This window comes from Streptomyces sp. cg36, from assembly GCF_041080675.1.
Taxonomy (GTDB): Bacteria; Actinomycetota; Actinomycetes; order Streptomycetales; family Streptomycetaceae; genus Streptomyces.
The window spans coordinates 510,257-623,105 of sequence record NZ_CP163520.1 but is presented as its reverse complement, the minus strand read 5'-3'; the positions used below and the strand labels follow the sequence as shown (position 1 = coordinate 623,105).

At 74.0% G+C, this 112,849-nt stretch carries 101 protein-coding genes, 1 pseudogene and 2 riboswitches (1 of these 104 only partly in view); of the genes and pseudogenes, 62 read left to right on the top strand and 40 right to left on the bottom strand.

Features of this window, described 5'->3' with window-relative positions; translation table 11 throughout:
* Positions 1–59 precede the first annotated feature (59 nt).
* A complete protein-coding gene (locus AB5J87_RS02755) occupies positions 60–527 on the top strand; it encodes a MarR family winged helix-turn-helix transcriptional regulator (protein WP_369383336.1) in 468 nt (155 codons plus the stop codon).
* A 193-nt stretch (positions 528–720) separates the two neighbouring features.
* On the opposite strand, the gene AB5J87_RS02750 is transcribed toward AB5J87_RS02755, so the two are convergent.
* Entirely contained in the window at positions 721–1,536 is an 816-nt protein-coding gene (locus tag AB5J87_RS02750; RefSeq protein ID WP_369373499.1) for a class I SAM-dependent methyltransferase, read from the bottom strand.
* 214 nt (positions 1,537–1,750) lie between these two features.
* On the opposite strand from AB5J87_RS02750, the gene AB5J87_RS02745 reads away from it, so the two are divergent.
* The gene (locus AB5J87_RS02745; RefSeq protein WP_369373497.1) at positions 1,751–2,257 is read left to right on the top strand and encodes a hypothetical protein; all 507 of its coding nucleotides are present in this window, start codon (positions 1,751–1,753) and stop codon (positions 2,255–2,257) included.
* Positions 2,258–2,389: 132 nt separating this feature from the next.
* Here the strand turns inward: AB5J87_RS02745 and AB5J87_RS02740 are convergent, their stop codons facing one another.
* From AB5J87_RS02740 to AB5J87_RS02725, 4 genes are all read right to left on the bottom strand, one after another.
* Complete coding sequence (locus tag AB5J87_RS02740; protein ID WP_369373494.1) at positions 2,390–2,824, bottom strand: MmpS family transport accessory protein; 435 nt, start codon at positions 2,822–2,824, stop codon at positions 2,390–2,392.
* A gap of 127 nt (positions 2,825–2,951) precedes the next feature.
* Positions 2,952–3,536 (bottom strand): RNA 2',3'-cyclic phosphodiesterase, encoded by a 585-nt coding sequence (gene thpR / locus AB5J87_RS02735; RefSeq protein WP_369373491.1) that lies wholly within the window; start codon positions 3,534–3,536, stop codon positions 2,952–2,954.
* Between the two features lie 91 nt (positions 3,537–3,627).
* Entirely contained in the window at positions 3,628–5,400 is a 1,773-nt protein-coding gene (locus AB5J87_RS02730) for a caspase domain-containing protein (RefSeq protein WP_369373489.1), read from the bottom strand.
* Positions 5,393–5,833: a hypothetical protein gene (locus tag AB5J87_RS02725; protein ID WP_369373487.1), complete on the bottom strand. Its 441-nt coding sequence runs from the start codon at positions 5,831–5,833 to the stop codon at positions 5,393–5,395. Before AB5J87_RS02725 ends, AB5J87_RS02730 begins: the two co-directional genes overlap by 8 nt.
* A 189-nt stretch (positions 5,834–6,022) precedes the next feature.
* Positions 6,023–6,100, top strand: a riboswitch (cobalamin riboswitch).
* 135 nt (positions 6,101–6,235) lie between these two features.
* Between AB5J87_RS02725 and AB5J87_RS02720 the strand changes: the two genes are divergently transcribed.
* Genes AB5J87_RS02720 through AB5J87_RS02705 form a run of 4 tightly spaced genes read left to right on the top strand, consistent with a single transcriptional unit; the run spans position 6,236 to position 10,135 of the window.
* Positions 6,236–7,291 (top strand): FecCD family ABC transporter permease, encoded by a 1,056-nt coding sequence (locus tag AB5J87_RS02720; RefSeq protein ID WP_369373485.1) that lies wholly within the window; start codon positions 6,236–6,238, stop codon positions 7,289–7,291.
* Position 7,292: 1 nt separating this feature from the next.
* Entirely contained in the window at positions 7,293–8,078 is a 786-nt protein-coding gene (locus tag AB5J87_RS02715; protein WP_369383334.1) for an ABC transporter ATP-binding protein, read from the top strand.
* Between the two features lie 8 nt (positions 8,079–8,086).
* Positions 8,087–9,091 (top strand): ABC transporter substrate-binding protein, encoded by a 1,005-nt coding sequence (locus tag AB5J87_RS02710; RefSeq protein ID WP_369373483.1) that lies wholly within the window; start codon positions 8,087–8,089, stop codon positions 9,089–9,091.
* Between the two features lie 54 nt (positions 9,092–9,145).
* Entirely contained in the window at positions 9,146–10,135 is a 990-nt protein-coding gene (locus AB5J87_RS02705; protein ID WP_369373481.1) for a serine/threonine dehydratase, read from the top strand.
* A gap of 12 nt (positions 10,136–10,147) precedes the next feature.
* On the opposite strand, the gene tsaD is transcribed toward AB5J87_RS02705, so the two are convergent.
* On the bottom strand, positions 10,148–11,191 hold the full coding sequence (tsaD, locus tag AB5J87_RS02700; RefSeq protein WP_369373479.1) for a tRNA (adenosine(37)-N6)-threonylcarbamoyltransferase complex transferase subunit TsaD: 1,044 nt from the start codon (positions 11,189–11,191) through the stop codon (positions 10,148–10,150).
* A gap of 142 nt (positions 11,192–11,333) precedes the next feature.
* Between tsaD and cbiE the strand changes: the two genes are divergently transcribed.
* Both cbiE and cobM read left to right on the top strand, forming a co-directional pair.
* On the top strand, positions 11,334–12,605 hold the full coding sequence (cbiE, locus tag AB5J87_RS02695) for a precorrin-6y C5,15-methyltransferase (decarboxylating) subunit CbiE (protein ID WP_369373477.1): 1,272 nt from the start codon (positions 11,334–11,336) through the stop codon (positions 12,603–12,605).
* Positions 12,602–13,351, top strand: coding sequence for a precorrin-4 C(11)-methyltransferase (gene cobM / locus AB5J87_RS02690; RefSeq protein ID WP_369373475.1), 750 nt, complete (start codon positions 12,602–12,604; stop codon positions 13,349–13,351). The genes cbiE and cobM overlap by 4 nt, the downstream gene beginning before the upstream one ends.
* A 52-nt stretch (positions 13,352–13,403) precedes the next feature.
* Here cobM and AB5J87_RS02685 read toward each other — a convergent pair whose 3' ends face one another.
* Positions 13,404–14,555, bottom strand: coding sequence for a cobalt-precorrin-5B (C(1))-methyltransferase (locus AB5J87_RS02685; protein WP_369373473.1), 1,152 nt, complete (start codon positions 14,553–14,555; stop codon positions 13,404–13,406).
* Between the two features lie 42 nt (positions 14,556–14,597).
* Here AB5J87_RS02685 and AB5J87_RS02680 point away from each other — a divergent pair, with 42 nt between their 5' ends.
* Positions 14,598–15,338, top strand: a complete 741-nt coding sequence (locus tag AB5J87_RS02680; RefSeq protein ID WP_369373471.1) for a cobalt-precorrin-6A reductase — start codon at positions 14,598–14,600, stop codon at positions 15,336–15,338.
* A 94-nt stretch (positions 15,339–15,432) separates the two neighbouring features.
* On the opposite strand, the gene AB5J87_RS02675 is transcribed toward AB5J87_RS02680, so the two are convergent.
* From AB5J87_RS02675 to cobG, 3 genes are read right to left on the bottom strand one after another with little or no spacing between them, the layout of a single operon-like run.
* Positions 15,433–16,920: a precorrin-2 C(20)-methyltransferase gene (locus AB5J87_RS02675; protein ID WP_369373469.1), complete on the bottom strand. Its 1,488-nt coding sequence runs from the start codon at positions 16,918–16,920 to the stop codon at positions 15,433–15,435.
* Positions 16,917–17,588: a precorrin-8X methylmutase gene (locus tag AB5J87_RS02670; RefSeq protein WP_369373466.1), complete on the bottom strand. Its 672-nt coding sequence runs from the start codon at positions 17,586–17,588 to the stop codon at positions 16,917–16,919. Before AB5J87_RS02670 ends, AB5J87_RS02675 begins: the two co-directional genes overlap by 4 nt.
* Positions 17,585–18,862 carry a precorrin-3B synthase gene (gene cobG, locus AB5J87_RS02665; protein ID WP_369373464.1) on the bottom strand — a complete coding sequence of 426 codons (1,278 nt, stop codon included), beginning with the start codon at positions 18,860–18,862 and terminating at the stop codon, positions 17,585–17,587. The genes AB5J87_RS02670 and cobG overlap by 4 nt, the downstream gene beginning before the upstream one ends.
* Before the next feature lie 113 nt (positions 18,863–18,975).
* Positions 18,976–19,050: riboswitch (cobalamin riboswitch) on the top strand.
* Positions 19,051–19,139: 89 nt separating this feature from the next.
* On the opposite strand from cobG, the gene cobN reads away from it, so the two are divergent.
* A complete protein-coding gene (gene cobN / locus AB5J87_RS02660) occupies positions 19,140–22,766 on the top strand; it encodes a cobaltochelatase subunit CobN (RefSeq protein WP_369373462.1) in 3,627 nt (1,208 codons plus the stop codon).
* 78 nt (positions 22,767–22,844) lie between these two features.
* Here cobN and AB5J87_RS02655 read toward each other — a convergent pair whose 3' ends face one another.
* Positions 22,845–23,297: a Fur family transcriptional regulator gene (locus tag AB5J87_RS02655; protein WP_369373460.1), complete on the bottom strand. Its 453-nt coding sequence runs from the start codon at positions 23,295–23,297 to the stop codon at positions 22,845–22,847.
* A gap of 182 nt (positions 23,298–23,479) precedes the next feature.
* On the opposite strand from AB5J87_RS02655, the gene AB5J87_RS02650 reads away from it, so the two are divergent.
* The gene (locus tag AB5J87_RS02650; RefSeq protein WP_369373457.1) at positions 23,480–24,088 is read left to right on the top strand and encodes a dihydrofolate reductase family protein; all 609 of its coding nucleotides are present in this window, start codon (positions 23,480–23,482) and stop codon (positions 24,086–24,088) included.
* Positions 24,089–24,114: 26 nt separating this feature from the next.
* On the opposite strand, the gene AB5J87_RS02645 is transcribed toward AB5J87_RS02650, so the two are convergent.
* Together AB5J87_RS02645 and AB5J87_RS02640 are read right to left on the bottom strand one after the other, a co-directional pair.
* A complete protein-coding gene (locus AB5J87_RS02645) occupies positions 24,115–24,552 on the bottom strand; it encodes a hypothetical protein (RefSeq protein WP_369373455.1) in 438 nt (145 codons plus the stop codon).
* Between the two features lie 24 nt (positions 24,553–24,576).
* On the bottom strand, positions 24,577–25,818 hold the full coding sequence (locus AB5J87_RS02640; protein WP_369373453.1) for an MFS transporter: 1,242 nt from the start codon (positions 25,816–25,818) through the stop codon (positions 24,577–24,579).
* A 271-nt stretch (positions 25,819–26,089) separates the two neighbouring features.
* Here AB5J87_RS02640 and AB5J87_RS02635 point away from each other — a divergent pair, with 271 nt between their 5' ends.
* Together AB5J87_RS02635 and AB5J87_RS02630 are read left to right on the top strand one after the other, a co-directional pair.
* A complete protein-coding gene (locus AB5J87_RS02635; protein ID WP_369373451.1) occupies positions 26,090–26,545 on the top strand; it encodes a hypothetical protein in 456 nt (151 codons plus the stop codon).
* A gap of 95 nt (positions 26,546–26,640) precedes the next feature.
* Positions 26,641–28,623 (top strand): prolyl oligopeptidase family serine peptidase, encoded by a 1,983-nt coding sequence (locus AB5J87_RS02630; RefSeq protein WP_369373449.1) that lies wholly within the window; start codon positions 26,641–26,643, stop codon positions 28,621–28,623.
* Positions 28,624–28,634: 11 nt separating this feature from the next.
* On the opposite strand, the gene AB5J87_RS02625 is transcribed toward AB5J87_RS02630, so the two are convergent.
* From AB5J87_RS02625 to AB5J87_RS02615, 3 genes are read right to left on the bottom strand one after another with little or no spacing between them, the layout of a single operon-like run.
* Positions 28,635–29,504, bottom strand: coding sequence for a DUF3592 domain-containing protein (locus AB5J87_RS02625; RefSeq protein ID WP_369373447.1), 870 nt, complete (start codon positions 29,502–29,504; stop codon positions 28,635–28,637).
* Positions 29,501–29,782 carry a hypothetical protein gene (locus AB5J87_RS02620; RefSeq protein ID WP_369373445.1) on the bottom strand — a complete coding sequence of 94 codons (282 nt, stop codon included), beginning with the start codon at positions 29,780–29,782 and terminating at the stop codon, positions 29,501–29,503. The genes AB5J87_RS02625 and AB5J87_RS02620 overlap by 4 nt, the downstream gene beginning before the upstream one ends.
* Entirely contained in the window at positions 29,779–30,201 is a 423-nt protein-coding gene (locus AB5J87_RS02615) for a hypothetical protein (RefSeq protein WP_369373443.1), read from the bottom strand. The genes AB5J87_RS02620 and AB5J87_RS02615 overlap by 4 nt, the downstream gene beginning before the upstream one ends.
* 162 nt (positions 30,202–30,363) lie before the next feature.
* Here AB5J87_RS02615 and AB5J87_RS02610 point away from each other — a divergent pair, with 162 nt between their 5' ends.
* From AB5J87_RS02610 to AB5J87_RS02600, 3 genes are read left to right on the top strand one after another with little or no spacing between them, the layout of a single operon-like run.
* Entirely contained in the window at positions 30,364–31,734 is a 1,371-nt protein-coding gene (locus AB5J87_RS02610; protein ID WP_369373441.1) for a hypothetical protein, read from the top strand.
* Complete coding sequence (locus AB5J87_RS02605; protein ID WP_369373439.1) at positions 31,734–33,011, top strand: hypothetical protein; 1,278 nt, start codon at positions 31,734–31,736, stop codon at positions 33,009–33,011. The genes AB5J87_RS02610 and AB5J87_RS02605 overlap by 1 nt, the downstream gene beginning before the upstream one ends.
* A 2-nt stretch (positions 33,012–33,013) precedes the next feature.
* Positions 33,014–35,878 (top strand): CHAT domain-containing protein, encoded by a 2,865-nt coding sequence (locus tag AB5J87_RS02600; RefSeq protein ID WP_369373437.1) that lies wholly within the window; start codon positions 33,014–33,016, stop codon positions 35,876–35,878.
* Between the two features lie 42 nt (positions 35,879–35,920).
* Here AB5J87_RS02600 and AB5J87_RS02595 read toward each other — a convergent pair whose 3' ends face one another.
* On the bottom strand, positions 35,921–36,856 hold the full coding sequence (locus AB5J87_RS02595) for a GDSL-type esterase/lipase family protein (protein ID WP_369373435.1): 936 nt from the start codon (positions 36,854–36,856) through the stop codon (positions 35,921–35,923).
* Positions 36,857–37,047: 191 nt separating this feature from the next.
* On the opposite strand from AB5J87_RS02595, the pseudogene AB5J87_RS02590 reads away from it, so the two are divergent.
* From AB5J87_RS02590 to AB5J87_RS02580, 3 genes and pseudogenes are all read left to right on the top strand, one after another.
* Positions 37,048–37,446 (top strand): annotated as a pseudogene (locus AB5J87_RS02590) (GNAT family N-acetyltransferase); the annotation flags it as partial.
* 91 nt (positions 37,447–37,537) lie between these two features.
* A complete protein-coding gene (locus AB5J87_RS02585) occupies positions 37,538–38,104 on the top strand; it encodes a PadR family transcriptional regulator (protein ID WP_369373433.1) in 567 nt (188 codons plus the stop codon).
* A gap of 61 nt (positions 38,105–38,165) precedes the next feature.
* Positions 38,166–39,884: an acyl-CoA dehydrogenase family protein gene (locus AB5J87_RS02580; RefSeq protein WP_369373431.1), complete on the top strand. Its 1,719-nt coding sequence runs from the start codon at positions 38,166–38,168 to the stop codon at positions 39,882–39,884.
* Positions 39,885–39,995: 111 nt separating this feature from the next.
* Here the strand turns inward: AB5J87_RS02580 and AB5J87_RS02575 are convergent, their stop codons facing one another.
* Positions 39,996–40,439, bottom strand: coding sequence for a MarR family winged helix-turn-helix transcriptional regulator (locus tag AB5J87_RS02575; protein WP_369373429.1), 444 nt, complete (start codon positions 40,437–40,439; stop codon positions 39,996–39,998).
* Positions 40,440–40,538: 99 nt separating this feature from the next.
* On the opposite strand from AB5J87_RS02575, the gene AB5J87_RS02570 reads away from it, so the two are divergent.
* Together AB5J87_RS02570 and phzG are read left to right on the top strand one after the other, a co-directional pair.
* A complete protein-coding gene (locus AB5J87_RS02570) occupies positions 40,539–40,931 on the top strand; it encodes a nuclear transport factor 2 family protein (RefSeq protein WP_369373427.1) in 393 nt (130 codons plus the stop codon).
* Between the two features lie 102 nt (positions 40,932–41,033).
* Positions 41,034–41,735: a phenazine biosynthesis FMN-dependent oxidase PhzG gene (phzG, locus tag AB5J87_RS02565; protein ID WP_369373425.1), complete on the top strand. Its 702-nt coding sequence runs from the start codon at positions 41,034–41,036 to the stop codon at positions 41,733–41,735.
* Between the two features lie 78 nt (positions 41,736–41,813).
* Here phzG and AB5J87_RS02560 read toward each other — a convergent pair whose 3' ends face one another.
* Complete coding sequence (locus AB5J87_RS02560) at positions 41,814–42,884, bottom strand: methyltransferase (RefSeq protein WP_369373423.1); 1,071 nt, start codon at positions 42,882–42,884, stop codon at positions 41,814–41,816.
* A 661-nt stretch (positions 42,885–43,545) separates the two neighbouring features.
* Here AB5J87_RS02560 and AB5J87_RS02555 point away from each other — a divergent pair.
* Together AB5J87_RS02555 and AB5J87_RS02550 are read left to right on the top strand one after the other, a co-directional pair.
* Entirely contained in the window at positions 43,546–45,690 is a 2,145-nt protein-coding gene (locus AB5J87_RS02555) for a hypothetical protein (RefSeq protein ID WP_369373421.1), read from the top strand.
* 143 nt (positions 45,691–45,833) lie between these two features.
* A complete protein-coding gene (locus tag AB5J87_RS02550) occupies positions 45,834–46,820 on the top strand; it encodes a phosphotransferase family protein (RefSeq protein WP_369373419.1) in 987 nt (328 codons plus the stop codon).
* A 129-nt stretch (positions 46,821–46,949) separates the two neighbouring features.
* On the opposite strand, the gene AB5J87_RS02545 is transcribed toward AB5J87_RS02550, so the two are convergent.
* Both AB5J87_RS02545 and AB5J87_RS02540 read right to left on the bottom strand, forming a co-directional pair.
* Complete coding sequence (locus tag AB5J87_RS02545; RefSeq protein ID WP_369383332.1) at positions 46,950–48,092, bottom strand: RNA polymerase sigma factor; 1,143 nt, start codon at positions 48,090–48,092, stop codon at positions 46,950–46,952.
* Positions 48,093–48,100: 8 nt separating this feature from the next.
* Positions 48,101–48,508, bottom strand: coding sequence for a YciI family protein (locus AB5J87_RS02540; protein WP_369373417.1), 408 nt, complete (start codon positions 48,506–48,508; stop codon positions 48,101–48,103).
* 460 nt (positions 48,509–48,968) lie between these two features.
* Between AB5J87_RS02540 and AB5J87_RS02535 the strand changes: the two genes are divergently transcribed.
* A complete protein-coding gene (locus AB5J87_RS02535) occupies positions 48,969–49,628 on the top strand; it encodes a hypothetical protein (RefSeq protein WP_369373415.1) in 660 nt (219 codons plus the stop codon).
* A 49-nt stretch (positions 49,629–49,677) separates the two neighbouring features.
* On the opposite strand, the gene AB5J87_RS02530 is transcribed toward AB5J87_RS02535, so the two are convergent.
* Positions 49,678–50,058 (bottom strand): hypothetical protein, encoded by a 381-nt coding sequence (locus AB5J87_RS02530; RefSeq protein WP_369373413.1) that lies wholly within the window; start codon positions 50,056–50,058, stop codon positions 49,678–49,680.
* Between the two features lie 179 nt (positions 50,059–50,237).
* Here AB5J87_RS02530 and AB5J87_RS02525 point away from each other — a divergent pair, with 179 nt between their 5' ends.
* The 5 genes from AB5J87_RS02525 (at position 50,238) to AB5J87_RS02505 (ending at position 54,568) form a co-directional block, all read left to right on the top strand.
* Complete coding sequence (locus tag AB5J87_RS02525) at positions 50,238–50,882, top strand: dihydrofolate reductase family protein (protein ID WP_369373411.1); 645 nt, start codon at positions 50,238–50,240, stop codon at positions 50,880–50,882.
* 272 nt (positions 50,883–51,154) lie between these two features.
* Positions 51,155–51,763, top strand: a complete 609-nt coding sequence (locus tag AB5J87_RS02520; RefSeq protein ID WP_369373409.1) for a hypothetical protein — start codon at positions 51,155–51,157, stop codon at positions 51,761–51,763.
* An 84-nt stretch (positions 51,764–51,847) separates the two neighbouring features.
* Positions 51,848–53,206 (top strand): MFS transporter, encoded by a 1,359-nt coding sequence (locus tag AB5J87_RS02515; protein ID WP_369373407.1) that lies wholly within the window; start codon positions 51,848–51,850, stop codon positions 53,204–53,206.
* 139 nt (positions 53,207–53,345) lie between these two features.
* The gene (locus AB5J87_RS02510) at positions 53,346–53,774 is read left to right on the top strand and encodes a DUF2243 domain-containing protein (protein WP_369373405.1); all 429 of its coding nucleotides are present in this window, start codon (positions 53,346–53,348) and stop codon (positions 53,772–53,774) included.
* Positions 53,771–54,568, top strand: a complete 798-nt coding sequence (locus tag AB5J87_RS02505; protein ID WP_369373404.1) for a cytochrome c oxidase assembly protein — start codon at positions 53,771–53,773, stop codon at positions 54,566–54,568. The genes AB5J87_RS02510 and AB5J87_RS02505 overlap by 4 nt, the downstream gene beginning before the upstream one ends.
* Here the strand turns inward: AB5J87_RS02505 and AB5J87_RS02500 are convergent.
* The gene (locus AB5J87_RS02500; RefSeq protein ID WP_369373402.1) at positions 54,552–55,214 is read right to left on the bottom strand and encodes a M15 family metallopeptidase; all 663 of its coding nucleotides are present in this window, start codon (positions 55,212–55,214) and stop codon (positions 54,552–54,554) included. The genes AB5J87_RS02505 and AB5J87_RS02500 overlap by 17 nt on opposite strands.
* A 95-nt stretch (positions 55,215–55,309) precedes the next feature.
* Between AB5J87_RS02500 and AB5J87_RS02495 the strand changes: the two genes are divergently transcribed.
* Both AB5J87_RS02495 and AB5J87_RS02490 read left to right on the top strand, forming a co-directional pair.
* Positions 55,310–56,053, top strand: a complete 744-nt coding sequence (locus AB5J87_RS02495; RefSeq protein WP_369373400.1) for an SOS response-associated peptidase — start codon at positions 55,310–55,312, stop codon at positions 56,051–56,053.
* Positions 56,054–56,497: 444 nt separating this feature from the next.
* Positions 56,498–56,893: a GNAT family N-acetyltransferase gene (locus tag AB5J87_RS02490; protein WP_369373398.1), complete on the top strand. Its 396-nt coding sequence runs from the start codon at positions 56,498–56,500 to the stop codon at positions 56,891–56,893.
* 153 nt (positions 56,894–57,046) lie between these two features.
* On the opposite strand, the gene AB5J87_RS02485 is transcribed toward AB5J87_RS02490, so the two are convergent.
* A complete protein-coding gene (locus tag AB5J87_RS02485; RefSeq protein ID WP_369373397.1) occupies positions 57,047–57,673 on the bottom strand; it encodes a TetR/AcrR family transcriptional regulator in 627 nt (208 codons plus the stop codon).
* A 130-nt stretch (positions 57,674–57,803) separates the two neighbouring features.
* On the opposite strand from AB5J87_RS02485, the gene AB5J87_RS02480 reads away from it, so the two are divergent.
* Both AB5J87_RS02480 and rox read left to right on the top strand, forming a co-directional pair.
* Positions 57,804–59,255: an amidase gene (locus AB5J87_RS02480; RefSeq protein ID WP_369373396.1), complete on the top strand. Its 1,452-nt coding sequence runs from the start codon at positions 57,804–57,806 to the stop codon at positions 59,253–59,255.
* A gap of 180 nt (positions 59,256–59,435) precedes the next feature.
* Positions 59,436–60,911 (top strand): rifampin monooxygenase, encoded by a 1,476-nt coding sequence (gene rox / locus AB5J87_RS02475; protein WP_369383331.1) that lies wholly within the window; start codon positions 59,436–59,438, stop codon positions 60,909–60,911.
* A gap of 118 nt (positions 60,912–61,029) precedes the next feature.
* On the opposite strand, the gene AB5J87_RS02470 is transcribed toward rox, so the two are convergent.
* From AB5J87_RS02470 to AB5J87_RS02460, 3 genes are all read right to left on the bottom strand, one after another.
* Complete coding sequence (locus AB5J87_RS02470; RefSeq protein ID WP_369373395.1) at positions 61,030–61,497, bottom strand: hypothetical protein; 468 nt, start codon at positions 61,495–61,497, stop codon at positions 61,030–61,032.
* A 19-nt stretch (positions 61,498–61,516) separates the two neighbouring features.
* On the bottom strand, positions 61,517–61,738 hold the full coding sequence (locus AB5J87_RS02465; protein ID WP_369373393.1) for a hypothetical protein: 222 nt from the start codon (positions 61,736–61,738) through the stop codon (positions 61,517–61,519).
* A gap of 180 nt (positions 61,739–61,918) precedes the next feature.
* Positions 61,919–63,445, bottom strand: a complete 1,527-nt coding sequence (locus AB5J87_RS02460) for an alpha/beta hydrolase (RefSeq protein ID WP_369373391.1) — start codon at positions 63,443–63,445, stop codon at positions 61,919–61,921.
* 231 nt (positions 63,446–63,676) lie between these two features.
* On the opposite strand from AB5J87_RS02460, the gene AB5J87_RS02455 reads away from it, so the two are divergent.
* From AB5J87_RS02455 to AB5J87_RS02440, 4 genes are all read left to right on the top strand, one after another.
* Positions 63,677–64,897 carry a sensor histidine kinase gene (locus AB5J87_RS02455; protein WP_369373389.1) on the top strand — a complete coding sequence of 407 codons (1,221 nt, stop codon included), beginning with the start codon at positions 63,677–63,679 and terminating at the stop codon, positions 64,895–64,897.
* On the top strand, positions 64,894–65,604 hold the full coding sequence (locus tag AB5J87_RS02450; protein WP_369373387.1) for a response regulator: 711 nt from the start codon (positions 64,894–64,896) through the stop codon (positions 65,602–65,604). Before AB5J87_RS02455 ends, AB5J87_RS02450 begins: the two co-directional genes overlap by 4 nt.
* A 281-nt stretch (positions 65,605–65,885) precedes the next feature.
* Positions 65,886–66,227, top strand: a complete 342-nt coding sequence (locus tag AB5J87_RS02445; protein ID WP_369373385.1) for a hypothetical protein — start codon at positions 65,886–65,888, stop codon at positions 66,225–66,227.
* 311 nt (positions 66,228–66,538) lie between these two features.
* A complete protein-coding gene (locus tag AB5J87_RS02440; protein WP_369373383.1) occupies positions 66,539–67,690 on the top strand; it encodes a hypothetical protein in 1,152 nt (383 codons plus the stop codon).
* 42 nt (positions 67,691–67,732) lie between these two features.
* Here AB5J87_RS02440 and AB5J87_RS02435 read toward each other — a convergent pair whose 3' ends face one another.
* On the bottom strand, positions 67,733–68,314 hold the full coding sequence (locus tag AB5J87_RS02435) for a TetR family transcriptional regulator (protein ID WP_369373381.1): 582 nt from the start codon (positions 68,312–68,314) through the stop codon (positions 67,733–67,735).
* A gap of 117 nt (positions 68,315–68,431) precedes the next feature.
* Here AB5J87_RS02435 and AB5J87_RS02430 point away from each other — a divergent pair, with 117 nt between their 5' ends.
* Positions 68,432–68,662, top strand: a complete 231-nt coding sequence (locus AB5J87_RS02430; protein ID WP_369373379.1) for a hypothetical protein — start codon at positions 68,432–68,434, stop codon at positions 68,660–68,662.
* 39 nt (positions 68,663–68,701) lie between these two features.
* On the opposite strand, the gene AB5J87_RS02425 is transcribed toward AB5J87_RS02430, so the two are convergent.
* Positions 68,702–69,532, bottom strand: a complete 831-nt coding sequence (locus AB5J87_RS02425; RefSeq protein WP_369373377.1) for a polysaccharide lyase family 7 protein — start codon at positions 69,530–69,532, stop codon at positions 68,702–68,704.
* Positions 69,533–69,896: 364 nt separating this feature from the next.
* Between AB5J87_RS02425 and AB5J87_RS02420 the strand changes: the two genes are divergently transcribed.
* The 4 genes from AB5J87_RS02420 (at position 69,897) to AB5J87_RS02405 (ending at position 75,686) form a co-directional block, all read left to right on the top strand.
* Positions 69,897–70,880, top strand: a complete 984-nt coding sequence (locus AB5J87_RS02420; RefSeq protein WP_369373375.1) for an ABC transporter permease — start codon at positions 69,897–69,899, stop codon at positions 70,878–70,880.
* Position 70,881: 1 nt separating this feature from the next.
* Positions 70,882–71,826 carry an ABC transporter permease gene (locus tag AB5J87_RS02415; RefSeq protein ID WP_369373373.1) on the top strand — a complete coding sequence of 315 codons (945 nt, stop codon included), beginning with the start codon at positions 70,882–70,884 and terminating at the stop codon, positions 71,824–71,826.
* On the top strand, positions 71,823–73,904 hold the full coding sequence (locus AB5J87_RS02410; RefSeq protein ID WP_369373371.1) for a dipeptide ABC transporter ATP-binding protein: 2,082 nt from the start codon (positions 71,823–71,825) through the stop codon (positions 73,902–73,904). Before AB5J87_RS02415 ends, AB5J87_RS02410 begins: the two co-directional genes overlap by 4 nt.
* 99 nt (positions 73,905–74,003) lie before the next feature.
* Positions 74,004–75,686: an ABC transporter family substrate-binding protein gene (locus AB5J87_RS02405; protein WP_369373369.1), complete on the top strand. Its 1,683-nt coding sequence runs from the start codon at positions 74,004–74,006 to the stop codon at positions 75,684–75,686.
* Between the two features lie 46 nt (positions 75,687–75,732).
* Here AB5J87_RS02405 and AB5J87_RS02400 read toward each other — a convergent pair whose 3' ends face one another.
* Positions 75,733–76,536: a thioesterase family protein gene (locus AB5J87_RS02400; protein ID WP_369373367.1), complete on the bottom strand. Its 804-nt coding sequence runs from the start codon at positions 76,534–76,536 to the stop codon at positions 75,733–75,735.
* Positions 76,537–76,863: 327 nt separating this feature from the next.
* On the opposite strand from AB5J87_RS02400, the gene AB5J87_RS02395 reads away from it, so the two are divergent.
* From AB5J87_RS02395 to AB5J87_RS02375, 5 genes are all read left to right on the top strand, one after another.
* A complete protein-coding gene (locus AB5J87_RS02395) occupies positions 76,864–77,190 on the top strand; it encodes a hypothetical protein (protein WP_369373365.1) in 327 nt (108 codons plus the stop codon).
* Between the two features lie 474 nt (positions 77,191–77,664).
* The gene (locus AB5J87_RS02390; protein ID WP_369373363.1) at positions 77,665–77,895 is read left to right on the top strand and encodes a hypothetical protein; all 231 of its coding nucleotides are present in this window, start codon (positions 77,665–77,667) and stop codon (positions 77,893–77,895) included.
* Positions 77,896–77,967: 72 nt separating this feature from the next.
* Positions 77,968–79,368 carry a helix-turn-helix domain-containing protein gene (locus AB5J87_RS02385; RefSeq protein WP_369373361.1) on the top strand — a complete coding sequence of 467 codons (1,401 nt, stop codon included), beginning with the start codon at positions 77,968–77,970 and terminating at the stop codon, positions 79,366–79,368.
* A 177-nt stretch (positions 79,369–79,545) separates the two neighbouring features.
* Positions 79,546–80,211 carry a winged helix-turn-helix domain-containing protein gene (locus tag AB5J87_RS02380; RefSeq protein ID WP_369373359.1) on the top strand — a complete coding sequence of 222 codons (666 nt, stop codon included), beginning with the start codon at positions 79,546–79,548 and terminating at the stop codon, positions 80,209–80,211.
* 5 nt (positions 80,212–80,216) lie between these two features.
* Positions 80,217–82,070, top strand: coding sequence for a long-chain fatty acid--CoA ligase (locus AB5J87_RS02375; RefSeq protein ID WP_369373357.1), 1,854 nt, complete (start codon positions 80,217–80,219; stop codon positions 82,068–82,070).
* 74 nt (positions 82,071–82,144) lie between these two features.
* On the opposite strand, the gene AB5J87_RS02370 is transcribed toward AB5J87_RS02375, so the two are convergent.
* The 8 genes from AB5J87_RS02370 to AB5J87_RS02335 all read right to left on the bottom strand — a co-directional run bounded on the left by AB5J87_RS02370 (position 82,145) and on the right by AB5J87_RS02335 (position 92,781).
* Positions 82,145–84,448, bottom strand: coding sequence for an MMPL family transporter (locus AB5J87_RS02370; RefSeq protein WP_369373355.1), 2,304 nt, complete (start codon positions 84,446–84,448; stop codon positions 82,145–82,147).
* Between the two features lie 63 nt (positions 84,449–84,511).
* Entirely contained in the window at positions 84,512–86,359 is a 1,848-nt protein-coding gene (gene asnB, locus AB5J87_RS02365) for an asparagine synthase (glutamine-hydrolyzing) (RefSeq protein WP_369373353.1), read from the bottom strand.
* Between the two features lie 82 nt (positions 86,360–86,441).
* A complete protein-coding gene (gene panD / locus AB5J87_RS02360) occupies positions 86,442–86,861 on the bottom strand; it encodes an aspartate 1-decarboxylase (RefSeq protein ID WP_369373351.1) in 420 nt (139 codons plus the stop codon).
* Positions 86,862–86,902: 41 nt separating this feature from the next.
* The gene (locus AB5J87_RS02355; RefSeq protein WP_369373349.1) at positions 86,903–88,318 is read right to left on the bottom strand and encodes an aldehyde dehydrogenase family protein; all 1,416 of its coding nucleotides are present in this window, start codon (positions 88,316–88,318) and stop codon (positions 86,903–86,905) included.
* Positions 88,315–89,277 carry an alpha/beta hydrolase gene (locus AB5J87_RS02350; protein ID WP_369373347.1) on the bottom strand — a complete coding sequence of 321 codons (963 nt, stop codon included), beginning with the start codon at positions 89,275–89,277 and terminating at the stop codon, positions 88,315–88,317. The genes AB5J87_RS02355 and AB5J87_RS02350 overlap by 4 nt, the downstream gene beginning before the upstream one ends.
* A gap of 42 nt (positions 89,278–89,319) precedes the next feature.
* Complete coding sequence (locus tag AB5J87_RS02345) at positions 89,320–90,798, bottom strand: flavin-containing monooxygenase (protein ID WP_369373345.1); 1,479 nt, start codon at positions 90,796–90,798, stop codon at positions 89,320–89,322.
* Positions 90,795–92,195 (bottom strand): FAD-binding oxidoreductase, encoded by a 1,401-nt coding sequence (locus tag AB5J87_RS02340; RefSeq protein ID WP_369373343.1) that lies wholly within the window; start codon positions 92,193–92,195, stop codon positions 90,795–90,797. Before AB5J87_RS02340 ends, AB5J87_RS02345 begins: the two co-directional genes overlap by 4 nt.
* Positions 92,196–92,316: 121 nt before the next feature.
* Positions 92,317–92,781, bottom strand: a complete 465-nt coding sequence (locus tag AB5J87_RS02335) for an acyl-CoA thioesterase (RefSeq protein WP_369373341.1) — start codon at positions 92,779–92,781, stop codon at positions 92,317–92,319.
* A 417-nt stretch (positions 92,782–93,198) separates the two neighbouring features.
* Here AB5J87_RS02335 and AB5J87_RS02330 point away from each other — a divergent pair, with 417 nt between their 5' ends.
* From AB5J87_RS02330 to AB5J87_RS02280, 11 genes are all read left to right on the top strand, one after another.
* Positions 93,199–93,639 (top strand): 4'-phosphopantetheinyl transferase superfamily protein, encoded by a 441-nt coding sequence (locus AB5J87_RS02330; RefSeq protein ID WP_369373339.1) that lies wholly within the window; start codon positions 93,199–93,201, stop codon positions 93,637–93,639.
* Positions 93,636–94,661, top strand: coding sequence for an ACP S-malonyltransferase (locus AB5J87_RS02325; protein ID WP_369373337.1), 1,026 nt, complete (start codon positions 93,636–93,638; stop codon positions 94,659–94,661). The genes AB5J87_RS02330 and AB5J87_RS02325 overlap by 4 nt, the downstream gene beginning before the upstream one ends.
* Positions 94,658–95,404, top strand: coding sequence for an SDR family NAD(P)-dependent oxidoreductase (locus tag AB5J87_RS02320; RefSeq protein WP_369373335.1), 747 nt, complete (start codon positions 94,658–94,660; stop codon positions 95,402–95,404). The genes AB5J87_RS02325 and AB5J87_RS02320 overlap by 4 nt, the downstream gene beginning before the upstream one ends.
* Before the next feature lie 155 nt (positions 95,405–95,559).
* Complete coding sequence (locus tag AB5J87_RS02315; protein WP_369373333.1) at positions 95,560–95,841, top strand: phosphopantetheine-binding protein; 282 nt, start codon at positions 95,560–95,562, stop codon at positions 95,839–95,841.
* Entirely contained in the window at positions 95,838–96,329 is a 492-nt protein-coding gene (gene fabZ, locus AB5J87_RS02310) for a 3-hydroxyacyl-ACP dehydratase FabZ (RefSeq protein ID WP_369373331.1), read from the top strand. The genes AB5J87_RS02315 and fabZ overlap by 4 nt, the downstream gene beginning before the upstream one ends.
* Positions 96,330–96,403: 74 nt before the next feature.
* Positions 96,404–97,402 carry a glycine cleavage T C-terminal barrel domain-containing protein gene (locus AB5J87_RS02305; RefSeq protein ID WP_369373329.1) on the top strand — a complete coding sequence of 333 codons (999 nt, stop codon included), beginning with the start codon at positions 96,404–96,406 and terminating at the stop codon, positions 97,400–97,402.
* Between the two features lie 72 nt (positions 97,403–97,474).
* Positions 97,475–99,940, top strand: a complete 2,466-nt coding sequence (locus AB5J87_RS02300) for a beta-ketoacyl synthase (protein WP_369373327.1) — start codon at positions 97,475–97,477, stop codon at positions 99,938–99,940.
* Entirely contained in the window at positions 99,937–100,311 is a 375-nt protein-coding gene (locus AB5J87_RS02295; protein ID WP_369373325.1) for a holo-ACP synthase, read from the top strand. The genes AB5J87_RS02300 and AB5J87_RS02295 overlap by 4 nt, the downstream gene beginning before the upstream one ends.
* A complete protein-coding gene (locus AB5J87_RS02290) occupies positions 100,308–101,078 on the top strand; it encodes an SDR family NAD(P)-dependent oxidoreductase (protein WP_369373323.1) in 771 nt (256 codons plus the stop codon). Before AB5J87_RS02295 ends, AB5J87_RS02290 begins: the two co-directional genes overlap by 4 nt.
* A gap of 21 nt (positions 101,079–101,099) precedes the next feature.
* A complete protein-coding gene (locus AB5J87_RS02285; RefSeq protein ID WP_369373321.1) occupies positions 101,100–103,013 on the top strand; it encodes a DHA2 family efflux MFS transporter permease subunit in 1,914 nt (637 codons plus the stop codon).
* Between the two features lie 218 nt (positions 103,014–103,231).
* Positions 103,232–104,479, top strand: a complete 1,248-nt coding sequence (locus tag AB5J87_RS02280; RefSeq protein ID WP_369373319.1) for an acyltransferase family protein — start codon at positions 103,232–103,234, stop codon at positions 104,477–104,479.
* Between the two features lie 139 nt (positions 104,480–104,618).
* On the opposite strand, the gene AB5J87_RS02275 is transcribed toward AB5J87_RS02280, so the two are convergent.
* Both AB5J87_RS02275 and AB5J87_RS02270 read right to left on the bottom strand, forming a co-directional pair.
* Positions 104,619–106,829, bottom strand: a complete 2,211-nt coding sequence (locus AB5J87_RS02275) for a peptidase domain-containing ABC transporter (RefSeq protein ID WP_369373317.1) — start codon at positions 106,827–106,829, stop codon at positions 104,619–104,621.
* Positions 106,830–106,833: 4 nt separating this feature from the next.
* The gene (locus AB5J87_RS02270; protein ID WP_369373316.1) at positions 106,834–110,133 is read right to left on the bottom strand and encodes a type 2 lanthipeptide synthetase LanM family protein; all 3,300 of its coding nucleotides are present in this window, start codon (positions 110,131–110,133) and stop codon (positions 106,834–106,836) included.
* A gap of 277 nt (positions 110,134–110,410) precedes the next feature.
* On the opposite strand from AB5J87_RS02270, the gene AB5J87_RS02265 reads away from it, so the two are divergent.
* The 4 genes from AB5J87_RS02265 to AB5J87_RS02250 all read left to right on the top strand — a co-directional run.
* Positions 110,411–110,851: an XRE family transcriptional regulator gene (locus AB5J87_RS02265; RefSeq protein WP_369373314.1), complete on the top strand. Its 441-nt coding sequence runs from the start codon at positions 110,411–110,413 to the stop codon at positions 110,849–110,851.
* A 76-nt stretch (positions 110,852–110,927) separates the two neighbouring features.
* Positions 110,928–111,488, top strand: a complete 561-nt coding sequence (locus tag AB5J87_RS02260) for a ParH-like protein (protein ID WP_369373312.1) — start codon at positions 110,928–110,930, stop codon at positions 111,486–111,488.
* A 1-nt stretch (position 111,489) separates the two neighbouring features.
* Entirely contained in the window at positions 111,490–112,836 is a 1,347-nt protein-coding gene (locus AB5J87_RS02255) for an MAB_1171c family putative transporter (RefSeq protein WP_369373310.1), read from the top strand.
* A protein-coding gene (locus AB5J87_RS02250) for an RNA polymerase sigma-70 factor (RefSeq protein ID WP_369373308.1) crosses the window boundary here: on the top strand, positions 112,800–112,849 show its start. The gene runs 865 nt beyond the window's last position; the window shows 50 of its 915 coding nt (coding positions 1–50); its start codon is at positions 112,800–112,802; the stop codon falls past the right edge of the window. The genes AB5J87_RS02255 and AB5J87_RS02250 overlap by 37 nt, the downstream gene beginning before the upstream one ends.

Here is a 112,849-nt window from a genome sequence, read left to right as displayed (position 1 = left end):
GCCATCCCGGTGAGACCTCCGGACTCGACCGCGAGGCCGACGAAGTGACCGTCGCCGTCATGGCCGCCTCACGGCTGCTTGTCGCCGTCTCCGCCCGCGCCCTCGCGTCGATCGACGACGCCATGACGCTCCCGCAACTGCGCGCCCTGGTGGTCCTGGAGAGCTGTGCGCCGCTGAAGCTGGCGGCCATGGCGGACACCCTGGGGGTCAACCCGTCCACCGCCATGCGGATGGTCGACCGGCTGGCGGCGGCCGGTCTGGTCGACCGGGCCCCCAATCCCGCCAACCGCCGCGAGGTGGTCCTGCGTCCGACCGCCGAGGGGTGCGCGCTGGTCGAGCGGGTCATGGCGCACCGGCGGGCCGAGATCGGCGCGCTCGTCGCCCGGCTGCCCGCCGAGGAACGCGCCGGACTCGTACCGGCGTTGCGCGCGCTCACCCGTGCGGCGGGGGAGCTCGCCGTGGACCCCTTCGCGCAGGTGCGCCGCATCGGCGGCCTCGTCGCGGACCCGCTCGCACCGGGGCGGTAGCCGGCTCGGGCGCCGGATCGCGGGGGAGGGGTGGAGCGGGGGTGCGTCGTGTCCCGGCCAACTCCTCACCGGTACACCCCCGGGCGGCCCCGCCGCTGCCACACTGAGGTGCGCCTCGCCGACGCCCCCTCCCGGCGAGGCGTCCACCGCCGACGGGCCCGCGCGGCCTGCGGGAACGGCGGGTTCCGCTCCACTACGGGCGGCGCCCCCACGCGGAGATCATCGGGGCCGTGGTCAGGTCGAGGCGGCCCGACTCGACATGGGCGAGGTGGTCCTCGATCTCCTGCTCCGTGGCCAGCCCCGCCGCCAGCAGTTTGTCGCGGACCTGGCGCACGGTGGCCGCTTCCAGGACGTCGCAGGCCGGGGACGTGACGGGGAAGTGGGCGTCGGCGGCGACATCGGCCAGCCCCGCCTCCCTCAGCAGGCGCGGGAGCTTGCGCCCGTAGGCCAGATCGGCGCCGCGGGCCGCGAGCAGGGACCGGAAACCGGCCCGCAGCCGGTTGGCCAGGGCCTGCTCGGGACCGTACTCGTCGAGGCAGATCAGCGGCTGCGCCGCCGGATCGGCGTCCTCCAGCAGCAGCCATCCGCCGGGCCGGAGGGCGTCGGCCATGGAGCGCAGGGCCCGCTCCCGGTCGGTCACGTGGACCAGCACCAGACGGGCGTGGACGAGGTCGAAGCCGTGCGCCGGGGGTGCGTCCCGGCCCACGTCGTGGCGCAGCACCTCGACGACGCCGCCCGCGGCGCGCGAGGCCCAGGAGGTGTCGATGTCGGTCGCCAGGACCCGGCCGCCCGGCCCGACGCGGTCGGCGAGCCAGGACACCACCGAAGGGCCGCCCGCACCCACCTCCCAGCACCGCCATCCCGGGGCGATGCCCAGGCTCTCGATGTGGCGGAAGGTGGTCGGGTCGAAGAGCTCGCCCAGCGCGTCGAAGCGGGTGCCCGCCTCCCGCTGCGCGTTGTCGAGGAGATAGCCGCGGTCGTCGGGGGAGCCGGGGGCGGAAGGCGTCATACCGCGATTGTCCCCCGCTCCCGTACGCCCGGGAGGAGGTCGCGGGGCGAGCCGGTGGGGTCCGACCCCTGGGGGGTGTCGCCGGGCCGGGTCAGCCCAGAGTCGTACGAGGTTTGCTCCTCGCGGCGTACGAGAAGGGCGATGCGCGCCCCGAACAATGGAAGCAACGGCAGCGCAAGCACGACCCAGCACATCTCCCGAGGAGCACACGACCATGGCCGCGACCGGAAACACCCCGAGCCCCCGCAGACGCACCCGCGCCCGTACCGTCGGACTCACCGTCGCCGGGGGCGCGGTCGTGGCGGCCTTCGCGGCCGTGGTCGTCGTTCCCGCCGCGGTCGACTGGTTCGAGAACCGCCACGACCTGGCCTCCTCGTACGCCACCGGCAGCAAGGCGAAGGCGGACCGCGAGTCGGTGCCGCGCTGGCTCCCGGACGATGCCCGGGCCGTCGAGTACGCGATGAAGACCACCGGCGGGGACCGCCTCCTCAAGGCCACCCTGCCCAAGGGCGGGCTGCCTGCCGCCTGCACACCGTTCAAGGAGTCGGCCGCGCCCCGGCCCCCGGCCCTCAAGGCGGGCTGGTTCCCGAAGAGCGCGGCCAACCCCACCGCGCGCTGCGGCCTCTACTACGTGTACGCGGAGGGGGACACCCTCTACGCGTGGCAGGCCCACGACGACTGGGTCGCGTCGAACAAGCGGGAGCGGGGTGACAAGGGCTGAGGGTGCGGGACGCGGGCGGGGTCGCTCCCGGGCGGGCGGTCACCGCCCGGAATACGGTCACTGCCCGCCGGGCCGCCCCCTCCCGTCGGGCCGTCCCCTGGCGCCCGGCCGTCCCCGCGCCCGGCAGACGGTTTACTGCCCGGCGGGCGAGACCGCGACGCAGCCGCCCGCCGTCGCGAGGCTCTGGCCCTTCTCCTCCTTGAGCACCTTGCCCTTGTAGGTGATCCTGCAGGTGACGTCCGTGCCGGACGGGTCCACGGCCACGGGCATGACCGCGGGCGGCATGATGCCGCGCAGCGTGACGGTCTTCTTCCACGGCAGCGCGGGCTTCTCGACGGTCTCGATCCTGGGCTTCATCGCCTCGCCGCCCCCGCCGTGGAAGTCGATGGAGTCCACGCCCTTGCCGGTGACCTCGTAGGTGACCTCATACGTGTCGCTCACGACCTTGTCGACCTGCTCGGCGGCCTTGTCGGCCGCCTTGTCGGCGGTCCCGGAACAGGCGGTGAGGCCGATGGCGAGCCCGGCGGCGGCGAGCGTGCCGGCGGCGGCGCGGAAGGTGCGCTTCAAGGGTGGTTCTCCCGGATCAAAGCGGAGTAAGTGGTTCAGGCGTGGTGCGCGCCCCACCAAATCGTAAAGAGAAGGTAAAGTCAAACCGTTCGCGTCCGCCTCGCCGGGCCGTGAAGGGGCCCCGGAATCACACCTCGCCGGTGAACTCCCAGGCTTCGAGGTCGCGGTAGCGGATCGGCCCGGGGCCGCGGCCGATGTTGCTGCCGACCAGGTGCAGACGCCCGGCGGGCCAGGCGCGGCCGGTGAAGCCGGCGAGCGCGGCGGCCGTCTCCACCACCCCCGGGGGCTCGGCGCGGCGGGCCCGGGCGAGCGTCAGATGGGGGCGCAGGGGCCGGTCCGCGAAGGGCACACCGCACTCCTTGACCACACCGCGGACCGCGTCGGCGAGCAGGTGCAGCCCGTCGAGGTCCCCGCCGATCCCGCTCCACAGCACCCGCTCGTCGAAGTGGCCGCCGCCGCGCAGCGCCAGCCGTACGGGCGGGTGCGCCGCCGCGAGGGCCGCGAGCGGCGGTCGCAGCAGGGGGACGGTGGCGACCGGGAGCTCGCCGAGGAAGGCGAGGGTGATGTGCCAGTCCTCGACGCGGTTCCACCGCAGGCGCGGATGCGCCTCGTAGGCGGGGAGCAGCGCCCGCTCCAGCTCCGCCTTGGCGTCGTCGGGCGGGGCGAGGGCGATGAATATCCGGATGGTCGCGCCCGGCACCTGGTTGTCCACGAAGGACTTCGTACCTGGTCCGGGGCGGTCCTGTCACATTCCGCCGCGAGCCGGGCACGGGTGGGCGCGCTGTCCTCGCCCGCTTCCGGGCCTACTTCCGGCGCGGGGGCCCGTCGAAGGTGGCGAGCGGCGGGACGGGCTTGGCGGGTTCGTGGTGGAAGCTCTCCTTCAGCCGTCCGGAGGGCCACAGGTTGCCCCGAGGGGTGCGGGCGAGCACCCACTGGCCCGGGTGGGGCACTCCCATGACCTCCACCGACAGGGGAGTGTGCGCCCCTCGGGACGAAAGGCGCCTGGGCAGACCGCCGAAGAAGCCCGGCGGCAGGGCGAGCCGATAGGTGTCGTCCCACAGGTAGGTGCGCTCGGTCGCCGGAATGGTCACGGGCACCCCCATGTCGGAGACGGCGGTGTACGCGGGTTCCGTGCGGGTGTTCACCAGCATGCGCTGGATCGGCAGCTTGGGGAGCTTGAGGCACTCCCTGATGTGGAGATGGACCCAGACGAGGTTGCCGGAGAAAACCGTGCTCAGCCCGCTGAACAGGGCGAGGAGGAACGGATACACCGGTATCTGGCCGGGGACGGGCGGGGTGAGCACGTGCACGATCAGGGTGACCGACAGGGCGAAGACGGCCAGGGAACCCGCCAGCGTCCACGGCATGCGCGCGAGCCTGCGGTAGTGCCGGTCGTGCGCCTTGAGGACGGTGTGGGTGGCGTCGGTCTGGGTCGGTTGCGGGGTGGTGGGCCAGGTGCCGGTGGCGCGCGCCTTCTCGAAGCTGCTCAGCTGCTCCGCCGGCCAGGTCACGGTCCCCGCGTCCCCCGGCAGGGCGAAGCGGACGTCGCCGCTCGTGCTCACCGTACCGGTGAGCCGTGCCCGCTTGCGGTGGTATCCGAGGGGCTCGGCCGCGAACCACCATCCCGGCACCTCGCCTCCGCTCTCCGCGGCGAGGAGGGCGTCCCGGTACACGCTCAACGTTCCTCGCGCGTGGGGCAGCAGGACGTGCACGACCCCGGTGAAACCGCATTCCACGGGCGGGTGTTGGTGGGACCCCCGGGGCGGCGCGAACACGGGTGAGGTGTTCAGCGGGGGTTCGGGCGCGGGCTTACCCGGGGGCTCGGCCGCCGGTGGCGCGGGAACGGGTCTGCGCGCCAGCGGCACGTTGCCGGTCTGTCCGTCCACCTTGAACCCGGGCCGCTGGCCGCAGCCGCGCAGCTGAGCGTCCACGTAGGTGTGGACCTGCTGGGCCGTGACATGGCCGCCGAGCCCCACCGCGCCGTGCCGCAGCGCCGCGACGAGGTGGCCGGTGAAGAGGCTCGGCTCGCCCTCGACGGCCGCGTCCCTGGCCAGCTCCCGCCGTCCGCAGCTGCTCAGGACGAACCGGCCCCGGCCCGCGAGCGGGGCGGCCGTGTCGGCCCCCTTCGAGTCGGTCGCCCGCCCGCTGAAGCAGCAGTCCAGGATCACGATGATGGCCCCGGCGGCGCACCGGTCCATCAGGTCGTTGATGTCCCAGTGCCGGACCGCGGTCGCCCACATCCGCTCGACCCTCGTGTCCCTGGCGCACAGGTAGAGCCTGCCGTCCGCGTCGAGCTGGCCGTGGCCGCTGTAGTAGAGGAGCAACCGCTCGTCCGGGTGGGCGTCTTCGAAGAACTCCGACATGGCCACGTCGACCTCCCGCTTGAGGCCGTCGGGCAGCTCCGTCACGTGCCAGGGCAGCCCCACCTCGGGATCGGTCAGCGCGGCCTTGAGCTCTCTGAGGTCGCTCGTCGGCCCCCGCAGCGGCTTCAGCGCCGACGCGTCCTCGAAGTCGGCGTTGCCGATCAGCAGGGCGCGGTACGGCGGTCGCGCCCCGTCCGGCGGCCCCTCATTCAACGGAACCGCCGTCCGCCGACGCGTCACCCGGCGACGCGGGCTCTTCCCCGGCCCCGGCGCGAGGGAACACGGCGCGCAGCCGGGCCTCCGTGGCCGCCCGCAAGGTGGCGTTGTCGCTGTTCTTGGTGGTGACCGTCAACTCGCCCTTCACGCCGTCCTCGTCCCAGGTGAGATGGACCGCGCGGTCGCGGCTGTACCTCAGCCAGCCCAGGACGATCGCCACGACGCCGGTGACGGCGGCGGGGAGGATCTCCAGGACCACCTCCGGCGGCCCGCCGCTCTTCGTGTCCGGCTCCGCGGCCATGTGCCGTGTCCTCAGCGGGACTTCCCCGCCCAGCTCCCGCAGGAGCAGACGGACCTGGGCGAGCCATCTGTCGTCGTCGGCGTCGAAGCGGTCGCTGGTCGCCGTGATGGATACGTGCAGCTTCTGCACCGTGCACCACCCCCCGCAGGGAGGTTACTGACGCGGGGGCGACCGCGGGGCCGATTCGGGGTGATGTACGGCGGCACACCGTGGTGCGCCGGGTGCGCGCGCCGGGCGCGCGGCGGCCCCTCGGCGACCGCGTGCCGTCGGTAAACGTACCGACCAGGGCGTTTGTTACGCTCCTCCCGTCTCCCGCGGGAGAAGTCCGGTGGGATTCCGGCGCTGACCCGCAACGGTGTGCACGGCTGCCCCGACGGCCGCCGTGTGAGCCCGATCGCCCGTGGGGGGCCTGCGACCCGCTGACTGCTCGCCGTGGACTGCGAGAGGGGACCGCGCGGTCGGACCACGGCCGCACGGGCTGTCTCCTGTGTGCCGTCCAGCAGGCGGCCCATGTGAAGGACGGTCCCCACCGTGCTCCGAAGTACCGCCCCCAGCCGGATACCCGTGCTGCCGCTCGGTCTCGGCCTCGCGCTCCTGCTCGCCGCGTCGCTCGTGTGCGGTGTGGGGCTCGGAGCCTCCGACATCGACTGGGCGGACACGTTCCGCTTCCTGTGGGCCGGGCTGACCGGCGGCACGGTGGCGGCGGCCGACGCGGCCCCGTACACCATCGTCTGGGAGATCCGGCTGCCCAGAGTGCTGCTCGGCGCGGTCGTCGGGGCGGGGCTCGCGGGCGTCGGCGTGGCGGTGCAGGCGATGGTCCGCAACGCGCTGGCCGACCCGTTCGTCCTGGGCATCTCCTCCGGCGCCGCCGTGGGCGCCAACGCCGTCATCCTGCTGGGGGCGTTCGCCGGGCTCGGGGTGTGGGCGCTGTCCGTGTCCGCGTTCGTCTCCGCGCTCGCGGCCATGGTGCTGGTGTACGCGGTGGCCCGCTCGCCCCACGGGCTGACGCCGCTGCGGCTGATCCTGACGGGCACGGCGCTGGCGTACGGCTTCGAGGCCCTCACCACCGTCATGGTGTTCGGCGCGGCCCGGGGCGAGGCGGCCCGGTCCGCGATGATGTGGCTGCTGGGCAGTCTGGGCGGGGCGACCTGGGCGCAACTCCCCATCGCGGCCGTGACGGTGGCGGCCGGCTGGGCGTGGCTGCGGTGGCGCGCCGAGGCGCTCAACGCGCTCGCCATGGGGGACGAGACGTCGGCCGCGCTCGGCGTGCCGCCCTCGCGGCTGCGCCGGGAGCTCTTCCTGGTCACCGCCGCAGTCACCGGCACGGTCGTCGCGGTCAGCGGGGCCATCGGGTTCGTCGGGCTGATGGTGCCCCATGTCGTACGGATGGTGGTCGGCGCCGACCACCGGCGGGTCCTGGTGATCGCGCCGCTGGTCGGTGCGGTGCTGCTGGTCTGGGCGGACGTGCTGTCCCGGCTGCTGCTCGCCCCGACGGAACTGCCCGTGGGGGTCGTCACCGCGGTGGTCGGTGTGCCCGCGTTCATCCTGCTCATGCGGCGGGGCGGCCATGCCTTCGGAGGTCGCTGACGTGCGGATCGACATCGACGGAGTGACGGTCGAGGCCGCCCGCGTCCGGCTGGTCGACGAGGTGCGGCTCACCGTGGACAGCGGGGCGTTCGTCGGGCTCGTCGGACCCAACGGCAGCGGGAAGTCCACCCTGCTGCGCAGTGTGTACCGGGCGCTGCGGCCCAGCGGGGGAGCCGTCCGGCTCGACGGCGAGGACCTGCACGCCATGGATCCCCGGGCCGCCGCCCGGGTGCTGGCGGCGCTGCCGCAGGAGTCGTCGGCGGACTTCGACTTCACGGTGGCCGAGGTGGTCGCCATGGGCCGGCTGCCGCACCGGGACCGCACGGCGGCCTCGGACCGCGAGATCTGCGAGCGGGCCATGGAGCGCACCGGCGTCGCCCACCTCGCCGACCGCGGCGTCCTCGGTCTGTCCGGCGGCGAGAAGCAGCGGGTCCTCATCGCCCGCGCGCTCGCGCAGCGGCCGAGCGTGCTGGTGCTCGACGAACCCACCAACCACCTCGACATCGCCCATCAGTTGGACGTCCTGTCCCTGGTCCGCGAGAGCGGGGTGACGGTGCTGGCCGCGCTGCACGACCTCAACCTCGCCGCCGCCCACTGCGACCTGCTGTACGTGATCGACGGCGGCCGGATCGTCGCCTCCGGAGCACCGCACGACGTGCTCCGCCCCGACCTGCTGGCCGAGGTGTTCGGCGTCCGCGCCCATCGCGTGCGGCATCCCGTCACCGGCGCCGTCCAGCTCCTCTTCGATCTGCTTCCGACGTCCCGGCCCACCCCGACCACCCCGTGAGGACCCCCATGCGCAAGTTGCTCGCCGCCGCCCTCTGCCTCGTCGTGACCACCGGTTGCGGCGCGTCCGTCGAGCGGGCGGACTCCGCGGACACCACCGGATCCGCGGCGGTCACGCTCACCAACTGCGGGCGTCAGGTGACCTACGACAAGGTCCCGGAACGGGTCGTCACCAATGACGTCGGCATCACCGAACTGATGCTGGCGCTGGGCCTGGAGGACCGGATGGCCGGGTTCGCCATGCCCGACGACAAGGGCGACCTGAGCGACGTGCCGTGGAAGGGCGGCTACGACAAGGTGAAGTGGCTCTCCAAGAACCAGCTCACCAAGGAGAACGTCCTCGACGCCCGCGCCGACCTCGTCTTCGCCGGATGGAGCTACGGCTTCAGCGACGCCGAGGGGCTGACCCCCGAAGCCCTGCACAAGCTCGGCATCCCCTCGTACGTCCTCACCGAGTCCTGCCGCAACGCCCGCACGAAGACGTCGCGGGGCATCATGCCGCCGCTGGACGCGCTGTACACGGACCTGACCAACCTGGGCAAGCTCTTCGGCGTCGAGGAGCGGGCCGCACGGCTGGTCGCCGACTTCAAGAAGCGCGTCGCGGACGTACGGGCCAAGGCCCCCCAGGGCGGCGACCGGCCCAAGGTCTTCCTCTACGACAGCGGCCGGGACCAGCCCTTCACCTCCGGCCGCTTCGGCGCCCCCGAGCAGATCATCGCCGAGGCCGGAGGCGCCAACGTGATGCACGACCTGGCGGACTCCTGGACCACGGTGGGCTGGGAGAGCGTCGTGGCGCGCGACCCCGACGTCATCCTCGTCTGCGACTACGGCGACGTGAGCGCCGAGGCCAAGAAGAAGTTCCTGCTCTCCTACGCGCCCCTGCGGGACGTCGCCGCCGTCAAGAACCGGCGTATCTTCACCCTTGACTACGCCGACCTGGTGGAGAGCCCCCGCAACCCCTCGGCGATCGACCGCTTCGGCGCCTATCTGCGGGAGGCGGCCGGGAAGCGGTGAGGGGCCCGGCTCCCGACCGGCGCACGAGCACCACACCACCGAGGGAGCAGACGCATGGACCGACTCACCCATGGGGACGTCAAGGCCGCCGCCGATCGCATCGCCGGGCGGATCCGCCCGGTGGCCGTGGCGCCCATGGACCCGGAGGCGACCGCGGGCGGCCAGGAGCCGCCGGACGGCCGGGCCCCGCGGCCGTACGAGGGCTGGCTGGCGCTGGAGTACCTCCAGCACACCGGCTCGTTCAAGGCCCGCGGCGCGCAGAACTTCCTCCAGGCCCACCGCGACGCCGGGACGCTCCCGGACGCCGGGGTGACCATCGCCTCGGGCGGCAACGCGGGCCTCGCCTGCGCCTGGGCCGCGCGTCGGCAGGGCGTACCGGCCACGGTGTTCCTGCCCGAGAGCGCCCCGGCCGTCAAGGTGAACCGGCTGCGCGGGTACGGCGCGCGGGTGCGGCTGAGCGGGAGCGAGTACGCGGACGCCCTGGCCGCGTGCGAGCGGTTCGCGGCCGACAGCGGCGCGCTCGCCGCGCACGCCTACGACCATCCGCTCGTCGCGGCCGGGGCGGGCACCCTGCTGGAGGAGCTCCGGGGCCGGATCCCGGGCCTGGACACCGTCGTCGTCGCCGTGGGCGGCGGCGGGCTGTTCGCCGGGGTCGCCACCGCCGCCCGTGCCCACGGCATCCGTACCGTGGCGGTCGAGCCGGAGCGGTGCCGGGCCCTGAACGCCGCCCTTGAGGCCGGGCGTCCGGTCGACGTCACCGTGGACTCGGTCGCCGCGGACTCCCTGGGCGCCCGGCGCGCCTCCGCGATGGCGTTGCACGCGGCGCAGCAGGAGGGGGTGCGTTCCGTCCTCGTGCCCGACGGTGAAATCGTCCGCGCGCGCCAGGAGTTGTGGGACGGGCACCGCATCGTGGTGGAACACGCCGCCGCGACCGCACTGGCGGCGCTGACGTCCCCGGACCCCGTCTACCGGCCGGGCGCGGGGGAGAAGGTGGCCGTGGTGCTGTGCGGCGCCAACACCGACGTGCGGTCGCTGGAGGTGTGAGCGGTCCGGGCGTCAGCGCGCCCCCGCGCCCACCGGATGCAGGGCCGCGCGGGTGAGCGGCGCCGACGGGTCGATGGACACGTCCAGCGGGGCGGGCCGGGCCCCGGCGCGCACCAGCAGGTCGCCGACGGCGGCGATCATCGCGCCGTTGTCCGTGCACAGCCCCAGCGACGGCACGCGCAGCTCGATGCCGGCGGCCCGGCAGCGCTCCTCGGCCAGGGCGCGCACCCGGGAGTTGGCGGCGACGCCGCCGACCACGACCAGGGTGCGGACGCCGTGTGCGGCGCAGGCCGCGACCGCCTTGCGGGTCAGCACGTCGGCGATCGCCTCCTGGAGGGCGGCGGCGCCGTCGTGCACGGGCAGCTCCCGGCCCCGGTGGGACTCGGCCCAGCGCGCCGCGGCCGTCTTGAGGCCGGAGAAGGAGAAGTCGTACGAGCCGGGCAGCGGGCGGGGCAGGGCGACGGCGCCGGGGTCGCCCCGCCGTGCCGCCCGGTCGATGGCCGGGCCGCCGGGGTAGGGCAGCCCGAAGACCCGCGCGACCTTGTCGAAGCACTCGCCCGCCGCGTCGTCGAGGGTGTCGCCGAGGTGGACGATCGGGTCGCGGGCCAGGTCGCGGACGAGCAGGAGCGAGGTGTGGCCGCCGGAGACGATCAGCGCCACGCAGGGGTCGGGCAGCGGGCCGTGCTCCAGGGTGTCGGCGGCGACGTGGCCGGCGAGGTGGTGCACCCCGTGGAGCGGGACGTCCAGCGCGTACGCGAGCGACTTCGCCCCGGCGAGGCCGACTTGGAGCGCGCCGGACAGGCCCGGCCCGGTGGTGACGGCGACGGCGCCGATGTCGCCGAACCGCAGCCCGGCCCCGGCCAGGGCCCGCTCCACCACGGGCCGCAGGGAGTGCAGATGGGCGCGCGCGGCGATCTCCGGGACGACGCCGCCGTACCGGGCGTGCTCGTCCATGCTGGACGCCAGCGCGTGGCCGAGGAGCCGTCCGTCGCGGACGAGCCCCGCACCGGTCTCGTCGCACGACGACTCGATTCCCAGCACGATCGGTGAGCCCATGCCCCGTTCCTTTCCGCAAAGCACTTGTTATTGCGAACAGTGTGCAATAAGTGGGCGCGGAGGTGTGAACCCGGCCATGGAGACGCTGGTCAGGGCCCAGTAGAGTGCGCTCTGTTGCCCCCGAGCCCCGAGGTACCGCGCAGTGAATCCCGCCCCGCCAGGCCCTTCCCCCGCCGTCACCGTCGTCGGGATCGGAGCGGACGGCTGGGAGGGCCTGCCCGCCGCCTCCCGGGACGCCCTCCGGGACGCCGACGTCCTCGTCGCAGGCCCGCGCCAGCTCGGCCTGCTGCCCGAGGAGTGCGCGGGCGAACGGGTCGCCTGGCCCTCGCCGCTGCGGCCCGCGGTCCCCGGCCTGCTCGCCGCGCACGCGGGGCGCCGCGTCGCCGTACTGGCCAGCGGCGACCCGATGTTCTACGGCATCGGCCGCGCCCTCGCCGAGGAGGGCGCCGCCCTGCGCGTCCTGCCGCACCCCTCGTCCGTGTCGTACGCCGCCGCCCGCCTCGGCTGGCCGCTGGAGGACGTCGAGGTGGTCACGCTGGTGGGCCGCCCGGTGCCCCGGCTGGCCGCCGCGCTGCACGAGGGGCGGCGGCTCCTAGTGCTCAGCGCGGACGCCACCACACCCGCCGAGATCGCGGCCCTGCTGCGCGACCGGGGATTCGGGCCCAGCCGGATGCGGGTGCTGGAGCAACTCGGCGGCCCGGCGGAACGCACCACGGCGGCAACCGTCGCCGACGACTGGCGCCACGCGCCCGGCGACCCCCTCAACGTCGTCGCGGTGGAGTGCCGCCGCGCCCCCGACGCCCTGCGGCTCGGCGCCGTACCCGGGCTCCCCGACGACGCCTACGAGCACGACGGGCAGCTCACCAAGCGGCACGTGCGGGCCGCCACGCTCGGCGCGCTCGCCCCGGCACCCGGCGAGCTGCTCTGGGACATCGGCGGCGGCTCCGGCTCGATCGCCATCGAGTGGCTGCGCACCCACCCCTCCTGCCGGGCCCTCACCGTGGAACGCGACCCGGTGCGCGCCGAGCGCATCACGCGCAACGCCGACCGCCTCGGCGTGCCCGCCCTGCGGGTCGTCACCGGCGCCGCCCCCGCCGCACTGGAACGACTCCCGCGCCCGGACGCCGTGTTCGTCGGCGGCGGCCTCACCGCGCCCGGCCTGCTGGACGCGTGCTGGCAGGCCCTGGCGCCGGGCGGACGGCTGGTCGCCAACACCGTGACGCTGGAGTCCGAGGCACTGCTGGCCGACGCCCACCGCCGCCACGGCGGCGAACTGGTCCGGCTCGCGGTGGCCCACGCCGTACCCGTGGGCGGCTTCACGGGGTGGCGGCAGGCGATGCCGGTGACCCAGTGGGCCGCCCGCAAGCCCGCCACCGCCCACCCCGCCACCCCTTCTCCAGGAGCAGACAGATGACCGTGTACTTCATCGGCGCCGGGCCCGGCGCCGCCGACCTGATCACGGTGCGCGGCGCCCGCACGCTCGCCGCCTGCCAGGTCTGTCTGTACGCGGGCAGCCTCGTCCCGCGCGAGTTGCTGGCGGAGTGCCCGGACGGCGCCCGGCTGGTGGACACCGCCCAGCTCAACCTGGACGAGATCACCGCCGAGCTGGTCGCCGCGCACGAGGCGGGCCACGACGTGGCCCGGCTGCACTCGGGCGACCCGTCCGTGTTCAGCGCGGTCGCCGAACAGATGCGGCGCCTGGACGCGGCCGGGGTGCCCTACGAGGTGGTCCCGGGCGTGCCCGCCTTCGCCGCCGCCGCGGCCTCCCTCAAGCGGGAGCTGACCGTGCCGACCGTGGGCCAGACCGTCATCCTCACCCGCGTCGCCAACCGGGCGACCGCGATGCCGCCCGGCGAGGACCTCGCCACCCTCGGCCGCAGCGGCGCGCTGATCGTGCTGCACCTGGCCGCCCAGTACGCGGACCGGGTCGTCGACGAACTCCTCCCGCACTACGGGGCCGACTGCCCCGCGGCGGTCGTCGCCTACGCCTCGCGCCCCGACGAGATCGTCATCCGGAGCACCCTGGCGGAGATCGCCGGGAAGGTGAAGGAGGCCGGGGTGCTGCGCACCGCCGTGATCATGGTCGGGCGGACGCTGGGAGCCGAGCAGTTCCGCGACAGCCACCTGTACTCGCGGGACCGCGAACGGCACGTCTGCTGACCGCGCCGCCGCCCCGCGGGCCCCGGCCGCACGCGCGCCGGGGCCGCCGCGGCTATCGCACCGAGCTGCGCCCGACCACCGTGCCCGCCCGGTCGATGCAGATGACGTCCACCGCCACCGGCGCGCCGCGCAGCACGGCCAGCGCCTCGTCGCGGGCCGCCGCCGCCACCAGGTCGCCGAGTGGCACGCCCGCGGCCTGGCACAGCTGGAGGGCGGCGAGACCGGTGTTGGCGGCGGCCAGTTCGGCCGCCAGCGCCTCGTCGGCGCCGCCGCGCCGGGCCAGTTCGGCGAGGAAGCCCTTGTCGACCTGGGAGCGGCCGGAGTGCAGGTCCAGATGGCCCGCGGCGAGCTTGGAGAGCTTGGCGAAGCCGCCGCAGATGGTGAGCCGGTCCACCGGGTGGCGGCGGATGTACTTCAGCACCGCCCCGGCGAAGTCGCCCATGTCCAGCAGGGCGTCCTCGGGCAGCGCGTACTCGGCGACGACCGTCTTCTCCGACGTCGAGCCGGTGCACCCGGCGACATGGGTGCGTCCGGCGGCGCGGGCCACGTCCACGCCCCGCCGGATCGAGTCGATCCAGGCGGAACAGGAGTACGGCACCACGATGCCCGTGGTGCCGAGGATGGAGAGGCCGCCCAGGATGCCCAGGCGCGGGTTCCAGGTGGAGCGGGCGATCTCCTCGCCGTGGTCCACGGAGAGGGTGATCTCCACGTCCGTGCTGCCGCCGTGCCGCGCGGCGACCTCGGCGACGTGCTCGCGCATCATCTTGCGGGGCACCGGGTTCACGGCGGCCTCGCCCACGGGCAGGGGCAGGCCGGGCCGGGTGACGGTCCCGACGCCGGAGCCCGCCCGGAACACCACCCCGCTGCCCACCGGCAGCCGCCGCACGGTGGACCGGATCAGCGCGCCGTGCGTGACGTCCGGGTCGTCGCCCGCGTCCTTGACGATCCCCGCCATCGCGAAGCCGCCGCCCAGCTCCTCGGCGGCCAGCGCGAACGACGGCGTCTGCCCCCTGGGCAGCGTGATCGTGACCGGGTCGGGGAACTCACCGGTCAGCAGGGCGGTGTACGCGGCCGTCGTGGCCGCGGTCGCGCAGGCGCCGGTGGTCCAGCCGGGCCGCAGCCCGGTGTGCTCCAGCTGCGCGCCGCGACCGCCCTTGGCCCCGCCGGACCCCTGCGCCCCGCCGGCGCCGCTCGCCTCACCCATGCCGCGACCCTCCCTGCCCTTCATGAACGGATCCGGACTCCCATGCACGTACTGATTCTCGGCGGAACCACGGAGGCGCGCCGTCTGGCCGAACTGCTCCACGGCGCGCCCGGACTGGTGGTGACCAGTTCACTGGCCGGCCGGGTCGCCAGCCCCCGGCTGCCCCCGGGCGAGGTGCGCGTCGGCGGGTTCGGCGGGGCGGACGGCCTCGCCGCGTGGCTGCGGGAGAACCGGGTCGACGCGGTGGTCGACGCCACCCACCCGTTCGCCGCGGCGATGAGCTTCCACGCGGCGCGCGCCGCCGCCACCGCCCGTGTTCCCCTGCTCGCCCTGCGGCGCCCCGGCTGGGTCCCGGTCGAGGGCGACCGCTGGCACGAGGCCGCCTCGCTGGAGGAGGCGGCGCGGGCGCTGCCCGCACTGGGCCGCCGCGTCTTCCTGACCACCGGACGCATGGGCCTCGCCGCCTTCGCCGCCCTGGACGACCTGTGGTTCCTCGTACGGTCCGTGGACGCGCCCGAGCCGCCCCGGCCGCGGCAGACGCAGGTGCTGCTCGACCGGGGCCCCTTCACCCTCGAAGGGGAACGCGAGCTGCTGCTGCGCCACCGCGTCGACGTGGTGGTGACCAAGGACAGCGGCGGCGCGGCCACCGCGCCCAAGCTGACGGCCGCGCGCGAGGCCGGACTGCCCGTGGTCGTGGTCCGCAGGCCCCCGGTCCCCGGGGACGTGCCCGTGGTGCCCGACCCCGAAGCGGCGGCCCGGTGGGTCGCCGGACTCGGGGGCTAGGGGGTACCCAGCGGACCCGGTCGCCGTCGAACCGCCCGGCCGCATCGCCGCCGACGCCGGGCGCCGCCCTCGGTGGGGCGGCGCCCCACCGAGGTCACGCCTGCGGATAGCGGCGCGGGGTCCAGACGATCTCCTCGCCGTCGCCCCGCCGGGCCGTGCACGTCTGGGAGGAGCCGACCAGCAGGATCGTGCGCATGTCGACCTCAGCCGGATCCAGCTCGCCCAGCGGCACCGTCCGCACGCGCTCGCCGGAGCCGCCCACGTCCCGCGCGACCACGACCGGGGTGTCCGGCGCCCGGTGCTCAAGGAGCACCTCCTTGGCCTTGCCGACCTGCCAGGTGCGGCTGCGCGAGCCGGGGTTGTACAGGGCGAGCGCCAGGTCCGCCGAGGCCGCCGCGCGCAGCCGCCCGGCTATGACGTCCCACGGCTTGAGCCGGTCCGACAGGGAGATGGTCGCGTAGTCGTGGCCGAGCGGAGCACCCGCGCGGGCCGCCGCCGCGTGGGCCGCGGTCACCCCCGGCAGGACCCGCACCGGCACGTCCTTGTACGCGTCCTGCGCGGCGACCTCCAGGACCGCCGTGGCCATCGCGAAGACCCCCGGGTCACCGCCGGAGACCACGGCCACCCGCCGCCCGCTCCGGGCGAGTTGGAGCGCGAACTCGGCGCGCTCGGACTCGACCCGGTTGTCCGAGCCGTGGCGCCGCTGGCCCGGCCGTACGGGCACGCGGTCCAGGTAGGTGGTGTAGCCGACCAGGTCGTCGACGGCGGCCAGGGCGCCGCGCGTCTGGGGGGTCAGCCACAGCGGCCCGGCCGGACCGGTGCCGACGACCACGACCTCCCCGCGCTCGCGCGCCACCGGCTCCGCGTCGACCCGGCTGGGCAGCACGGCCACCGAGAAGTACGGCACCGAGTCGGCGTCGATGTCGGCGAGCGCGCCGAGGCGCTCCCCGGCCATGGTGGCGCGCTCGACGTACCGCGCCTCGGCCAGCCGGTCCGAATCGGCCAGCGCCCGGCGGACCTTGGGGTAGGTCCGGCCCAGCTTCATGACCACGGCGCAGTCCGTCGCGGCCAGCCGGGCGGTCAGCTCCTCCTCGGGCAGCGTGCCCGGCAGGATCGTCAGGACCTCCTCGCCCTCCACCAGGGGAGTGCCGAGACGGGCCGCCGCCGCGCTCACCGAGGTGACCCCGGGGATCACCTCGGTCGGGAAGCGGTCGACGAGCCGCTTGTGCATGTGCATGTAGGAGCCGTAGAAGAGCGGGTCGCCCTCCGCGAGCACCGCGACCGTGCGCCCGGCGGCCAGGTGCGCGGCGAGCCGCTCGGACGCCTCCGCGTAGAACTCCTCCATCGCGCCCTTGTAGCCGCCCGGGTGGTCGGTGGTCTCCGTGGTGACCGGGTAGACCAGCGGCTCCTCGACGTGGTCGGCGCGGATGTGCCCGGCCGCGATCGAGCGGGCGATCGAGCGGCCGTGCCGGGCGCTGTGGTACGCGATGACGTCGGCCTCGGCGATGACCTCGACCGCCCGTACCGTCATCAGGGACGGGTCGCCCGGACCGAGTCCCACTCCGTACAGCTTGCCGCTCACTCTTCCTCGCTCGCGATCGCGTTGAGCGCGGCGGCGGCGATGGCGCTGCCGCCCCGGCGTCCCCGCACCACCAGGTGCTCCAGACCGGACGGGTGCGCGGCCAGCGCGTCCTTGGACTCGGCAGCGCCGATGAAGCCGACCGGGACGCCGATGACGGCGGCGGGGCGCGGCGCGCCCTCCTCGATCATCTCCAGGAGGCGGAAGAGGGCGGTGGGCGCGTTGCCGACGGCGACGACCGAACCCTCCAGCCGGTCGCGCCACAGCTCCAGCGCGGCGGCGCTGCGCGTGGTGCCCATCCTGGCCGCCAGCTCCGGCACCGACGGGTCGGAGAGCGTGCAGAGCACGTCGTTGTCGGCGGGCAGCCGCTTGCGGGTGACCCCGCTGGCCACCATCTGCACGTCGCAGAAGATCGGCGCACCGGCCCGCAGGGCCTCACGGGCCCGGGCCACCACACCGGGGGTGTAGGACAGGTCCCGTACGAGGTCGACCATCCCGCAGGCGTGGATCATGCGGACTGCGGTCTGGCTGACGTCGGCGGGCAGTCCCGCGAGGTCCGCTTCCGCGCGGATGGTGGCGAAGGACTGGCGGTAGATGGCCGCCCCGTCCTTCTCGTAGACATGCGTGGTCACGGCGTTCTTCTCGCTGCTCTCGGTCGGCTTACGGCTCATGGGGTGATCGCCGCCAGGGCGGCGCTGACTTGGGAGGGGGTGTCGGCTTCCACGGTGCGCGCGGGCCCGCCCGCACCGGCGAGCGCCACCCGGTAGCCGCCGCCCGCCGCCGCGACCACGTCCGCGTGGGCGCCGCGCGGACGGCCGCAGCGGCGTTCGCAGCCGGACCAGTACAGCGGGAGCCCCGGGCCGGCCGCCGCGTCGAGGGTGCGGGCGGCGTCGGCGCGTACGTCGGCGTGCGCCTTGGCGCAGCCCGGGCGCCCGACGCAGGCGCCGACGCGCGGCCAGGGGGAGGCGGGGTCGGTGACCAGGCCGACGGAGTGGAGGCGGGCCAGCAGGCCGTCCGCCTCGGCGGCGGGCAGCCCGGGGAGGGGGACGACGACGCCGCGCCACGGGGTCAGCCGCACCTCGGTGCGGGCGGTCCGCGTCACCTCCCGCCACTGGGCGGCCGAGAACCGTCCGAGGGGGACATGTACGGACAGGCCGTTCGCGACGGTTCCGGGCGCGGGACCTTCGGCGGGGCCGCTGTGGGAGGGAAGGGCGTCGTGGGCGAGGTGTCCGATGCCCGCCTCGGTCAGGCGGCGGCGGACCAGGGCGTCCAGTTCGTCCTGGGACAGGCCGAGTTCGGACATCCGCCAGGCGCGTGTTCCGCCGGCGCTCGCCGCGGCCAGGAACGCCTCCGCGGCGGCCAGGGCCGCTCGCGCCGCGTCCTCGGGCGCCACCGCGACCGAGCCCGGGACGAGGTGCGCGCCCTCGCCGAGCGCCCGCACCGTGACGTCGGCGTCGAGGTGGGCCACATCACCCCGCCCGTCGTCCAGCGCGAAGAGGAAGCGGCCCGAAAGCTCCCGCGCCGCCGCGTTCGTGCACAGCGCCGCGTCCAGCTCCGTCAGCCAGGTCCGCACGTCCCGCAGCCCGTTGCCGTCCAGGCCCGACAGGGGCGAGGCCACGATGTTGCGCACCCGCTCGTGTGCGGGCGAGGGCAGCAGCCCGGCCGCCGTGAGGAGCTCCGCGAGTTCGGCCCCGCACGTCTGCCCGAGACCCCGCAACTGGACGTTCCCGCGCGAGGTGAGATGCAGCTCGCCGTCGCCCAGCCGCAGCGCGGCAGCGCCCAGCGCACGGGCCTGACCGACGGTCAGCACGCCGCCGGGTATCCGCACCCGGGCCAGTGCGCCGTCGTCCGCCGCGTGCAGCCGCAGGGTGCCCGGGCAGGCGTCACCACGGTCCCGCGCGACCGGTGCGGCCTGGGGTGATGGAGGAGGGGCGGCCATGGGCATGGCGGTGAGCATACCTACGTTCACACCGAACGCATGCTCGGTGTCGGCCCCCCGACCCTTACTATGCTCGACAGTGGATCATCCGGTCCACGACCGCCAGGATGGCGGCAGGGGAGGAAGCCCGGTGCGAAACCGGCGCGGTCCCGCCACTGTGAGCACGCCCCCAGGGGCGGGCGAGTCAGGAACTCCCCTCCCGGACCTCCGGCTTCGCCGGAGCCCGGGAGACCTCATTCGACACCGCCCGGGGCGCGGACCCCGAGGAAGGCCAGGCGCCGCTATGCCGACTCCGTCCGGGGAGCGAGCACCACTCGCCCGCGAGATCCTGCTCCTGTCGACGTCCGACACCGACCTGCTCAGCGCCCGTGCGGCGAACGGCCCGGTCGCCTACCGCTTCGCCAACCCGTCCCGGACCGCCCTGGACGACCTGCCGGCCCTGCTCGACGGCACCGACCTGGTCGTCGTCCGCCTCCTCGGCGGCATCCGGGCCTGGCAGGACGGCCTCGACCTGCTGCTCGCCGACGGCCGCCCCGTGATCGTGCTCACCGGAGAACAGGCCCCCGACGCCCAGCTGATGGCCGCCTCCACCGTCCCGGTCGGCATCGCGGCCGAGGCCCACGCCTACCTCGCCCACGGCGGCCCCGCCAACCTGGAGCAGCTCGCGCTGTTCCTGTCGGACACCGTCCTGCTCACCGGCCACGGCTTCGAGGCGCCCGCCCCCGCGCCCACCTGGGGCCCGCTGGAGCGGCCCGCGCCGGACACGGACGGCCCGACCGTCGCCGTGCTCTACTACCGCGCGCACCACATGAGCGGCAACACCGGCTTCGTGCACGCCCTGTGCGACGCGATCGAGGACGCCGGCGCCCGGCCGCTGCCCCTGTACGTCGCCTCGCTGCGCGCCCCCGAGGCCGAGCTCGTCGACCGGCTGCGGGCCGCCGACGCGATCGTGACGACCGTCCTGGCCGCGGGCGGCACCAAGCCCGCCGAGGCGTCGGCGGGCGGCGACGACGAGTCCTGGGACGCGGGCGCGCTCACCACCCTGGACGTGCCGATCCTGCAGGCGCTCTGCCTGACCGGCTCCCGATCGACGTGGGAGGAGAACGACGAGGGCGTCTCGCCGCTGGACGCGGCCAGCCAGATAGCCGTGCCCGAGTTCGACGGCCGCCTCATCACCGTGCCGTTCTCGTTCAAGGAGATCGACGCCGACGGCCTGCCCGCCTATGTCGCCGACCCCGAGCGGGCCGCCCGGGTCGCCGGAATCGCCGTGCGCCACGCCCGGCTGCGCCACATCGCGCCCGCCGACAAGCGCCTCGCGCTCGTGCTGTCCGCCTACCCGACCAAGCACTCCCGCATCGGCAACGCGGTCGGCCTCGACACCCCCGCCAGCGCCGTGGCCCTGCTGCGCCGACTGCGCGCGGAGGGCTACGACTTCGGTGACGCGGAGATCCCCGGCCTGGTGTCCGGCGACGGCGACGAGCTGATCCGCGCGCTCATCGAGGCCGGCGGCCACGACCAGGACTGGCTCACCGAGGAGCAGCTGGCCCGCAACCCCGTGCGCATCCCGGCCGCCGACTACCGGCGCTGGTACGCCACGCTCCCCGAGGAGCTGCGCACCTCGGTCGAGGAGCACTGGGGCCCGGCGCCCGGCGAGATGTTCGTGGACCGCAGCGCCAACCCGGAGGGCGACATCGTCCTCGCGGCCCTGCGCTTCGGCAACCTGCTCATCCTCATCCAGCCCCCGCGCGGCTTCGGCGAGAACCCCATCGCCATCTACCACGACCCGGACCTGCCGCCCTCGCACCACTACCTGGCCGCCTACCGGTGGCTCGCCGCCGCGCGCTCCGACGGCGGGTTCGGCGCGGACGCGATGGTCCACCTCGGCAAGCACGGCAACCTGGAGTGGCTGCCCGGCAAGAACGCGGGCCTGTCGGCCGCCTGCGGCCCCGACGCCGCCCTCGGCGACCTGCCGCTCGTCTACCCCTTCCTGGTCAACGACCCCGGCGAGGGCACCCAGGCCAAGCGCCGCGTCCACGCCACGCTCGTCGACCACCTCGTCCCGCCCATGGCGCGCGCCGACTCCTACGGCGACATCGCCCGGCTCGAGCAGCTCCTGGACGAGTACGCGCAGATCTCCTCCATGGACCCGGCGAAGCTGCCCGCCATCCGCGCCCAGATCTGGACCCTGATCCAGGCCGCCCGCCTCGACCACGACCTCGGCCTGGAGGACCGGCCCGACGACGACGGCTTCGACGACTTCCTGCTGCACGTCGACGGCTGGCTCTGCGAGGTCAAGGACGCCCAGATCCGCGACGGCCTGCACGTCCTGGGCGCCGCGCCGGCCGGCGCCGACCGCGTCAACCTCGTCCTCGCGATCCTGCGCGCCCGCCAGATCTGGGGCGGCACCACCGCCCTGCCCGGCCTGCGCGAGGCCCTCGGCCTGGACGAGTCCGCCGCCACCCGCACTACGGCCGACGAGGCCGAGGAGCGGGCCCGCGCCCTGGTGCAGGCGATGGACGACGCGGGCTGGGACCCGGCCGCCGTCCCCACCGAGCACGGCGAACAGGTCGCCGCGATCCTGGAGTTCGCCGCCCGCGAGGTGGTCCCGCGCCTCGCGGCGACCACCGCCGAGCTCGACCACACCGTGCACGCGCTGGCGGGCGGCTTCGTCCCGGCGGGCCCCTCGGGCTCCCCGCTGCGGGGCCTGGTCAACGTCCTGCCGACCGGCCGCAACTTCTACTCCGTCGACCCCAAGGCCGTTCCCTCGCGGCTGGCCTGGGAGACCGGGCAGGCCCTCGCGGACTCGCTCCTGGAGCGCTACCGCGCCGACAACGGCGACTGGCCGACCTCCGTCGGCCTCTCGCTGTGGGGCACCAGCGCGATGCGCACCGCCGGTGACGACGTGGCCGAGGCGCTGGCCCTGCTCGGGGTCCGCCCGGTCTGGGACGACGCCTCCCGGCGCGTGACCGGTCTGGAGGCCATCCCCCAGGAGGAGCTGGGCCGCCCCCGCGTCGACGTCACGCTGCGCATCTCGGGCTTCTTCCGGGACGCCTTCCCGCACACCATCGGCCTGCTGGACGACGCGGTGCGCCTGGCCGCGTCGCTGGAGGAGCCGGCCGAGGCCAACCGGGTCCGGGCACATGTGCAGGCGGACCTGGCGGAGCACGGCGACGAACGCCGCGCCACCACCCGGATCTTCGGCTCCCGCCCCGGCACCTACGGAGCCGGTCTGCTCCAGCTCATCGACTCCCGCGACTGGCGCACCGACGCCGACCTGGCCGAGGTGTACACGGTCTGGGGCGGTTACGCGTACGGCCGCGAGCTGGACGGCCGCCCGGCCCGCGAGGAGATGGAGACGGCGTACAAGCGCATCGAGGTGGCGGCGAAGAACACCGACACCCGCGAGCACGACATCGCCGACTCCGACGACTACTTCCAGTACCACGGAGGCATGGTCGCCACGGTCCGCGCGCTGCGCGGCACCGCTCCCGAGGCGTACATCGGCGACTCCACCCGCCCCGAGACGGTCCGCACCCGCACCCTCGTCGAGGAGACCTCGCGGGTCTTCCGCGCCCGGGTCGTCAACCCCAAGTGGATCGAGGCGATGCGCCGCCACGGCTACAAGGGAGCCTTCGAGCTGGCGGCGACCGTGGACTACCTCTTCGGCTACGACGCCACGACCGGCGTGGTCGCCGACTGGATGTACGACAAGCTCACCGAGGCGTACGTCCTGGACCCGGCGAACCGGGAGTTCCTCCAGCAGGCCAACCCCTGGGCCCTGCACGGCATCGCCGAGCGGCTGCTCGAAGCGGAGTCGCGCGGCATGTGGGCCAAGCCGGACCCGGCGGTGCTGGCCGAACTGCGCCAGATCTACCTGGAGACGGAGGGCGACCTGGAGGACGAGGGGTGACGCTCACCTGACCGTCCCCACCGGGGCCGCCGCGCGGCGGGGCGCCTTCCGTTCACCGACGGGGGGCGTCCCGTGCCGTCATGCGCTGCAGCAGGCGCACAGCCCGTACACCAGGAGGGAACCGGCCACCCCCGGCCGCAGACCGGTCAGTTCGGTGATCCGCTCCATGGCCTCGCGCAGGTGCTCGCTGGCGAGCGCGCCCACCTGGCCGCACCGCTCGCACACCGTGTGGTGGTGCGGCGCGGTGCTCGCCCCGTAGCGCTTGGGGCCGGGGGCGTGCACCGCGTGGGTGAGACCGGCCGCCGTCAGCGCCTCCAGCGTCCGGTAGACGGTCGCCGGGTCGAACGGCACGGCCAGGCGCTGGAGTTCCGAGGCGATCTCCGCGGCGGACAGATGGAGCCCCGAGGCGCCCAGCATGGCCAGGGTGTGCAGCCGGATGGGGGTGCAGCGCAGGCCGTGGCGGCGCAGCAGCACCGAGACGTCGGAGTGCGCTGCCGTACCGGCCCGCGCCGGCGACGAACTCGTGGTCACCCCGCTGCCCCTTCCCCCGGCCGGTCCGCTGACCGCAAGGTACCGCGCACGCCATCAATGCGCAGCTGCATCCGGCTCGCAATAATCCCGCCGCCGATCCGCCCCCCGGCCACCGATGAGTTTCGGTACGCGCCGCCGTCCTATCTGGCGGCACACCGTACCGACCCCCTCGGAGGACCATCATGAGGAAGATCACCGCAGGACTCTTCATCTCGCTCGACGGCGTGGTGGAGGCGCCCGACCAGTGGCACTTCCCCTACTTCAACGACGAGATGGGCGCGGCCGTCGGCGAGATCCTCGGCGGCGCCGACACCGTGCTGTTCGGCCGCCGGACGTACGACAGCTTCGCCGGGGCGTGGCCGGAGCGCGAGGCGGCGGGCGGCGAGGACGCCGGGTTCGCCAAGGTGCTCGGCGACGCGCGCAAGATCGTGGCGTCCAGCACGCGCCTGGAGTTCACCTGGCGCAACTCCGAGCAGCTGGAGGGCGAGCTCGTCGAGAGCGTCACCGCGCTGAAGAACGGGCCGGGCGGGGACATCTCGCTGAGCGGCTCGATCTCGGTCGTCCGCCAGCTGCTGGCCGCCGGACTGCTCGACGAACTGCACCTGCTGGTGCACCCCCTGGCGGTCCGCAAGGGCATGCGGCTCTTCGACGAGGGCGAGACCTCGATCCCGCTGACGCTCACCTCCTCGAAAGCCTTCCGTACCGGCGTCCTCCACCTGGTGTACGCCCCGGCCGGGTCGGCGGGCGAGGGCACCTACGACGACGCCAAGAAGCAGCTGCCCCGGGAGTGACCCGGAGCCGACGACCGGCCGCCGCGCTACAGCGCCAGGACGTAGGCCCGCACCCGGGTTCCGGCCGTGCGCAGCTTGAGCGGGTGGCCGAACGCGCCGCGCGGGGTCGGCGGACAGGGGACGGCGCCCAGATCGGTGTAGGTGCCGTGGGCGAACAGCGCCGAGCGCACGCTCTGGTACGAGGCGGTCGGCAGGAGCGTCATCAGATGGGCGGGCAGGATGCCCAGGTCCGTGCCCTCCCAGGCGTGCACCCGGCCCATGGCGGCGCCCGGCTCGGCCCGCTCCTGCACCTGGATGTGCGCGCCTTCGGGGTCCTGCAGCAGCAGCGCCCACAAGGTGCGTTCCACCACGTGGTGGGGGAGCGCGAACAGGCGCGGCGCCAGGGATTCGGGGGTGCCCGAGAAGAAGTGGAACTCGGCCCCGGCCGCGGGGTCCTCGGCGCCGACGGGATGCATACCGGTCATGTTCGTCCTCTCGGGGGCGGGTGGTCAGGGGTGCCCGGTGGGGGCCTGCACCGAGCCGGGCCCGGCCGTCCGCGCCCGCTGCCGCGCCTCTTCCCGCGCCGCGGACGGTGTCATCGACACGGCGGCGACGAGCGCCGCGGCGCCCGCCGTCAACGCGCCGGCCGTGGTCGAGGCGTGCTGGACCACCACACCGGTGACGAAGCTGCCCGCGGCGAAGCCCACCCAGTTGGACGCGACCAGGATCGCGAACGCCTGGGCGCGGGTTCCGGCCGACGCGTACTCGCCCACCAGGATCGCCTCGATCGCGTCGGCCGGACCGTTGACGAAGCCGATCACCAGGAGCAGGCCGACGGTGAGCAGGGTGGCGGGCCCGAACCCGAGGGCGAGGATGCAGCCGCCGTACAGGGTCAGGGCGACGGTGAGCTGGGCCGGGCCGGTGCCGGGCAGCCGCAGCCCGCCGTAGAGGAAGCTGCCGAGGACGCCGCCGCAGGCCAGCGCCGCGATGAACAGGCCCGCGCTGGTGCCGAGTTCACCGGCGTGCGCGGCCACCGTGACCTGGAGGCCGCCGATCGCGAACGCGGCGGCGGCCACCACCAGCTGGATGTGCGCCTGCCGCCGGTTCCAGTCGAGCCGCATCCCCGGCCCGGCCAGCGCCGGACGCTCCCGGTCCACCCGTGCGACGGCGGGCGCCGCCCGCAGCCACCACACCCCGGCGAAGGAGATGCCCGCGGTGACCACCACGGCGTACAGCACGGGCAGCACCGCCACGATCGCCGCCACCAGCAGCGGTCCGCAGACGAAGACGGACTCGGTGAGCAGCCCGCACAGCGCGAACAGGGTCTTGCGGTCCTCCTCGTCCGCCACCACGCCCATGTACACGGCGTTGGACACGGCGGCGGCGGGCGGGGTCGCGGTCCCCGCGAGGAAGGCGGCCGGAACGAGCAGACCCGGCCACACCGAAGTGGCCACCAGCGTCACGAAGAGGCCGAAGAAGAGCGTCTGGAAACTCACCGCCCAGGCGAGCGCGGTACGCGAGCCGTGCCGGTCGGCGATCCGGCCCCAGGCCGGGGAGGTGAAGGCGAGGGCGACGGCGTAGGCGCCGGACACCGCACCGGCGTTGGCGTAGCTCCCGCTCGCGTCCGCGGCGACGAGCAGCAGGGACAGGCTCACCATCCCGGACAGCATGCGGCAGACGAACGCCGACGCCACCACCCGGGCCACACCGGGATGCGAGAGGGCCGACCCGTACCGAGCGACGACTGCCATGCGGGCCACCCCCACGCAGCGGATTCCGGACGCCGGTCGGACGCTACCGGGCAACCCGGAATCCGGGAAGTGTGGGCCGGGGATTTCTGGGTAGGGGGCGCACTGTCCGAGAACGTCCAACCGCGCCCACCGCGGACGGCCGACTCGCCGCAGGCCGCACTCCGGCCTCGACCCCCCGCCGCCCAGCGGTTGGCCTGACCGCCACAGAGCGGTCAACCGAGATCAGGGGGTACACGCAATGGGCACTGAGTCCCGACGGACCTCCCGGCCCGTGACCGAGGCGACTGCCAAGGCATGCAAGACGGCAGCGTGGGACTGTCAGACGCACGACTTCATGGGGTCGCCGCAGACGGTGATCGACAACTTGACGGCGCTGCCCGACGAACTCGTCGGCCGCCGGGTCTACCTGCTCATGGTCCAGGGGGACGGCCGCTCCGAGGCCCGTGTCTTCGAGCGCTTCAACCTCGAAGACACCGAGAGCACGGTCTCCAGCTGGCCCGAGAAGGACATCCCCGGGCTGGTCACCCAGATCAGCGAAGTCCTGGTCGCCAACCGCGGCGTGCACTGCCCGGGCGAGCAGGTCAAGGCGACCCTGCAGAGCGAACGCGAGATCCACGTCGGTGCGCCCGCGACCGCGCCCAGGACCGCGGCCGAGGCGTTCGGTCCGGTTCTCGACGGGTTCCGTGACGACACGTTCGTCCGGGCCACCGTGATGGTCCTCTGCTGACCGGCACACCCCAGACGAGGACGGCCGCCCAGCCGACCGTCCTCGTCGACTCGTGCCGCACCCGGGAGAGCCGGCCGCCGCACCCAGGAGAGCCCATGGACCCGTCCCGCAGCTCCGCCCCCCTCCCGTACGGAAGCTGGCCCTCGCCCATCGACGCCGCGACCGTGGCCCGGGCCCGGACCGGCCTGGACTTCCCCCTGGCGGCCGACGGCCATGTGTGGTGGCAGGAGGCGCTGCCGGACGAGGACGGCCGTACCACCGTCGTCGAACACACCCCGCAGGGCGGCAGCCGCGCCCTCCTGGCGGCGCCCTGGGACGTCCGCAGCCGTGTCCACGAGTACGGCGGCCTCTCCTATCTGCCCGTCGGGTCGCCCGCGGACGCGAGCCGGCAGATCGTCTTCGTCCACCTTCCCGACCAGCGGATCTACCGCACCGAGCCGGACGGCCGCCCGCCGCGCCCGCTCACCCCGTGCCCGGCCGCGCCCGCCGCGCTGCGCTACGCGGACTTCGCGCTCGCCGCCGACGGCCACGAGGTGTACTGCGTGCGCGAGACGCACGGCGAGGCGGGCGCGATCACCCGGGCGATCGTGGCCGTACCGCTGGACGGATCCGCCGCCGAGGACCCGGCGGCCGTCCGTGAACTCGCCGTCGGCGCCGACTTCTTCGCCCACCCCACCCCCTCGCCCGACGGCCGCCGACTGGCCTGGATCACCTGGAACCACCCCGACATGCCCTGGGACGCCACCGAGTTGAGGGTCGGACCGGTGGACGCGGCCGGTCCCACCACCGGCCGGACGGTCCTGGGCGGCGGCGCCCGGGAGGCCGTCCAGGCGCCCTGCTGGCGCGACGCCCACGCCCTCTACGCCGTCTCCGACCGCTCGGGCTGGTGGAACCTGTACGAGGTGGACCCCGACGGGGAGCTCCCGCCCCGCGCGCTGCGTCCGGCGGCCGAGGAGTTCGCGGCGCCGCTGTGGGAGCTGGGCGGGCGCCCCTTCGCCCAGCTCGCCGACGGGCGTCTCGCGGTGGTGCACGGCCGGGGCGACCAGCGGCTCGCGCTGCTCGACCCCAAGGACGGCACCCTGACCGACGTCGACTGCGGATACGCCGTGTTCGCCCCGGCGCTCTGCGCCGACCGGAACACCGTCGTCGGCCTGGCCGGGGGACCGGCGCGGCCCCTCTGTGTCGTACGCCTGGACACCGGTGCCCAGGGAGCGGTGGAGGAGCTGCGCCGCGAACTCGACGACCCGCCCGACCCGGCGTACCTGCCGGTCCCGCGCGCGACCACGTTCCACGACGCCGCGGGCCAGGTCGTCCACGCCACGCTCCACCCGCCGTCCCACCCGAGCGCCCACGGGCCCGAGGGCGAGCCGCCGCCGTACATCGTGTGGGTCCACGGCGGGCCCACCGGCAACGAGTCCGCGGTGCTCGACCTCTCCAAGGCGTACTTCACCAGCCGGGGCATCGGCGTCGTCGCGGTGGAGTACGGCGGCTCCAGCGGGTACGGGCGCGCCTACCGCGAGCGGCTCAAGGGGCGCTGGGGGGTGGTCGACGTCGCCGACGTCGTCCTGGCCGCCCGCACCCTCGCCGCCCGGGGCGAGGCCGACGGCGACCGGCTGGCGGTGCGCGGGCCCTCGGCGGGCGGCTGGACGGCGCTGGCCGCCGTCACGACGGGCCTCGCCGCGCACGGCGTGGTGTTCCGGGCGGCGACCTCGTACTTCGGCGTCACGGATCCACGGCTGCTCGTCGCCCAGCTGCACGACTTCGAGTCGCGCTATCTCGACGGGCTCGTGGGGCCGCTGCCCGGGGCGGACGCGGTCTACCGCGAGCGTTCCCCGCTCGGCCATGTCGGGGCCGGTACCTGTCCGGTCCTGCTGCTCCAGGGGAAGGACGATCCCGTGGTGCCGCCGCGGCAGGCCGAGATCCTGGTGCGGGAGCTGGAGGCGCACGGCATCGACCACGTCCACCTGGCCTTCGAGGGAGAGTCCCACGGCTTCCGCAGGGCCGCGACCGTGATCACCGCACTGGAGGCCGAACTCGCATTCTACGCCCGGACCTTGGGGTTCGAGACGGCCGACTGACCCGCCGCGCGTCAGCGGGTGCGCCACCACAGCGTGAGCGCACCCGTCGCCGTCGAGGCCGAGCCGAGGACGAGCAGGACGACGATCGCGGCGACGGTCCGCCGGTTGCTGCGGCGGTCGGCGGCCCGGTCGGGGGTGTAGACGGTGGGGTCGGCGGGACAGTAGTGGACGGTGAGCTCGCGGCCGAGGGAGCCGGCCGGGTCGGTGACGCCGTGCTCGGCCAGGACGGTGACGTCGGTGCCCTCCGTGGTGGTGAAGGCGATGACGGGGGTGTGGCTGACGAACTCGTCGCCGTCCGCGTCGGTGTAGACGTCCTTGGTGACGGCCACCACCCGGGCCGGAACGGCGGCGCCGGACGCCAGCCGCGCGTCGCGGGCGCGCGCGTCGCGGATGTCGCGGCTGGCCGCCGCTGCCGCCGTCACCAAGGCGCCGAAGCCGAGCAGGGCCCAGGGGTAGCCCCAGAGCACGATCGCGTGGATCACCAGTCCGACCAGGAGCAGCGCGACCGCGCAGTCGGGGCCGCCGCGCCCGCTCCGGCGGCCCGCGACCGGGACCACGATCCGGAACAGGTCGGGCCGTCCGCGCGGATGGCGCACCGCCAGCTCCCGCCCGACCCACGCCTCCTCGACCGAGTCGCCGTGCTTGCCGGTGTTCGCCAGACGGGACTCCGCGCCGGTGACCGGGTTCCGGAACGCGACCGTCACCGGTATCCCGCCCTGCCGCGAGTCGCCGTGCGCGAGCCGCCCGACCTCGACGATGCGCGCGGTCACCCACACCGCCCGCTGGGTCCGGGTCAGCCCGGCCAGCGACATCCCGTACCCGAGCAGCGCGACCGCGGCGGGCACCGTCCACCACAGCTCCAGCACCCCGGTCACGCTCATCCCGGGCCCCGCCCCTCGGCCACGCTCCGCGCGATCCGGTCCGCCAGGGCCCGCAGAGCGGGCAGCCGCTGCTCGTCGTAGGGGATGCTGTGGCGCCGGCCGCTCCTGACGGTGATCGCCAGCCGGCGGAACCGGCCGGTGGTGAAGTCCAGCCGGGGCCCCTCCCACACGTGGTAGCGGGCGTCGTCGACATAGCCGAACACCTCCAGGACCCGGCCGTCGAAGGCGAGCAGCACGGTGTCGCTCGCCGGGGCCTCGTACCGGTCCGTCCCGCTCACGGCGCCACACCGTCCCCGGCGTAGAGGTAGCCGCCCGGCCGGGCGGGGTCGGCGATCAGCAGGACCTGGTCACCGGCGCGGGGGATCCGCAGCTTGGAGACGATCGTCCGCAGGGCGACCGGGTCGGCGGCGCCGGACGGCTGGAGGACCAGGTCGACGACCGGGTCGAAGTTGACCAGGCGGCCGGTGTCGGCGATCGACACCACGGCGGCGGGCACGGTCGGCGCGCCCGAGGCGAGCAACTGCCGCACGTCCAGGCCGGAGTGGTACGCCCCGATCGACTGCTGGACGCGGGAGAAGTCCTCGGAGCCGAGGAACGCGCGGGTGGCGCGGCCGTAGAAGCCCTTGCCCTCGGCGACCTGGCCGACGATGTCGGCGGCCCGCTCCTCGCGGCTCCTGCGGTTCTTGAAGATTCCCATGGTGTTCCTCCCCTGACGGTGGCGTCTGACGGTGCGTGCGGGGGCGACGCGGTCGTGGCGAGCGCGCCGCCGTCCTGCCCGATGGTGGGGACGCTAGGCGGTCGCGGTCGCCTACCGATCCCAGGTTCGTACGCCCGTTCCCGCCCGGCGTACGCTCCTCCCATGCCGCCCCCGAGCCAGCCGACCGGCGAGCGCCTGCCGCGCGCCCTGGTGATCGACCGCGCCTGGCGCGCCCTGGGAAGCGGCCTGGAGTCGCTGAGCGGGCCCGGCGGCGCGCCGCTGACCCGCACGGTCAAGCTGATCGTGCTGCCGCTCGTGGTCCGGCCCGCGCTGCGGCCCGAGCTCGCGGCGGACTTCCTCGGGCCGGGGCAGAGCGAGCACCTGGACGCGCTGATCCGGGAGTCCGGAGCGCGCCTGACGGCTACGGCACGGTGGTTCACCCTGCTGAAGAAGGCCCGCCGGACGCTGGGCATCGTGCAGGGCCACCCGCAGGACCTGTACTTCCAGCGCTGCTTCGAGCTGGCCGCCGAGCACGGGGCGCCCCCGGCCGGTGCGCAGGAGCTGGCGGCGGCCGTGGTCGAGGAGATCGCGGACACGGCCGACGGCCGCACGGTGGACGCGCTGAAGGACCACCTGGCCGACGCGGACCGCTCGGCGCGGCTCGACCGGGAGCTCGCCGCCGCCTGGGAGAACCGCCCCCGCGACCCGGGCGCGGACGACGCGGCCACGGCGGTCGCCTCGGCGGCGGAACTCCTTGAGGCATGCGGCGCGCCGGACGGGGCGCCCGCCCCGGACACGTACGCGGCCGTCGTCGCGGCGGGCCACGGCGGGCGGTTCGGCCGGGCCCTGTGGGGCAGCGAGAGCGCCGTCTGGGGGTGCGACGGCCCGCCGGCCCACCTCGGACTGACCGCGCGCCGCAGGCCACCGCGCCCGGAGGTCGGCTGGGGCGCGTCCACGGCCACGCTGCCCGCGCCCCTGGACCGCACGCTCTTCGAGCGGCTCTTCGTGGTCCTCCAGTCCTCGGCCCGGCGCGAGGAACTTCCCGCCGTGCCGGGCCTGGTCGAGCGGGAGACCGGCCGCAGCTGCGCCCCGCTCGGCCTGTACGACGAGAGCCTGCGCGTCGCCGTGGTCCTCGGCGGTCAACTGGCCGTCGGCCTGGACCCGTTGGGCACGGGCCGGGGCGTGGGCCCCACCGCGGCCCACCGGGCGGTCAACGGCCGCTGGCGGCGGGAGGCTTCGGTCCTGCGCGCCCGCAGGATGACCGTGTCCCCGCACCCGGATCCGGACGGCGGCGTCCTCGACGCGCTCGCCCGGGACCTGCGCACCCCCTGGGCCGCCTACATGCGGCGGCTGTGGGTGCGTCTGCACGGGCGGGACGTGCGCGACGCGCCGCTGACGGACCTCGCGTCGGCCTGGGCGGTGCTCGACGGCGTGGCCCGCTCGGTGATGATGGACCACCGCGCCCGGGTCCGCTCGGCCCTGCGCAACCTGGGAACCGCGACCGCCGCGGCGGACGAGCCGAGGAGCGCGTGATGACGCCGACCGCCGGGTACGCCGACGTCGTACGGGACGCGGACGGCGCGGTCCGGATCACCGCCGCGCCCGTGCCGTCCGGCCCCGAACTCCCTTCGCCCGCGCCCGACTTCGCGCAGACCGTGCTCGATGTCGCGGGCGCGGTCCTGGCCTGGCCGCTGATGGAGGCAGGAGGTCCGCCGTCGGCGCGGATCCATGACCCGGGGCGGGCCCAGCAGTGGCTGTGGGCGGTGTACGGCGAGCGCGTCGCCGCCGCCGTGCACGACCTCACCGCGGCGGACGGGCCCTCGCGCGTACCGGTGGCGGCCGGAGCCCTCGCGGGCGCCGCCGCCCGGCTGGGCCTCGGGCACTGGGCGCTGCGCTGGTGGCCCGCCTCGGGCATCGACGCGATCGCGGCGCTGGCACCGGATCTGCTCGGCCTGGAGGTGGCCGCGCTCACCCACCACTGCCACCAGCTCTTCGACGACGGCGCCGATCAGCCCGACGACTGCGCGGCCGAGCTGATCGAGGAGCATGAGGCGGGCCTCGACCCGCTGATCCGGTGGTGGCGCACGGGGATCGGGCCGACGGGCGCGGCGGACCGGGTGGCCGACGTGCTGCGGCTGCTGGACGACGCGGCCGACAGCGCCGGACTGGACGGCCCCGGGCCGCGCCATCTGCGGGCCCAGCTGGAACGGAACCACCAGGTCGATGCGCACCTCGACCTGGGCGCCCTGTTCGCGCGGCCCGGCGGCTACGCCCTCGCGGCGGGCCGTCGGCCGGACCCGGGCGGGCGGACGATCGCCCGGGGGACCGGGGCCAACGACTGGCACCGCTACCCGCCCGGCCTTCTCGACTCGGCCGAGACCGCCGTGTCCTGGGCGGCCCACGCGCTCGGCGCGCGGCGGGAGATCGAGGTCGAGGCCCTCGCCCACCCGGCGGCGCCCACGGCCGCCGTGCCCCTGGCCGCCGAAGTCCGCGTCGACGGCCGCCGCCCGCTGCGGGTTCCCCTCGTTCGCGGGGCGGACAGCTGGGGCGGCCGGGCGGAGCTGGAACTGGCGGACGGGGCCGGGCCGGTGCGCATCGAGGTCGGCGTCCTGCTGCCCGGCTTCGACCCGGGCCCGGACGACCCCGCCGGGACGGCCGCCCGCGCCGCCCGTGACGCGGTCCGCGAACTGGCCCGGCGGCGGCTGAGTGCCGCGGCCGGTCCGGTGCCTTCCGACGGCTCGGCGCACCACACCCCGGGGACCCCGTTCCTCGCCGAGACCGTCGCCGCCGCCACCGACGAGGACTACTGACCGTGCCGGACATCGAGGAGCGGGCCGTGACCCCGCTGTACGGAGAGCCGTTCGACAGCGGGTTCGCCCGGGCCGAGGCGCACCAGCGGGCGGCCGACCTCTGGGCGGCGTGCGCCGTCTACGAGGAACTGCTGGTGCTGGCCGAGCCGTTGGAGGACTCGCCCGACGTACGGTTCCTGCGGGCGCACCTGCTGTCCGACCTCGCGAGCGTCCGGCTCGCCGCCACCGACGTGGCCGCCGCCGAGGACGCCGTCGAGCGCTCCCGGGCGCTTCTCGACGACATCGCGACCGCGCCCATGGGACCGCGCGGACGCCAGCTGTGGCTGGAGACCCTCCTCAAGACGCTGATCGCCCGGGCCGATCTGCTGCGCCGCGCCGGACGCCTGGACGAGGCGCTGGCCGCGCTCGACGAAGCGGCGCTGACGCTCACGGAGTTCGCGGACCCGGAAGGTCTGCGCACGGCCGAGCTCGGGCTGAACCGGGTGCATCTGCTGATGGAGCGGGCCGAGTGGGGAGCGGCGGAGGAGCACGCGTCGGCGCTGCTTTCGACGATGCCGGGGGCCGTGGTGGAGGCCGTGCCCCGGCTGCTGACCGCCCTCGGCCTGATCTGCGCCTCGACGGGCCGCTTCGAACCGGCCGAGGACTTCTTCGCCCGCGCCGAGGACGGCTTGCGGGCGCTGGGGGACACCGGTGAGGTGCGGGCGCTGGTGGCGCACCGGGCGTACGCCGCGATGCGCCGGGGTGAACTCGGCCTGGCGGAAGAGCTGTTCGCCCAGGCGTCCGTCTTCTTCGAGCGGCACCACCGCTTCGGCGACCTCGCCGTGTGCGAACAGGCCCGCGCCTTCCTCGCCGGCCGGCGCGGCGATCCGGCCCGCGCGGGCACGCTGGCGGACGCGAGCCTGGCCCGGTTCGAGCGGCTCGGCGCCGCGATCGCCGCCGCCGACACCAGACTCCTGGGCGCCCAGCACGCGTACGACCGGGGCGATCTCGCCGAGACGCGGCGGCTGGCCGAGCAGGCCCGCGCGGTGTACCAGGAGCGGGAGGTGTACGAGCGGTGCGCCCAGGTCGACCTCGTGCTCGCCCGCCTCCTTGAGGACGGTCTGAACCGGGCGGGTCACGGTGAGCACGAGCGGCAGCTGCTCGACACCGCCCTCGCGCTCGCCCTGCCCGCGGCGCTGGCCCTGGAAGCCGCGCGCTACGGCTTCGCGACCGCCCACGCGCGCAGCCAGTGGCTGGAACTGGCAGACGAGGCCATGCGGTTGGCGTTCCGGATCGCGGTGCGCCGGGGCGACCAGGGGCTCCTCTTCGAGCTGGTGGAACACCGCTGTGCGGGCGCCTCCCTGGCCCTGGACCGTACGGCGTCGGTCCGGGCGGAGGGCGCCTCCTCGTTCTTCCCGGGCGCGGGCGCCAAGGCGTACGGGAGCGGCCCGGTGACGCTCGGGGGCGTGGCGGCCGGGGCGGCGGCCTCGGCCGGGCTGCGCGTCGCACCGCCGCCCAGGGTGCGGATGGCGCCGGAGTCCGGCCGGGTCGCGCTCCAGGAGTACATCGGGGCCGCCGAGTCCCGCTACCGGCGGCGGATCGTGAACGAGGAGGAGGTGCCGTTCTGGAGCACCGACGACCTGCCGGGCCGCCCCGTCGTCCAGATCCGCCTCGCCGACGCCGGTGATCTGTTCATGACGTGGACATGGGCGGGCGGGGCGCGCGGGTTCGGCACGGGGCAGGGCCCCGCCGCCGAGGTGGACCGGGCCGTGGCGGCGCTGGCCGACGCGCTGCCCGGTCCGGGCGAGGGGGAGGAGGGGATGCGGCGGGCCTTCGAGTCGGGCGCGTTCGCCGACCCCCGGCGCGAGGAGCGGCTCGCCCACCTGCTGGCCGAGGCGCTGTGGCCGCCGGGTCTGACGGACCAGATCCGCCAGGTCTCGGCGCGGGCGGGCCGTCCGCTGGTACGGATCCAGCCCTCGCCCCGGGTCGCCCAAGTGCCGTGGGAGCTGCTCGCGGTGGCCGAGGGCGTCCGGCTCGTCGACCTGGCGGACGTCGTGACCACGGCGCCCGCGTCCCTGCGGCGCCAGGCCGTGCGCCGGGCCGACGAGCCGGACGCCGAAGGAGTCGTCCTGGTCCTCGACCCGCGCGTCCCCGGCTTCCGCGCCGACTCGCCGCTCGGCTCGGTCCTGGGGCCGCCGGGCTCGGACCCGGAGCTGCTGGAGCTCGTCCGGCGCCACGCGGACACGGCCGTGCCGTCCGTCGCCGCCCCCGAACAGGCGCTGCGCCGCACCGACCTGGACCGGGAGTGGCTGGGCGAGGCGCTGCGCGGAGGGGCGCGCCGGCTCCTGTACGTGGGGCATGTGAGCGGGGCGCCGGTCGAGGGCGGCCAGAGCGAGGACGGCGCCCTCCATCTGTGCTGCGGCGCCGATACGCGCGGTCTGGCCGAGCCGGTACGCACCCATCGGCCGCTGTCGGCCAGGGACCTCCTGCTCGGCACGCTGCCGCTGCGCGCCGACGGGGAGTGTGGCGGACGGCTCTGGCCCGCCCCGCGCCGGGTCGCCCTGATCGGCTGCGAGAGCGGCGGCGACCTGCGGTTCGCCGAGTCGTTCGGGCTGGCGGCGGCGATGCTCCACAACGGCGCCGAACTGGTCACCGCCACCCGCTGGGTGCTGCCCACGAGCTTCGCCTTCCACCGCCTCGCCGGGCTGCCCCCGGCCGTACGGCCGCTGACGGAGGCGGTCCTCGCCGTGGACGCCGCCCACGAGGACGGCGACCCGGTGGGGTGCCTCAACCGCTGGCAGCGCGGGCAGCTCGACCGCTGGCGCGCCGACGGCCGGATCGAGCACGCGCCGCTGCTGTGGGCGGCGTTGACCTCCCTCGTCGTCTGAGGGCCGGAGCTGCCGGGAGGGGTACCGGGCGCGGCGGCCGGGTCAGCGGGCGAAGGAGGTGAGGTGCCGGTGGAGCTCCTGGTGGCCCGCCGCGTCGGGGTGCAGACCGTCGACGAGCAGGTCGGCGCGCTTGCGCAGGGGCTCCCACAGGTCGAGGAAGTCGACGTGGTTCCGCGCGCACCAGGACCGTACGCACGCGCGCAGGGCCAGCGCCCGCTCCTCGGTGAACCGCAGCCCGTAGTAGTCGCCGGTGCGCTCCTCGTCGAGCCAGGCCGGTCCCACGACGACCAGCCGCGCGTCGTGGCCGAGGGCCGTGGCGGCGAGCGCGGCGAGGTGGTCCGGCACGCGCGCGAGCGCGTCGTCGCCGGCCGGTGCGCCGACGGGCAGCGCCGAGTCGTTGATCCCGGCCGCGACCAGCAGGGTGTCGGGGAGTCGGGGCGCCAGTACGCCGGGGGTCTGGTCGCGGACGTCGAGCAGGGTGCTGCCGGGGATGGCCAGGTTGAAGACCCGGTTGCCCTCCTCGTCGGCGGCGATGTGTTCCGCCGCCAGGCGGCCCGCCCAGCCGCCGCTCGGGTCGCAGCGCCCGTAGGCGATGCTGTCGCCGACGATCACGATGCGGGCCGCCGCGCGCAGCGGCTCGGCGTCGAGGTAGGCCCAGGCGGTCTCGCCGGAGGTGAGCCGCACCCGGCGGCGGGCGTAGTCGTCCACCTCGTAGGCGTCGGCCGCGGCGAGCTCCTCGTCGGTGAGGCGCAGTACTGCGCCCTCGACGACGGAGCCGTACGCGCGCCGCAGCGTGAGGTGCACGTCGAGGCCGCTGGTGGCGATCACGGCCGGGTCGGTGATCGTCAGCGGCCGGGTCGCGTATCCGGTGAGCGAGGCGGCGGAGGTGGGCACGGCCCGGCCGAAGAGCGCGGCCTGGACCTGCCCGTCCATCAGGGTGCCGAAGGAGAACAGGGTGTGCGGGCGGGGCGCGGTCACGGGGGTGCGGGGCCTTTCTCGAATGATCTGTCGGCTCACCCTAACGGCCCGCTCCGGCCCTCTGACCAGCGACTGCCGGTACGGACGGGAGCGGGAGGCGTGTCCGGCCCCCGCCGCCGGAACAGGGTCAGTGCGGGGCGCGTCCGGCCCGAACCGGCGGGCGGACCGGGCGGGTTGGCCCGGCCCCGGTGGCGGCGTTCTGGGTGCCGCCGCGGGCGCAGGAGAAGGCGGTGCCCGACGCCGACACCATCGGGGAACTGCTCGGCATGCTCGGTGACCGGGCCGGACTGTTCCGGGACGCGGTCGAGACGGCCGCCGGGCACACCCCTCGGGAGCCGCACTGGTCGCTGGCCCTGATCGGCGCCGACCCGGCCGCCCAGGGACAGGGGCACGGGGCGGCCCTGCTGCGCTCGGGTCTGGCCAAGGCCGACGCGGCGGGCGTGCCGGTCCATCTGGAGTCCTCCAAGCCCGCCAACCTCCCCTTCTACGAGCACTTCGGCTTCACCGTGCGCGAGGAGGTGCCGCTGCCGGGCGACGGCCCCGTGCTGTGGACGATGTGGCGCGAACCGCGCCCGGTCAGCGGGGCGTAGGGGGCCGCCGGAGCCGTGCGCCCGGGTGAGCCGGGTCTCACTCGGGCGGTGCGGCTTGTCTATGCAACTAGTTGCATAGAAGGATCGCGGCATGGCGCTCGAACACGCGATCCTCGTGTCCCTGCTGGAGCAGCCGGGCTCAGGGTACGAGCTGGCCCGGCGGTTCGACCGGTCCATCGGCTACTTCTGGACGGCGACGCACCAGCAGATCTACCGCGTGCTCAAGCGCATGGAGCACGACGGCATGCTCGCCGTGCGCGAGATCGCCCAGGAGGGGCGGCCGGACAAGAAGGAGTACTCCGTCGCCGCCCCCGGCCGCGACGCGCTCACCCGGTGGCTGCACGAGCCGATCGAGCCCGAGAGCCTGCGCCACGACCTCGCCGTGAAGATCCGCGGCGCGGCCTTCGACGATCCGGCCGCCGTGATCCAGGAGGTCGAACGGCACCGCCGGGCCCACCGCGACCGGCTGGACCGCTATCTCGCGGGCGAGCGGCGCGACTTCACCGGGCCCCACGCGCCCGCCCCGCTCGACACCGGTCAGGAGCTCCAGCACGTCGTGCTGCGCGGCGGCATCGCCTACGAGCGGATGACCATCGCCTGGCTCGACGACGTGCTCGCCACCGTCCGCCGTCTGTCCTCTCCGCCCCCGCCCGCCTGATCCGCCGCGCGCCCCACCGGCACGCCCCCCAGACCCTGAACCCCTCGAAAGGCGACCCCTCATGGCCGACGCCCTGCTCTTCAACCCGCGTACGTACGACCCGGCGCACTTCGACCCGGAGACCCGCAGGCTGCTGCGCGCCACCGTGGACTGGTTCGAGGCGCGCGGCAAGCGCCGGCTGATCGAGGACTACCGCTCCCGCGCCTGGCTCGCCGACTTCCTGGCCTTCTCCGCCAAGGAAGGGCTGTTCGCCACCTTCCTCACCCCGGCCGCCGACGCCTCCGGCGAGGACCAGCGCTGGGACACCGCCCGCATCGCCGCGCTCAACGAGATCTTCGGGTTCTACGGCCTCGACTACTGGTACGCCTGGCAGGTCACCATCCTCGGCCTCGGCCCCGTCTGGCAGAGCGGCAACGCCGCGGCGCGCGCCCGCGCGGCCGAACTCCTCGCCCAGGGCGAGGTGTTCGCCTTCGGCCTGTCGGAGAAGACGCACGGCGCCGACATCTACTCCACGGACATGCTGCTGGAGCCCGACGGCGACGGCGGCTTCCGGGCCACCGGCTCCAAGTACTACATCGGCAACGGCAACGCCGCCGGACTCGTCTCCGTCTTCGGCCGCCGCACCGACGTCGAGGGCCCCGACGGGTATGTGTTCTTCGCCGCCGACAGCCGCCGCGCCGACTACCACCTGGTCAAGAACGTCGTCGACTCCTCCAAGTACGTCAGCGAGTTCCGCCTGGAGGACTACCCGGTCGCCGCCGAGGACGTCCTGCACACCGGCCGCGCCGCCTTCGACGCCGCCCTCAACACGGTGAACGTCGGCAAGTTCAACCTCTGCACCGCCTCCATCGGCATCTGCGAGCACGCGATGTACGAGGCCGTCACCCACGCGCAGAACCGCGTCCTCTACGGCCGCCCCGTCACCGCCTTCCCGCACGTGCGCCGCGAGCTGACCGACGCGTACGTCCGGCTCGTCGGCATGAAGCTCTTCAGCGACCGGGCCGTCGACTACTTCCGCACCGCCGGACCGGACGACCGCCGCTACCTCCTCTTCAACCCGATGACGAAGATGAAGGTGACCACCGAGGGCGAGAAGGTCATCGACCTCATGTGGGACGTGATCGCCGCCAAGGGCTTCGAGAAGGACAACTACTTCGCGCAGGCGGCCGTCGAGATCCGCGGCCTGCCGAAGCTGGAGGGCACGGTCCACGTCAACCTCGCCCTGATCCTCAAGTTCATGCGCAACCACCTGCTGGAGCCGGTGGACTACCCGGCCGTGCCGACCCGCCTGGACGCGGCCGACGACGACTTCCTCTTCCGTCAGGGCCCGGCCCGGGGCCTCGGCTCCGTACGCTTCCACGACTGGCGCGCGGCCTACGACGGCTACGCCGAGCTGCCCAACGTGGCGCGCCTGCGCGAACAGGCCGACGCGCTCTGCGAGTTCGTCACCACGGCGGCGCCCGACGAGGAGCAGAGCCGCGACCTCGACCTCCTGCTCGCCGTCGGCCAGCTCTTCGCGCTGGTGGTCCACGGCCAGCTGATCCTGGAGCAGGCCCGCCTCACGCACCTCGACCAGGACGTGCTGGACGAGCTGTTCGCCGTGCTCGTACGCGACTTCTCCGCGCACGCGGTGGAGCTGTACGGCAAGGACTCCGCCACCGGGGCGCAGCAGACCTGGGCGCTGGGCGCGGTCCGCCGCCCGGTCGTGGACGAGGCCCGCTCGGCGCGCGTCTGGGACCGGGTGGAGGCGCTCTCCGGCGCGTACGAGATGGCCCCGTAACCGGTCTGCGCCCCGGGGTCCGTCGAGTCCCGCCGCCGTCACGGCCCACCCGCGGGCATCCGCCGCGGGTGGGCCGTCCGCGTTCCGGGCAAGGGGCGAAAGACGCGCCCTCTAGGTGAAGGGCCCCTCGGCCGTGAAGTGGCGCAGCCGCTGGGCGAACGCCTCCGCCTCGCCGGGCGGCCAGTCCGCGAGCCCGGCCGTGATGTGCGCGGCCAGGCGCTCGCGGAGCTCGGCGACGGTGCGCCGGCCGTGTTCGGTCAGGACGAGCAGTTGCGCGCGCCGGTCGTCCGGGTCCGGCTCGCGGCGCACCAGCCCCGCGGCCTCCAGCCTCGTCGCGCGGCGGGTGACGCCGGAGCGGTCGATCCCGACGTCGGGGGCCAGCTCGGCGGCGCTGCGCGGCCCCGTCCGGGCCAGCGCGCTGAGCACCGGATACGTCACCTCGTCCACCGCCTCGCCCATGCCCTCGGTGAGTTGCCGGTGCAGCTGTGCCCGGGTGGTGCGCCGCAGCAGTACGCCCAGCGCGTCCGCGATCTCGTGTCCCACTTCGTTCTCCACCCCCCAAGAATAGCGTGCGCAGCGCACGCTTCCTCTGGTACGGTTCCCTCAGAAGCGTGCGCGACGCACGCATTACTCTTCCGTGGGGAAGGAACCACCATGAACCGCATCGGCATCGCCACCGCCCTCGACGACCTGCTGTTCAACCGCGACATCACCGTCGAGGAGGCGGCCGACCGTCACTTCGCGCCGGAATACCGCCAGCGCACCGACGGCGAGTGGGCCGACCGGGCCGGGTTCGTCGAGCACATCGCGCACCTGCGCACCGTCGTCGCCGACGGCCGGGTCACCGTCCACGACGAGCTGTACGACGGCGCCCGCTACGCCGACCGGCACACCGTCGACATCACCAAGACGGACGGCTCGGCCGTCAGCATGGAGGTGTACGTGTTCGCCGAGTTCGCCGCCGACGGCCGCTTCCGCCGCATCGAGGAGACCACCTTGATGCTCCGCGGCGGCGACGCCGACCGCAACCTCGGCAGCGCCCGGTAACCCACGGATACCAGCCATCGGCGGTGTTCGAGGGGCGCACTTGCGATCTCGACGGCATGGGGGCGGGAGGACATCATGGCGAAACAATCGAAAGGATGCCCCATGCCTGACCTGCCCCGGACCACCGTTCCTCCCGCCGAGGCCGCCAACAGCATTGGTGCTGGCGGCCGTTCGGAGACGCTCACCGGCAGCATCGAGGTGGCCTTCCCCGAATTCCTGACACCGCCGCCCGGACCGATGGGGCTGCTGGCCTCGTGGCTGGAGAGCAGCATCGCGCACGGTGTGCGCGAACCGCGCGCGCTGGCCCTGGCGACCGCCGACGCCCGGGGCCGCGCCTCCTCCCGCATCGTGGTGCTCACCTCGGTGTCGCAGGACGGCCTCGTCTTCCTCAGCCACAGCAGCAGTCAGAAGGGCCGGGAACTGGCGGAGAACCCCTGGGCGTCCGGCGTCCTCTACTGGCGCGAGACCAGCCAGCAGATCACCCTGGGCGGCCCGGTGGAGCCGTTGCCCGACGCCGAGGCGGACCGCATATGGTTCGCGCGGCCCGTCTTCACCCACGCCATGTCCACCGCCTCCCGCCAGAGCCGCCCGATGGAGGGACTCGACGAGGTGGCCGCGTTACGTTCCACCGCGCGGGAGCTCGGGACGCCCCAGCGCCCGCTGCCGCGCCCCGCGACCTTCACCGCCTACCGGCTGGTCCCCGAGTGCGTGGAGTTCTGGGCCGACGGCACCGACCGCCTGCACGAGCGGCTGCGCTACGACCGTACGGCGGCGGGCTGGGACATCAGCAGGCTCCAGCCCTGACCCGTCGGCGGACGCCGGAACGACCGGGGGCCGCGCGGTGCGGCCCCCGGCCCGGGAGTCGGGCGGGCGTGGCGCGCCTCAGCCCGCGACGACCGCCTCGACGACCGACGCGTGCGGGGTCGGCTCCAGGACCCGCGCGACCCTGAAGCCCGCCGCGGCGAGCAGCGCCTCGTACTCCGCGCGGGTGCGGCCCTTGCCGTTGAGGACCGTCATCATCAGCATGTCGATGGTCTTGCCGGGGTGCGGGTCGTTGCCCGCCGGGATCAGGGCGTTGATCACCAGCAGCCGCCCGTGCGCGGGCATGGCCTCGCGACAGGAGCGCAGGATGGCCGCGCACCGCTCGTCCGGCCAGCTGGCCAGCACGTGCTTGAGGAGGTAGACGTCGGCGCCGGACGGCACCGACGAGAAGAAGTCGCCGGGCTGCGTGCTCCAGCGGCCGGCCAGCTCGGGGGTGTCGAGCACATGCCCGGCCACCACGCTCTCCAGGTCGAAAAGGGTGCCGGTCAGCCGCGGGTTGCGCCGCAGGACCGCGCGCAGCAGACCGCCCCGGCCGCCGCCCACGTCCACGACGGTGCTCGCACCGGAGAAGTCGCAGGCCCCGACGACGTCATTGGTGAGCGTCTCGGAGAACGCGGCCATACTGGAGTTGAAGGCCCGGCCGAGCTCCGGGTCGGCGGCCACGTGGTCGTAGAAGGGGACGCCGTACTGGTTCTCGAAGGCGGTGGTTCCCGTCCGCACCGCCTCGTGGAGCTGGGCCGCCGACTCCCAGAAGACCGGCTCGCCGCGCACCAGGATGTAGTCGCGCAGCGACCGCTCGGTGTCCGTGCGCAGCGGCTGTGCCAGCGCGGTGAGGTGGAACCGGCCCTCGTCGTCCTCGCGGAAGACGTCCTTGGTGGCGAGGAAGCGCAGGAGCCGGTAGAGGTGCTGGGCGTCGACCCCCGCCGCCTTGGCGAGTTCGTCGGCGTCGCGCGGGCCGTCCGCCAGATGGTCGGCTATGCCGAAACGCGCGGCCGTGTGCAGGGCCGCCGAGTACAGATAGCCCAGGGAGAGTTCGAGTAACTCGCCCGTCGCCCGGTCGGCGGCGGGGGAGGCGAGGGGCGAGCCGGGCTGGGTGGTTCCCGCCGCGGCCTCGGATCGGGCGTCCGTCATCGGTGCGGTCCTCTCTGTCAACCCCTGCGAGCCGCAAGGGCGCAACGCGTGCGTGGACGACTGAGTAAATACGCCCACCTTACGTCCACCGCCTCGCACGGGTCTGGAGTGGCCCGCGACCGCCCGGGAGCGGCGCCGCGAGGCGGTCCGCCCCGGTGTGCTCAAACCCCTTGGGGGCGAGCGCCGTTCACCTCGCGTCCTCGCGTCCTCGTGGGCGACTGCGGCGGTGGCCCGCGGAACGGTGAGACCCGATCCGGCCAATGTGGCCGCGACGGCATCCATACGTATGTCCGGCTCCGTGGTGACGACCCATCAGAACTTCTCCGTTGATGCGTTCGACGTGAGCTGGCACGACGTGATAGCGGCGGGAACCGGGGCGGCGGGCCCGGTCGGCGGAGCGCGCGGGTCCGCCCCATGGGTTCGAGACACGGAAAAACCGGTGGTGATGGACATGGCTGGTCAGGCCGTGTTGTCTGTGGCGCGCTTTGGCGGGGGGTGTCCGAAAGCTTGGTCGTACGGACCTTGGAGGCCGCGGAGCGACCGGCACGGTCACTCCGCCACCGTGCCGTGCGGGGTCGCGGGCCGGATCCTCCCGTTGGCGAACGCGCAGGGCGCGGAACGGGCGGACGACGGGGGTTGTCCGCGGACAACAGGGGGACGAATGGCCAGAGCAGGGCGTCCACAAGGAGCGCCGAAGGGCAGATCGCAGGCGGCCAACGACTTGGCCCGGCTGCTGCGGGAGGTGACCGGCGGCCTCACGGTCCGGGAACTGGCCCAGCGCTACGGAGGCGGCAAGACGGTCTGGGGCGAATACCGCTCCGGAGCCCGGATCATTCCGCTCGGCCGTCTGCACACGGTCGTCAAGGACCGCGTCCGCGACGCCCGGGTGCAGCGGGAAGTCCTGGACCGGGCGCGGCGGTTGCACGCCCTGGCACTCACCGCGCGGGCCGCGGACGCCCCGGCTCCGGCCGCGGAAGACGCACTGCGCCGGGCGCGGGAGGACTTCGCCGAGTCGGGCCGACTGGTCGAGGGACTGCTGACGATGATGGCGATGCTCCAGCGCCAGACGGACCCGGTGGGGTCCACCGCGCCGCACGCCGGAGCCGATGTGCGCGGTCAGGGGCTCGCACCGGCCGACCCCGACACGCGGTGGGACGCTCCGACGGCGCCGGAGGCCGTTCCCGGCGCGGACGACCGGGCCGGTGGTCCCGCCGGACCGGCCCCTGACCTGGCAGGGGAGCAGCACCGCCGGTCCGCGCGTGACGCCGCCGACACCGGGCCCGGAAGGCCGGACCTCGAAGAGGCGCTCGACCAGCTGATCGCCGCCCGGGCGACGCGGGAGGACGTACGGCGGGCCGTCGCGGACGTACGGGCCTGGCGGGAATCCGCACGACGGCCGCGGCTACCCGCCCCGCCACCGGGGGAGGAGAACCCGGCGGCCACGATCACCGACCCCGCCCTCCGCCTCGAACTGGCCAGGCTCCACCACCTCGTGGAACTCCAGCGCGAGGACGCGTACTGGCTGTGGGAACGCACCCGGGCCGACCGCGCCCCGGCAGACGTCGTCGAGGGCGTGGTGCTCCAGCGCCTCGACCGACTGCCCGCCGTGCCGGACCGGCTCCCGGCCCGCCGCCGTCCGCGTCCGGCGCTTCCCGCCGGTTCCGGGCCGCGCCCGCGCCACCCCGCCGCCCTTCCGCTCGCGCTCCTCGCGGCCGTCCTCGCCCTGGCGGTGGTGATGGTCGCCGCCCTGGTCGGTGTGGTCGTCGGACGGCACCAGGAGACCACCGTCCACGACGTGACGGCCCCCCGGGAGCCACTGCCGGGGACGACCGACCGGCCCGGGCCCAGCGTGTCGCCGTCGCCCTCGACGTCTGCCCCCACCGCGTCCCCGTCCCCGTCACCGTCGCGGGCGCGGCCCGGGGCCACGCCGTCGCCCGGCGGCCCGGGCCGCCCCCGCCCCACCGCCGGGCCCACCGGGTCGGTGGTCCTGCCCCCGGCCCCCTCGGCCCCGCCCGTCGAGCAGTCGGGCGGGACCGCCTACGCCGTCTCCCAGGACCGGCGCAGCATCCTGCGGTGGACCGGACGCGACGGCTCCTGGAAGGTGATCGGCCCGGCCGCCGACAAGATCTACGCGGGTGCGGCCGGTGTCTTCATGACCAACCCCGACGACGGCCGCATCTTCCGGTTCGACGAACCCTCCAGTACCTGGTCCCAGATCGGCTCGCCCGGCGAGCAGTTCATCACGGCGGGCGAGGGCTTCTACGCGATCACGGAGGACCGGCACGCGGTGGTGCGCTGGAACGGGGTGGGTGCCGAGTGGAGCGTCATCGGCGGGGGCGCCGCGCGGCTGTACGCCGGCGGCGCGGGACTCTTCGCCACCGATCCGACGACGGGCGTCCTGAACCGCTACTCGGGGTACGGCACCATCTGGTTCAGCGCGGGCGGCCCCGGCTCCGACTTCGCCGTCGGGCCGGACTACGTTGCCCGGCTCTCGCCCGACGGCAAGGAGATCTGGCTGGGCAACGGCAGGGGCAGCAACTGGCAGAAGATCGGCGGCCCGGCGGGCCGACTGTACGCGGGCGGCGCCGGACTCTTCGCCGTCGACAGCTCCGGCCGGGCCCTCAAGTACGAGGGTGTACCGGGCGCGTGGACCCCGATCGGCGAGGCGGGGGTCAGCCTCGCCGTGGGTGCCCAGTCGGTCTACCGGATCGGCTCCAACGGGCAGGACGTATCGCGCTGGACGGGGCGCGGAAGCGTGTGGAAGGCCATGGGCGCATCGGCGAGCGCCCTGGCGGCGACCGGCTGAGCAGCGGCTTCGCCCCTGGCGGTCCGGTGGGCGGGCGCCGGGGGCGGGCGCGGCGGGTACGGGGGTGAGCCGGGGCGGGGCAGCTCCGCTGGTGTGTCCAAATCACGTTGCCCTCGCACCGCGTGTGCCCGGATCATGGCGCCATGAGCACAGACACCGCCGCAGTGACCGAGCCCGTGCCCGTGGCCGCGGGCGTACGCCGGGAGTGGTGGGCCGTGCCGGACGGTGTGCGCGACCTCGTCGAGGCCCGGCTGGGTTCCCCGGTGGAGAGCGCCGTGACCCAGCCCGGGGGTTTCTCGCCCGGGGTCGCGGCCCGGGCCCGGCTGGCCGACGGCCGACGGCTCTTCCTCAAGGCGGTGGGTCCCGAACCGAACCCCGACACCCCCGCCCTGCACCGCGCCGAAGCACGGATCACGGCCGCCCTGCCCGCCGAGGCGCCCGTGCCCCGGCTGCTTCTGTCGGTGGAGGACGCGGGGTGGGTGGTCCTGGCCTTCGAGGACGTGGAGGGCAGGACGCCCGAGCAGCCCTGGCGCGGCGATGAACTGCGCCGCGTCCTCGGGGCGTCCGCCGCACTGGGCGCGCTGCTGGATCCCGCGCCGGTCGAGGCGCCCACGGTCGGGGAGCGGCTGGGCGAGAAGTTCCGGGGCTGGCGGCGCCTGTCCGACGCTTACGGGCGGGACCCGCGCGCGGTGGAGTGGCTCGACCCATGGGCCTTGCGCAACCTCGGCCGGCTGGCCGAACGCGAGGAGACCTGGCAGACGGCGGTGTCCGGCACCGCGCTGGTCCACGGCGACCTGCGCGCGGACAACGTGCTGCTGACCGAGGACCGGGTGATGGTCGTCGACTGGCCCTGGGCCGCCGTGGGTGCCGCGTGGTTCGACGTGGTCAACATGGGGCCCAGCGTCCTGATGCGGGGCGGCCCGGAGACGGCCGCGCTCCTCGACGCGCACCTGGCCGAGCGGGGCGCCGACCCCGATGACGTCACCACGGTCCTGACCGCGCTGACCGGCTACTTCCTCCACCAGTCCACCCAGGCGCCGCCACCGGGCCTGCCCACCCTGCGCGCGTTCCAGGGCGCCCAGGGCGAGGCGGCGCTGCGGTGGCTGCGGCGCCGGACCGACTGGGGTTAGGCACCCGCGTTCGAGGCCGTGCGCGACGGGCTGGAGGCGCTCAGCTGCGCACCTGACCTGTTTCCTCCGGCGCGGCCGCGCATGAGGCCGGGCGCGCCGGGTCAGCCGCGTCGAATCCGCCGCTCCGGCTCAAGCGCGGCGGGTGTTGAGGCGGGCGGCCCGGCGGGTCAGGTGGTCGCGCTCGGCGAGGTTGGCCGCCTTCTGCGCCGCCTCGGCGTACAGCCGCGCCGCCGTCGTCAGGTCGCCGTCGCGCTCGTGGAGGTAGGCCGCCACGGCGGTGCGGCGCGGCAGTGTCTCGTCCAGCTCCGCGAGCGCGGCGAGTCCGGCGCGCGGCCCGTCCGCCTCGCCGACGGCCACCGCGCGGTTGAGCCGCACCACCGGGCTGTCGGTGAGGGCCGTGAGCTCGTCGTACCACTCCACGATCTGTACCCAGTCCGTCTCCTCGGCGGTCAGCGCGTCCGCGTGGAGGGCCGCGATGGCGGCCTGGGCCTGGAACTCGCCCAGCCGGTCCCGGGCGAGGGCCGACTGCAGGATGCCGACGCCTTCCGCGATCGCCCGGGTGTCCCATCGGCTCCGATCCTGTTCGGCCAGCGGCACCAGACTGCCGTCGGGCGCGGTCCTGGCGGCGCGCCGGGCGTGGTGGAGCAGCATGAGGGCCAGCAGGCCCGCCACCTCGGGGTGGTCGATGGCGGCGGCGAGCTGCCGGGTGAGGCGGATGGCCTCGGCGGCGAGGTCGACGTCGCCGGAGTACCCCTCGTTGAAGACCAGGTAGAGGACCCGCAGCACGGTGGCGACGTCGCCGGGCCGGTCGAACCGCACGCCGGAGACGGTCCGCTTGGCCCGGCTGATCCGCTGGGCCATGGTCGCTTCGGGCACCAGGTACGCCTGGGCGATCTGGCGGGTGGTGAGCCCGCCGACGGCGCGCAGGGTGAGCGCGACCGCGGAGGACGGGGTGAGCGAGGGGTGGGCGCACAGGAAGTAGAGCCGGAGCGTGTCGTCGACCCCGACCGCGGGGCCGGGCGCCGGTTCCTCGTCCACGAGGTCCTCGCGGCGGCGCCGGGCGGTGTCCGCCCGGGTCGCGTCGAGGAACCGGCGCCAGGCCACCGCGATGAGCCAGCCCTTCGCATCGCGCGGCGGGTCGGAGGGCCAGACGCGGACCGCCTCGACGAGCGCGTCCTGGACGGCGTCCTCGGCCGCCGCGAAGTCGGCTCCGCGGCGGACGAGGACGCCGAGCACGCCCGGCGTGAGGCCGCGCAGCAGGGCCTCGTCCATGGATGGGGTCACTCCGTGACGGTGGGCGGGGCGGACAGGAACGGGCGCAGCTCCAGCCACTCGTGGATGGGCTTGCCGGCCGGGCCGGGCGCCGCGGAGAGCTCCCCGGCGAGGGCGACGGCACGCTCGTAGGTGTCGACGTCGATGACCATCCAGCCGGCGATGAGGTCCTTGGTCTCGGCGAAGGGGCCGTCGGTGACGGGCGGGCGCCCCTCTCCGTCGTAGCGGACCCAGGTGCCCTCGGGGGCGAGTGCCTGGGCGTCGACGAACTCGCCGGTCTTCTCCAGGCGGTCCGCGAAGTCGCGCATGTACTGGACGTGGGCGGAGATCTCCTCGGGCGTCCACTGGTCCATGGGTGCGCAGTTCGGTGCTTCCAGGGCGCCGCGGTAGTGCTTGAGCAGCAGGTACTTGGCCATGGTGGCTCTCCTCGGTACTGGTGCGACCCATTGTGGCCGCCTTCACCACGGGGACGGAGCCCGGCACGGATTCTCGACATCGCCGCGGAAATATTTTTTCCGGGTTCTCGCGGGGTTCAGCGAACGGGCCCGCGAGCCAGGGCGGCTTTGCGTCAATCGGGCCGCCGGGTGAGCTGCCGGGGAGGCGGGCCCGGGGGAGTGTCGCCTGATGGGGGCCGTGTATCGTCCGGGCGCATTCCCCTCCCATGTGCCAGAGGCAGGGTTGTCGGCGCGCCGGGCGGTCCCGGATGCTGTTCTGCGCCGGACCGGTGGGCCACCCGACGCCCACCGGGCACCACAGGACAACGGCGCAGGCGGTCGCGACCATGCCGCCGACCCCGCGCGTGACGTGCACGGACAACCCTCTCGGTACGGCATACCTGTGCCTGCCCGCACCCCTGACACCTCACGGAGGAACCCGATGAGCAGTTCCACGCTGTCCGGACGCCGCCGACCCCTCGCCCGCGCCCTGGCGGTCGGCGCGCTGGTGGCCGCGGGATTCACCGGCACCGCGGCCCACGCCGCACCGGCGACCCCGAGTGCCGCGGCGCCCGCGATCGGCATCCAGTTCAACCCCGACGGCGACGCGGGCCAGTGCGGCGGCAGAACGGGCCAGCAGTGGGCCACCTCGCCGGACTGGAGCCAGGCCATCCGCTTCGACACCGACGGCCGTCCGGGCGGCTGCCAGCTCGCCTTCGGCGTGTACGACCCGGACAACACCTTCGCGGGTGCGTCCCTCACCTACGACTTCCAGGTCAGCCCCGGCGGCGACGGCGGCCAGTGCGGCAGCCAGGGCACGTACGCGATGCCGATCCGCCCGTTCCAGACCTTCGGCCCGAGCGTGCGGGTGGACACCGACAACCGGTCGGGCTACTGCAACCTCACCCTCGGCGTCACCGGCCGCTCCGACGTGGTGCTCGACGTCCAGTTCTACGCGGACGGCGACGCGGGCCAGTGCAAGAACACCCTGCCCGCCGGCCAGTACCAGACGGCCTACTGGGGCAGCCCGGTCACCGTGGGCATAGACGCGGACAACCGCCCCGGCGGCTGCCAGTTCCTGCTCAGGCTGCGGCACTTCTGACCCGGGCGCGGTGGGCGGGGAGGCGGAAGGCCGGTCCGCCTCCCCACCCTCACCGGCTTCGGGGCCCCAGCCAGTCCTCGGGGAAGAGCGGCGCCGGGATCAGTGCCGCGTAGGCGATCTGGGCGATCGTCTGGAACCGCAGCGGCTCGGCCGCGCTCGACGCGAGCAGCGGCCACTCGCACAGGAGGAGGGCCAGACCCAGCAGGATGCGGAGCCGTACGACGTCCATGCGGCGGTGGACCGAGACCGTGCACACCGAGATGAGCAGGGTGGGTATGCCGATGAACGGCAGCATCTCCCACCCCGTGACCATGGTGTCGAGGAACGACTCCTCCCAGGGGACCGTCAGCGCGATGGCGACCCACGCGATGGTGTGGAGAAGCAGATACGTCGCGGCGCACCGCCCCATGCGGCCCAGCACCCGTCCCACCCGGCGATCGGAAGGAACCACGTCGACGGACATACGAAACCCCCGCGTCCCGATAATTTGAACGCGTTCAATCTATCGTGCCGGTATCCCCGTGGCGAGTCGACGACGTCCGGGCGATGAGTTTTCCCGCGCCGGACGGTCTCAAGGTGGTCGACCGTCGACACCATGGGAGGACAGGCATGACCCAGCTGGTGAAGGTGCAGAACTTCAACGTCTCGCTGGACGGCTACGCGGCCGGTGAGAACCAGACCCTGGAGCGGCCCTTCGGGGACGTCGACCCCGGGACCATGTTCGCCTGGGCGGGAGCCACGGCGAGCTGGCCGAACCGTACCGAACCGGGCGGCAGCCGCGGCCTCGACGACTACCTCACACGGGACTTCTCCCACAACATCGGCGCCGAGATCATGGGGCGCAACAAGTTCGGCCCCCAGCGCGGGCCGTGGGAGAACCACGACTGGCTCGGCTGGTGGGGCGACGAACCCCCCTTCCACACCCCCGTGTTCGTCATGACCCACCACCCCCGCCCCTCGTTCACCCTCTCCGACACGACGTTCCACTTCGTCGACGGCGACCCCGCGACCGTCCTCAAGCAGGCGCGGGAGGCGGCCGACGGCAAGGACGTCCGGCTCGGCGGCGGGGCCACCACGATCCGCCAGTTCCTCGACGCCGACCTGGTCGACGCCCTGCACGTGGCGGTCTCACCGATCCGGTTCGGATCCGGCGTACGGCTGTGGGAGTCCCCGGACGAACTGCTCGACCGCTTCCACGTCGATGTGGTGCCGAGCCCGAGCGGGGTCACCCACCATCTGTTCTGGCGGCGGTGAGCGGCAGGCTTCGAACCTGCGACACCCGCTTGAGGAGAGTGGTGCTCGGACCCACCCCGCACCCCGCACCCCGCGTCCCGGCAGACGGACGGCGCGCGGGCGCGTCGCCGTCGCCGGGGTGGGGGTGTTCGTTCCGGGCGTGCGCCGGTCATGAGCCCGTGCGCCCGGCCGGGCCCATGTCGGGCGGAATTTCGGGGTTGTCGGCTTCCGGGATGCGGGATCGTCATGGTGGCGCGGGCAGGCGCCCGGGGAGCCGAGGGGTGGGGTGTGTGATGGAGCAGAGCTGGGTGACGGAGGAGTACGGTGCCTCGCACGAGGGCCGGGTGGGTGTCCTGCTGGCCGATGGCAGTGTTCCCGGGCCCGTGCTCCTCGACGACGGGGGCGCGGGCGCCGACGGCCGCGGGCGGCCGGTGGACCACTGGAGCGTCTACGACGGGCGGCTCGCCGGTGTGCCGAGGGCGGCCGTGCTGCGGGCGGTGTGCGCGTGCGGCTGGACCGGCCCGGAGGCCGCGCTGGACTGGGCGGCGATCGGCCGGACGTCGCTGTGGGAGGCGGCACTTGAGGACGCCGGGCGCTGTCTGCGCGACTGGGACGGCCACATACTCGCGGTCGGGGCCACGACGGTTCCGCTGCCCGAGACGGTCACCGCGCTGCTGGAACAGCTGGAGACGGAGATCGAGAAGCTCACCCACGACTGCCCCGTCGCCGGGGTGAAGGCCGCCCGGCAGATGGAGATCGTGGCCGCGCGCGTCGGCTACTGGGCGGCCTGCGACACCGAGTGGGACATGACGGACCAGCAGACCGCCGCCGCGCTCGGCCTTTCCCCCGACGCCGCGCGGAAGTTGCTGGCCCGCTTCGGCGGCTGGAGCCCGGACCGCTGAACCGCCGCCCGCCGACATGATCGAACCGCCGCCCGCCGCTTAATCGGTGGGCCCGCGCGAGCGGTCTGTGCGAAGATCCGCCGCATGCGACTGCGTCGGTCATCGCGCCCCGGTGACCGGGGGAGCGCGGCCCTCCACGAAGACCCGTCCAAGGGCCTTGCGCCGAGCGGCGATTCGGCCCGGGGGAGGCCGGTCGCGCCGTCGGCCGTGATCGACGGCGCGGCTTCGGAGCCCCGGCTGTGGACGCCGAACTTCGCGCTCTACTTCACCGCCCGGGTGGTGTCGCAGGTCGGGGACACGATGATCCCGGTGGCGACCGCCGTCGCGATGCTGTCCCTCGGATACGGAGTCAGCGGCGTCGGGTACGCGCTCGGCGCCTGGATGGGCGCGTTCGCGCTCTTCGTCGTCTTCGGCGGAGTGTTCGCCGACCGCTTCCACCCCCGGCCGCTGATGATCGGCTCCGACGCCGCCCGGTTCGCGGTCCAGGGGGCGCTGGCGGCGTATCTCTGGCTGGGGCAGCCCGCGTTGTGGTTCATGATCGGCACTTCGCTGATCGGCGGCACCGCGACCGCGATGTTCCAGCCCGGCACCTCCAGCCTGGTCCCGCAGGTCGCCGCGGACGCCCAGAAGGCCAACGGGGTGCTGCGGGTCAGCGAGGGGTTCGCGCAGATGGCGGGGCCCGCGCTGGCCGGGGCGCTGGTCGCCGCGACCTCGGCGGCCTGGGCGTTCGCGATCGACGCCGCCACCTTCGCGATCAGCGGTCTGTGCCTGGCGGCGCTGCGGCTGCCGCCGTTCCTGGCGGACCGCTCCGACTCGACGCTGACGAGTCTCCGTACGGGCTGGCAGGAGTTCCGCTCCCGGTCCTGGCTGTGGGGCGTCATCCTGATCTGGTGGGTGCTGGGGGTCTTCGTCTGGGGCCCGGTCACCCCCGTCGGCGCGATCTCGATCATCGACGCGCACGGCAAGGCGGCGTTCGGCTACGCCGAGGCCGCGTTCGGCGCGGGCTGTGCGGTCGGCGGTCTGGCCGCGATACGGCTGCGGCCCGCACGGCCCCTGCTCGGCGGCGGGATCGCGATGCTCCTGTTCCCGATGATGCCGCTGGCCGCCGCCCTCGTCCCCGCGCTGCCGCTCCTCATGCTCGGCTATGCGGTGAGCGGGGTGGGCTGGGCCTTCTGGGGCGTGCAGTGGTCCACGACCGTGCAGACGCAGATACCGCAGGACCGGCTGAACCGGGTGGCCGCCTACCAGGTGGCCGGTTCGATCCTCGCCGTACCGCTGGGCCAGACCGTCGCGGGACCGGCCAGTTCCCTCGTCGGGGTGCACCGGCTGCTGCTGGTGTCGACGGTGGCCGCGTTCGGCTGCGCCGCCGCCCTCCTCGCCAGCCCACCCATCCGCGGGCTGCGGCGGGCACCGAAGGCGGTCGCGGCGTCCACGGAGGTCTGAAACCGGCCGACCCGGCGGCCGGTGCCGTTTCGCGCGGGGGCCCGGGGGTACGCCGGAGGGCGGTCGAGGCCGTCGACTCCGCCGAGCCTCACCGCCACGCGGCACGGGAGGAGCGGGCCATGTCCACGAGGCGCTCCGCATGAGCGCGCGCAACGTCACCAGCGGCGTCCTGGTCGGTGTCGGAACGGCGGCGTTCGTCGACGAGACGGTCTTCCACCAACTCCTGCACTGGCACCACTTCTACGACAGGTCGACCAGCGGTGTGGGCCTGGTCTCGGACGGCCTCTTCCACGCGTTCGGCTGGCTGGCGATCGTCGCGGGCCTCTATCTCTACGCCGACCTGCGCAGACGGAGCGCCTTCGCCCACGGCACGTGGTGGGCCGGATTCCTGCTGGGCCTGGGCGGCTTCCAGCTGTACGACGGCACGTTCCAGCACAAGGGCCTGCGGCTGCACCAGATCCGGTACGGCGTCGACCTGGCGCCGTACGACTGGACGTGGAACTCCCTCGCCGTGCTGTTCCTGGTGGCCGGTGCCGTACTCCTGGTCCGCGCCCGGGCCGGGCGGTGATCGCGGCGACCGTCGCCGTAGCCGTCCTCCTCGGCGTGCCCTACCTGGTGGCGGCGGCCCGGCTGCGGGGGCGCGGCGATCCATGGCCGCGCCGGCGCGACGCGGCGTTCACGGCGGGAGCGGTGGTCCTCGTCGCCTCGGTCGCGGGAACCGCCGCCCATGACGCCACGGTGACGGGCCGGCCCTTCACCCACCACATGGCGGGCCACCTGGGCACGGCGATGGCGGCCCCGCTGCTGTTCGCCGCCGGGCGGCCGGTCACCCTGGCGCTGCGCGCCCTGCCGCCCGGGCCACCGCGCCGGACCCTGGTCGCGCTGGCGCGCTCGCGGCCCGTCGCGCTGCTCCTGCACCCACCGGTGGCGGCGGTCCTCGACGTCGGCGGCCTCTGGCTCCTGTACCGCACACCCCTGCTGGCCAGGACCCATCACACACCGTCCCTGGACGCGGTGGTGCACCTCCATCTCCTCCTCGCGGGCTGCCTGTTCACCTTCGCGGTCCTCGCCCGCGAACCGGTGCGCCACCGCCCGGCCACCCTCACCCGCGCCCTGATCCTGCTGGCCGCCTCGGCCGCGCACGCCGTCCTCGCCAAGTCCCTGTACGCGCACGGCCCGCCCGGCACGGCGTACACCGCGGCCGACCTGCACGCGGCGGCACAACTGATGTACTACGGCGGCGACGCCGTCGAGCTGGCGCTCGCGCTGCTGATCGGCCACCAGTGGTACCGCGCCGAAGGCCGCCGCCGAACGCCCGGGCGGCGGCTGGGCGCGGCCGGACCGGTCATCCGTGCGCGGTGAGTTCCCTCGGGCCGTAGCAGGCGGCGCTCGCACCCGTCAGCAGGGCCCAGTAGCGGTCGCCGTAGGACCAGTGCCACCACTCCGTGGGGTAGTTCACCAGCCCGGCGGCGGTGAGCACACCACCGAGCAACCGCCGGTTGGCGCGGGCCTCTTCGCCGATGCCGGCGGCATCGGTGTAGCAGGCGCCCCCGCTCTCCTCCGGGCCCGCGTTCATCCGCGTACCCAGATCGAGTTCGCGCCCCTCGGCGTCGGCGAGGGTGAGGTCGACGGCCGCGCCCGCGCTGTGCGGGGCGATGTCGGGCGGGGAGACATAGCGGCTGGCCGCCGAGTGGATCCGGTCGGCGGGCCACTCGGGGTGCAGGGCCCGGAGCTCGTCCGCGTACTCCTCGAAGTACTCCCGCTGGAGCGCGGGCGGCCGGTACCCCTCGACGAACAGCAGCCGCACGCCCGGCGGGAGCAGCGCCTGCGCCTTCAACAGCCGCTCCAGCACGCCCTCGCGCAGCCACGCGAAGGCGTCGGCCGGGTCCTGCTTGCGCGGATCGACCAGCAGCCGACCACCGGCGCGGACGTCGACGAGGCGTTCACCGCACTCCGCGACAGGTACGGCGGCGACCTGCGGATCGGACATCAATATGATTCCACTCATGGGCCGATCATCGCGCAGGGTCCGGTCCCACCGCGGCAGCCGACACGGCGGGGCGGTATCGGATCGCGGGCCCCTCCCGGTGGCACAGTGGGCGCATGTGTGGCCGTTATGTCTCCGCGCGCAGCCCCGACGACCTGGTGCGGCTCTTCCACGTGACCGACTGGCCGCCCCCGGAGACCCTCGCGCCGAGCTGGAACGTCGCGCCGACCGACGACGTCTGGGCGGTCCTGGAGCGGGCCGCGCGCGACGGCGACGGCGACGCGGCGCCGGGCAGACAACTGCGTCCGCTGCGCTGGGGCCTGGTGCCGTCGTGGGCGAAGGACGTGAAGGCGGGCGCCCGGATGATCAACGCACGGGTGGAGACCGTGCACGAGAAACCCGCCTTCCGCCGCGCGTTCGCCAGACACCGCTGCCTGCTGCCCGCCGACGGGTTCTACGAGTGGGAGCAGGCCGAGGACCCCGGCACCGGGAAGGTCCGCAAACAGCCCTACTTCATCCACCCCGAGGACGACGGGGTGATGGCGCTCGCCGGGCTGTACGCGTATTGGCGCGACCCGGCCGTCGACCGCGACGACGACCCCGCCGCCTGGCTGGTGAGCTGCACCATCATCACCACCGAAGCCACCGACGAGGCGGGCCGGGTGCACCCCCGCATGCCGCTCGCCCTCACCAAGGACCACTACGACGCCTGGCTGGACCCGCGCCACCAGGACCCGGACGAACTGCGCGCCCTGCTGACCCGGCCCGCGGGCGGCCTGCTGGCCGCACGGCGGGTCTCGACGGCGGTCAACAGCGTTGCCAGCAACGGGCCTCGGCTGGTGGCGGAGGCCGCACCCTAGACCGTCGTGGAGCCGGTGGGCCGGTGGGCCGGTGCGCCGGGCGGGAGGGCCGGGCGGCTCGCGTGTGGCCGTTCCCACCGCCGGGATGGGGTAGGGTTGATCTTGAGCCGGTCGGGAAGAACTTCCCCACTCCGGCCGCGCGTTGGTGGTCCAAGGAAAGACGCCCCACTTCCTGTGGGGAGATGCAGGTGCAAGGCCGGCCCAGCGCTCCGATCCGATGCCCGCCCCCGCTGTACGCGGAGGCGGGCATCGGTGTATCCGCCGCACATCGGCGCCGGCGACCGGACCGCCGGTCGACCACCCCTCCGATGCGCTGAATCCTGGGTGCGTGGGGCTGCTTCCGCGTGATGGGATGCGCGGCATGAACGACTCTCCGTGTGCCCGTATCGAGCGGTGCTGTGTGACCGTGCCCTTCCTCCTGCCCGTACGGCCGTGGGGGGTGTCATGACGATCAGCCATGTATGGCGCGGTGACTTCGACGACGCCGCTCTCGACGAACTCCACGCGGAAGGCTTCGGCCACCCGCCCGGGCGGACGGCGTGGCGCGCGCGGCTGGAGCGCCACAGCCTCGGCTGGGTGTGCGCGTATGAGGGCGACCGGCTGGTCGGCTTCGTGAACGTCATCTGGGACGGCGGAGCCCACGCGTTCGTCCTGGACACGGTCGTCGCCCCGGGCAGCCGGTCGCGGGGAGTGGGCGCCGCACTCGTCGAGGCGGCTGCGGAAGGCAGCCGCGCCGCGGGGTGCGAGTGGCTCCACGTCGACTTCGAAGAGCACTTGCGGCCGTTCTACTTCGACGCCTGCGGTTTCCGGGAGACGGCGGCGGGGCTGATCGCCCTGTGAGCCGCGACGCTTGGTGAAACGCGGGGGTGGGTGTGCCGGTGTCGGCGTGCGCGGACGTGGTTGTTCCCGCCCGCCCGTGAGGTCATCTTGTCGGCGCTCACAAGCGGGCGGGTGCGCGCGGGTCAGCGGCGCGCGGTGTGCGCGGCCACGCGCTCAGTCGGCCGTCGGTGAGGCGCCGGGGGTGGGCGGCAGCTCCCGGTCCAAGGCCGCACCGACGATCCTCATGAGCCGTTCCCCGGCCCGGTCGACGCTGCCGTTCTGCGTGCTGACCTGCGCACCTTCCAGTGCGAAGGTGATCTCGGCGGCGGTCTGCGCGGGGTCGGGCAGCCCGGCCCGCTCGCACATGCCGACCAGCCGGTGCAGCTGGAGCGCCTTGTGCTGCTCGATGACCTGCCGGGCGGGGTGGGCGCGGTCGGGCAGCTCGGCCAGGGAGTTGATGAAGGGGCAGCCGCGGTGGGAGAGGGTGGGGAGTCCGTCGGCGATGAAGCGGGCCAGGGCGAGGATCTGCTCCCTGGGCCGGTCCGGATGGTCCCGCTCGACCCGGTCGAAGGCCGCCTGGTAGTCGGCGGCGACGATCCGCAGCCACTCCGCTACGAGCACGTCCTTGGTCTCGAAGTGCCGGTAGATCGCCATTTTGGTGGTCTCGGCCTTCTCGGCGATCGCCTGGACGCCGACGCGCAGGATCCCCTCGCTCTGGAAGAGCTCCTCCGCCGCGTCGAGGATGCGCTCGCGAGGCGGCAGTTTGGCGACTCTGTCCGGCCTGCTGGCGGTCGATGCCATGGCTGCTCCGTGACGTCCGGTCGGTGAGGGGTCCCTCGTTTCCCTGTTACGGTACCAGTCCGTGCCGCACGATACCGATCGGTATCGTATGGTGCTCAACGGTATCGTTTTCGTTCAGGGGAGTGGCAGAGTGAGAGTTGCCGAGTACGTGACGTTCGACGCGGTGGGGCTGGCGGAGCTGGTGGCCCGGGGCGAGGTGACCCCCGCCGAACTGCACACCGCCGCGCACGAGGCCGCGCAGGCGGTGAACCCGCGGATCAACGCCGTCGTCGAGACCTGGCAGCCGGACGACGAGCCCGTCCCGGGCAGCACGCCCCTGGCCGGAGTGCCGTTCCTGATCAAGGACATGGGTGTGACCATGGCCGGTCGGCGGACGGAGCTCGGCAGCCGTCTCGCGGCGGGCCTCGTCGCGGGCGCCGACTCCGCCCTGATGACCCGTCTGCGCCGGGCCGGGCTGGTGACGTTCGGCCGGACGACGACACCGGAGCTGGCCTACGGCATCGTGACGGAGACCGCGCTGTACGGCGCCACCCGCAACCCCTGGGACCCCGAGCTCGGCGCGGGCGGCTCCAGCGGGGGCGCGGGCGCGGCCGTCGCCGCCGGAGTGGTCCCGCTCGCCCACGGCACCGACGCCGCCGGATCGCTGCGCATCCCCGCCGCGTACAACGGTCTGTTCGCGCTGAAGCCCACCCGGGGCCGGGTCTCCATGGCCCCCGACTTCGACGAGATCTTCAACGGTCTGGCCGTGCAGGGCGGTCTCAGCCGGACGGTACGCGACAGTGCGGCGCTGCTCGACCGGATCGCGGGCCCGGAGGCGGGCGACCCCTACTTCGCCCCCCGGCCCGACCGCCCCTACCTGGAAGAAGTCGCCCGCCCGCCGGGCTCGCTGCGGATCGGCGTCCTCGCCCAGGGGTGGGGCGGACGCCGCACGTCCGCGCCGGTGGCCGACGCGCTCGCCCGTACCGTGGCCCTGCTCGAATCCCTCGGCCACCGGGTGACGGACGCCGAGGCCGGTCTCGGCGTCGGCTGGGAGGAGTTCGTCCTGGCCGGTGCCCGTCTGATGGCCGCGAACCTCGCGGCCCAGATCGACGAACTGGCCACCGTCCTCGGCCGGCCCGTCGACGCCACCACCCTGGAGCCGCAGACCCTGGCGGGCCACCACTACGGGCAGCGGGTGAGCGCTCCCCAGTTCGTCGCCGCGCTCGCGGTCCGCAACCGCGTCGCGCGCGGCCTGGCACGGCACTTCGACACGTACGACATGGTGCTCACTCCCACCGTGCCCGAGCTCCCGGCGCCCGTCGGGACCTACGGGGAGGGAGTGGCGGCGCTGGACGGTCTGGGGTGGATCGACCGGCTCAACGACCGCTCGCCGTTCACCATGGCGTTCAACGTGGCGGGCACTCCCGCGATGTCCGTGCCCCTGATGACCGACACCGCTACCGGACTGCCCATCGGAATGCAGTTCGCCGCCGGTTACGGGCACGAGGACCGGCTGTTCCGCCTGGCCGCGCAGCTCGAAGAAGCCGCACCGTGGTCGGGCCGCACCCCCGAGGTGTGGGCGGGCCGCCGTCTCGACGGCTGACTGAGGACCGCCCCCCCCCGGCGCACGAAAAAGGCAAGGAGCGCAACCACTCCCTGCCATGTTCAAGATATAGCGCACGGGGGGGCTTGCGGCAAGGCCCCCGTCATGGCGCACACTCTGCGAGTCGAAGCCCGTGACCTGCGGGGATTCGGCAATCCAAGAGCGATGCAGGGGGATTTCCTGATGGACGTGATCGTGGTCGGCGCCGGTCCCACCGGTCTGATGCTGGCCGCCGAGCTGCGGCTCCACGGTGTCCACGTCGTGGTGCTGGAGCGGCTGGCGGAACCGACCAAGGAGACCCGCGGGCGCGGCCTGCACGCGCGCAGCGTCGAGCTGATGGACCAGCGCGGTCTGCTGGACCGGTTCCTCGCGGTGAGCGAGAAGTTCCAGGTCGGCGGGCTCTTCGGGGGAATCATGAAGCCCTGGCCGGAGCAGCTGGACACGGCCCACCCGTACGGCCTGTCCACCCTCCAGCCGATGACCGAGCGACTGCTGGACGAGCACGCCCTGGAAGCCGGGGCGGAGATCCGGCGCGGCCACGAAGTGGTCGGGCTGAGCCAGGACGAGGACGGGGTGACCGTCGCACTCGCGGACGGCACGGAGCTGCGTGCCCGGTACGTCGTCGGATGCGACGGCGGGCGCAGCACGGTGCGCAAGCTGATCGGTGTCGGTTTCCCCGGCGAGCCCGCCACGGTGGAGACCCTGCTGGGCGACGTGGAGGTGACCGCGGACCGGAAGACGGTCGACGCCGTCGTGGCGGAGGTCCGCAAGACCGTCATGCGGTTCGGGTTCATCGACAACGGCGACGGCACGCACCGCGTGGTCGTGCCCGCCGACGGGGTGGCCGAGGACCGTACGACCGCTCCCACGCTCGAAGAGCTGCGGCAGCGGCTGCGGGCGGTGGCGGGCACCGACTTCGGGGTGCACTCACCGCGCTGGATCTCCCGCTTCGGCGACGCCACCCGGCAGGCCGAGCGCTACCGCGTCGGCCGGGTGCTGCTCGCCGGGGACGCGGCCCACATCCACCCGCCGACCGGCGGGCAGGGGCTCAACCTCGGTGTGCAGGACGCGTTCAACCTCGGCTGGAAGCTGGCCGCCACGGTCAACGGCTGGGCGCCGGACGGTCTGCTCGACACCTACCACGCCGAGCGGCACCCGGTGGGCGCCGCCGTGATCGACAACACCCGCGCCCAGATGGTCATGCTGGGCACCGGAGCGGGCGCGACCGCGCTGCGCGCGCTGTTCGACATGCTGATGGACTTCGAGGAGGTGAACCGGTACGTGACCGGGCTCATCACCGCGGTCGACGTCCGCTACGACTTCGGTGAGGGCGAAGGTGGGAGTGCGGGTGAGGACGGGGAGTCGGCGATCGAGCCGCACGCGCTGCTCGGGCGGCGGCTGCGGGACGTCCGGCTCAAGGAGAGCGGTCGCCTCTACGAGCTGATGCACACCGGACGCGGACTGCTCCTCGACCAGAGCGGCCGGCTCTCGCCCGACGGCTGGGCGGACCGGGTCGACCATGTCGTGGACACCTGCGAGGAGTTGGACGCGCCCGCCGTACTGCTGCGGCCCGACGGTCATGTCGTGTGGGTCGGTGACGACCGGCGGGAGCTGCTCGCCCGGCTGACGAAGTGGTTCGGCGCGCCGACCGGCTGAGCGGGCTGCGGCCGGGCCGTCCAGGTGGCGGCGCGGTCTCCCGCCCGTAGGTGGGCCGGGGTCCCCCTCCCGTACGGGCGTGCGGAGGGGGACCGGTTCGCCGCCGCGGCCGGACGTGTCACTCGGCCGCGGCGATCCACTCCCGCAACTGCTCCATGGTGGTGGACGGATCCGCGACGAGCGCGGCGAGCTGGTCGTCGCGGGGGTTGAGAGTGGCGACGGCGGGGCAGCGGTGGCAGGCGTCCACACCCGCCTGGTTCCACCACTTGCAGCGCGGACGGAGGTGGCACCGTGGTACGGCCCCGGTGGCATCGGGTACGGGCAGGGTCTGGATGCGGTCGATCAGCCCGCAGGCTTCACCGACCCGGTTCGCGCAGCCGGACACGCAGTGGGAGGCGAACCGGAGCACCCGGTTGGGGGCGATGCCCTCCGGGATGGACGGCAGCACGTCCGCCGCCGGGACCGGCTCCGCCAGATAGACGACCTCGCCGTTCTCGCCCGACCGGACGCCCAGGACGATGGATTCCGGCCGGTGCGCCTCCCCGCTGGGGCACCAACTGACCTGCTGTTCACCAGAGTTGTCCACGGTGCGCACCCCCGTCCCGTCAGGCGGACGCGGAGTCGGCGCCGGGGCTCAGGTACACGCCCAGGATGGGGCCGCCCGTCGTCGTACCGTTCTCCAGCTGGGCGGTGGCGACCGCCTTCTGGACGTGCGCGGAGAGCTGCTGCGCGTCGATTCTCTGGGCCGCGTGGGCGGTGCCACCGGCGGCGAGGAGCCCGGTGACCAGCGCCGCCGTGGCGGCTGCCGTCCGCAGGTTGGTGTTCATGCCGTGTCTCCTTGACGTGGTCGTCGCAACTGACAGAGGCGACCGTATGTATCAACTCCCTTTCGGGGAAGCCGTTTTGGTGCGTAATTTTTTCTCCGGAGCGGCGGCGGGCGGCGTCACCGCCCCGCTGCGGGTGGCGCCCGGCCTTCCGCTTCTTCCTCCGCCCGTCGCACCGGGGAGCTAGCGGTGCCCGGCCGCCGGCCCGGCCGGTGCCCGGCACGTCAGATCCTCGGCCGGGAGCCTGCCGGTGGTGAGGTAGCGCGTGGCGCTCTCGTCCGCGCAGGACCCGAAGGGGTAGACCCCGTGCCCCTCGCCCCCGGCGACGGTGACCATCCGCGAGCCGCGCAGGGCCCAGTGCATCGCCCAGCCCGCGGCCAGTGGCGTCTGCGGATCCCACTGGTTCTGCAGGATCAGCGCGCCCACCTCGTTGTTCACCGTCGTGGTCGGTTCGGCGGCGGGCTTCCAGAAGGCGCACGGAGTGATGGTGGACGCGAAGTCGCCGTACAGCGGATACCGGGCCTTGTCGCGGACCGCGTCCCGGCGGTAGCGCTCGGGGTCGCGCGGCCATGTGTGGCTGTCGGAGCACAGGACGGCCCAGGCGCTCGCTTCGGCGTTGTCCGCCGGGACGCCGGGAGCGGACTCGGTGGGCGCGGCCGCGGGCCCCCGCCGGGGTGTGCCGTCCGGTTCCGGTTTCCTGTCGTCCGCCGACCGCTTCAGCGCGGCTACCCATTCCGCCGCCTTCTGAACATGGAACAACCTGCTGTGCTGGGCGCGGATGTCGTCCCCGGTGACCGGGCCCCCGTCGGTGGCGACCGGCGCCCGGTCGGCCTCGGCGACCAGGTCCCGGAACGTCTCGCGGACCGCGGCGGCCGTGGTGCCCAGGTGGTACGTCGAGTCCCGCCGCGCGGTCCACTGGCTCCACCGGGCGAAGGCGGGCTCCGCGCCCTCCGCCATCCCCTGGAACATGCCCCGCCAGACCCGGGTGGGGTCGGCCGCGCTGTCGAGCACGAACCGGTCGGTGCGGCGGGGGAACATCTGGGCGTAGACGGCGCCGAGGTAGGTGCCGTAGGAGTAGCCCAGGTAGGAGATCTTCTTCTCGCCCAGCACGGCGCGGACGACGTCCATGTCGCGGGCGGTGTCGCGGGTGGTGAGGTGCGCCGCCGCGGCGCCGCCGTGGGCCCGGCACTTCTTCGCCACCGTACGCGCCCACGTCACGTCCTTCTCGAACGTCGCGGCCCGGTAGGGGTGGTCGGTGACGCGCTCGTCGGCGGTCAGGCCGCAGGAGACGGGGGAGCTCCGGCCGACCCCCCTCGGGTCGAACCCGACCAGGTCGTACCGCCGCTTCACCTGGTCCGGCAGGTCCGTCGCCAGATCGACGGGCAGGCTCAGCCCGGGCGCGCCGGGTCCGCCGGGGTTCAGCAGGAGAACGCCCCGGCGCTCCTCGGCGCCGCTCGCCCTCAGCCGGGACACCGCGATGTCCATCGTCGCGCCGCCGGGGTCGCCGTAGTCCAGCGGAACCTTGACGGTCGCGCACTCGAAGCCGGCCGGGGACGACGCGTCACACCGCTGCCAGGCGGGCGTCCGCTGGGTGTACGGCCGCAAGGGGTCGGTGTGCGCGAGGGGTACGGCGTTCGCGGGCGTCAGTGTGGACACACAGGTCGCGGCGAGGGCGACGGCCAGCAGAGAAGGTATGCGGGTGCTGCGCACTGCGGTAATTCTCCTTGCGGAAAGGGATGTTGACGACCGGAGCCGACACGCGGTCGAGTCGGCCCGCCATGTCCTGGCGGCCGTCCGCACCGGCCGCCGGTTCGGGGCGCGATCGGTTCGGGGCACGATCCTGCTCCCCGGGGCGCGCCCGCACATCGCGGAATAGCGGGAAGAATTACTCCCCCGATCGGGGGAGGAGCCCGCCGGAACGGTCGGTCATAATGGCTGATTGTGATCAGGGGAATCCGGCCGTTGCTGAGCGGCTCCACGTATTCTGGTGCGCTCTTCGCCTTCGGTGGCGCGCTGCTGAGCCTTCCTTTGCTGCCTTTCGCGATGCTGCCGGCACTTGCCGTGCCGTCCGCTCATCAAGAAATACGCGCCTTTCTGGCTCTGCTGGTCTGGACCGGGCTGATTGGCGCGATCGGATGCGCGCGCACCGCGCGCCGCGCGCTGACCGCCGCCGCGCGCCGCTCCCTCCGGGTGGCGTTGCCGGCTCCCGCCCGGTCCGGGGGAGCCGACCGCCGCCGGACCCCGCTGTGGCTGCTGCTGCACGTGGCCCTCGGCTGGGCGCTGTCCCTGGCCGGAGGCGTGCTGCTCCTGGCGGGCCTGACCCTGCCGGTGCCGTGGTTCCGTACGGAGGCGGGGCTGAGCCTGTTCGGCGGGACGGTACGGGCCGAGGGCGCCGGACAGCGGTGGGCGGTGGCGCTCGGCTGTCTGCTGCTCGCGGCGGCGCTGTGCGCGGTGGTGACCGGGGCGCTGCGGTGGCTCGCGCCCCGGCTGCTCGGGCCCTCGTCGGCCGAGCGGCTCGCGCTGGCGGCCGAACGGGAGCTGCGCCTGGCCGAACGCAACCGGCTGGCCCAGGAGTTGCACGACTCGATCGGCCACACCCTGACGGCGGCCACGATCCAGGCCGCCGTCGCGGGCGAGGTCCTCGCCGCCGACCCGACCGCCGCACGGGCCGCGCTGCGCGGCATCGAGGAGTCGGCCCGCGCCGCGCTGGAGGACCTGGACTACGTACTGGGCGTCCTGCGCGAGGAGGAGACGGCGGTGGCGCCGACGCGCACGCTGGCCGATCTGCCGGAGCTGACCGAGCGGCTGAGGCTCGCGGGCGCGGTGGTGGAGCAGCAGGTCTCGGGCGACCTGGCGCAGGTGCCGGGGACGCTCTCGCGGGCGGCGTACCGGATCGTGCAGGAGGGGCTGACGAACGCGCTGCGGCACGGGGCCGACGGCCCGATCGGGCTCCGGGTGGCCGCCGTGCCGGACGGGCTGGAGGTCGAAGTGGTGAACCGGACCGGGGACGGCACGGGCCCGCGCGCGTTCCCGGAGTCCGGGCGCGGCCTGTCGGGGCTGGCCGAGCGGGTGCGCCTGCTGCACGGCGAGATGGAGGCGGGTCCGGCCGGGCCGCGGCAGTGGCGGCTGGCGGTCCGGCTGCCGGTACGGTGGTCGGCATGATCGTCCCCGACGGGGGCTCCGCGGCCTTCACGACCGCCGCCGCGGACCCCGCTCCCCGCACGCTCCTGATCGCGGACGACGACGAGGTGACCCGCAGCGGCCTGCGCACCCTGCTGGCGGCACAGCCGGGGATCGAGGTGGTCGGCGAGGCCGCGGACGGCGTCGAGGCGGTCGAGCGGGCGCGGCGGCTGCGGCCGGACGTGGTCCTGATGGACGTGCGGATGCCGCGCCGCAACGGGATCGAGGCCACGCGGCTGCTCCTGGCCGAGCCGTCCGCACCGTCGAAGGTCGTCGTGATCACCACCTTCGAGAACGACGGCCACGTCACCGCGGCACTGAGCGCGGGGGCCGCCGGGTTCGTGCTCAAGAGGTATCCGGTCCGCCGGATCGCGGAGGCGGTGCGGGTGGTCGCGGCGGGCGAGGCGATCCTGTTCCCGGCCGAGCTGCGCCGGATGGTCGCCGCCCGCCCGCTGGCCGGCGCCGAGGCGTTGCCGCAGGCGGCGCTGACGGCCCGGGAGGAGGGGGTGCTGCGGCTGATGGCGACCGGCCTGTCCAATCCGGAGATCGCCGAGTCGCTCACGGTCAGCCAGGAGACGGTGAAGACCCACGTCGGGAACGTGCTGAGCAAACTCGGCGCGCAGAACCGGACCCACGCCGTGGTGATCGCGTACGAATCCGGTCTGGTGGTACCGGGGTTCACCGGCTGACGCCGTCGATGTGCGGATGCCCGGTGGATGACCCGGAGATGGCCGCGGAGGAGTTTTCGGAAGTCTCCTGGATTTGCCTCCCAGTTGGGCGGGCTCCCTGGTCCGGCATTGTCTCCATGCATACCGTCGTATGAAAATCCCGTATTCGCTGGCCGATATCTTGCGACAGATGTCAGATCAACTGGCGTTCGTGGAGCGGCTCCTGACAGAGTGCCGAAAAGAAAGGCAAGCCATCACTCGACACATCATCATCCGACGAGAAAATTGAAGGAGGGCAAGCCATGAAGGCCGCCCGTGTATGGGCTTCCATCGGTATCGCCACCCTGTCCGTGACCGGCCTCACCCTGGGCGCCGCCGCCCCCGCGTCCGCGGCGCCGCACACGACGTGCACGATCGGCCGAGGTGAGTCCTTCACCACGGTCGGCATCCAGTGCAACCGACAGCTTCCCTCGGACAGGACCACCGTCGTCACCCTGGTGGACGGCTACTCGGTGGAGACCTGGCGGTGTCTGAACGACCCCCCGGTCTACTTCTTCGTCAGCCCCGCGCGCACACTCGCGAGCCAGCTGAGGGCGGAAGAGGGCAATACGTACGTCGGCACCAACTGCATGCGGCTGCGCTGACCGCGGCTCTCCGCCTCCGCGCACCCGCGCGAGGCATCGCAGTACACCCCCGCCCACGGCCGGGCGACCGCCCCGGCCCGCGATGAGGCACGTCACCCCAGGCCGGACGGCCGCCACCGCGCCCCCCGATCGGCGCGGCATCCAGTCCGGTCACCCCCGCACCCCGCGCAGCGACGGCCACCGAGGCGTGGCCGAAAAGGTCAGGGAAGTCATGGCCGGGGCGCGTGGCAAGACTGTGACAGGGGTACCGCTTCCTTCGACGGGCCCACGGAGGATACTGGTCGGGCCCCGATCACCTACAGAACGAATCCATGGCCAAGAAGAGCATCTCCTCGACGACCGTTCCCGACACCGTGTGGCTGGGGCGCGGACGCCACCTCGGGCCCGAACCCGAGCAGGACGTCCGGCGGAACCTGATCGCCCTGAAGGCGGCCGGGGTGCTCGACGACTTCCTGGAACTCGATCCGGTCGAGGCGGCCCGCTCCACCGTTCTGCACCCGCGCGACGAGTCGGCCGACCCCGGCCCGCTGGCCCGCCGCCTCTTCGAGGCCCGCTGGCAGGCGGCCGACGGTGTCACGGTCCGCGCACAGCTGACCACGTACGACGCGGAGTCCCGCCGCAAGTCCGGCGAGGGCGTCACCTGGGTCCTGGCCGCCGAGGCGGAGCGGGCGTGGGACGCGCACTGGCCCTCGCCCGCCACCATGTTCTGGCCGGACAGCGAGCGGATCGGCTGGGACCACGACACCGTGCCGGGCGTGCGGCTGCGCACGACGAACCAGCTGCCGAAGGACGACGACGAACTGCGCCACCGGCTGCGCGACTGCGCACGGCAGAGCTGGTACGTCCACGTCCTGGTGCACGAGGCCATGACGCCGGACGCGGCGGGCCAGCAGCCCGTCTCGGCGTTCCTGCCGCCGAGCCTGCGCCACCGGGTGGTCGAGCACCGCGGCACACCGGAGCAGGCGCAGATCGCCGACTTCGCCGTCAAGCGGGAGCTGGGCGTGCGGATGCCGCGCGGCGGCGCCGTCGTCCTGCCCACGGACCCGAAGACCCCCGAGTACGACGCGGACCGCTTCACCGTGCGCACGGTGATCCTGGACGGCTCGGAGCCGGCCGAACTCCTGGACCGCGTCAAGGAGTTCGCCGCCCTGCCGCGACCGCTGACGGCCGACGCCGAGCAGGTCCTGACGCGGCTGCGCCAGGGCTGGCACCTGCTCACCCCGGACGAGGAACTGCTGCACGCCCAGGCGATGGTCACCAAGTACGCGGAGGCGCTCGACGCCATGACCACCTCCCGCGATCTGTACCGGGAGGCCGCCGAGGCGGCGCAGGCGGCGCTGGGCGAGGGGGGCGGCGGCGACGGTGTGCCCCGGCCGCGCGCGACCGGAACGGCCGCGGCGGACGGCTCGCCGCTCGGCGCCCTCACCAAGGCGTTCGGCCGTTTCCGGGGTCCCGGCAAGTAGGGGCGCGGCCACGGCCGTGCGGGCGGCGGTTCGAGGACGAGCTCAGGAGGTCAGTCGCCGGACCAGGGTGACCAGCACCTCGCGCTGGTCCTCGGGGCTGCCCTGGGTGCCGGGGGACAGCAGCATGCGCGCGAGCTGGGGCAGGGTGAACCAGGACGCGGTCAGTGTGATCACCGCGTGCACGAGCTCGCCCGCGCCGACCGCGTCGGTCAGCGCGCCGGCGCGCTGGGCGGCGGCGACGGCGGCGATCTTCTCCGCGTAGTGGTCGGTGCGCTCGCACTCGGCCGCCACCCGGTCCTGGCAGAGCAGGCCCTCCCAGGCCATCAACCGGACGAAGTGCGGATGCGCGCGGTGGTAGTCGTGGATCCGGCCCGCGTAGTCGCCGAGGTCCGCGGCGAGTTCGACGGTGAGCGGCACCTGTGCGGCGACCTTCTCCAGCTCGGACTCCAGGACCGCGACGAACAGTTTCTCCTTGCTGCCGAAGTACTGGTAGATCCGCTCCTTGTTGACGCCCGAGCGGGTCGCGATCCGGGCCACCCGGGCGCCCTCGGGGCCGTGCTCGGCGAACTCCTCCACCGCCGCGTCGAGCAGGAGCTGTCGGGTGCGTGCTGTGTCCCAGGCCATTCCCCGACTCTAACCCATGTCCAACCGAATGGTTGGACATGGCGCCCGGGTTCGTGCCAGACTCCAACCCGATGGTTGGAGATCCGCCATCGCATCCGCCCTGACCAGGAGGAATCCATGTCCGAGCAGTCCCCCGCGGCCGGTCCGTCGATCCACCGCCGTGCTGTGATCACCTGGCTGGCGGTGTATCCGACCATCACCGTCGTCCTCGGTCTGCTCGGCCCGCGGACGGCGCACCTGCCGCTGGCGCTCCGCACGCTGATCCTCACCGTGATAGTCGTCCCGGTCGCGGCCTATGTCCTCGTTCCGCTGCTGATGAGGGCGAACGCGGCCCTGGCCCGCCGCTGAGCGGGCCGGGTCCTTGGGGGCGGTCCGCGTCGCGCGCGTTCAGCGGTGGGAGACGGTGAGCTTGTAGAAGCCGACGCGGGCGCCCCTGGCGGTGCTGTCGGAGGACGACTGGTTGTACGAACCCGCCTTGAAGTACTGCTTGTAGCCGTTGAAGGACGACGGTATGGGGTAGTGGGTCGTCGTTCCGTTCACCGTCAGGTCGATGGTGTGCCCGCCCGAGACGCCGATCGTGTAGCTCCAGGTCTTGCCGAGCGCCACGTGCCCCACCGGGTGGGGGGTCTGGCCGCCGGAGGGTGAGTCCTCGGTGCCGAGGACGATGTCGCCGTTGGCGCGGTAGTACAGCTCCAGGAGCGGTTTGGTGGACGAGCCTCCGCTGCCGAGGTGGATCTGGCCCACGCACACGTTGGACGTCACCGACACCACGCGCAGGGTCGCGTCGAGGCGGTGGGTGCCGGCGAGCGACCAGTCGGCCGCGCTGCCGTCGCGGTTCATCTCGCGCAGTTCGGAGCGGGCGTAGTGGGAGTTGGGTGTGGTGACGCCCTTCTCCGGCGCCCAGAACGTCATCGCGCCGTCACGGGTGTCCGTGTAGAAGTAGCCGTCCTGGTAGCCGCCCGCACCCTGGAGCCGTGACGAGGGGATCGTGGTGGGGGAGCCGGGTGAGCCCACCGGCTCCTGGAGCTGCCACACCGACAGGTCGAAGTTGCCGCCCGGCGCGACCGAGGGGTTGGCGAGGATCCGGGCGCCGGCCGACGTCCGGGACGCGGCCGGCGGGGGCGTGGTGGGCGTCGCCGATGCGGCGGGGGCGGTGAGGGCGAGGCCCCCCATCGCGGTCGCGACGGTCAGATAGGTGAGCAGCGTGCGAGTACGCATGGGGGAAGCTCCCTGTCTCTATTCATGTGAGTGAACGACATGCTTTCATCTGAACGCGAGAACCGTAGAGGCGTGGCATGGGCCCGTCAATGGTCCAGACAGGTCGGACTGGAGGGCCGGACGGGAGAGCCAGGTGGGACGGCCGTGTTCTCGCCGTGGCGGCCTGTTTTGCTACAGCGGCGTTTCGGCCTCGTGGCGGAAGTCCGTAAACCCTGGTGCCGCTTCTCGATCACGGACCAGACTCGCATTCGCACGCCTGTGCAGACGTTCCGTACCTCCAGAAGGCACCACCGCGCATGTATACCTCCCTCAGACCCCGCGCTCCCGAGGCGCACCTCCCGCGTGCGGTGAGGGGGTGCCCGGCGTGGTGCGCCATCTGACGCGCAAGGCGGCGGGCTGGCTCCTGATGATCGTGGTCGCGACCAACGCCACGTACTTCCTGGCCAGTTGGTTCCTCGACCCGCGGTCGAACTTCAAGGAGCTGCGGCCCGTGCGCAGCGAGGAGCAGATCGACCGGGCCCTCGCCCCGTACAACCTGGACCCGAGCGTGCCGCTCGTGCACCGGTGGTGGGACTGGTTCACCGGGGTGTTCCTCCACTTCGACTGGGGGAAGTCGCCCACCGGTGTGTCCGTGAACGGGGAGATCGGCTACCGGTCCCTGATCAGCGCGGAGCTGGTCGTCATGGCCACGGTGCTGTCCGTCGTGCTCGGCGTCGCGCTCGGGGTGTACACCGCGGCACGGCAGTACGGCTGGGCCGACCGCATCACCCAGGCGGTGTCCATCGCGGTGTTCAACGTACCGACGTCGGTCGCCGCGCTCGCCGTGGTCTTCGTCGCCATCTGGCTCAACCAGCACGCCGGGCTGCACTTCCTCTACGTCGCCGGTGAGAACTCACCGAACGTCCAGGGGCTGTTCCCCACGATCGGCGACCGGTTGCTGCACCTGATCCTGCCGACCCTGACGCTGACGCTGATGGGGTACGTCGGCTACCACCTGACACAGCGTTCGCTGCTGCTCGACACCATCAACGCCGACTTCGTGCGCACCGCCAGGGCCACCGGACTCACCCGTGCGCAGGCCGTCCGCAGACACGCGCTCCGGGCCGCCCTGATCCCGACCGCCGCGTCGGTGGCGTTCAGCATCCCGTCCATCTTCACCGGAGCCATCATCACCGAGACGATCTTCGGCTGGAACGGCATGGGCCGCTACTTCATCCAGACCATCAGCAAGAACGACGTCCACGGCACGGTCGCCACCGCCGCCTTCGCCGCGGCCCTGACCGCCATCGGCGCGATCCTCGCGGACATCGCCACGGTCTTCCTCGACCCGAGGGTGCGGGTGAGCTGACGTGACGACAGACGTGATGAGCGAGGCGACCGCGGCCGACCGGGCCCCCGGCGGACCGCTCCGCGCACCCCGCGAGGGGCGATCGCTCGGCCGCGGGCGGCTCTACCTGCGGCGCTTCCTGCGCAACCGGCTCGCCGTGGCCGGTGTGCTGATCTTCGTGCTGCTGGTGCTGTTCAGCGCCTTCGGCGACCTGTTCACCTCGTACACCTACTCCGACGCCGACTTCGCCGCGCTCACCCAGCCGCCGAGCGCCGCCCACTGGTTCGGCACCAACCAGGGCGGCAACGACATCTACGCCGCCACCGTGCACGGGCTCCAGCGTTCGCTGGTGATCGCCGTGAGCGTGTCCGTGCTGACGGTCGTCGTCGCCGCGCTCATCGGCTCCAGCGCCGCCTACTTCGGCGGCCGGGTGGAGAAGGCGACGCTCGCCGCCATCCACTTCCTCCTGATCGTCCCCTCGTTCCTCATCCTCGCCCTCGTCTCCCACCGCCTGGCGGGCGACTGGCGCGTCCTCATCGTCGTCCTGACGGTGTTCGGCTGGATGTCCACGGCCCGGGTGATCTGGTCGGTGTCGACGTCCCTGCGCGAACGGGACTACGTGAAGGCTGCCGAGTTCATGGGAGTGCGCCCGCTGCGCATCATCCTGCGCCACATCATCCCCAACCTCGGCTCGCTGCTGATCGTCAACCTGACCCTCGGAGTGGTGTCGACCGTGCTCAGTGAAACCGCCCTGTCGTTCCTCGGGTTCGGCGTCCAGACCCCGGACGTCTCCCTCGGCACGGTCCTCGCGGACGGCGCGGGCACGGTCACCAGCGCCCCCTGGCTCTTCGCCTTCCCGGCGGGCCTGGTCGTGCTGCTCACCGTGTCGATGACCTTCGTCGGCGACGGACTGCGCGACGCCCTCGACCCCACGTCCGTGACCGGTGCGGCGGGAGGCCGACGATGACCCTCGCGACGACTGAGACCCGACCCGCGGAATCCGGCACCACACCCGTCCTCTCCGTGCGCGACCTGCGGATCACCTTCCCCTCCGAAGCGGGACCCGTACAGGCGGTACGCGGAGTCGGCTTCGACCTCCTGCCGGGCCGCACCCTCGGCATCGTCGGCGAGTCCGGTTCGGGGAAGTCGGCCACCGCCATGGGCATCCTGGGACTGCTGCCGCCCTCCGCCGAGCTGAGCGGCCAGGTGCTGCTGGGCGGACGCGACCTGATCGGCCTCGGCGACAAGGAGCTCTCGCGGATACGCGGGAACGCCATCGGCATGGTCTTCCAGGACCCGCTGTCCGCCCTCACCCCGATCTTCCCGGTGGGCAGACTCCTCTCCGACGCCCTGCGCGTCCACCAGGACCTCGGCAAGCGGGCTGCCTGGGAGCAGGCCGTCGAACTGCTCGACCTCGTCGGCATCCCCGATCCGCGCGAGCGGGCCCGGGCCTTCCCGCACGAGTTCTCCGGCGGTATGCGCCAGCGGGTCGTGATCGCCATGGCCATCGCCAACAAGCCGTCCGTGCTCGTCGCCGACGAGCCGACCACCGCCCTCGACGTGACCGTGCAGGCCCAGATCCTCGACGTCCTGAAGCTCGCGCAGCGCGAGACCGGGGCCGGACTCGTCCTGATCACCCACGACCTGGGGGTCGTCGCCGGACACGCCGACGAGATCGCGGTCATGTACGCGGGCCGCGTCGTGGAGCGGGCGGGCGCGCGGGAACTCTTCCGCCGCCCCACCATGCCGTACACCGCGCGGCTGCTGGCCGCCGTGCCGACCGTCGACAGCGGGATCCACCGGCCCCTCGTCCCCATCGGCGGGGAACCGCCCTCGCTGGTGGACCTGGCACCCGGCTGCCCCTTCGCGAGCCGCTGCGCCGTCGCCGTCGACGCGTGCCGCACCGGCGAGCCGCAGCTGCGCGAAGTCACCGGCCACGGCCACGTCGCCTGCGTGCGCGCCGGTGAGGTCGCCGACGGCTCGCTCGACCCCGCCGACGGCGCGGCGGCCCTGGAGCGGCCCGCCGCGCCGGGTTCCGCCGCGAGCGCGGAGGTCGTGCTCCGCGTGAGCGACCTCGTCAAGACCTTCCCGGTCACCAAGGGCGCCCTCCTCAAGCGCCGCGTCGGCACGCTGCGCGCCGTCAACCGGGTGGGGTTCGAGCTGCGCGCCGGCGAGACCCTGGGCCTGGTGGGGGAGTCGGGCAGCGGCAAGACCACGACCCTGCTGGAGATCCTGCGCCTCAAGGAACCCGAGGGCGGACGCATCGAGATCGCCGGTACCGACATCGCCACCGCCCGGTCCGCCGCGCGCGTACGGGAGTTGCGGCGGGACGTCCAGATCGTCATGCAGGACCCGACGGGCGCCCTGGACCCGCGGCTGCCCGTCGGCGACCTCCTCGCCGAGCCCCTCCAGGCGATCGGGCGCGACCGCGAGTCGATCCGCGTCCGCACCGCCGCACTGCTGCGCCTGGTGGGCCTGGACGCCTCCATCGGTGACCGCTTCCCGGCCGCGCTGTCGGGCGGGCAGCGCCAACGCGTCGCGATCGCCCGCGCGCTGGCGACCGAACCGAGACTGCTCGTCCTCGACGAGCCGCTCTCCGCGCTGGACGTGTCCGTGCAGGCGGGCATCATCAACCTGCTGGCACGGCTCAAGCGCGAACTGGGCCTGGCCTACCTCGTGGTGGCCCACGACCTGGCGGTCGTGCGGTACGTCTCCGACCGCATCGCGGTCATGTACCTGGGCCACATCGTCGAGACCGGGGACACCGAGACGATCTTCTCGGATCCCAAGCACCCCTATACGCGGGCGCTGCTCTCGGCGATCCCGGTGCCCGACCCGGAGCGCGAACGCACCCGTGAACGCATCGTCCTGGCGGGCGAGCAGCCGAGCGCCGCCCGGCTGCCGGCGGGCTGCGTCTTCGTCGACCGCTGCCCGCTGTACCGCACGGCTCCCCCGGAAGTACGGGAGCGCTGCCGCACGGAGCGCCCCGAGCCGACCGCCGCCCCCGGACGCCCCGGCCACCAGTACGCCTGTCACGCGGCCTGAGCCCACCGGCTACCGGGCGCGCCGGCACCACCCGGGCCGCGCCGCCCGACCCCGTCGCACCACACCGCAGTCCATCGAAGCCAAAGGAAGCATTCCGCCATGCGCGCAAGACTGGCCCTGCCCGTCGCCCTCCTCGCCGCCATCTCCGTCACGGCCACCGCGTGCCAGTCCTCCTCCGACAAGGACTCCGCCGGGCCGGACGGCAAGACCGCGGCGAAGGCGGCGCCGTCGGCCGCCGACTACAACCCGCAGCCGTACGAGAACATCAAGGACGGCGGCACCTACACCACCGTCGGCACCTTCGACGAACAGGGCAACCCGTTCAACGTCAACTCGACGCTGACCGCGTCCCGGGTGTGGTCCTGGTACAACGCCGACGCGATCACCTACTCGCCCACCGGCCAGGTCCAGTACAACCCGGACTACTACAGCGACGTGAAGGTGTCCGTCGAGGGCGGCAACCAGAAGGTCACGATCACGATCAACCCGAAGGCGGTCTTCAACGACGGCACCCCGATCGACTGGACCGCGATCGAGGCCACCTGGAAGGCCAACAACGGCTCGGACAAGGCGTTCGCCGCCTCCTCCACCGACGGCTACGACCGGATCACCTCCGTGGCGCAGGGCAAGGACGCCAAGCAGGCCGTCATCACCTTCAAGGGCGTCAACGCCGCCTGGTCGAGCCTGTTCACCACGTTCCTGCACCCCAAGGCGGCGACGGTCGACAACTTCAACAAGGCGTACGTCAAGAAGGCCCATCCGGAGTGGGGCGCGGGCCCGTACACGGTCGGGTCCTGGGACGAGCACTCGGGCAACATCACCTTCGTCCGCAACCCGAAGTGGTGGGGCAAGAAGGGCAAGCTGGACAAGCGCGTCTACGTCAACCTGGAGTCCACCGCGGCGGTCAACGCCTTCAAGAACGGCCAGGTCGACTACACCTCCGCCTCCGACGCGGAGAGCCTCAAGCAGATCAAGGGGCTGAAGGGGACGGAGATCCGCAGCGGCGGCAGCCCCTTCGAGTACGCGCTGTACTTCAACACCAAGTCCGCGGTCTTCGCCGACACCGAGGTCCGCAAGGCCGTCCAGCAGAGCATCGACCGCGCCCAGATCGCGAAGATCCAGTTCCAGGGGCTCGACTACCAGGAGCCGCTGCCGGGCTCGGCCGTGCTCTACAGCTTCCAGAAGGGCTACCGGGACAACGTCTCGTCCGTGCTCGCCTACGCGCCCGCGGAGGCCAAGAAGACGCTGGACGCGGCCGGTTGGAAGCCCGGCGGTGACGGCATCCGGGTCAAGGACGGCAAGAAGCTGGAGGTCGGCTACACCCTGCTGGGCGACGACCCGCTGGGCAAGGCCACCGCGGGCGCGCTCGCCGCGATGCTCAAGCCCGTCGGTGTGCAGCTGGTCATCAAGAAGACCGACGACTCCGAGTTCTCCAAGGTGCTGAGCGAGCGCAGGTTCGACCTCTTCCTGTCGGGCAACCGCTCCATGGACCCGTTCGGCGCCCGCTACCTGTGCGACTTCTACTGCTCCGACCGCGACTCCAACATCACGGGTTCCGGCAGCCCCGCCCTGGACAAGGAGATCCGCGCCACCGCGGACATCGCCGACCTCGACCAGCAGATCGCGGCGGTCAACAAGGTCGAGGAGAAGGCCCTCCAGCAGTACGCGTTCCTGCCGCTCTACAGCGGCCCCTCGACGTACGGAGTGAAGAAGGGGCTCGCCAACGTCGGCGCGACCATCTTCTACAGCCCGCTGCCGGAGACGGTCGGCTGGCAGAAGTGACGCGTGCGCCCGCACCGGCCGGACCACCCGGCCGGTGCGGGCGCACTCAGTCGCCGGTCAGCGGGCGGACCGTGAGGATCTGTTCGGCGTGGCCGACCGGGCCGTGGAGGTCGTGCAGGACGCTGCTGGTGAGACCCTGGCCCGACGGGCCGAACGTCACCGTGGTGTCGAGGCCCGTCCACGGCCCTCGCGGCTGTCGGTGGAGGTGGATCGTCAGATCGAGGTTCGGGAACATCCAGGTCGTGGGGTCCTGCTGCACGGCGATGCCGTTGGCGGTGTCCACGAGCGCGAGGTAGGAGGCCAGCGGGCCGCTCGGCTCGCCCGCCACCAGGTCGACGCCCGAGGAGATCCAGGCGGTCGCCCGCCCCTTGCGGGACGCGCGGGCGCGGCGCACCTCGACGGAGGAGACGTACCCGCCGTTCCACTCCTCGCCCATGGACCACACCGGGAGTTCGTCGGGGGAGGGGAGCCGTTCGTGGGGGCTGTCGGCGACGGCCGAGGTGTCCAGGGACGCCAGCAGCCAGACCCGGGCGCGCACGACCGGGCGGCCGTCGATGGTCACGGTCGCTTCGAGGAGTTCGATGGTGCGGCCGGGGCGGACGGTGTCGACGGTGATCTCGCACTCGTCGAGCGCGATCCTGCCGAGGATGTCATAGCTGATCCGGCCCACCACGAGGTTGCCGGGCCGCGCCGCGAGGTGCTGCTCGACGGCGTGCGCGACGAGTCCCGCGAGCGGGCTGAAGTGCTGCTCGTCGCTGCTCCAGGCACCCCCGGCGTGGGCCGTGGGCTTGAAGCGGCGCTCGCCCGTTCGCTCGTAGTAGCTGTCACGCGCGATGACGCCAGTGGTCACGGGGACCGTCTCCTCGGGCAGGGCACATGTGCATCGGATAGCTGTATCAGTCACGCATCGTAGGTGCCGGGCGTGCCGGGGTCACCGTGATCTGCCGCACAGGTACGGGAGGGGTGGAGGTGCGAGGTGCCGCTTCTCGGGCGCGAGGGGTGCGCGGTGCGCGCACGGGGCGTGCGCGATGCACGTGTGATGTCGCGTCCATGGCATGGCTGGATTGCCGATCGCCTGCCCCTGGGGGTGGGGAATAGCCTGCGATGTGTCAACTAGGTTGATATCAGGGCCAGTTGAGGTCATGCACCACCGGTGAACCCCCAGAGGAGTGAGCCCATGGCCGATCAGCGGCAGACCCGACGAAGAATCATGAAGGCCGCGGGCGGAGCGGCCCTCGTCGCCGGTGCGGCGGCGCTGGGCACCCCCGCCGCGCGCGCGGCGGCCACACACAACGAGGCCCGCCTCGCGGCCGGTCTGCCCATCCCCGACCGCGTCACCGCCTACCAGGACAACTGGCGCTTCTGCAACTACTGCTACAGCCTGTGGTGGAACGGCAACCCCACCAACGGCGCCTGCGCCTCCAGGAATTCCCCCGACGGCCAGCACCACGGCCCCGGCAGCTGGAACTTCTTCCTTCCGGCCAACCCCGCCGAGCACATCTGACGCCGGGGCCAACCGCCCCGTCCGCGACACCCCGCCCGTGACGCACGGCGGCCGGGGTGCGCACGGTGCCGGGCCCAGTGGCGGGCCCGGCACTTCGCGCGTGGTGAGGACCTACGGGTATCCACCGCACCCGCCGCCGCCCACGCGGGCCCCCGCCGACCGGCGGGGGCCGGTGCGGACGCCGGGCGGGTCCCGGCGGCGGGCCGGGCCGACCAGACTGGACGAGCAAGGCGCCCCAGCTGGACCGCCCCCGGCCGCCCCTCCGACGGGCACACACCCAAAAGCCCATCCCGCTCATGCGGTCCTGGCCCTTGCCGCTCCTTCGACCGAGAGACCCACCCGGCCTCCCCCTCGACCGAGAACGGACAGAAACCCGCCATGAGCGCCTTTCTGGCTCCTCCGCCCATCGCCGCCCCCCGCCCCGCCCCCACCTGTCACCACTCTGCGCAGTCACCCTGTCGCCCCGCGTGCCGAATGCCGCGGACCCGCCGCACCCGTCCGCTCCCGTACGGCGTCGCCGCGCTGCTCGCCGCGGGCGTCCACGCGGCGGCGTTCGCCCGGCCCCACGACCTGTGCCGCGTACGCCGCCCGGGGCTGTGGCGGCTGCGCCGGCTCGCCTGGGCCGCCCTGCGCCTCGGTGACCGGGCCGGTTCCCCGGCGCGCCTGGCGCGCGCGGAGCACGAGGAGACCTCGGAGTCCGCGTAGCGCACCGCCCCGGCGCCCACCGCGCGCCCCCACCGCACCGGCCCCCACCGCACCAGACAGGTCTCTTCCCCCATGCTCCCCACCCCGCGGAACACCTCCGCATCCGCCCACCCGCTCGCCCGGCTGCGCAAGCGCGCGGGGCTGTCCCACGCCGCCTACGCCCAGCTCGTCGCCGCCCACCACGCCGAACTCGGCCTCGGCACCATGGCCGCCCGCCGCGAGAAGGTCGCCCGCTGGGAATCGGGCAAGGTCACCCCCGAGCCCGGCGCGCAGCTCGCCATGGCGCGGCTCCACGGTGTGTCCCGCGCCGATGTGCTCCGGCTGGGCTGGCCGCACTGGCTGCAGGTCGCGGGCGACACCGAGGACCCGTTCCACGCCCCCTGGGACGCGGAGGGCGCCCTGCGCTCACTGCACGCACTGGTCGGCCCGCTCGCCGACTCCGCCGACCGCGCGTTCGTGATCTGCCCGACGGCGCTCGCGCGGCTGGCGGAGGCGTGGGCGGAGCGCGACGGCGAGGTCCGCCCGGCGCCGACCGGGACCGGCCCCGCCCTCGACCCCCTGACCGTGCGCACCCTGGAAGTGCGCCGACGGCAGATCCACGCGCTCTACCTCACCGAGGGCGCGGCGACGGCCCGGCTGCTGGCCGTCACCGAGCTGTGCGTCGTCGGCGAGCTGCTGCGCTCCAGGGGCCACGGCGCCGACGAAGGCCCCGAGCTGCTGTCGGCGGCGGCCGGTGCCGCCTGTCTGAGCGGATGGCTCGCCTACGAGTCGGGCGAGCACGCGTTCGCCCAGGTGGCCTTTGTCGCCGCGGCGCGCCTCAGCTCCCTGGCGGGCCACCGGCAACTCGGGCTCTGGGCACTGGTGTTGATGGCCGCGCAGTGCGTGGGCACGGGGCATCCGGCACAGGCGCTCGCTCTCCTGGAGCCCGTCGCGCGGGTCTGCGCCGGTCCGGCGGGCCCCGGACCGCGTCTGGCCTCGCTCGTGCACCTCGCACGGGGCACCGCCCGCGCGCTGACGGGCGAGGTGGACCGGGCGCTGCGGCACTTCGACGAGGCCCGCACGGAGTACGGCCGCCCGTCATCCGGAGGGCACCCGAGGTTCACCGACTGGTTCACCCCTGACGCACTCTCCAACCTGATCGGGATGGGCCTCGTCCACTGCGGTCTGCCGCGGCGGGCACTGGAACTCCTCGGCCCCCTCGTCACGGCGGCTCCGGCAGACGGTCTGACACCGTGTGAACGCGCCCTCGCGCAGGTCCACATGGCCCGTGCGCACCTGGCCCTCGGAGCGTGGGACACCGCACTCACCCATGCCACGGCCGCCGTCGTGTTCGAGACGTCCACCCCGACGTTCGGCGTACGCGCCCAGCTGGAAGCACTCCACGCCGACCTCGGCGCCCACCTGCGGGTCCCGGCCGTCCGCGCCTACTTGGACCGGTTCGCCGACGAGGGGACGCCGGCTGCCGCTCCCTGATCCGTGGTGCGCACACCCGAAGGCACACCCAAGCACACCGCCAGGCATGGTGCTCGGCTTCACGACCGGCTTATGTGTGGTGTGCGCGCGAGCGACGCCCGGCCGGGGCCGCATCCCGTCGGCCGGTCCCGCGCGCCTTCACGAAGCCGCCGTCCTCATCCGTCCAAGGAGGCAACCGTGACTCTCCCCCTCATCCTCTCCCAGCCCACCGCCCACGCGCCCCGGACCCCTCGCCCCGGCGCCGTACCGGCGGGCCCCACCACCCCGGGACGCCCCGGTGCCGGCCGCCCGGGCCCCACCGTCCCCGGCCGTGCCGCGCCCGGCACGGTCCGTGTCCTGCGCTGGCCCGAGCAGGCCGCCCAGCTCGAACAGTGCCGGGCCGACGGGGTCCCCCGGCTGCTGCTGGTGGCACCCGCGACACCGCCCCCGCGCTGCGTGGACCAGCTGGAGGACTGGATCCGCACCCCGGCCGACCCGCAGGACCTCCACGCCCGGCAGGCCGCCCTCCAGGTCAGAGCCGCTCCCCGCGACCCCGTCCTCGACCACCACGGCATCCTGCACTTCGGCGACCAGAGCCTGCCCCTGGCCCCCGGCGAGGCCGCCCTGGTCCGGCTGCTGCTCGCCGCCTACCGGGGCATCGTCAGCCGCGAGGACCTCACCGCCCAGATGTGGCCCGCCGCCGAGAACCTGCGGCGCAACGCCCTGGACGTGCGGATCCTGCGCGTCCGCCGCCGTCTCGCGCCCCTCGGCCTGGTGATCAAGACGGTGTGGGGCAACGGCTACATGCTCGACGCGGAGCACCGCACCCCGGCCGCCCGGCGGCCCGTACGAGCGGGGGAGTGACCGCCATGACCCCGCTCACCCCGCCGGACCCCACCGGCCCGGCCCCGGACAGCCTGGCCCGTCTCGCCGAGCGGGGCGCCCGGAGCTGGCCGCACGCACCGGCGCTGAGCTGGCAGGACGCGCAGGGAACAGCGCATTGGCTGACGTTCGCCGAGGCCCGTGCGGCCAGCGACGAGATCGCCCGCGGCCTGCTGGCGCTTGGACTGGCCCCCGGCGACCGCATAGCCGTCCAGAGCGGGCCGCGCCCGGAGTGGACCCTGACGCTGCTCGCGGCGGCGTCCTGCGGCCTGGTGCTGGTGTCCTTGCTGCCGTCGACCGTCCCGGACGAGATGGTCCACGTCCTGAACGACTGCGACGCGAAGGCGGTCCTCTGCGAGGACGGCGAGCAACTGGCCAAGGTACGGGCCGCGCGGCCCCGCGTCCCCGGGCTGCGCCACGTCGTCGTGATGGACGCGGCGGACGCCCCGGCGGACCCGTCCCGCCCGGATCCCGCCCGTACGGACCCATCCCTCACGCTGGACCGCCTGCGTGCGGCGGGTGCGCACACCGTGGCGCCCGACGCCCTGGCGCGCCGCCGTGCGGCCGTCCGGGCCGAGGACCTCCTCCTCATCATCTACACCTCCGGGACCACCGGCCCGAAGAAGGGCTGCGCCCTCTCGCACGCCAACTACCTCGCCGTCCTGCGCGCCCACCCCTCACCACCGCGCCACCCGGACGCCGCGCCGGACACCAGCAACGGCACCGTCTTCGTCGTCACCGGGCCGCACACCATCGCCCTGCTGATGCAGCTGCTCACCTGGTGGTCCGGCTACACCCTGGTGTGGTGGCGCGGTGGCTCCGACGACGACCTGGTGGCGGAGCTGAGGGCGGCCCGGCCGAGCATCGTCCCGCTGGTGCCGCTCGCGCTGGAGAAGATCTACCGCGCGGCCCTCGCCGACGTCCCCCCGGCCCGTCGGCCGGAGCTGCTCGAAGCCGCCCGCGAGGGTTTGCGCGTACGCCGCATGCTGGCCGCGGGCGAGCCGGTGCCGACCGGGCTGCGGGAGTGGTTCGACCGTACGGAAGAAACGCTCTTCGCCCGGGTGCGCGAGGGATTCGGCGGACGGGTGCGGCGCGTCACCGTCTCCGGCGCCCCGGTCTCCCAGGACGTCCTCGCCTTCTTCCTCGGCTGCGGCCTGCCCGTCGTGGAGTGCTACGGCATGACCGAGACGGCGGCGGCGGCCACCACCAACACCCCCGAGGACTACCGGCTGGGCACGGTCGGCAAACCCCTTCCGGGGGTGGAGGTGGCCATCGCGGACGACGGCGAGATCCTGCTGCGGGGCGCCAACGTCTTCCGCGGTTACTGGGGTTACGACGAGGGAGGGTTCGGGGGTGTGCGCGACGGCTGGCTCCACACCGGTGACCTGGGTGAGCTGGACGGGGACGGCTATCTGCGCCTGACCGGGCGCAAGAAGGAGCTCATCCAGCTCTCCAACGGCATGGCGGTCACCCCCCACCCCCTCGAACAGCAGCTGCGTACCCACCCGTTGATCTCCCAGGCCGTCCTCTACGGCGAGGCCAGGCCGCACCTGGTCGCGCTGATCACCCTGGACGCGCGCCGGGCCGCCGAATGGGCCGCCGCGCGGGCGCTGCCGACGCGGCTGGAGACCCTCGCGCGCACGCCGGAGCTGCTCGCGGAGATCTCAGGGGCGCTGGAGCACGCCAACTCCGGCTTCCAGGAGTACTTCCGTGCCCGGGCCGTCCATGTCCTCGACCGGGAGCTGAGCGCCGAGGCGGGTGAGCTGACGGTGTCCCTGAAGGTCGCCCGCCCGGTCGTGCACGCCCGCTTGCGCGCGCTGTTCGAGGCGCTCTACGACTGAACGCGGACCTCCGCGTGGAGGAGGGAGGGGCGGCCGGTCCACCGGCCGCCCCTCCCTCCTCCACCGTGCGGCCGTCACCCGTCGCCGCACCCCAGCCGGTCGTGCAGCCGCCGCAGCGGCGCGGGCGCCCACCAGTTGGCCCGGCCCGCGAGCCGCATCGCGGCCGGCACCAGGACCGCCCGCACCAGAGTGGCGTCCATCAGCACCGCCAGGGCCAGCCCCACGCCCAGCAGCTTGAGGAAGGTGATGCCCGAGGTGGCGAGCGCGGCCATGGGTACGGCGACCAGGACGGAGGCGGCACCGATGAGGCGGGCGGTGTGCGCCGTCCCCACACCCACGGCCAGTGCGTTGTCACCCGTCTGCGCGTACGCCTCCCGGATCCGGGACAGCAGGAACACCTCGTAGTCCATGGAGAGGCCGAAGGCGACGCAGAACATCAGCACCGGCATGGTGATGTCCACCGTCCCGGTCACCGTGAAGTCGCCCACCAGGAAGCGCAGATGGCCGTCCTGGAAGACGTACACCATGGCGCCGAACGCCGCCGTCAGGCTCAGCAGGTTGAGCAGGAGCGCCTTGACGGGGATCAGCACGCTGCCGGTGAACAGGAACAGCAGCACCACCGTCGCCCCGCCGACGATCAGCGCGGCGACGGGCAGCCCGTCGGTGACGGCCCGGCGGGTGTCGGTGAGTACGGCGGCGTCACCGCCCACCAGGGCGGGTCCCGGTGCGGCCTGCTCACGCAGGCTCGCGACCAGGGCCGTGCCACGGGGTGAGTACGGTTCGACGGACGTCACCACCGACAGCCAGGTGGCCCCGCCCGCCGTGTACGCGGCGGACGCCGGGGAGGCGGCGGCCAGTCGGCTTCCGTAGGCGTAGCTGCCGGTGACCGCGTCCACCCGGGCCACGCCGGGCAGCGCGGACAGGCGCAGGGCGTACGCGCCCACCTCCCGGGCCCGCCCGCCCGCTTCCGGCAGCACCACCGGCAGCGCGGCAGAGCCGCGGGCGGTGAACTCCTCCCGTACGAACCGCGCCGTGCGGTGGGCGGACGCGTCGGCGGGCAGGGCGCGGTCGTCGGCCAGTCCGAACGACACCCGGGCGAACGGCAGGCCCAGTACCACCAGCAGACCCACCACGGCCGCCGCGCACACCACCGGCCGCCGGACCGTGGCCGCGCGCAGCGTGCTGGCGATCCCGCCGGGCCCGGCCGTGGCGGTGCGCCGCGTGCGGCGGCGCAGCAGCCGCCGTACGTCGAGCGCGTCGACGCGGGGCCCCAGCAGACCGAGCAGCGCGGGCAGCACGACCAGGGTCGAGAACGCCGCGAACGCCACCACCGCGATCCCCGCGTAGGCGAAGGAGCGCAGGAAGTACAGCGGGAAGGCCAGCAGCGCCGACAGGGACAGGGCCACCGTCAGCGCGGAGAACAGCACGGTGCGCCCGGCGGTGCGCATGCTCCGTGCCACCGCCTCGGCGGTCGTGAGGCCGCGCGCGGCCTCCTCGCGGTAGCGGGTGACGAGGAAGAGGCTGTAGTCGACGGCGAGACCGAGTCCCAGCGCCGTCGTGATGTTGATCGAGAAGACGGAGACCGGGGTGAACGCGGACACCACGCGCAGGACGAGGAACGTGCCCAGGATCGAGAGCCCGCCGATCAGCAGGGGCAGCCCGGCCGCCACGGCGCTGCCGAAGACGAGGACGAGGATCACCAGGAGGAGGGGCAGCGCGTACGCCTCGGCGCGCAGCAGATCGCGCTGGCTGTGCTCCTGCACTTCGACACCGACCTGCGCCGGGCCGGTGGCCGACACGTCCAGTACGCCCTGGTGGCCGGTGAGCCGGGGAACCACGTCCAGCGCGGTCGTGTGGACGCGGTCGGTGTCACCCGCGAGCCGGACCAGCACCAGCGCCGAACGGCCGTCGCGCCCCTTCAGGGCCTGTCGGGCGGCCTGTTGGGGCGCGGTCCAGTACGACACGGCCGACAGCACGCCCGGTTGCGCCAGGACCCGCCGGACGAGGTCGCGGCCGGCCCGCTCGGTGCCCGGCGCGTCGACGGGGCCCGGGGCGCGTGCCAGCAGGACGAGGTGGGGCGGTCCCGTGCCGAAGCGGTTGGCCAGGAACGCCTCGGCGCGCGTCGACTCGGCCGCCGGGTCGGTGAAGCCGCCGCCGGAGAGCCGGCCGGCCACGCTCCCGGCGAAGGGGACCGCCACCGCCGCGGCGAGGAGGACGGCGGTCACCACGGTCAGCCGTCGGCGGACCAGCAGGCGTCCCAGGGCCGCCAGCGGGGAACGGCCGTCGGGACGCCGGGGCCGGGAGGCGCTGGTGCGCCGGGGCGTGGTGGTCGGCTCCGTGGCGTTGCCCGGGTTCCCGGGCGGGGATTGACGGGTCATGGGGATTCCCTGTCGTCGGTGGGGGCCAGGGGGCGGACGTCCTGACGGACGGGGAGCCGCGCGTCAGGACGTGACGAGCCGCGGCCGGTGGAGGCCGAGCCAGGTGTGCAGGTCGAGGAGTTTCTCCAGGACGAGGCGCTGACCGGCCCGGTTGGCGGTCTGGTCCCACGGCGCTTGGGCCACGCGCTCCGCGGTCCGGCGGTCGAACAGCTCGAAGACCGGGGCGTGCGGCTGGTCCAGGACCTCGCGCGCCTGCCGCTGCAGGGCCAGCAGATAGCCGGGGTCCTGCGTCATCGGATAGGGGCTCTTGGTGCGGCGGCGCACCAGCTCGGGCACGACGTGCCGGGTGGCCTCGCGCAGGATGCTCTTCTCGCGGCCGTCGAACGTGTGCAGGCTCCACGGGATGTTGTAGGCGTACTCGACGACGCGGTGGTCGCAGAAGGGCACTCTGACTTCCAGGCCGGCGGCCATGCTGAGGCGGTCTTTGCGGTCCAGCATGCCGCCGAGACTGCGGGTCAGGTGCAGGTGGAGCAGCTCGCGGGTCCGGTTGCGGTCCGGGTCCTCGCCGCGTAGGAGGGGCACCTCGGCGAGGGCCTCGCGGTGGCGCTGGGCCGCGAACTCCGGCATGTCCAGCGCCTTTTGGAGCTCGGGGGTGAGGAAGCGGCGCTCCTGGCGGGCCTGCCCGGTGGCGGCCGTCAGCCAGGGGAAGCCGTCGGCGGCCCGCAGGGCCGGATCGTGGAACCACCAGTAGCCGCCGAACATCTCGTCGGCGCCCTCGCCGGAGAGAGCGACGGTGGAGTGCTCGCGGACCGCCCGGAAGAGCAGCAGCAGGGAGTGGTCCATGTCGCCCCGCCCGATCGGCAGGTCGCGGGCGGCCACGCAGGCGCGGCGCACCGCCGGATCGGCCAGCGCGGCCGGGTCCAGGACGAGGTTGGTGTGGTGGGCGCCCAGATGGTCGGCGACGGCCCGCGCGTAGGAGGCGTCCGGGCTCACGTTGTGGCCGTCGGGCACGAAGTGTTCGCTGTGCCCGGCGAAGTCGACCGAGAAGGAGCGCAGGGGTTCGCCGTCGCGGGCGAGCGCGGCGGAGGCGAGTCCCGCGATGGCGCTGGAGTCGAGTCCGCCGGAGAGCAGGGTGCAGCGGGGCACGTCGGCGACGAGCTGCTCCCGCACCACGTCTTCGAGCAGGGCGCGCAGCTGTTCGGCGGTGCGGGTGCGGCCGTCGGAGTGGGGGCGGGCCGTCAGGGTCCAGTAGGTGCGCCGGCGCAGGCCCGAACGGTCGAGGACGGCCAGCTGCCCCGGCGGGAGTTCCCGCATGCCCTGCCAGACGGCCTGGCCGGGTGTCTTCACCCCGAACATGATCTCCCGCAGGCCGTCGAGGCCGACGGTGGGTGTGACGTCGGGGTGCGCCAGGATGGCCTTGGGCTCGGACGCGAAGAGCAGGCCGTCGGGCGTGGGGTGGTAGTAGAGCGGTTTGATGCCGAGGCGGTCGCGCACCAGCAGCAGGGTGTCGGTACGGCCGTCCCACACGCCGAAGGCGTACATGCCCACCAGGTGGTCGACCAGGTCCTCGCCCCACTCCAGATAGGCGCGCAGCACGACCTCGGTGTCACCGGTGGTGGTGAACCGGTGCCCCCGGCCGCGCAGTTGGGCCCGCAGCTCGGGGAAGTTGTACACCTCGCCGCTGTAGGTGAGCACGACCGGTCCGTGGGCGGTGTGCGCGGTCATGGGCTGAGCGCTGCCGTCGAGGTCGACGATGGACAGGCGCCGGTGGCCGAGGGCCGCGTGTCTGCCGGTCCAGTGGCCCTGGGCGTCCGGACCCCGGGCGGCCAGGGTGTCCGTCATCCGCCGCAGCGAGGGCAGTCGGGTGGTGAGGTCGCGGTCGTACGACACCCAGCCGGTTATTCCGCACATGCGGTCATCTCCGAGTGTTGCGGGGCCGGGCCCGGTCGCGGCGGGTGCCGCGACCGGGCGCCGGGCCACGGTGGCCGTGGGGTCAGTCGACGAAGACGTGGTCGCCGCGTACGGTCGTGCCGTCCGCGGTGGCCTCGGCCGGGTCGGAGCCGGTCGACACGATCTTGTTGTGGGCGTCGACGAAGACGACCCTGGGCGTGACGTGGGCGGCCTCCTCGCTCTGCACCAGCCCGTACGCGATGATGATCACCAGATCGCCGGGGCTGATGAGACGGGCCGCGGCGCCGTTGATGCCGACGACACCGGAGCCGCGCGGCCCCTCGATGAGATAGGTCGACAGCCGGTTGCCGTTGTTGATGTCGACGACGTCCACCTTCTCGCCGGGCAGCAGGCCCGCCGCGTCCATGAGGTCGGCGCACAGGGTGAGCGAGCCGACGTAGTGGAGGTCGGCCTGGGTGACGGTGGCACGGTGGATCTTGGACGTGAACATGGTGCGGAACATGGGAGGTCCTGTCTGTGTGCGGGTACGGGCGGAACGGGGGATCAGAGCTGGATGGACTTGGTCTCCAGGAACTCCTCGAGCCCGAACACTCCGTGCTCGCGGCCGTTCCCGGACTGCTTGTAGCCACCGAAGGGGGCGGCGGGGTTGAGCGGAGCGCCGTTGACCTCGACCTGTCCGGCCCGCAGCAGCCGGGCGACGGCGAGTGCGCGGTCCCGGTCGGCCGACCACACGGCGGCGGCCAGGCCGTAGTCGCTGTCGTTGGCCAGGCGCACGGCGTGCTCGACGTCGTCGTACGCCTCGATGACCAGCACCGGGCCGAAGACCTCGGCGCGGTGGATGTCCATGTCGGGGGTGACGCCGCTCAGGACGGTCGGCCGGACGAAGTAGCCCCGCTCCAGGCCCTCGGGCGGCTCGGTCCCGCCGCTGACGAGGGTGGCCCCCTGGGCGAGCGCCCGCGCGATGTGCTCGCGGACCCGCTCGCGCTGAGCGGCCGAGACGAGCGGCCCGAGCTGGGTGCCGCCGCGCATCGGATCGCCCGCCACGGTGGCCCGGGCGGCCTCGGCGGCGGCCCGTTCGACCTCCCGCTTGCGTTCCCGGGGCACCAGCAGCCGGGTCAGCGCGCAGCAGGTCTGGCCGTTGTTGAGGAACGCGCTCGCCAGGGTCCGCGGCACGACGGTGGCGGGCTCGGCGTCCGGGAGCATCAGGGCGGGGCTCTTGCCGCCGAGTTCGAGGGCGACCCGTTTGACCGTGTCGGCCGCGACGGCGCCGATGCGCCGGCCGACCGCCGTGGAGCCGGTGAACGACACCATGTCGACGTCCCGGTGGGCCGCGATCGCCTCGCCGACCACCGGGCCCGTGCCGCTCACCAGGTTGAGGACTCCGGCCGGCACCCCGGCCTCGGCGACCGCCTCCATCAGCGCCCAGGTGCTGAGCGGGGCCACCTCGCTGGGTTTGAGCACCACGGTGCACCCGGCGGCCAGCGCGTAGGCGACCTTGGCCGCGGCCTGGTACAGCGGATAGTTCCACGGGGTGATCGCGCCCACGACGCCGATGGCCTCGCGCACGATCAGCGAGTGGGCGTCGGGCCGTTCATAGGGGTAGGAGGCTCCCACGCGCGCGGCCGTGCGGAACGCCAGTACGGCGAGGCCGACTTGTGCCATGCGGGCGAAGCCGAGGGGGGTGCCCACCTCGCGGGTGACGAGTTCGGCGAGCTCACCGCCGCGCCGCTCCAGGGCGGCGGCGATGTCGTCGAGGTGGCGGGCGCGGGTCTCGGCGGGGGTGCGCGACCAGGAGGGGAAGGCGCGCCGGGCCGCGCGTACCGCGTCGTCCACGTCCCGCGGTGTGCCGTCGGGGACGCGCCCGATGACCTGTTCGGTGGTCGGGTCGGTCACCTCCAGCCAGTGACCGCCGTGGGAGGCGGTCCAGCGTCCGCCGATGTAGAGGTGCTCGTGGTTCATGCCGGTGACCCTTCGGGGGCGTGGGGCGGCGCGCTGTCCGCGAGGGCGTCCACGATGTCGGGCAGGACGCTCTCGAACGCGGCGAGGCGGGGGAGCAGGAAGAAGATGTGCAGGGCGCCGTCGACCCGGACCGACCGGGCGGGCACTCCGGCCTCGCGCAGCCGGTGCGCGTACGCCTCCCCCTCGTCGCACAGCGGATCGAGGCCGGCGACCAGGACGAGGGCGGGCGGCAGCCCGCAGACGTCGGTGGCGAGCAGGGGCGCGGCCAGCGGGTCGCGGGCCAGGACCGGATCCGGCACGTACTGGTCCCAGAAGTACCCCATCGCCGCCCGGGTGTTGAGGTATCCGTCCGCGTTGTGGCGGTAGGAGGCGTACGGGGAGTCGCGGGCGGGGGCCAGCGGGGGGCACACGAGGAGCTGGAGCGCGATGCGGGGGCCGTCGCCGTCGGCGGCCATCCGGCAGACGGCGGCGGCGAGGTTGGCTCCCGCGCTCTCGCCCGCCACCACGAGCGTGTGCGGATCGGCGCCCAGCTCGGACGCGCGTCCGGCCAGTGCGCACAGGGCCGCGTGGGCGTCCTGGAGCGGGCCCGGGAAGCGGGTCTCGGGCGCCAGACGGTAGCCGACGGAGGCGACGACCGCGCCGGTCGCGTTGGCGAGGCGGCGCAGCGCGGGGTCGACCAGTTCGATGCCGCCGGACACCCACCCGCCGCCGTGGAAGAACACGATCAGCGGGCGGGGGCCCGGCCGGGGCGCGGGCCGGTAGACCCGGACCGGGAGGGCTCCGGCCGGGCCGGGGACCTGGGTCTCGACGATGTGCGCGACCGCTTCCGGCTCCCCCTGGGCCTGCTGGAGGCGGTTCATCAGATGGCGCAGCCGGGGGACGCCGACGCTCTCCAGCGGGGGGAAGCCCTGGTCGCGCAGGGCTTCCAGGATGCGTCGCGTGTCGGGGTGCAGAGCCATGGTGCTCCTTGCTTCGGACGGCATGAGGAGGAGGGCCGGGGGTCAGGGACGGCGCGGGGCGGGCCGGTAGTGGGCGAGGTTCAGGCGCGCGGTGCGGCGGCGGTACTCCAGCGTCTGGCCGGGCCAGTTGTTGGTGACCCGGCCCGAGGGGTGGCGGTACCAGCTCGTACAGGTGGCCCAGACCGAGCGGGCGGTGCGACGGTCCATCTCGGCGTCGAAGTCCTCGGCCGCCTCGGGGCGCACCTCCAGGAACCGGCGGCCTCCCCGGCCCAGTTCGGCCACGGCCCGGCGGATGTAGCGGATCTGGCTTTCGATCATGTAGACGGCGGATCCGGCCCCGATGTTGGTGTGCGGGCCGTAGACCAGGAACATGTTGGGGAAGCGCGGCACGGCCAGGCCCAGATAGGCGTGGGCGCCCGCGCGCCACACCTCGGCCAGCTCGGTTCCGTCGCGACCCCGTACGCGCAGGGGATGCAGGAACTCGGTGGCGGCGAACCCGGTCGCGTACACGATCGTGTCGGCGGTGTGCAGGGTGCCGTCCCCGGTGCGGATCCCGTCCGCGACGATCTCGGTGATCGGCTCGGTCACCAGGGTGACGTCGGGCCGTTCCAGGGCCGGGTAGAAGGTGTTGGAGATGCCGACGCGCTTGCAGCCGATCTCGGTGGCCGGGGTGAGCCTCTCGCGCAGCACCGGGTCCGACAGCTGGGTGCGCAGCTGTACTTCGCAGCCCCGGCGGGTCAGCGCGATGGTCGGCCCGCGCCGGGTGAGCCCGCTCACCAGGGACTCGTTGAACAGCCACCAGCCGAGCCGGGCGGCCTTGCGCCGCAGGGCCGCGCGCCGCCCGCCCCCGCGCGCGGCCGGGGCGAAGTCGCGGTCCCACTTGGGCACGACGTGCGGTGCCGAGCGCTGGAAGAGCGTGAGGTGGGCGGCCCGTCCGGCCAGGGCGGGCACGATCTGCAGGGCGCTGGCCCCCGTCCCGACCACCGCGACCCGGCGCCCGGCCAGGTCGTGGCCGTGGTCCCAGCGCGCGGAGTGGAAGGCGCGACCGGCGAACCGGGCGGCGCCGGGGATGTCCGGGACGGACGGGCGGCTCAGCTGGCCGCAGGCGGCGACGAACACCTCCGCCTCGAAGGTCAGCCCCTCGGCGGTGCGCAGCCGCCACAGCGCGCGCTCCTCGTCGAAGACGGCCTCCGTGACCTCCTGCCCCAGCCGCAGATGGGGCTCCAGCCCGTGGGCGCGTGCGCAGGAGCGCAGGTAGTCGAGGATCTCGGCCTGCGGCGCGTACCGGCGCGACCAGCGGTAGTGGGGCGCGAAGGAGTACGAGTACAGCGCGGACGGGATGTCGCAGGCGGCGCCGGGATAGGTGTTGTCCCGCCAGACGCCGCCGATGTCGGACGCCTTGTCCAGGACGACGAAGTCGTCGTGGCCGGCACGCTTGAGGGCCATGGCCATGCCGAGCCCGCCGAAGCCCGCCCCCACCACCGCGACCCGTACGCGGCGCCCGCCGCCCGGCCCGGTCACCGCTCGTCCCCGGCCGGGGCGGGCGGGATGTTGTGGTTGAAGCGGAGCAGGTTGTCCGGGTCGTACTGGGCCTTGACGCGGGCGAGCCGGGCGAGGCGTTCGTCGTTCCAGAACGCGTTGACCCGCATGTCCGCGTCGTCCTCGCTGACCAGGTTGAGGTAGGCCGCGCCGGTGCCGAAGGCCCGCAGGGCGGCCCCGGCCTCGCGGACCCAGCCCCGGCAGCGCTCGTTCTCCGCCGGGTCGGCCCACTGCCCGACGATGTGGATCAGCCAGCTCTCGTCGCGGTGGGCGAAGGCGGTGGCGTCGGCGGGGACCCGGGTGGGGGCCGCGTCGAACGGGATGACCTGGAGCACCGTCTCGGGGGAGGGCAGGTCCGCGCCGATGCGCGCCACCGCGGCCCGCTCGTCGGGGCCGAAGCGGGGCAGGAACTCGCTGGTCCAGTACTGCTGGTGGTCGCGCGGGTTGGCGGGGTCGAGCATGGACTGGACGCTGACGAGGGGCATGGGCGCGACGACGTCGACCAGCGGGGTGCCGAACTTCCGGAACCGTTCGACGGCCGCCCAGCCCTCCTCCACGTCGCCCGAGTAGCGCAGGAAGAAGCCGACGACGGGGCGCCCGGCGTGCTCCGCGGGGAAGAACTCCAGCGAGGGCACCCGCAGGAACACCACGTCGGTGCTGAGCTCCTCGGGGGTGTCGGCCATCTCGTCGCGCAGGAACTCCAGTACCGCCGGTGCCTCTTCGACCGGGTAGGCGACGATGCCCGCCAGCATCAAGGGGCCCACCGGGTGCGCCCGGTACTCGAAGGACGTGACCACGCCGAAGTTGCCGCCACCGCCGCGCAGCGCCCAGAACAGCTCCGCGTTGGTCTCCGCGTCGGCGACCAGCACGTCACCGCCCACCGTGACCATCTCGACCGACAGCAGGTTGTCGCAGGTCAGGCCGTACTTCCGCTGGAGCATGCCCATACCGCCGCTGAGGGTGAGACCCGCGATGCCGGTCTCGGAGACCTGGCCGCTGGGCACGGCGAGTCCGTGCAGCTGCGTCTCGCGGTCCACGTCGGCGAGCGTCGCGCCCGCCTGGACGCGTACGGTGCGGCGCTCGCGGTCGACGTGCACTCCGCGCATCAGGGACATGTCGATCAGGAGCCCGCCGTCGCAGGTGCCGTGCCCGGCGATGCTGTGGCCGCCGCCCCGGATGCCCACGGCCAGGCCCTGCCGACGGGCGAAGGCCAGGGCCGCCAGGACGTCCGCGGTCCCCAGACAGCGCGCGATGGCCGCGGGCCTGCGGTCGATCATCGCGTTGAACACCCTGCGCCGCAGGTCGTATTCGGGGTCCTGCGGGGTGATCAGCTGTCCCAGCAGCTCGGTTCGAAGCTGCTCCAGGGCCGAGGAATCCATGCCTTGTCTCCTTGACGGGCGACGGTGGTGGGGAGGGTGACGGGGGAGGGGGGAACGGTGCGGCCGTGGGAGGGCGGCGGCCGGGGGCGTCGTGCCGGTGGGGCGGGGACGCCGCGGGGGATCAGCCGCGGGCCCGGGCCTCCTGGGCGCGCCGGCGCTCCATGAACTCCTCGAACTTGTCGTGCAGTTCGTCGGTGGCGCGCATCAGACGGCCGGTGGCGGGGTCGACCAGCGAGTGCACGGAGTGGGCCTCCGCCAGCAGACGGCCGCCGTCGGTGCGGTAGATCTCGTAGTGGCACTCCAGATGGCGCCGTGGTGTGACCGCCCACGTCCGGATGGTCAGGTCGTCGAGGTACTTCGCGGCCTCGTGGAAGCGGGCGCGGAAGTTGGTCGTGGTGATCGTGTAGTTCCAGAAGTCGACGCCGACGGCCAGGGCGAACGCCTCGCGGCCCAGATCGAACCAGGGCACGTAGCTGGCGTAGTAGGCGTGTCCCTGCACATCGCACTCGCCCCAGCGGACGCGGGCGGAGGTGTCGATGTGGTTCCAGCCCTCGATTCCGGAGACCGTTTCAACCCAGCGCGGCATGCTGGCCTCATTTCTTCGTCTTGGAGTCATGGAGTCTTGGATCGCAATAAAGCTGCGAAAGGCCCGGAGAGAATCGCGTTCCTCGACGGGCAGTGCATCGCGGACGATGGATCCGCGGCGGCATCCGCAGATTAGGCATGGGCGATCGAGCGAGTCAACAGGTGAATTCGGGGAATTACTGCGGGTCCCGCCCTGCAACGCTGAGCTGCTGAATCTTGCGCATTTCTTGCATGTCTTACAGCCCGGCAAAAGAGTGCTTTCAATGCAGGTCAGAGCAGTGTTGAAAGCTTTCATGGCCGTTGACACGCCACTCCTCCGGAATCTAGCTTTCTGGTCAGCGGGAATGCGTGGAACGCAATTTCCGCACCCATTCCGACCATCGTGCAGCGACGGGATTTCCCGATGGACAAATCAGAGATGCTTCGTGCCGCGATTCCCTCGGACGTTCATTCGGCGGGTATCGATCTGGTGGACCAGTGCCGCTGGGACCTGGCGGTCGCCCGGACCAAGGGCGAACTCCTGCAACGCGTCTTCAGCCTGGCCGAACGGCGCGGCGCCGACCGCGCGGCGGACGCGGCCACGACCTCCGGGCGGCTGCTGGCGCAGGCGTTCGGGGTGAAGGAAGGCGTCGTCAAGGCCGTAGGCGGACTGCCGCCGGGCGCCTGCCTCAAGGACATCCAGGTCGACGTCACCCCGGCGGGACGGCCCTGGCCCGTACGTCTGCACGGTGAACTCGGCCGGTGGGCGCGGCGCCACGAGGTGGAGATGGTCGGCGGCGCGCAGGACCTGGGCGACGGCATGAGCGCCGCCTGGGCCGTCGCCCGCCCCCGCGAGCAGCGCGAAGGCGGCCCGTCATGACCGGCGAGCGGACCGCATTCGTCTTCCCCGGCCAGGGCAGCCAGTTCCCCGGAATGGGCCGCGACCTGCGGCCGTTCGGGCCCGAGGGCGAGGAAGTGGTGGCCCGCGCCGAGGAGGTCACCGAACTGCCGGTGGCCCGGCTCATGGCCACGGCCGACGCGCGGCAGCTCGCCGACCCGGAGGTCGCCCAGGTCCTGGTCTTCACCTGGTCGGCGGCGGCCCTGGCGCATCTGCGGGCCCGGGGCCGGCACCCCGCCTATGTGGCCGGCCACAGCCTGGGCGAGTTCACCGCCCTGTACGCGGCGGGCAGCCTCGGCCTCGACACCGCGCTCGGCCTCGTCTCCTGCCGGGGACGCGCCATGCGGGCCGCGGCCCGGCGCTCCCAGGGGTCCATGGCGGCCGTCGTCGGGCTACCGGTGGATCTCGTGCGCGGTCTGTGCCGCCTGGCCAGCGACGACACCGGGCTGGTGATGGTGGCCAACGCGAACTCCGCGCGCCAGACGGTCGTTTCGGGCACCACCGGCGCCGTGCGCCACGTCATCGAGCAGGCCCGGGAGGCCGGGGCGCTGCGGGCGCGGGAGCTGCCGGTGGGCGGCGCCTACCACTCGCCCCTGATGGCGTGGGCGCTGCCCGCCCTCGCCGCGAAGCTCGCCACGGTCCCGCTGGACACCCCGGGCGTCCCCCTCGTCTCCAGCACCACCGGCCTGCCCGTGGACGACATCGACGAGTACCGCGACGAACTGCTGTGGCAGATGCTGCGGCCCGTCCGGTGGCAGCGGACCGTGGCGACGCTGAGGACGCTCGGGGTCGGCCTCTTCATCGAGGCCGGACCCGGGCGGGTCCTCACCGGTCTCGGCCGCGAGACGGCACGCGGCGCCAGACACCTCGGCGTGCACGACGCCCTGCGCGAGAACGCCGACGTCCGGGCCGCCGTGGCGCACGGCTCCGCCCCGCCCCCGTACACCCCCGGCGCGCCCACCCCGGGCGTGCCCGGCACCGCAGCAGTGAAGGAATCCCCGTGACCGAATTCGAAGGACGCATCGCGCTGGTCACCGGCGCCACCAAGGGCATCGGGCTCGCCGTCGCGACGGACCTCGCCCGTGCGGGAGCCACCGTCGTCCTCAACCACCGAGGCAACCCCGATCAGGCCGAGGAGGCACTGGCCGCGGTACGCGCGGTCCGGCCGGACGCCGAGCTGCTGCGCGCGGACATCGCCCGGCCCGAGGACGTCGACCGGATGTTCCGGCATCTGCGCGAACGCCACGGCCGGCTGGACATGCTGGTCAACAACGCGGGCGTCACCCAGGACGGCTACGCCGTGATGATGGGCGACGCCAAGTGGAACAAGGTCATCGAGACCAATCTGACCGGCGCGTTCCTGTGCTGCCGCGCGGCCGGCCGGATGATGGCCGGCAAGCGGCGGGGCTCCATCGTCACCGTCGGCTCCACCAGCGCGGTCAACCCGCCCGCGGGCCAGGCCAATTACGCCGCGTCGAAGGCGGGCGCCCTCGCCATGGTCAAGGCGATGGCCAAGGAGCTCGGCGGCTACGGAGTCCGCGTCAACGCCGTGGTGCCCGGGTTCGTCGACACCGCGATGACCCGGCAGATGCCCGCGGGGCGGCTGGACGAGAACCTGCGCCAGGTGCCGCTGGGCCGCATCGGCCGCCCCGAGGAAGTGAGCGCGGCGGTGCGGTTCCTGCTCGGCGACGGCGCGGCGTACATCACCGGCACCTCGCTCGTTGTCGACGGCGGCCTCATCAGCTGAGGCGGCCCGGTGCCCGCCCGGTCCCCCGAACGGCCCGGCCGCCCGCGCGGGCCGTCGCACCGGCGGCCTCCCCAACGGCCGCCGCCCCCAGTCCCTTTGTTCCGCCCCCTCCACAACCCCCACCCCCTCACCCGCTCAAGGAGCACCCCATGGTCATGTCCCTCGAAGAAGCCACCCACCGCGCCACCCGGCGCCAGGAGCTCGCGCTGGAGGTCAAGACCCTGCTGGTCGACCGGCTCGCGCTCGACGTCGACCCGGCGGGCATCGGCGACGACCAGCCGCTGTTCGGCCGGGGGCTGGAGCTCGACTCCATCGACACCCTGGAGCTCGCGATGGCGGTCGAGGACACCTTCGGCGTCGTGATCACCGACGACGACACCCACAGCCTGCTCTCGCTGAACCGGCTGCTCGACCACATCGAGGCGGGCCGGGCATGAGCACCCCCCTCACCCCGGCGCCCGACGCGGTGCTCACCGCCGACGACATCGCCCGACTGCTGCCCCACCGCCACCCGTTCTTCCTGCTCGACCGCGTCACCGCGCTGGAGCCGGGGGTCGGCGCCGAGGCGATCAAGAACATCACCTCGTCCGACTCCGTCCTGGCCGGACACTTCCCCGGCCGCATGATCTACCCCGGTGTCCTGCTCGTGGAGTGCGTCGCCCAGCTCGCCGCCGTCGTGTACGGCACGGCGGGGGCGCTCCGCGCGACGGGCGAGGTCGTCGCCGACGTCGCCGACCGGGTCGGCTACCTCGCCGAGATCCGCCAGGCCAAGTTCCTCAAACCGGTGGTCCCCGGCGACCAGGTGGTCTTCCGCCTGCAGAGCGGTCCCCGCCTCGGCGGCCTCATCTCGGTCACCGGCCAGGCGTCGGTCGGCCGGGACACCGTCCTCACCGTGCGGCTGACCGTCACCGAACGCGACGCCTGACACCCGCCGGGCCCTCGCCCCACGACGTCCCGCACCCCGCTTCCCCGGTGCCACCCCACTGTTCAGGAGAGACCATGAAGACCGTCCACACCGACCCCCGGACCGAGTACACCGCGCTGCGCGAGGCGTCCGGCCTCCTCGACTACAGCGGCATCGGCCTCGTCAGGGTGTCGGGCCCCGAGGCCGCCGCCTTCCTGGGCGCCGTCGGCACCCGCAGCGTCGAGTTCCTGCTCGAGGGCCAGAGCATGCCCGCGCTGCTCCTGCGCGAGGACACCACGCTGATCTGCGAAGTCCTCATCCACTGCCACGCCACCCACTACCTGGTGGAGATCTGGCCCGCCCAGGCCGAGGAGGCCACCGCGCATCTGCTCGCACGGGGCGGTGAACGGTCCGGGGCGACGGTGGAGGACGTGCGCGGGGCCCATGACGTCCTCGCGGTGGAGGGCCCCTCCTCGTTCCGCATCGCCCAGAAGTACCTGCCCTTCCCCATCGCGTCGATGGGCTACCGCAGCTTCGTCACCGTCGAGCACGAGGGCCGTCAGGTGGTGGTCTCGCGCAGCGGCGTGACCGGTGAGTACGGCTACAAGTTCTTCGCCCCGGCGGGCGCGGGCCCGGCCCTGCGGGCGGAGCTCCTGGCGCAGGGAGCCGTCGAGTGCGGCAAGGAGGCGGTGGACGTCTGCCGCATGGAGGTCCGCTTCGCCAGCGTGGAGCACGAAGCACCCGCCGACGGGGTCACCGCCTCCGACCTGGGCCTCCAGTGGATGATCGAGCCCGGCAAGGAGCCCGTGGGGGCGGCGGCCCGCACGCGCCGGCCGGTGTGCTGGGTGGCGGGCGAAGGGCTCGCCCAGCCGCCCGCGCCCGGTACGGACCTCACCGTCAGCGACGCGACGGTGGGCACCGTCACCCACGCCGTCTACTCGCCGCGCCTGGACCGCATCATCGGCACCGGCCAGGTGGACGCGGCCGTCGCCGCCTCCGGCCAGGACTTCGCCCTCGCCGCCACCGGCTCGCCGGTCCGCACCGTGTCCGCCCCCTTCCTCACCGCCACCAGCCTCGACGTGGCGCTGGACTGACCGGCCCCGCGGGGCGGGCGCCGCCCGCCCCGCCCCGCTCCGGCCCCCGGGCCACTGCCCCAAGGAGAAGACATGAGCTTCAGCGACCGCCGCCTGGAAGGCGTCGTCATCACCGGCATAGGTCTGAGCTGCGCACTCGGTGACGGCGCCCAGCAGGTGTGGCGCGGCATCCGCGCCGGAGAGAGCGGCATCGCCCGGACCCAGCGGCTCGACGTGTCGGCGCTCAGCTGCCAGTACGCGGGCGAGGTGTCGGCCGTGCCCGCCGCCCACCCGCGGCTGCGCGGCCGTACCGACCGCGCCACCTCGCTGGCGCTCACCGCCGCCGACGAGGCGGTCGCCGCCGCCCGGCTGCCCGAGGACGGCATCGACCCGTACCGCATGGGCGTGGCCGTCGGCACCTCCGTCGGCGGTCTGGACCGCGGGGAGCGGTTCCACTGGGAGCTGCTGCGCGGCGGCCCCCAGGCGCCCCGCGCGGACCTGCTGTTCCACTATCCGCTCTACACGTCGGCCGACGCCCTGAGCGTCGCCTTCCAGTTCAAGGGCCCCAAGGTGGTGATCTCCAACGCCTGTGCCGCGGGGTCGAACTCCATCGGGTTCGCCGCCGACGCGATCCGGGAGGGCCGCGCCGACGTCATGATCGCCGGTGGGGTGGACGTCCTGGACATCCTGTCGCTGGCCGGGTTCGACAGCCTCAACGCCCTCGACCCCGAGCCGTGCGCCCCGTATTCGCGCAGCACCGGGCTGAACCTCGGGGAGGGCGCGGCGATCCTGGTCCTGGAGTCGGAGTCGTTCGCCCGCCGTCGCGGCGCCGACATCCTCAGCCACGTCCTCGGGTACGCGCTCACCAGCGACGCCTATCACGCCACCGCCCCCGACCCGGCGGGCGCGGGCGCGGGCCGGGCCATGCGCGCCGGGCTCGCCCAAGCGGGCCTCGGGCCCGCGCAGGTCGACTACGTCAACGGCCACGGGACCGGCACGCCGACCAACGACAGCGCCGAGACCAAGGCCGTGGACGCCCTCTTCCAGGGCCTGCGGGCCGCCCCGATGAGCAGCACCAAGTCCCAGGTCGGGCACATGCTGGGCGCCGCGGGCGCGATGGAGGCGGCCACCTGTGTGATGGCCCTGCGCGACGGAGTGCTCCCCCCGACGGTGAACGTGGACGAGGGCGCCTCGACCGGCCGCGACATCGTGCCCAACCGGTCGCGCCCGCAGGAGCTCAACGTCGTCGTCTCCAACTCCTTCGCCTTCGGCGGCAACAACTGCTCGCTGGTCCTGGGCCGCGGCCCCGCCGAGCCTCCCCGGGGCGCCGCCCACCGCGTGGTGATCACCGGCGCGGGCCCGGTCACCTCCATCGGCAGCGGCCGCCAGGTGTTCCTGGACGCGCTGCGCGCGGGCCGCAGCGGGGTCGGCCCGGCCCGGCGCACCGATCTGAGCCGCTCGCGCAGCTCGCTCGCCGCCGAGGTCGACACCGCCGACTGCCGGCGCCATGTGGACCGCGCCTACGCCCGCCGCCTCGACCAGATCGGCCTGCTCACCCTGGCCGCCAGCCGTCTCGCGCTGGACGACGCCGGACTGCGGATCACCAAGGCCGAGTCGGAGCGCATCGGCATGGTCTTCGGGACGTTCAGCGGTCCGGTGGAGACCGTGGAGGCGCTCAGCGAGACGATCGGGACGCAGGGGCCCGACCGGGTCAACCCCCGGCTGTTCCCCAACTCGGTGATGAACGCCGCGGCCGGACACGCCTGTCTGGCCCTCCAGTTGCGCGGCCCGCTGTCCACCCTCGCCACCGGTTGCGCGGCGGGCCTCAGCGGCCTCGGCTACGCCGCCGACCTCATCCGACGCGGCGAGGCCGATGTGATGCTCGCGGTCAGCGCCGACGAGCTCACCCCGCTGCTGCACTACGGCTTCGACCGGGTCGGCCTGCTCGCCCAGGACAGCCCGCGCCCCTACAGCGCCGACCCCACCGGCGCCGTCCTGGGCGCCGGAAGCACCGCCCTGGTGGTGGAGTCCCTGGAGCACGCGCTGGCGCGCGGTGCCACCATCCTCGCCGAGGTCAAGGGCCACGCCCTGACCGGCGACGGCTACCGCGTCGCGGGCAACGACCCGTCGGGCACCGCGTGGGCGGAGAGCTTCCGCCGGGCGCTGGCCGACGCCGGGATGCCGTCCTCGGCGGTCGGCACGGTCTTCGGGGACGCGCGCGGCAGCGCCGCCATCGACCGGGCCGAAGCCTCGGCCGTCGCCCAGGTGTGGGCCCCGGGCACCGTCCGCCTGACCAACCTGAGCCCCTTCACCGGCCATGTGCCCAGTACGTCCGCGCTGATGGCGGCCGTGTGCGCGACGGAGACCCTGCGCACCGGCTGGAGCCCGGAGCCGCCCACCGCGCCGGACGTCCTCGACGGCGTCGGCGCCTATCTGGACCACCGGGAGCCGGGCGGGGGCCGCGCCGTCGTCCTGACCGCCGCGAACTGGGGCGGCACCTACGCCTCGCTGGTCCTGGCCCCGTGGGACGCCGACGCCGAGACGGCGGAGGCGGCATGAGCCACGACCCGGGCCCCCGCGGTGTCGTAAGGATCGCGGCACCGCACGACGCGCCCGACCGCCTGGACGGGCGCTGGGCGCACTGGCTGACCGAGCACGAGCGCGCGTACGCGCTGGGCCTGGCCCGTGCCGAGGAGCATCTGCTCGCGCGCCGGACCGCCAAGGAGGCCGTGGCCGAACTCCTCGCCCTGCCAGGTCCGCCGCCCTGGCAGGAGATGGAGATCAGACGCTCCGCCGGGGGCGCTCCCCGCCTGCACCTGAGCGGCGGACTCGCCGAGCGGGTACGGGAGTCGGGCCCGGCCGTCCCGTGCGTCTCGCTCACCCACGCCCGCGGGTACGCCGCCGCGCTCGCCTGGTGGGCGGCGCCATGAGCACCCGTCAGGGCCCGGCGCGCCCCGGGCCGCGCGTGGCGCTGGTGACCGGGGCGCTCGGCGGGATCGGCGCGGCGGTCACCCGGGCCCTCCTCGACCAGGGCATGGGCGTGGTGGTGGCCGACCTCGACGGCGACGCCTGCCGCGCGGCGGCGGCCCGGCTCAACCGGGAGCCGGGCACCGGCCAGGCCGTCGGTCATCCGCTGGACGTCACCGACCCGCACTCCTGGCAGCGCGTCACCCGGTTCGCGCGCCGCCGCTTCGGCCATCTCGACACGCTCGTCAACAACGCGGGCACGCTGGGCCTGCACGGGGTGGAGAGCTGCACCCCCGAGGAGTGGGACCGGGTGGTCGGCACCTGCCAGCGGGGTGTGTGGCTGGGCATGCGGGCCGCCGCGCCCTGTCTGCGGGCCGCGGGCGGCGGCGCCATCGTCAACGTCGGCTCGGTCTACGGGCAGGTCGGCTCCGGGGCCTCGTTCGCCTACCACGCGGCCAAGGGCGCGGTCCGGGCCATGACCCGCGCCGCGGCCGTCGAACTGGCCCCGTCGGCGATCCGGGTCAACTGCGTCTCGCCCGGTGTCGTCGCCACCCCGATGACCGCGGCCGCCCCGCAGGACTTCATCCGGGGCATGACGGACCGCACGCCGCTGGGGCGGCCCGCCCAGCCGCACGAAGTCGCCGACGCGGTGCGGTACTTGGCGGGCGGCGGCGCCTCCTTCGTCACGGGCGCGGAGCTCGTGGTCGACGGCGGCTTCACGGTGCTGTGACCAACCGCGCGAGGAGGGGTGATGGAGCCGAACGACGGCCGGGCCGCCTGGACCCGGCTGGGCATCCTGTGCGTCAGCTTCTTCATGATCGTGCTGGACACGACGATCGTGCACGTGGCGATCCCGGCCATGACGACCGGGCTCACGGCGCGGCTGGACACGGTCCTGTGGATCGTCAACGTCTACGTCCTGACGTACGCCGTGTTCATGATCCCGGCGGGCCGGCTGGGCGCGCGGTACGGGCCGAAGCCGGTCCATCTGGCCGGGCTCGCGCTGTTCACCGCCGCCTCCGCGCTGTGCGGCTGCGCCTCGGGGGCGGGCGAACTGCTGTTGTGGCGGGGCGTGCAGGGAGTGGGCGCGGCGCTGATCACGCCGCAGATCGGGGCGTTCATCACGACGCTGTTCCCGGCGCACCGGCGCGGGGCCGCGTTCGGGACGCTGACCAGCGTCATGGGGCTGTCGATCGTGGTCGGGCCGCTGCTCGGCGGAGTGCTGGTGACCTCCGTCGGCTGGCAGTGGATCTTCGTGGTGAACGTGCCGGCCGGGGCCGTGGCCCTCGTCCTGTCCGCCCTGCTGCTGCCGTCGCCCCGGCCCGGCGGTGAGCGGGGAGTGGATCTGCCGGGCCTCGCGCTGGTGACCGCGGGCCTGACCGCCGTCACCGTCGCGCTGCTGGGCCGGGGCCGCCCGCTGCCGGGTCCGGCGGGCTCGCTCACCCACGCGCAGGTGCTGTGCGCGGGAGCGGCCTGCCTGGTGCTCTTCGCCGTCCAGCAGCGCTCGCGCAGCCGCGCCCCGCTCGTGCCGCGCGCCCTGTTCGCGCGCCGTGACTTCGCGCTGGCCAACCTGGTGGGCGCCGGGATCCACTTCGCCGTCATCGGCACCGCCGCCCCGCTCGCCCTGTTCGTCCAGCGGGCCCTGGACCGTTCGGCGCTGCAGGCCGGTCTGCTCACCGCGCCCACCCCGCTCGCCGCCGCGGCGGCGGCCCATGTCGCGGGCCGCCTGGCCGACCGCACCGGCGGCAGACCGCTCGTGCTGGCGGGCGTGTCGACCTACGCGTACGGTCTGGTCCTCATCGGCGCGCAGGCCCACCCGGGGACGAACCCCTGGCACCTGCTGCCCGCCATGCTCCTGGCCGACCTGGGGATCGGCTGCGCGCTGGCGCCGCTCACCCGGATCGCGATGGCATCGGTCGAGGCCCGGCACGCGGGCGCGGCGTCCGGTGTGCTGAACACCTCGCGCCAGGTCGGCGGCGTCCTGGGCACCGCGTGCGCGGGCGCGCTCGTCACCGACCGCACCGCCTCGGCGGGCGGGCCGCTCGGCTACGCGGAGGCCCTGCACGCGACCACTCTGCTGACCGCCGGGGTACTGGGCGCCTGTCTGGTCCTCGCCTGCGCCCTGCGGCCGGACGGCGTCCGGCGCGGGCGCCCCGGAGCCGTACTCCTCCTCGACGCCCTGCCCGTGGTCGTGCGCGAGGACCCGCACTTCGCCGCGGCGCAGATCCTCACCGCCGTACGCGTCGGCCGGCGCGGCCGACGGGAGGTCGTCGCCTTCGCGCTGGCGGGCACGGACCCCGTGGCCGACTGGTCGCCCTTCCTGCGGCGGGTGCGGACCCGCGGGCTGTCCTCGGTGCGGCAGGCGGTGTGCGCCGACACCCCCGGCCTCGCGGCGGCCGTGGACGCCGTCCTCGGCGTCCCCGTACGCGTCGCCGCTCCGGCCCGCCACGCCACCGGGCAGCTGCGCCGGACCCTGCTCGCCCGGATCGGCGCGCTGCCGCCCGGCGAACTGACGGCCGCGCTCCTCGCCGAGACCGTCCACACGGCGGTCGGCGCGCAGAACGCCCGCTGGGCACGGCGCCCGCGCCGATGGTACGCGCGCCTTCCCGGGACTTCCCGGAAGGATGAAAGAAATGCTCAAGAAATGAAACCTCCGGGACATTGATGCCGGAATTCGTTGACAGCGCACAAACGGCGTCCATCTAATTCATACGGGATTTCCGGGCGGAACCGCGGCCGGGAACCCAGGGGGGAATCGGATGCGCGCCCCTCTGATCGGCGCCGAACTTAAGGAACAGTGCGATGGCAAGTGTGCTCAGCGATGCCGGCCGGGACCGGCCGCCGACGGGAAATACCGAAAACCGGCTCCCCACCCTCACCGGTATGCGATTCATCGCCGCCGCCGCGGTGGTCCTCTGCCACTTCTCGCTCTACATCCGCGGGAACCCGGACTTCTGGCGGAACCTCGGCCAGGTCGGCGTCTCGTTCTTCTTCGTGCTCAGCGGCTTCGTCCTGACCTGGTCGGCCCGCCCCACCACCTCGGCCAGGGCGTTCTGGCGGCGGCGCGCGGCCAAGATCCTCCCGAGCCATCTGGTCACGGCCGCCGCGCACGCCGGCCTCATGGTCCTGACCGGAAAGGCGATCGTCGCGGCGCAGATCCTTCCCACGGCCACACTCACCCAGTCATGGATTCCCGGGTTCGACCTGACCACCGCCATCAGCCCGGTGAGCTGGACGCTTTCCTGCGAGATGTTCTTCTATCTCGCCTTCCCCCTGCTGATCCGGCAGATCCGCCGGATGCGTACGGCCTATTTGTGGGGGGTGGCCGCGGTGCTCGTCGCAGTGATATTCACTCTGCCCTTGGTGGCGCGGCACTATGTGCCCGACGGCACGCCGATGTCGCCGCTGCTGCCCTATCTCGACAATGACGCCTGGTTCGTCGACTTCTTCCCGGCGGCCCGGCTGCTCGAATTCGCCCTCGGTATGGTCCTGGCCCGGATCGTGGCCGCGGGCAAGTGGCCGCAGATCGGGCTGCTGCCCGCCGGGGCGCTGCTGGTCCTGGGCTACTGGATGTCGATGGGGACGGGCCTGTACTCGTTCTCGGCGGCCACCGTCGTCCCGATCGCCCTGGTCATCTGCGCCGGGGCCGTCGCCGACGTCGAGCAGCGGCCCTCGCCCCTGCGCCACCCCTATCTGGTGTGGCTCGGCGAGGTGTCCTTCGCGCTCTACCTGGTGCACAAGCCGGTGATCGACTACGGGGCGCGGCTGCTGGGCATCCCGCACTTCAGCGCGATGGGCCTGACCGGCCAAGTGGCCGTCCTGGCACCGATGTTCACGGTGGCCGTCCTGCTCGCCTGGCTGCTCCACAGGGCGGTGGAGCTCCCGGCGATGCGGCACTGGGGGCGGCGCGGCGGCCCCCGGGCGGGCAGGCACCGGGGCGCCTGCCCGCACTGCGGGGCGCGCCCGGCCGGCTGGCCGGCCGGGCGCGCCGTCAGCAGCAGAAGAGCGACTGGAAGGTGTTCATGCACCTGCCGGGGTGGGTCCAGGGCAGCAGTCCGCCGGTCAGCTCCGTCAGGTCGGGGGCGCCCAGCGGGTGGCCCTCGTCGAAGAGGCCCGCCTCGGGGTCCTTGAGGGCGCGGGCGAGGTCGAAGTCGCTCATGGTTGCGGTCCTTTCGGGTGGGACGGACCGCCGGGGCGGGCCGCCCGCTCGCTGGCGGACGGCGGGCCGCCCCGGCGGTGCGGCGTGGTGCCGCGCGGGGTGGGCGCCGTGTCAGACGCGGTCGCCGAGCGCCAGTTCGGCGTCGGCCGGGGGATCGCTCGCCGCGGTCTCGGCCGGGGCGGGCGCGAAGAGTCGCTGGTAGGGGCCGGGGCGGGCGATCAGCTCGGCGTGCCGGCCGCGCTGCGCGATCCGCCCCCGGTCGAGCACGAGGATCTCGTCGGCGTTGCGCACGGCGTTGACCCGGTGCGAGACCACGACGCGGGTGATCTTCAGGGCGCCCAGCTCGCGGTCGACCTGCCGTTCCGTCTGCGGGTCGAGATGGCTGGTCGCCTCGTCCAGGACGATCAGGCGCGGCCGGTGCACCAGTGCCCGGGCGAGGGCGACGCGTTGGCGCTGTCCCGCCGACAGGGCCGAACCGGCCTCCCCGACGGGGGTGTCGTAGCCCATCGGCAGCGCGCAGACGTCCTCGTGGAGTCCGGCGATACGGGCCGCCCGGACCACCTCCGCGTCGTCGGCCTCCGGACGGCCCAGCGTGAGGTTCTCGCGGATGCTGCCGTTGAAGAGCGTGAGCTCCTGGAGCACGGCGCCGCAGTGGGAGCGCAGGTCGTGCAGGTCCAGCTCCTCGATGGGCACGCCGTCGTGGCGGACCGAGCGGCCGGGCGCGCGCAGCAGGCCGAGCAGCAGCAGGGCCAGGGTGCTCTTGCCCGAACCGGTGCGGCCGACGATGCCGAGCTTGCCGCCCGCCGGAAGGTCCAGGCTGATGTCGTGGAGTGCGGCCGGGCTGTCCGGGTGGTAGCGGTAGCTCAGGGAGTCGACCCGGAGGGCGGCGGGCCGGTCGCTCGCCAGCCGGATGGTCCCACTGGCCTCGGGGGGCGTGTCGAGGGCGTCGTAGAGCCGTTCCACCTGGGCGTTGACGGACTGGTAGAGCTGGCCGCTGTTGGTGAAGGTCTCCAGTGGGGTGAGCACGGACAGGGCCAGGCTGTTGGCCGCGAGCATGCCGCCCAGCGTCAGCCGGTCGTGCAGGACCAGCCAGGCGCCGGTGCCGAGCAGGGCGAGCGGGCCGAGCGAGGTCAGCGCCCGCTGGGCGCCCGCCAGGACCGCGTTGGCCCGGCCGCGGCGCAGGGCCGCCGCCTGGTAGGTGGTAAAGAGCCGCTCCCAGTGCCGCACGGCCCGGTTCTCGAAGCCGTTCGCCTTGAGCGGGACGATCGCCTCCAGGCTCTCCACCAGATAGCTCTGCTCGTCGGACTTGGCGTTGAGCTCCCGCTGGGCGAGCAGCCGTACGTACGGGTGGCTGCGGGTGACGAGCAGCACTTGGGCCAGGCAGAGCGGGGCGACGACGAGGAGGTAGCGGGGTTCGAGGAGCACGAGACCGGCGAGGTAGCCGCACAGCAGCATCCCGTCCATGGCCAGGGTGAGCAGTTGCTGGGTGAGCATGTCGCGGGTGGTGGAGACGCTGGAGAGCCGCATGAGCAGATCGCCCCGGCCCCGGTCGAGGAAGAACTCCATGGGCAGCCGGAAGAGGTGGCCGACGAGGTCGCGGGTGAGGACGAGGTCGCCCCGTCTGCGCAGGGCGAGCAGGGCCAGCGCCCGCAGCGCCGTCGTCACACCGGTGAGGACGGCCAGTCCGACGGCGCCCGCCATCAGGACCGCGAGCTGGTCCGTACGGTGGTGCGGCAGCACGTCGTCGACGACGGCCTTGGTGAGGAACGGGGCCCCGAGTCCGAGGAGTTGGAGCAGCAGGGCGAGGAGTCCGGCGTGGGCGAGACGCCGGCGCCCGCCCGGCGCGGCGACGAACTCCCGTAAGTAGCGCACGATCGGCACGCTCCGCAGCGGCTTGCGGCGCTGCTGGAAGTCGGGGGCGGGGTCCAGATGGACGAGCAGGCCGCCGAACTTGGTGTCGAACTCCTCGCGGGTATAACGCCGCCGCCCCGAGCCCGGGTCGGTGACCCGCACCCAGCGGGCGTCGATCGACTCGACCACCACGAAGTGATGGGTGTTCAGATAGGCGATGGCGGGCCCGGTGAGCTCCTGGTCCAGGGCGATGGACCCGCGGACCACCCGGCTGGTGAGGCCGACCCGCTCGGCGGCGGCGACCAGGGCCGCGGCGGAGACCCCGTCGCGCCCGGCGCCCAGCAGGGGACGGCAGTCCGCGACCGAGGAGTCCTGGCCGTGGTGGCTGAGCACCATGGCCAGGCAGGCCGCCGCGCACTCGGTACGGGTGAACTGGAAGCGCATCGGCACCCGTCGGCGTGGTCCGCGCACGGTGTCACCCCTGCTCTTCGAGGAGCAGGACCGAGGCGACCCGGTCGGGTGCGGCGATCCGCAGCAGCCCGTGGCCGATGCCCGCCAGGCCGCACAGCAGCCCGGGAGTGGGGAGGCGGCCGGGGGTGCCGCAGCCCGGGCCGTACCGCTCGATGCGGTCGAGGGCCCCGGCGTGCCAGGTGTCGAGCGGCCGTTGCGCTTCGGGCAGGCCCGCGGCGACGGCCGCCGCGAACAGTTCGGTGTTGCCCAGGTCGCCGTGGCAGAGGCTGTCGTTGCCCACCGAACCGGCCCGTGCGGTGGAGCCGACCGCGCGGCGCAGCGTCTCGCGGTCGGCGGCGGTCCGGGTCGCGGCGGGCAGGGCCGCGCGCAGCAGGCCGACGCCGGGTGCGCCGTGGCACCAGGCGTGCATGTGGGGGACCGCTCCGGCCGGTGCCGGTGCCACCCAGGCGCGGGGTTCGAGGACGCGGAAGTCGGGCCAGTTGCCGAGGGCCGTGTCGTACTGGGCGTCCTCGTGGGTGAGCGCCGCGCGGCCGGTCCGCGCGGCGGCCGGGTCGCCGGTGCGGGCGGCGTGGCGCAGCAGCGCGAACCCGATGCCTCCGGCGCCGTGCGAGGCGCCGAGCAGGGGAGCGGACGAGCGCGGCGGCGTGCGCCAGGCGACCGCGTCCGGGCCCTGGTCCTCGGCCCGGTCGACCAGCAGCGCCGCGCAGCGGCGGGCCAGCAGGTCGGCGGGACGGCCGAACCGGGCCACCAGGGTCTCGGCGACGGCGAGGCAGCCGGCCGCACCGCTGACGAGGTCGAGCGCGGTGTCCTCGCCGATGTCCTCGGCGGCCTTGGCGAGGAGCGCGGGGACCGGGGCCGCGAGGTGCGGGTCGGCCAGCAGGGTGGCGGCCGAGGAGAGCGCGTAGGCGGTTCCGGCCAGCCCGCCGAAGGCGCCCCAGCCGCGGCGGTACGGCAGGGTGAGCAGATGGTCGAGGTGTGCGGGGAAGAGGGCGAGCACCCGGCGGGCGGTGTCGGCGTACTCCTGCTCGCCGGTGACGCGGGCGAGTTGGGCGAAGAAGAGGGCGATGCCGGGGTAGCCGCTGTAGAGGTCGTCGCGGAGCGCGGCCACCTGCCAGACGTCCTGGCGCAGGTCGAGGCCGAGCCAGCCGACCCGGCCGCCGTGTTGGTGGGCGCGCCGCCCCAGTTCGGCGGCGACGGCGCGGGCCTGGCGCAGGGCGCGCCGCCGCGGCGGTTCGGCGGGCCGGTTGCGGCCGGACGCGGTGGCGGGGGCCGGTGCGGGGACCGCCGGGGCGGTGCGGGCGGCGAAGGCGGCCTGGATGATCCAGTCCTGGTCGGCGAGGTCGCGTACGCTCATCGCCGCGATCGTCTCCCGGGCCCGGTCGAGCCCGGAGCGGGGCAGGGCGCCGGGCAGCACGGCGCCGCGGTGGGTGCGCAGGTCGCGGGAGCCCACGGCGCAGCGGAAGAGCGGGATGTCGCCCGCCCACAGGTCGGCCAGCTCGTGGGGTACGAGTGCCAGGCGCAGCGGGTCCTCGGCGCAGGAGGCCGCCAGGAAGCTCAGGAGCCGGTCGCGGTCGAGGGCGTCGCGGCCGACGTCGGGGTGGCTGGACTCGGCGAGCAGCTGGGCGTAGGTGCGGGTGGAGCGGACGATGGCGCGTACGGTGTCGTCCTTGAACCGGTCCAGGGGGCCTCCCGGGGCCAGTAATTCTTGACGGTGTGTCAGGATCGCGCGGTAGCCGTCCCGGAAGCCGGTGCGCAGTCCGTCGAGGTGCTGTGCCGGGTCGAGGTCGCGGCCGTCCAGGGTGGGCCGGTTGCGGCTGCCGTCGAAGGCCCGCGCGGTACGGGTCAGGCGCATCCGGTCGGTGCCCTCCGCCTCCCACGCGGCGTCCTTGAACGGCAGCGCGGACCCCTTGTCGGCGCCCATGCCGCCGATGTCCAGCGCGCCGCCGGGGCCGACGACGACGTTGGGCAGCAGGCCCACCCGCTGTACGGAACGGTTGAGCAGCCGCTGTCCCGGGTCCTCGTCGGCCAGCGCGCTGCCGGTGCGCGGGGCGAGTTCGGCGTGGAAGAGCGACTCCAGGTCGACGGCCACCGGCTGGTCGCCCGCCGCGATCACGTTCTCGAAGTGGAAGTCGGTGGCGGACACCGCGTACAGCAGGGCGAGGAGCATGCCCTGGCGGTGGAAGAACCGCGCCGCGCCCGCCCGGTCGGCGCACGGCGCGGGGGCGACGAACTCCATCCATCCGTACGCGCCCCGGTCCAGGACCGCGAGCCGGCGCAGATCCGCCCCGGGCAGCACCGACCGGTACCAGTCCAGGAGGTCGTTGAAGTGCGCGTGGACGGCCAGCGGCCTCGGCTTGTACACCAGCCGGGCCCCGGAGGCGAAGCGGAGCAGGACGACCGAGCGGCCGGCCTCGTGGGCGTCGCCGCCGCCCATGACCGCCTCGGTGAGCGGGCCGGGGTCGACGCCCCCGAGGAGCTCGGCCACCAGCCGCGGCCGGTCTTCGGCGAACCGCCGCAGGAACTCGGCGTACGCGATGGCGGTGTGGGTCGTGGCCGTGGTCAACAGGCGGGTGAGCACGGCGTATTCGTCGAGGAGTCCGGCCAGCCGGGCGGGGTCGCGGTAGAGGGCGACGAAGGACTCGAAGCGCTCCTCGGCGGTGTCGCCGCGCAGGCGGTCGCAGAGGCGGGCCACATTGAGCTCCAGGACGAGGGTGCGTCCGGCGCTCTGGACGAGCTGGGCGCGCAGCCCGGTGACGAGCGAGCGGACGACGGCGTCGGTGTCGGCCACGGCGGAGGCGGCGGCGAAGCCGGGGGAGGTGGTCAGGCGGGTGACCGCCTCGTCCACGAAGGGCTGGAGGACGGTGGCGAACCCCCGGAACCACCGGTCGGCGTCGGCGGGCAGCGGCACGTGGGCGGGCGGTCGCTTGCGGGTGACCAGGCGTTCCGCGAGCCGCGCCCAGGCGGGCTCGTCGGCGCGGGCGGCGAGGGCCGCGGTGGGTTCGGCCAGCAGGGCTTCGAGCCGCTGGGGGGTGGTGGCGAACGCGGTGCAGGAGAGCGCGGCGGTGTCCTCCGCGCCGACGGCGGTGCCGCACGCGCGCCAGCGGTCCATCCGGCGCCGGGCCCGGGCGGCCAGGTCGCTGCCGGGCGGGGCGGGCCGCGGCGCTCCAGCCGCCGCCAGCCGTTCGCGCAGCCAGAGCCCGCGCGCCCACCAGCTGCCGGTCAGTGGTGGGCGGCCGTCGCGTTCCCGGGGCAGGGGCGGTGCCTGCGCGGCGGGGGCCGCGAGCGGCGTGGTCTCACCTGGCATGGGTGCTCCTGGCTGGGCGGCGCGAGGGGAACGTGAGCGAGCCGGGGTGGTGCGGAGGCGGTGCACGGGCCGTACGGATCCGGTCCGCCCCTCCGTACGGGGGACGGGCGGCACGCGGTTGAGCGGCTGATGTGAACCAGTCGCCACAGATGTTTCATATCAGCTGACAGGAGTCTGCTTCTCGCCGCTCCGCGATGTCAACTAAAATGAATGCGGTCAATGGCGTGATTCATCTCCGCGAGCGGTGTGCGGTGCGAGAGCACGGGGAGCGTGCCTGATGGGTGAAGCCCGGGGCGGGACCAGGACTTTGGCCGAGAAGATCGAGCGGCTCTTCCTGGTGGTCCGCGGCCCCACCCGCGAGCCCTACAGCAACGAGGAGGTCGCCCGCGCCTGCCGCGAAGCCACCGGCGAGAGCTTCTCCGCCACCTATCTGTGGCAGCTGCGCACCGGACGGCGCGACAACCCGACGAAACGTCACCTCGAAGCCCTCGCACGTTTCTTCGACGTCCCGCCCGCCTACTTCTTCGACGGCGACTACAGTGAGAAGATCGCTGCGGAGCTGGATCTGCTGGGGGTGCTCCGGGACGCGGGCGTGCGGGACATGGCGCTGCGCGCGGTGCGGCTCTCTCCCGAGGGTCTGGACACCATCAGTGATCTGATCGACGCCCTCGCGCGTCGCGAGGCCGGCCGGCAGCGGGGCGCGGACGAGGACTTCTGACACGGGGACTTCCGGCGCGGGGATTTCTGAGTACGGGGACTTCTGGGTACGGGCGGCTGACAGGCCGGGGGGAACGATGGGATCGCGGATGCGGGGCCGCGCGTTGCGCAACCGATGTCGGCGGATCGCCGGCGAACTGCGCCTGCCGGAGCCGTTCTCGGTGGTGCGGCTGGTGGCCGCGGTCGCCGAACAGCGGGGCCGGCCACTGGAGTTGCTGGCCCTGCCCAGCCTGGAGCGGGTGCCGTGCGGGGTCCTCGTCGCCACCGACAGCCGTGACTACATCGGCTACCCCGCCGCCACCACCGTCCTGCACAAACAGCACATCGTCCTGCACGAGATCGGCCACCTCATCTGCGGCCACCTCGACACCTCCGCCGAGGCGCCCGCCCTGTCCGCCGCGCTCGCCCCGCACCTGTCGCCCGAGCTGGTCCGGCGCGTCCTCGGCCGCAGCCACTACAGCGACGAGCAGGAGCGCGAGGCCGAGCTGGTCGCCTCGCTCATCGCCCTGCGCGCCTCCGCCGCGGGCCAGGACGCGCAGCAGGCCGAGGGCGGCCAGGAACCCGAGGCCCACCACGACCCCGGGCTCGCCGCGGTGGCCGCGCTGATCGACCCGGCCCGGCCCGCCGACCGGAGCTGAGATGGCCACCCTCGGCTGCGCCCTGACCGTGCTGGCCGTGCTGGCGCTGCTGCTGCGCACGCTGCTGCGGCCCCGCGCGTTCCGGATCAACCCGCCGGTCCGCGACCTGCGGGCGTTCGGCCTCTGCCTGGCCGCCGCCCTGGTGCTGGCCGCCCCCGCCGCCGGCCGGCTGCTGCGCGGCCTGCCGCCGTTCCCCGGCCTTGACGTCCTGCTCGGCGACGAACTGCGCCTCCTCGCCCTGTACTTCCTCGCCCAGCTCGCCGAATCCATCCGCACCGGCGAGCCGCGCCGCAGCCGCCGCCCCCTCGCCGTGATCCTCGCCCTGCTCGGCGCGAGCGCCCTGCTCTTCGCCCTCGCACAGGGCCCCGGCGCCGAGGAGGGCAGCTATCCGGGCACGGCCGCGCGGGCCGCCATGGCCGGATACGACCTCGTCTTCCTGGTCTACGGCGAGTGGAGCGTGAGCGTCTTCCTGCTCGGCATGGTCCGCCACGCCGCCGGTCTGGAACCCGGCCCGCTGCGCACCGCCCTGCGCCTCTACTCGGCGTCCGCCGCCGTCGGCCTGGTGTGGTCGGCGTGGACCGTCAGCGACATCGTGGCCGTCCTCGGCACCGGCCGCCAGGGCACCAACGAGGACCTGCCGTCGGCCGCGCTCGGCGCGCTGTGCCTGGCGCTCATCCTCTGCGGGACCATGGCCGCGCTCTGCGCCCGGTACGTGACCGCGCTGCGCCGCCGCTGGCTCGCCTACCGCGCGTACCTGCGGCTGGGCCCGCTCTGGGAGGAACTGCACCGGGCACTGCCGGGCATCGCCCTGAGCAGACCCGGCCGGATACGCCGACTGCTGCCCCGCGACGTGCAGTTCGCCCGCTACCGCCGGGTCATCGAGATCCACGACGCGCACCTCGCGCTGCGCCCGCACTTCCCGCCGCCGGTGGAGGAGTGGGCGCCCGCCGGGACCGGCCGCCGCACCGGGCCCCCGGCCGCCACCGTGGAAGCGGTCAACCTCGCGGTGGCCATCGAGGCCGCCTCCCACGGCTTCCGCTTCACCCGGGCCGCCCCGGCCCCGCCCGGCCGCCGCCCCCGCCAGGACCTGGACGCGGAGACGGCCTGGCTGGTGGCCGTCGCCGAGGACTTCGCCCGCTCGGCGGCCGTGGCCCGGGTCCGCCACCAGGTCAGACACCACCTCGCCGACGGAGCCGGCACGGCCGGGAGGGAGGGCGGGGCCGCCGTAGGATCACCGCGAGCGGGCCGCCCCCGCGCCGAAGGGGCGCCCGTACGAGCGCACGACGGCCGACCCGCGGAGGCAGCGGCACCATGGACGAGCGACAGCGGCTCACCGACGGCTCACTGAACGCGGCGGCGGG

Coding starts and splice junctions, on each gene's coding strand:
- AB5J87_RS02605 (WP_369373439.1), top strand. CDS start 31,734: ATGACGCCGACCGCCGGGTACGCCGACGTCGTACGGGACGCGGACGGC.
- AB5J87_RS02410 (WP_369373371.1), top strand. CDS start 71,823: ATGACCCTCGCGACGACTGAGACCCGACCCGCGGAATCCGGCACCACA.
- AB5J87_RS02555 (WP_369373421.1), top strand. CDS start 43,546: ATGGCCAGAGCAGGGCGTCCACAAGGAGCGCCGAAGGGCAGATCGCAG.
- AB5J87_RS02650 (WP_369373457.1), top strand. CDS start 23,480: ATGAGGAAGATCACCGCAGGACTCTTCATCTCGCTCGACGGCGTGGTG.
- AB5J87_RS02515 (WP_369373407.1), top strand. CDS start 51,848: ATGCGACTGCGTCGGTCATCGCGCCCCGGTGACCGGGGGAGCGCGGCC.
- AB5J87_RS02705 (WP_369373481.1), top strand. CDS start 9,146: ATGGACCGACTCACCCATGGGGACGTCAAGGCCGCCGCCGATCGCATC.
- AB5J87_RS02625 (WP_369373447.1), bottom strand. CDS start 29,504: ATGAGCGTGACCGGGGTGCTGGAGCTGTGGTGGACGGTGCCCGCCGCG.
- AB5J87_RS02520 (WP_369373409.1), top strand. CDS start 51,155: ATGGAGCAGAGCTGGGTGACGGAGGAGTACGGTGCCTCGCACGAGGGC.
- AB5J87_RS02395 (WP_369373365.1), top strand. CDS start 76,864: ATGGCCGATCAGCGGCAGACCCGACGAAGAATCATGAAGGCCGCGGGC.
- AB5J87_RS02710 (WP_369373483.1), top strand. CDS start 8,087: ATGCGCAAGTTGCTCGCCGCCGCCCTCTGCCTCGTCGTGACCACCGGT.
- AB5J87_RS02510 (WP_369373405.1), top strand. CDS start 53,346: ATGAGCGCGCGCAACGTCACCAGCGGCGTCCTGGTCGGTGTCGGAACG.
- AB5J87_RS02315 (WP_369373333.1), top strand. CDS start 95,560: ATGTCCCTCGAAGAAGCCACCCACCGCGCCACCCGGCGCCAGGAGCTC.
- AB5J87_RS02685 (WP_369373473.1), bottom strand. CDS start 14,555: ATGGGTGAGGCGAGCGGCGCCGGCGGGGCGCAGGGGTCCGGCGGGGCC.
- AB5J87_RS02340 (WP_369373343.1), bottom strand. CDS start 92,195: ATGGATTCCTCGGCCCTGGAGCAGCTTCGAACCGAGCTGCTGGGACAG.
- AB5J87_RS02425 (WP_369373377.1), bottom strand. CDS start 69,532: ATGCGTACTCGCACGCTGCTCACCTATCTGACCGTCGCGACCGCGATG.
- AB5J87_RS02755 (WP_369383336.1), top strand. CDS start 60: ATGGCCGCCTCACGGCTGCTTGTCGCCGTCTCCGCCCGCGCCCTCGCG.
- AB5J87_RS02335 (WP_369373341.1), bottom strand. CDS start 92,781: ATGCCGCGCTGGGTTGAAACGGTCTCCGGAATCGAGGGCTGGAACCAC.
- AB5J87_RS02585 (WP_369373433.1), top strand. CDS start 37,538: ATGGCGCTCGAACACGCGATCCTCGTGTCCCTGCTGGAGCAGCCGGGC.
- AB5J87_RS02610 (WP_369373441.1), top strand. CDS start 30,364: ATGCCGCCCCCGAGCCAGCCGACCGGCGAGCGCCTGCCGCGCGCCCTG.
- AB5J87_RS02330 (WP_369373339.1), top strand. CDS start 93,199: ATGCTTCGTGCCGCGATTCCCTCGGACGTTCATTCGGCGGGTATCGAT.
- AB5J87_RS02370 (WP_369373355.1), bottom strand. CDS start 84,448: ATGACCCGTCAATCCCCGCCCGGGAACCCGGGCAACGCCACGGAGCCG.
- AB5J87_RS02390 (WP_369373363.1), top strand. CDS start 77,665: ATGCCGCGGACCCGCCGCACCCGTCCGCTCCCGTACGGCGTCGCCGCG.
- AB5J87_RS02285 (WP_369373321.1), top strand. CDS start 101,100: ATGGAGCCGAACGACGGCCGGGCCGCCTGGACCCGGCTGGGCATCCTG.
- AB5J87_RS02580 (WP_369373431.1), top strand. CDS start 38,166: ATGGCCGACGCCCTGCTCTTCAACCCGCGTACGTACGACCCGGCGCAC.
- AB5J87_RS02325 (WP_369373337.1), top strand. CDS start 93,636: ATGACCGGCGAGCGGACCGCATTCGTCTTCCCCGGCCAGGGCAGCCAG.
- AB5J87_RS02385 (WP_369373361.1), top strand. CDS start 77,968: ATGCTCCCCACCCCGCGGAACACCTCCGCATCCGCCCACCCGCTCGCC.
- AB5J87_RS02265 (WP_369373314.1), top strand. CDS start 110,411: ATGGGTGAAGCCCGGGGCGGGACCAGGACTTTGGCCGAGAAGATCGAG.
- cobM (WP_369373475.1), top strand. CDS start 12,602: ATGACCGTGTACTTCATCGGCGCCGGGCCCGGCGCCGCCGACCTGATC.
- AB5J87_RS02435 (WP_369373381.1), bottom strand. CDS start 68,314: ATGGCCTGGGACACAGCACGCACCCGACAGCTCCTGCTCGACGCGGCG.
- panD (WP_369373351.1), bottom strand. CDS start 86,861: ATGTTCCGCACCATGTTCACGTCCAAGATCCACCGTGCCACCGTCACC.
- AB5J87_RS02750 (WP_369373499.1), bottom strand. CDS start 1,536: ATGACGCCTTCCGCCCCCGGCTCCCCCGACGACCGCGGCTATCTCCTC.
- tsaD (WP_369373479.1), bottom strand. CDS start 11,191: ATGGGCTCACCGATCGTGCTGGGAATCGAGTCGTCGTGCGACGAGACC.
- AB5J87_RS02260 (WP_369373312.1), top strand. CDS start 110,928: ATGGGATCGCGGATGCGGGGCCGCGCGTTGCGCAACCGATGTCGGCGG.
- AB5J87_RS02540 (WP_369373417.1), bottom strand. CDS start 48,508: ATGGCCAAGTACCTGCTGCTCAAGCACTACCGCGGCGCCCTGGAAGCA.
- AB5J87_RS02550 (WP_369373419.1), top strand. CDS start 45,834: ATGAGCACAGACACCGCCGCAGTGACCGAGCCCGTGCCCGTGGCCGCG.
- AB5J87_RS02640 (WP_369373453.1), bottom strand. CDS start 25,818: ATGGCAGTCGTCGCTCGGTACGGGTCGGCCCTCTCGCATCCCGGTGTG.
- AB5J87_RS02305 (WP_369373329.1), top strand. CDS start 96,404: ATGAAGACCGTCCACACCGACCCCCGGACCGAGTACACCGCGCTGCGC.
- AB5J87_RS02280 (WP_369373319.1), top strand. CDS start 103,232: ATGCGATTCATCGCCGCCGCCGCGGTGGTCCTCTGCCACTTCTCGCTC.
- asnB (WP_369373353.1), bottom strand. CDS start 86,359: ATGTGCGGAATAACCGGCTGGGTGTCGTACGACCGCGACCTCACCACC.
- AB5J87_RS02670 (WP_369373466.1), bottom strand. CDS start 17,588: ATGAGCCGTAAGCCGACCGAGAGCAGCGAGAAGAACGCCGTGACCACG.
- fabZ (WP_369373331.1), top strand. CDS start 95,838: ATGAGCACCCCCCTCACCCCGGCGCCCGACGCGGTGCTCACCGCCGAC.
- cobG (WP_369373464.1), bottom strand. CDS start 18,862: ATGCCCATGGCCGCCCCTCCTCCATCACCCCAGGCCGCACCGGTCGCG.
- AB5J87_RS02300 (WP_369373327.1), top strand. CDS start 97,475: ATGAGCTTCAGCGACCGCCGCCTGGAAGGCGTCGTCATCACCGGCATA.
- AB5J87_RS02255 (WP_369373310.1), top strand. CDS start 111,490: ATGGCCACCCTCGGCTGCGCCCTGACCGTGCTGGCCGTGCTGGCGCTG.
- AB5J87_RS02485 (WP_369373397.1), bottom strand. CDS start 57,673: ATGGCATCGACCGCCAGCAGGCCGGACAGAGTCGCCAAACTGCCGCCT.
- AB5J87_RS02375 (WP_369373357.1), top strand. CDS start 80,217: ATGACCCCGCTCACCCCGCCGGACCCCACCGGCCCGGCCCCGGACAGC.
- AB5J87_RS02350 (WP_369373347.1), bottom strand. CDS start 89,277: ATGGCTCTGCACCCCGACACGCGACGCATCCTGGAAGCCCTGCGCGAC.
- AB5J87_RS02295 (WP_369373325.1), top strand. CDS start 99,937: ATGAGCCACGACCCGGGCCCCCGCGGTGTCGTAAGGATCGCGGCACCG.
- AB5J87_RS02535 (WP_369373415.1), top strand. CDS start 48,969: ATGAGCAGTTCCACGCTGTCCGGACGCCGCCGACCCCTCGCCCGCGCC.
- AB5J87_RS02680 (WP_369373471.1), top strand. CDS start 14,598: ATGCACGTACTGATTCTCGGCGGAACCACGGAGGCGCGCCGTCTGGCC.
- AB5J87_RS02525 (WP_369373411.1), top strand. CDS start 50,238: ATGACCCAGCTGGTGAAGGTGCAGAACTTCAACGTCTCGCTGGACGGC.
- AB5J87_RS02270 (WP_369373316.1), bottom strand. CDS start 110,133: ATGCCAGGTGAGACCACGCCGCTCGCGGCCCCCGCCGCGCAGGCACCG.
- AB5J87_RS02630 (WP_369373449.1), top strand. CDS start 26,641: ATGGACCCGTCCCGCAGCTCCGCCCCCCTCCCGTACGGAAGCTGGCCC.
- phzG (WP_369373425.1), top strand. CDS start 41,034: ATGCCTGACCTGCCCCGGACCACCGTTCCTCCCGCCGAGGCCGCCAAC.
- AB5J87_RS02545 (WP_369383332.1), bottom strand. CDS start 48,092: ATGGACGAGGCCCTGCTGCGCGGCCTCACGCCGGGCGTGCTCGGCGTC.
- AB5J87_RS02445 (WP_369373385.1), top strand. CDS start 65,886: ATGAAGGCCGCCCGTGTATGGGCTTCCATCGGTATCGCCACCCTGTCC.
- AB5J87_RS02440 (WP_369373383.1), top strand. CDS start 66,539: ATGGCCAAGAAGAGCATCTCCTCGACGACCGTTCCCGACACCGTGTGG.
- AB5J87_RS02465 (WP_369373393.1), bottom strand. CDS start 61,738: ATGAACACCAACCTGCGGACGGCAGCCGCCACGGCGGCGCTGGTCACC.
- AB5J87_RS02405 (WP_369373369.1), top strand. CDS start 74,004: ATGCGCGCAAGACTGGCCCTGCCCGTCGCCCTCCTCGCCGCCATCTCC.
- AB5J87_RS02560 (WP_369373423.1), bottom strand. CDS start 42,884: ATGACGGACGCCCGATCCGAGGCCGCGGCGGGAACCACCCAGCCCGGC.
- AB5J87_RS02615 (WP_369373443.1), bottom strand. CDS start 30,201: ATGGGAATCTTCAAGAACCGCAGGAGCCGCGAGGAGCGGGCCGCCGAC.
- AB5J87_RS02430 (WP_369373379.1), top strand. CDS start 68,432: ATGTCCGAGCAGTCCCCCGCGGCCGGTCCGTCGATCCACCGCCGTGCT.
- AB5J87_RS02570 (WP_369373427.1), top strand. CDS start 40,539: ATGAACCGCATCGGCATCGCCACCGCCCTCGACGACCTGCTGTTCAAC.
- AB5J87_RS02290 (WP_369373323.1), top strand. CDS start 100,308: ATGAGCACCCGTCAGGGCCCGGCGCGCCCCGGGCCGCGCGTGGCGCTG.
- cobN (WP_369373462.1), top strand. CDS start 19,140: ATGCCGACTCCGTCCGGGGAGCGAGCACCACTCGCCCGCGAGATCCTG.
- AB5J87_RS02745 (WP_369373497.1), top strand. CDS start 1,751: ATGGCCGCGACCGGAAACACCCCGAGCCCCCGCAGACGCACCCGCGCC.
- AB5J87_RS02495 (WP_369373400.1), top strand. CDS start 55,310: ATGTGTGGCCGTTATGTCTCCGCGCGCAGCCCCGACGACCTGGTGCGG.
- AB5J87_RS02490 (WP_369373398.1), top strand. CDS start 56,498: ATGACGATCAGCCATGTATGGCGCGGTGACTTCGACGACGCCGCTCTC.
- AB5J87_RS02500 (WP_369373402.1), bottom strand. CDS start 55,214: ATGAGTGGAATCATATTGATGTCCGATCCGCAGGTCGCCGCCGTACCT.
- AB5J87_RS02355 (WP_369373349.1), bottom strand. CDS start 88,318: ATGAACCACGAGCACCTCTACATCGGCGGACGCTGGACCGCCTCCCAC.
- AB5J87_RS02645 (WP_369373455.1), bottom strand. CDS start 24,552: ATGACCGGTATGCATCCCGTCGGCGCCGAGGACCCCGCGGCCGGGGCC.
- AB5J87_RS02450 (WP_369373387.1), top strand. CDS start 64,894: ATGATCGTCCCCGACGGGGGCTCCGCGGCCTTCACGACCGCCGCCGCG.